The organism is Paenibacillus sp., from assembly GCF_031177825.1.
Lineage (GTDB): Bacteria > Bacillota > Bacilli > Paenibacillales > YIM-B00363 > Paenibacillus_AE.
Map to the genome: position 1 here is coordinate 57,672 of NZ_JAPSKE010000008.1, position 113,952 is coordinate 171,623.

The window sequence follows — 113,952 nt, forward strand, 5'->3', positions numbered from 1 at the left end:
AACGCGATCATCTACGTCGTCATCCTCGTCGGCATGCTGTGGATCGCCAACATCAAGTACCTTCACGTGCTGCTCGGCCTTGCGCTCGCCGCGGGCGCCGTGGCGGGGGCGATGTCCCTGATCGAGACGTACCACGATCCGATCGAGACGTTCCTCGAGGAGCACGGCTCCGGCCATTGGATGGACCGCATCGACGCGTTCCTCGATCCGGAGAACGCATCGGACGACCAGACGTACCAAGTGGACAATTCCGTGCGGGCGATCGGGTCCGGCGCGCTGTTCGGCGAAGGGTACTTGCAGGGCACGTCCGTGCACAACAATTTCATTCCTTACACGTATTCCGATTCGATCTTCGTCGTGGTCGGGGAGGAGTTCGGTTTCATGGGCGCTTCGGTGCTCCTGCTGCTGTACTTCTTGCTCATCTACCGGCTCATCTTGATTTCGATTCAGAGCGGCGACGCGGGCGGAGCCTACATCATCATCGGCATCGTTTCGATGTTCGTCTTCCAAATCTTCCAGAACATCGGCATGTTTCTCGGCATCTTGCCGCTGACGGGCATAACGCTGCCGTTCGTCTCTTACGGCGGTTCCTCCCTCCTGATCAACATGTTGTCGATCGGACTCGCGCTCAGCATCCGCGTGCATGCCGATCAACCGCTCGACGAGATGACTTGACCGAATCGGCAGAACGTCCGGGTCCCCTAGGGGATTCGGGCGTTTTTTTCATATCCGGGTGGGACAACTCATAAATATAGTACAAACCAACTTGTCTTTTCCGCTGGGGAGAGGAAGGAAACGGGGGAGAACGGCATGGACGATCTGCGTAAAAGAAGGCAGCAGCGCATTCAACATATTCTGAACGGGGAAGATCCCGGCGATGGCCGGCGAAATTCCGACTGGCTGGAGAAGCTCGAGCACGAGCGACGGATGCAGGAAGATCCCGAATACGCATGGCACATCCGGGGGAATCCTTGGAGGACTTCGTCTTCCCGCGTGGACGGGACGATCAAGTTCCAAGCGGTCGCCGCCGCCGTGCTGTTCGCTTCGGTATGGGCGATGTTTCAATGGGAGCATCCGGTCGTGGCCGAGGGACAGGCGTTCGTCCGGGCGGCGCTGACCGAAGAGCAGCGGCTGGACGACGTGTACGCGTGGTACGAGGAACGATTCGGCGAGCTGCCGTCGTTCGTTCCGGCGATGGATCGTCAGCAAGCGGAAGCGGAGCAAGTCGGCGCCGGGATCGGCCGCGCGTATATCGCGCCGGTGACCGGCAGCGTCGTCGAGCCGTTCGGCGGCATCCGCTCGGGGGCGGGCGTCGTCGTGAGGGCGTCGGCATCCATGGTCGCCTCGATGGACGAGGGACTCGTCATTTACGCCGGGGAGACGCAGGAGACCGGACAGACGGTCGTCGTGCGCCATCCGGACGGCGTGGAGACGGTATACGGGTACCTCGGAGAAATTAAGGTCGCGAAGGACGATTGGGTCGAGGCGGGCGACAGCATCGGCGCGGTTCGCTCGTCGGGGCCGGGGGAAGCCGGGGGCTTGTTGTACTTCGCCGTGAAAAAAGGAAACAGCTTCGTCGATCCGGCCGATGTCGTCGCGCTTTGATCGATGGCTGGGCGTCCGCTTCCGCCTTCATCCGCTGTTCGTCCTCTTGCTGCTGTTGTCGGCGGCGACCGGTCGCTTTCTCGAAATCGTCACCTTGTTCGGCATCGTGCTCATTCACGAAATCGGACATGCGGCGATGGCGAAGCAGCTCGGCTGGCGAGTGCGCGAGGTGCTGCTCACGCCGTTCGGCGGCGTAGCGGTCACCGACGAGGACGGATCGATACCCGCACGGGAGGAGGCGCTCGTCGCGATCGCCGGTCCCGCGATGAATCTCGCGATGATCGGCTTCGCGTACGCCATGACGGCGGCGGGCGTCTGGACCCACGCCTGGACGACGTATTTCGCGCAGGCGAACCTGACGCTGATGCTGTTCAATCTCGCGCCGATTCTCCCGCTCGACGGCGGCAAGCTGCTTCGCGTAGCCGTCGGGTACGCGCTGCCGTTCTATAAGACGCTGAAGGCGACCACGTTCTGGTCGCTGATCGCCAGCGCGGGGCTCGTCGGCGTCGCCTCGACGCGGCTTGGGGAAGGCGCGATGACGAGCGCCGCGGTCATCGGCGGTTTTCTGCTTTATGCGAATTGGTATGAATACCGAACGGCGCCGTATCGGTTCACGCGATTCCTTCTAGGACGGGCTGCGAGAGTGAGGGAGTGGACGAAGCGCGGCGCGGAGGAGCACCCGATTTTCGTCGAGCCCGAGGACACGCTGCAATCGGTATCCCGGCTGCTGCGGCGCGAGCGGCTGCATCGGTTCGTGGTGGCGACTCGCGCGGGACGCGTGCTCGCGGTCGTGCCCGAGGAGCGCTGGGCGCCGCGTTACGCGACGGAAGAGCAAAACCGTGCAGTGACCGAACTTTTCATGTAGAATAAAATGGATATTCGCAAAACATAAAGGTGGGAACGTGTTCCTTGAAACAAATCGTGGTTCACGGTCACCGGGACGAAACGACCGTAGCGCTGCTAGAAGACGGCAAGCTGACCGAATTTTTCGTGGAACGGCCGAATGTTCGCAAGCTCGTCGGCAACATCTATAAGGGCCGCGTCGTCAACGTGCTCCCGGGCATGGGGGCGGCGTTCGTGGACATCGGCATCGAGAAGAACGCCTTCCTCTACATCGACGATCTGCTGCCGGCTCACCTGGAGCATCAGCCGAAGGTGAAGCCGTCGATCGATACGCTTGTGCGGGCGGGGGACGAGCTGCTGGTGCAGATCGTTCGGGAGCCGGTCGGCACGAAGGGCGCCCGCGTCACGACGCATTACGCGTTGACGGGCCGCTGGCTCGTGTACATGCCGGAAGCCGGATATATCGCCTTATCGAAGAAGATCGACAACGAAGATGAGCGCAAGCGGCTGCGGGCGCTCGGCGAGCGGCTGTGCCGCGACAAAGAAGGCGTCATTCTGCGCACCGTGGCGAACGGCGAAGGCTTCGAAGCGCTTGCCGGCGACATGGACATGCTGCGCGAGCGATGGCGGCGCATCGAGGAGAAGGCGAAGCGGGCCCCGGCGCCGAGCGAGGTATACGCCGACGTGGAGCTGCTGCCGCGCCTCATTCGCGATATCGTCACCGAGCAGATGGACGAGATCGTCGTCGATCAACCCGCCTTGCTGGAGGAAGCGAAGCGAATGCTCCGCTCCATCGCTCCGCAGTTGACGGAGCGAGTCCGTCTGCACGACGGGAAGAAATCCGCGATCGAGGCGTACGGCGTGAAGGAGCAGCTGGAAGCGGCGCTGCAGCCGAAGCAGTGGCTCGCCAGCGGCGGATACGTCGTCATCGACCAGACCGAAGCGCTGACCGTCGTCGACGTCAATACCGGCAAATACACGGGCTCGACGAATTTGGAAGAGACGGTGCTGACGACGAACGTGGAGGCGGCCGAAGAGATTGCGAGACAGCTGCGGCTGCGCGATATCGGCGGCATTATCGTCATCGACTTCATCGACATGGAGCTGGAGGAAAACAGACGGCGCATCATCGACGCGCTCGAGACCGCCGTGCAGAAGGATCGCACGAAAGCGCACATCGTCGGCTGGACGAAGCTCGGGCTGCTGGAGATGACGCGCAAGAAGGTGCGGGAGCAGAAGGACATGATGTTCTTCGTTCCGTGCAAGGCTTGCGGGGGACGTGGAAAAATCAGGACTTCTACGTTGACGTAGATACTAGCCCTGTGATATACTCTTCAAGTGCGTCGTCTGACGACCACCGCGCTTGTCGGGTACTCGAAGCGTTCGCTTTTCGCGGCGAACCACCTGGGATGAGGCGAGTCTTACAATACGAGGGAGGTGCAAGGATGTACGCGATTATTGAAACAGGCGGAAAGCAGTACAAAGTGCAAGAGGGCGATGTGATCTACATCGAGAAGCTCGACACGAACGAAGGCGATTCGGTTACGTTCGATCAGGTTCTGGCAGTCGGCAACGGCGAAGGAATCAAGCTCGGCGAGCCGCTCGTAGCGGGCGCTTCGGTTACCGGCAAGGTAGAGAAGAACGGCCGCGGTCAGAAGATCATCGTCTTCAAGTACAAGGCGAAGAAGAACTATCGCCGCAAGCAAGGTCATCGCCAACCGTACACGAAGGTTACGATCGAGAAAATCCAAGGCTAAGAGGATTTCTCGTTGATCCGCGTGAGGGTGGACAGGGATCGCGATACGAGACGAATTACCGGATTCCGGGTCGAAGGGCATGCCCTCTTCGCGGAGTCGGGCAAGGATATCGTATGCGCGGGCGTATCGGCGGTGACGGTCGGAACGGTGAACGCGGCGGAGGCGGTCGTCGGCGTCGAATTATCGGCGTTGATGGAATCGGGCCTGCTCGACGTAACCGTGCCGAAGGGACTGCCGGAGCCGAAGTCGGCTTCCCTGCAGCTGGTGTTGGAATCGATGGTCGTCATGTTGCAGACGATTGAACAATCGTACGGTAAACATATAAGGCTCAAACAAAATTACGAATGAAGGAGGTTGACACCATGTTGAAATTGAACCTTCAGTTATTCGCTTCGAAGAAGGGTGTAGGCTCCACGAAGAACGGTCGCGACAGCATCGCGAAGCGTCTCGGCGTGAAGCGCGCGGACGGCCAGACGGTGACGGGCGGCAGCATTCTCGTTCGTCAACGCGGCACGAAGATTCACCCGGGCAATAACGTCGGCATCGGCTCCGATGACACGTTGTTCGCCAAGATCGACGGCGTCGTGAAGTTCGAACGCTGGGGTCGCGACCGCAAGAAGGTCAGCGTATACCCGGTCGAAACCGCTCCGGTAGCGGCGACGGTGGAGCGCTAATCGCTCCCTCGACCTGTAGAGAAATACGATGGAACCCCGGCCCAACGGCCGGGGTTTTCTTACTGTTAAGGCATTTTCGCTCGCCGCCGATAAGATTTGCAGGCTGTCGGGAAGCGTTTCGATCTTCGTTTCGAATTTCCTGATTCTTACTGTCCGATGAGGAATAGTTTGGTATACTGGGAGAAACAATCGGGATGACGAGGAGCTTTGGCGATGAAGCACGCGGAGGAACAAGACCGGCAGAGCCGACTGCTGGACGAGCAGCGGCAGCTATGGATCGACGCGTTCAGTCACGCGAGACACGATTGGCTGAACGACCTTCAGATGATCGTCGGATATATGCAATTGCGAAAATATGATAAATTAGCGGCCTGCGTGGAAATGCTAAAACAAAGGATGACCGAAGAGAGCCGCACCTCGAAGCTCGGATCGCCGGGACTCGTCGAAGCGCTCTTGACGGTACGGGCCCGGGCGCGGTCGTTCGCCTTCCGTCTTGCGATCGACGAACGGTTCCAGCTGCGTTCCGGCGCCGACGCGGCCGAGCTTGCGGTGAGGTCGCTGATCGCCGGCTTCGAGGAGGCGTCCGCGAAGGGCGAACGGGGCACGGAGAACGCGCTCGCCTGCGCCTTCGCGAACGAACAGGCGGATGCGGCGATCATGTTTACATATCAAGGAGCTTATTCCGAGGGCGCGCTTCGGCGTACGGTGAACGAGCTAAGGAAGCAGCTGCGGCCGCTCGCGCCCGCAAGCTCGCTGCGAGCGTCGTTCGGCGCCGACGTGGCGTCCGTTACGGTCCGGCTTCCAAGCGCGTTGGGAAAATAGGAGGACAACGATGTTTGTCGATTTTGCGAAAGTGTATGTGAAAGGCGGGGACGGCGGCGACGGCGTCGCGACGTTCCGCAGAGAGTTGTACGTACCGGAAGGAGGTCCTTCCGGGGGCGACGGCGGTCCCGGCGGGGACGTCGTCTTCCGCGTGGACGAAGGACTGCGGACGTTGATGGACTTCCGGTACCAACGTCACTTCAAGGCGCCGAGGGGCGAGAAGGGGCGGAATAAGTCGCAGCACGGAGCCGGCGCGGAAGACATGATCGTACGCGTGCCGCCGGGAACGATCGTCATCGACGACGACACCAAGGAAATCATCGCCGACATGACGCGCCACGGCCAGGAGGTCGTCATCGCGAAGGGCGGACGCGGGGGCCGCGGCAACATGCGGTTCGCCACGGCGAACAATCCGGCGCCGCATATCGCGGAGAAGGGCGAAGAGGGGCAGGAGCGCTGGGTCGTGCTCGAGCTGAAGGTGATGGCCGACGTCGGGCTCGTCGGGTTCCCGAGCGTCGGCAAGTCGACGCTGCTCTCCGTCGTGTCCGCGGCGCAGCCGAAGATCGGCGCGTACCACTTCACGACGATTACCCCGAATCTCGGCGTCGTCGACGTCGAAGAAGGGCGGTCGTTCGTATTGGCGGACTTGCCGGGGCTCATCGAAGGCGCGCACGAAGGCGTCGGGCTGGGGCACGAGTTTCTGCGTCATGTCGAGCGGACGCGCGTCATCGCGCACGTCGTCGACATGTCAGGCTCCGAAGGTCGGGATCCGTACGAGGATTGGGTCGCGATCAACCAAGAGCTGAAGCTGTACAACGCGAAGTTGGAGGAGCGACCGCAGATCGTCGTCGCCAATAAGATGGACGTGCCGGAAGCGGAGCTGTTCCTCGAGGAATTCCGCGCGAAGCTGGCGGAGAACGGACACGGAGACATGCGGATTTTCCCGATCTCGGCGGCGACGCGCCAAGGCATTCGGGAGCTCGTCTTCCAGTTGGCGGAGATGGTGGAGTCGATTCCGGCCGCGCCGCTCGTCGAGGAGACGCCGGAGAAGGAAGAGCGGAAGGTATATACGCTCGAGAACGACCGCGCGGACGAAAGCTTCAAGATTCGCCGGGAGAACGACGTCTTCATCGTGGAAGGCGAAGCGATCGAACGGCTCGCGAAGCGAACGAAGTTCGAGTCTCACGACGCGGTGCAGCGATTCGCGACGATCATGCGGCGCATGGGCGTCGACCGCGAGCTGCGCAAGCGCGGCGCGGAGGACGGGCACTATGTACGGATCGGAGATTTCGAGTTCGAATTCGTCGAGCATGAGTAGAGACGGTCGCCGCGCGAGAAGAGCGGCGGCCTTTTCTTTTTCGCCATGTTAACCTATTGCCCCGCTCGCCGCTCTCGGTTATAATGTCCACTATGGGCAAACAACAGTCTACTCCGAGAGGACGGTATGGAGCGTTGGGAACGGAGTCGAAGGAGTCGAGGCCGGCGAAACCGGAACGGCCCGCGACGTTCTACGTCGTGCGCGACGACATCTTGCCCGAAGCGCTGGTCAAGACGCTGCAGGTCAAGGATCTGCTCGCCAGAGGACTGGCCGCCACCGTGCACGAAGCGACCGAGCAGGTGGGCCTCAGCCGCAGCGCTTACTATAAGTACAGGGACGGCATCTTCCCGCTCAGCCGCTTCGAACGGGAGCGCATCGTGACGATCTCGATCGATCTCGAGCATCGTTCCGGCGTCTTGTCCCGCGTGCTCTCGATGGTAGCCGCTTACGAGGGCAATGTGCTGACGATCCACCAGACGATCCCGCTGCAAGGCGTCGCGAACGTCGTGCTGACGGTCGAGACGGGAGCGGAACCGGAGGCGCTCGACGCGCTCGTCGCGGGGGTCCGCTCGGCGGACGGGGTGCGGAAGGCCGTCGTCATCGGTCAAGGTTGAACGGAAGGAAGCGGGCGGAACGACTCGTCTCGCGATACGAAGGAGGATTACTATGGAAACCATACGCATCGGGCTCATGGGGCTCGGCACGGTCGGATCGGGCGTCGTGCGCATCTTGAACGATCACCAGGACGATCTGTCCCGGCAAACGGGGTCCCGCATCGAAATTCGCAGGGTGCTCGTGCAGGACAAGGAGAAAGCCAGAGACATCGCGCTCCCGTCCGAGCTGCTGACGCAGAACGCGGAAGACATCGTCGGCGCAGCCGACATCGACGTCGTCGTCGAAGTGATGGGCGGCGTCGTTCAGACGAAGGGTTTGATGGAGAAGGCGCTTCGCAGCGGCAAGCATATCGTGACGGCGAACAAGGATTTGATGGCGCTGCACGGCGCGGAGCTGCTCGCGATCGCGCAGGAGCACGGCTGCGACATCTTCTACGAGGCGAGCGTCGCCGGCGGCATCCCGATCATTCGCGCGCTGTCGGAGAGCTTCTCGTCCGACCGCATCACGCGCATGTTCGGCATCGTGAACGGCACGACGAACTTCATTCTGACGAAGATGAGCGGGGAAGGAGCTTCCTACGAAGACGTGCTTAAGGAAGCGCAGGCGCTCGGCTATGCCGAGGCCGATCCGACGTCGGACGTCGAGGGGCTGGACGCCGCGCGCAAGATGGCGATCCTCGCGACGCTCGGCTTCCGCATGAACGTGGCGCTCGGCGACGTGTCCGCCAAGGGCATCAGCTCCGTCACGAAGGAGGACATCTTGTACGGCAAGCGTCTCGGTTACGAGCTGAAGCTGCTCGGCGTCGCGGAGCGGGACGGCGATTCCGTATCCGTCAGCGTCCAGCCGGCGATGGTCCGGAAATCGCATCCGCTCGCATCGGTCAACGGCGTTTATAACGCGGTGTACGTATACGGCGAAGCGGTCGGCGAGACGATGTTCTACGGCCCCGGCGCGGGCAGCATGCCGACGGCGACGTCGGTCGTCGCGGACCTCGTGGCTGTCGTGAAGAACATGCGCCTGAAGGTGAACGGCCAAGGGCTGAGCAAGGCGTACAAGGAGAAGAAGCTGCAGTCGGACGACCGCATCTTCGGCAAGTTTTTCCTGCTCCTGCACGTGGAGGACAAAGCCGGCGTGCTCGCGCAGATCACGCAAGTATTCGCGAAGCACGAGGTGAGCCTCGAGTCGGTGCTGCAACAGCCGAATCAAGAAAACCCGAAAGCCGAAATCATCATCATTACGCACGATACGAATCTTTCCGGCATGAATCGCGTCATCGACGAGCTGGATTCGATGGACGTCGTCAATAAAATCAAAAGCGTATACCGGGTCGTCGGGTAAGACGACTCGGCGCGCGCGCCTTAAGCGGGCGGGGAGGCCTACGAACGTATGAGATATATGGGACTGATCGATCGATATCGCGACTTGCTGCCGGTGAACGAGAACACGCCGGCGTTGACGCTGCATGAGGGCAATACGCCGCTAATCCGGGCGGACCGGCTGTCCGAGGAGCTGCAGCTCGATTTGTATTTTAAATTCGAGGGCATGAACCCGACGGGGTCGTTCAAGGACCGCGGCATGGTTATGGCCGTCGCGAAGGCGATGGAGGAAGGCAGCCGCACGATCATGTGCGCGTCGACGGGCAACACGTCGGCGGCGGCGGCGGCTTACGCGGCGCGCGGCGGACTCGCCTGCGTCGTGCTCATCCCGAACGGCAACATCGCGCTCGGCAAGCTTGCGCAGGCGTACGCTTACGGCGCGACGGTGCTCGCGATCGACGGCAACTTCGACCAAGCGCTCGACATCGTGCGCGACGTTACGTCGAAGCATCCGATCACGCTCGTCAACTCGGTGAATCCGTACCGACTCGAAGGACAGAAGACGGCGGCGTTCGAAATCGTCGACGCGCTCGGCAAAGCTCCGGATTACCTCGCCATTCCGGTCGGGAACGCGGGCAACATCTCCGCGTACTGGAAGGGCTTCAAGGAGTACCGGGAGGCGGGCCGCTCGACGTCCGTGCCGAAGATGATCGGCTTCCAGGCGGCCGGCGCGAGCCCGCTCGTCGCCGGCAAGCCGTTCCCGAATCCGGAGACGGTGGCGACGGCGATCCGCATCGGCAACCCGGCGAGCTGGGATTTGGCCGTAGCGGCGCATACGGAATCCGAAGGCGGCGTATGGGCGGTAACCGACGAAGAGATCCTCGAGGCGTACCGGACGATCGCGGCGAAGGAAGGCGTCTTCGCCGAGCCGGCGTCCGCGGCTTCGATCGCGGGCGTCATGAAGCGCCGCCGAGAAGGCTCGCTTCCGGCCGGCAGCCAAGTCGTCTGCGTACTGACCGGTCATGGCCTCAAGGACCCGAATATCGCGATCAAGACGGTCGCGGCCGCACCTAGCGTCATTCCGGCGACGGAAGACGCCGTGCTCGCCGCCATCGCATCGGCGGAAGCGGCCCGTGGCTAGCGGCATGACCGGCGGCCGGCGGCGCGTACGGGCGAAGGTGCCCGCGACGTCGGCCAACCTCGGCCCGGGCTTCGACGCGCTCGGGATCGCGTTGTCGCTGTATGCTTGGATCGAGATGGCGCCCGCCGACGAAACGAGCATCGCCTTGCTCGGGAATGGCACGGAAGGGCTGCCGGCGGACAAGTCGAACCTCTTGTACGGCATCGCGCAGCGCGTGTTCGACGAAGCCGGCGTCCGCGTGCCGGAGCTGGAGATCGCCTTCGCGGGCGACATCCCGCTGGCGCGCGGCCTCGGCAGCAGCGCCGCGGCGATCGTCGGCGCGCTCGGCGCGGCGAACGCGCTGATCGGCGAGCCGCTGCCGCGGGACGAGCTGTTTCGCATCGCGACGGAGATCGAAGGGCATCCGGACAACGTGGGGCCGGCGATTTACGGCGGCATCGTGTCGGCGATCTGGGACGGCGAGCGCGCCGCCCACATCCGCCTCGAGGCGCCGGCGGCGCTCGCGACGCTCGTCGCGATTCCGACGTACGAGCTGCTGACCTCGAAGGCGCGCGCGGCGCTGCCGGAGACGTACAGCCGCGCGGACGCCGTCTTCAATCTGTCCCGCGCGGCGCTGCTGACGGCGGCGTTCGCGACGGGCAAGCTCGACGTCGTGCGGCACGCCATGCAAGACCGGCTGCATCAGCCGTACCGGGCGCCGCTCGTGCCGGGCCTCTCCCGCGTGCTGAGCGAGGCGTCCGCGCACGGCGCGCTCGGCGCCGCGCTCTCCGGCGCGGGTCCGACGGCGATCGCCTTCGTGGACGAGACGTCGGATCGCAGCCGTAAGACGGAGCTGGAGACGTTCCTGCGCGAGGCGATGTCGGCGTCCGGCGACGGCCGGGACGTGGAGCTGCGCTGGCTGGCGCCGTCCGCGGAAGGGCTCGTCGTCGAAGCGGCGTCGGACCGGCTGCAGGACGCGCTCGCGGAAGGGGGACTGGCGCGATGAATCGATCCGTGGCGGTGCTTGGACCTAGCACCTACTCCGAAGAAGCGGCTTCCTGGCTGCTGCAAGGAACGGACTGGCGGCTCGTGCCGTGCAAAGGAATCGCGGACGTGTTCGAGTCGACGTTGTCCGGCCGGACGGCGTTCAGCGTCGTACCGGTGGAGAATACGTTCGAAGGCTCCGTGAGCCTGCATATCGACTGGCTCGTGAACGAGGCGGATTTGCCGATCCAAACCGAATGGGTGTATCCTATACATGTCAACCTGATGAGCTTGCCGCAGTTCGACGGCGAGTGGAGGCGCATCCGCAAGGTGCTCTCGCATCAGGTGGCGTTCGCGCAATGCCGGCGCTTCTTGAACGAGCATCTGCCGGAGGCGGAGCTCGAGGCGGTCGGGTCGACGGCGGAGGGCGCGAGGCTGGTCGGCGAACGGGGAGACCCGTTCACGGCCGCGATCGGTCCGGCGACGGCAGGGGCGCGTTACGGGCTGAAGCTGCTCGCCCCGGCCATACAAGACCATAAGAACAACTTCACAAGGTTCGTGCTGGCCGGCAAGGAGCCGATGGATCCGCTCCGGCCCGAAGGGCGCGGCGAACAGGCGCGGAAGACGACGCTGCTGCTCATGCCCGGCGAGGATTTCCCCGGCGGCTTGCATCAGCTGCTGTCCGCCTTCGCGTGGCGGCGGCTCAACCTGACGAAGATCGAGTCCCGGCCGACGAAGCGGCAGCTCGGTACATACTACTTCTACGTAGACGTGGACGCTTCGATGGAATCGGTGCTCCTTCGAGGCGCCGTCGAAGAAATTCGCGCCGTCGGCTGCGCCGTGCGCGTGTTGGGGTCTTACCCCACGTACGGATTTCCAGAAGAAAAAGCTTAAATCGCGGAGGTGCGACGACTTCTCATGGCACAAGTCATCTATTTGAACGGCGAATACGTAACGAAAGAGAACGCGACCGTTTCGGTGTACGATCACGGTTTCTTGTACGGCGACGGCATTTTCGAAGGAATCCGCATTTACGACGGCAATATCTTCAAGTGCAAGGAACACTTGATGCGCTTATACGACTCTGCGAAATCGATCATGCTGAACATCCCGCTGTCGATGCAGGAGATGCAGGATACGTTGATCGAGACGATCCGCCGCAACGAGCTGCGCGACGGGTACATCCGTCTCGTCGTCTCTCGCGGGCCGGGCGATCTCGGTCTCGACCCGCGCCGCTCGCCGAAGGCGAACGTCATCATCATCGTCGAGAAGCTCTCGATCTATCCGGAAGAGGCGTACCGCAACGGCCTAAGCACCGTATCGGTGTCGACCCGGCGCAACGTGCCGGACGCGCTGAATCCGAAGATCAAGTCGCTCAACTATTTGAATAACATCTTGGTGAAAATTCAAGCGAACCTCGCCGGCGTCGGCGAAGCGATCATGCTCAACTCGCAAGGCTACGTGGCGGAAGGCTCGGCCGATAACATCTTCCTCGTGAAGAACGGCGTCGTGTTCACGCCTCCGGCGTACATCGGCGCGCTCGAGGGCATTACGCGGGCGGCGGTCATGGAGCTGTGCGCGAAGACGGGCCTGACGCTGAAGGAAGAGCCGTTCACGCTGCACGACGTGTACGTTGCGGACGAAGTGTTTTTCACGGGTACGGCGGCCGAGATCATCGCGGTGCGCGAGGTCGACGGCCGCGTCATCGGGGGGGGGAAAGCCGGCCCGATCACGACGGCGCTGCTGCAGGAGTTCCGAAAGATCGTAACGGTCGACGGCGTGAAAGTATTCGAATAAAAAGATCGTGTACAAGAAAGCCGCTGCGGATGCGTTCCGCAGCGGCTTTATTTACGTTATGGGAAGTCGGACGGAGAGGGTTACGGCGAACGCTCTTGCCGATCGAGGCGTTCCAATTGGCGGATGATCTTCACGTATTCGCGAGAGCGAAACGCCGGGTAAGCGTTCGCCCGAACGATCGCGAGGCCTTGCTCCAACGTTCGGTAGGCCGACGGCGCGGCCGTTCGGCGCTCCAGAACCTCCCGTTCCGCAAGCCTCCCGCAGGCAAGCAGCGCAGCGAACAGCAACGCGCAGACGACAACCTTCTTCGCAAGCATGAAACCACACCTCGATTAATGGTATTATGGGAATGTCTTTTTATACAAGTTGAACTATCGCGCTGCGATTTATACATCCATGCGCGAATAATCGCTATAGAAAAGGGAGGAAACGCGGTTGTCTTTCATGCATCTGGCCGTGGCGGCGCCTTTCGCCTACGCGGCGATCGTTCCGCTGCTTCATCGGTGGTTCCCGCGCGTACATACCGGATGGTTCGTTCTGCCGTTGCCCGCCGCCTTGTTCGCTTATTGGCTATCTCGGTTCCCGGGCGTCCGCTCCGGGGTCGACGAGGAGGCTCGGCTTCCTTGGATTCCGTCGTTAGGGATCGATCTTTCGTTTCATCTGGACGGACTCAGCCTGCTGTTCGTCCTGCTCATTACGGGCATAGGCAGTTTAGTTACGTTGTATTCGATCTTCTACTTGTCCAAGACGAAGGAACGGATCGGCCGCTTTTACGTCTATTTGCTGTTGTTCATGGGAGCGATGCTCGGCGTCGTGCTGTCGGACAACCTGATCGCGTTGTATGCGTTCTGGGAGCTGACGAGCTTGTCCTCGTTCTTATTAATCGCGTTCTGGCATCATCGGGAGCGGTCGCGGTACGGCGCGCTCAAATCGATGATGATTACGGTGCTTGGCGGATTCGCGATGCTTGCGGGATTCGTATTGCTTTACGTCATGACGGGTACATACAGCATTAGGGACACGATTCCCCAAGTCGGCGCCCTCGCCGCGCAGCCGCTCTTCTACTGGGCCATGGCGCTCGTGCTGGTCGGCGCGTTCGCGAAGTCGGCGCAGTTCCCGTTCCATATCTGGCTGCCGGACGCGATGGAGGCGCCGACGCCGGTCAGCGCGTATTTGCACTCGGCGACGATGGTCAAAGCCGGCCTTTACCTGGTCGCTCGGTTGACGCCCTTGTTCGGCGGTACGTCGGAGTGGTTCTGGCTGGTGTCGGCGTTCGGTGTCGCGACGTTGTTCTGGGGCTCCTTCCAAGCGGTTAAGCAAACCGACCTTAAAGCGATTTTAGCGTTTTCCACGGTGAGCCAGCTCGGTTTGATCATGTGCCTGCTCGGGCTCGGTTCGGCGGCGCTTGCGTTCGAAGGGAAGGTTTCGGACGTGTACGTGCTCGCGATGACGGCTGCGGTGTTTCACTTGGTGAACCATGCAACGTTCAAAGGCGCGCTCTTCATGGTCGCCGGCATCGTCGATCACGAGACGGGCACCCGAGATATCCGCAAGCTCGGCGGATTGGCGGCGATCATGCCGATTACGTTCACGTTCGCCGTCGTCGGAGCGGGGTCGATGGCCGGCTTGCCGCCGTTCAACGGCTTCCTCAGTAAAGAGATGTTCTTTACGGGCGTGCTGAACGCTTCCCGGATGAACTTCTTTTCGATGGAAGCGTGGGGCGCCTTGTTCCCGATCGTCGCTTGGACGGCGAGCGTCTTCACGTTCGTCTATAGCGCCGTCTTCGTCATGAAGACGTTCCTCGGGAAAGCGAAGCCGGAGCAGCTGCCGTCGAAGCCGCACGAAGCGCCGCTGGGCTTGCTGCTTCCGCCGGCCGCGCTGGTTTCGCTTGTCGTCGCGTTCGGGTTGTTTCCGGACATCGCGAGCTATGCCTTGATCGAACCGGCGCTGGCGTCGATCTATCCGTCGCTGCTCGCGCCGGGCGACGACTTCCATGTTCATATTTCGTTCTGGCACGGCTGGACGGCGGAGCTGTTCATGACGATCGGCGTCGTCGCCGTCGGCTCGCTGCTGTTTTGGCAATTGCGACGCTGGCTGGGGGTCTACGGCAGGCTCCCTCGGCATTGGTCGCTGAACGCGCTGTACGATCGAGCTCTGGAAGGGCTCGAACGCGGCTCGGCGCGATTGACGAATGCGTATATGACGGGGTCCGTGCGCCATTACCTTCTATACATATTCACGTTTCTGATCGCTGTCGTCGGATACGCGCTTTACCGCACGGGGGCCGTCGGCGCGATAGACCCGGGCTACTCCGGATATGCGCCGATCGGCATCTACGAGGCGATGCTCGTGACGGCGACGCTGCTGGCGACGTTGTCGGTCCCGTTCGCCCGCTCTCGCATGACGATGATCATCCTGGTCGGCGCGGTCGGGTATATGGTGGTGTTGTTTTTCGTCTTGTTCCGCGCGCCGGATCTCGCCCTCACGCAGATGATCATCGAGACGGTGTCGGTCGCCTTGTTTCTTCTATGTTTTTACCACTTGCCGAAGCTTCGGAAGGAAACGACCACGCGCCGTATCAAGCTGACGAACGCGGTCGTCGCCGTCGGCGTCGGCGCGATCGTCGCGATCGCGGCGTTGGCGGCGAGCGGAACGAGCGGGTTCGAATCGATCGCGGACTATTATCTCGAGGAAAGTTATCATCTGGGCGGCGGGAAGAACGTCGTCAACGTCATCCTCGTCGACTTCCGCGGCTTCGATACGCTTCTGGAAATCATGGTGCTCGGCATCGCGTCGCTCGGCATCTACGCGATGATCAAGCTGCGCGCGCCTCGGCAAGTCGACAGGAAGGGGGATTCGCCGAATGAAAGCTAACGACGTCATCCTAAGGACGACGGCCAAGCTGGTCGTCTTCATCATATTGGCCTTCGCGGCGCATCTGTTTTTCGCCGGACACAACGATCCGGGCGGCGGCTTCATCGGGGGACTCATTACCGCATCCGCGCTCGTGCTGCTCGCCCTCGCGTTCGATTTGAAGACGGTGCGCAACGTCGTACCCGTCGACTTCCGCATCGTGACGGCGATCGGCTTGCTCGTCGCCGTGCTGACCGGCGTCGGCTCGTTCGCGTTCGATCAACCGTTCCTGAGCCACACGTTCGCGTATAAAGAGCTGCCCTTCTTAGGGAAGAAAGAGCTCGCCACCGCCGTGCTGTTCGATCTCGGCGTCTACCTGGCCGTCGTCGGCGTGACGATGACGATCATTCTGTCGATCGGGGAGGATCGCTAACATGGAATTCATCATGTCGATCTTGATCGGCGCATTGTTTAGCGTCGGGACGTATCTGATCTTAAGCCGCAGTCTGCTCCGCATCGTGCTGGGTACGGCGATCTTGAGTCACGGGGTGCATCTGCTGCTGATGACGATGGCGGGCTTGAAGCGAGGCGCCGCGCCTTTGCTCGGGGAAGAGGCGGGCGCATACACGGATCCGCTCCCGCAAGCGCTCATTCTGACGTCCATCGTCATCAGCTTCGGCGTTACGGCGTTCTTCTTCGTACTGGCGTACCGCGCCTACCAAGAACTGCGGACGGACGATATGGAACTATTAAGGGGGGATGACGATGAATAACGCGGTCGTCTTGCCGCTGCTCATTCCGCTGCTCGCCGGCGTCGTTCTCGTCTTCTTCTCGAATGTTCGAGCTCAGCGGACGATCAGCGCCGTCGCGGCGGTTCTGAACGTGGCGGCGTGCGTTTATCTCGCGCAGCAGGTACGTACGGACGGGATCCAAACGCTGTACATGGGGGGATGGCTCCCGCCGTTCGGGATCGTCTTCGTGGCCGATATGCTGGGAGCGCTTCTTGCGTTAACGTCGGCCGTCGTTATGGCAGCTTGCTTGTTCTATGCGTTCCGAACGATCGGGGAGGGTCGCGAGAGGCACCATTTCTACGCGTTCGCCCAGTTTCTGACCGTAGGCGTGATCGGATCTTTCTTGACAGGAGATATATTCAACCTATTCGTCTGTTTCGAAGTGATGCTCATTTCTTCGTACGCGCTCATCGTGCTCGGCGGGGAGAAGCGGCAGCTCCGGGAGTCCATCAAATACATCTTAATCAACATCGTCTCTTCCATCCTGTTCGTGGCATCGATGGCGTACTTGTACGCGGCTCTCGGCACGCTGAATATGGCGCAGCTCGCGGTTCGCGTCGCCGAGACCGGACAGGGCGGAGGGCTTAACGTAGTGGCCGCTCTGCTGCTCGTCGTCTTTTCGCTCAAAGCGGGCCTGTTCCTATTTTTCTGGCTCCCTGGATCTTATGGGGCCCCGCCTTCGGTCGTCGCCGCCATGTTCGGCGGCTTGCTCACGAAGGTCGGCGTCTACGCGATCGTTCGGACGTTCACGTTGATCTTCGCGTACGACCCAGGGTTCACGCAGCCGCTCATCGAATGGATGAGCATCGGGGCGATGACGCTCGGGGCGCTTGGCGCAGTCGCCTACCGGGACGTGCCGAGAATTCTGATCTATAACATCGTCGTCGCGGTCGGATTGATCGGCTTCGGCTTGTCGGCGGCGACGGAAGCGGCGCTCGAAGGGGCCGTCTTCTATTTGCTCCACGACATGGTCGCCAAGGCGCTCGTCTTTTTGCTCGGGGGTTGGCTCATGACGCTCGCGGGTACCGAGAAGTCGGGGCGGATGGGAGGACTGATCGAAAAGGCGCCGGCGCTCGGATGGATGTTCTTCGCGACGGGCATGGCGATCGCCGGCGTGCCGCCGCTCAGCGGGTTCGTCGGAAAGCTCCTGATCGTGCAAGGCGGTCTGGAAGGCGGGCGCTACATCGGCGTCGCGGTCGCCCTCGCTACAAGCCTGCTGGTGTTGTTGTCCTTGACGAGGCTGTTCATGTCGGCGTTCTGGGGCGAGCAGAAGACGGACGAGCCCGCATCCGCCGTTCCGTCGGGATTGCTCGCGCCTTGCGCCTCGCTGCTTGCGGTCGTCGTCTTGCTGGGCGTCGGCGCGGAATGGGTCAACGCGTACGTTTCGCTTGCGGGCGAAGTGTTGGCGAGGCCGGAGCTGTACATCGAAGCCGTGTTAAAGGAGTAGAGACATATGGCCTTTCAGATCGTATTGAACGGATTGCTCGCGCTCATCTGGATGCTGCTCGCGAACGATATGACGTTCGTCGGTTTCGTCGTCGGGTACGTCATCGGCATGGCGTTTCTTTTCGCCCTCAGGCGATTTTTCAAAAAACCGTTTTACTTGCGCAAGGTGTGGGCGATCGTCAAATTGCTCGGTCTATTCCTGAAGGAGCTGGTGTTATCCAATATCGCGGTCATCGGGCATATCGTGCGTCCGAGGTTGACCGTTCGGCCCGGCGTGTTCGCGTATCGCACCGAACTCCGCTCGGATTGGGAAGTGACGCTCCTTGCGTGCCTCATCACGCTTACGCCGGGGACGCTCACGCTGGAAGTGTCTCCCGGACAAGATACGCTGTACATTCATGCGATCGACATCGGGGACGCCGATGAATTGAAACGACAAATCAAAGGCTCGTTCGAAAGGGCCATCCGGGAGGTGACGAGATAATGCTGGACGCCGCTTTGACGATCGCGCTGGCGATCATCTCGTTGTCGGTGCTGGGAGCGATCTACCGCGTGCTTCGAGGCCCGTCCATGCCGGACCGCGTCATCGCTCTCGACATGATCGGCATTCAACTGCTTTCGATCGTGGCGATCGTATCCATCATGCTCCGTTCGGAGTCGTACTCCGACATTATTTTGCTCATCGGCATCGTAGCGTTTCTCGGTACGGTGGCTTTCTCCAAATATATCGAAAGAGGGGAGGCGATCGAATATGAGCGGGACGGCGGGATTGATCGGTGAATGGCTTATCGCGGCATTGATTTTACTGGGCGCGGCGTTGTGCGCCGTCAGCTCGTTCGGTCTCATTCGGATGCCCGACGTGTACACGCGCTCGCACGCGGCGACGAAAAGTTCGACGTTGGGCGTCATGAGCATTTTATTGGGGGCTTTTCTATATTTCCTCATCGAGCATCAGGTGACGAGCGCAAAGATGCTGCTCGCGATCGCCTTCCTATTCGCCACGGCCCCCGTCGCGGGCCATATGATCGGTCGCGCGGCGTACCGATCGGGCGTGCCGTTGTCGGAACGCTCCGTGCAGGACGACTTGGCGAAGAAGCTGAAATCGGAAAACAAACGGCCGGGGTCGTAATATCGTTTCGCCGAAATCTCGCCAATATTGTTTTTTCGGATGTCAAACCGCCTTTCCTTGCATAAGATGTAGTGCACTAGGCGAACGCACAGCGCCCGCGGGCGCTGCGCGTCGCTCGGATACTTACATCTCAACTAGGAACAGGAGGGGACCTATGAAACTCCATATCGCGAAAGACGGAGATTCGATTAACGCCCTGTCGGAAAAATACGGCGTCGCGCGGGAGCGTATTCTCGCGGCGAATCCGCAGCTCGGGGGAACCGAGGCGCTTGCGCGAGGCGCGAAAGTGAAAATCCCGACGGGGCCGGTATTCATGTCGGCGTCCGGCGGAGCGCGGCAGCCGGAGCCGATCGCGCCGTACGCCGCCGCGGCGTTCGCGGGGCACCGCCAAGAAACGCAAGCGCAGGCCGCCGCCGAACCGGCGGCGGAGCTGCCGGAACCGACCTTGCCGACGACGACCGCGTCCATGCCGACCGTGTCGACCTTGCCGACCGTGCCGTCCGCCCCGCCGATCGCGTCGATGCCGTCGGTGCCGACGGCGTCGAACGCGCCGACGGCGGCGTCCGCGCCGGCGATGAATTCGGCGTCGCCGACGATCTCCCCCGCGGGCTCGGAGTCGCTGCCGTCTTACTATAAGACGGAGCCCGCCGTCGGCGACCAATCGCCGCTGCACGTGCAGTGGAGCGGCATGAACGACGGCCCCGCGGCGGAGCATCCGTTCGCGCCGCTGCCTACGCCGGTCGTGCCCGCGGGCGCGCCGACATTCTATCCGGGGCCGTTCGGCTACGGCCACGTGCCGGCCGCGCCGCCGTACGGCGCCTTCGGCCCGACGGATCCGTCGGCGTTCGCGACGTACGGCGCCATCCCGGAGCCGTTCCCGTCGCCGTTCCCATCGCCGTTCCCGCCGCCGTTCCAGGGGCACCCGTCGCCGGCGTCGCACGATTGCGGCTGCGGCGGCCCGGCCGTCTCGCGCCTGCCGTACGCGCTGCCGCTCCGCGGCGGCGAAGAACGCGCCTACGCGAGCGCGGCGCAAGGGCAAGCGCCCGAAGCGGCGCCGACGGCCGGGACGGCCGAGACGGCTCCTCCTGCCGCGAAGGCCGAGGCGAAGAAAGCGCGCTCCCGCAAGAAGAACGCGTGCGTCTCCTCCAGCGACGATCTGCTCCGCTCGTTCTTGAAGCGCGCGAGCGGCGTCCGCCGGTCGTCGCGCCGGAAGTCGAGGCCCTGGGTGAACGACTGATCCGGAGCCGAAGAAGCCCATCCGACGAAGGACTCGACGAAGCGTTCGGCGTATAGTCCCTACCGCCGCTGGCTAGAATAGGGAATAGAACCGATCGCAGCATTCGTCAGGGGTGAACGTAAGTTCAATGGGCTTCTTCGGTCATATGAAAAAACGGCTCAAAAAACGATTCCGCGTCGGTCGCCGCTGGCTTGCCTTAGGCATGCTCGCGCTGGCCGCGGGAATCGCATGGATATACGCGGACGCCGGTCCGAAGCTTGGGGCGCCGGGGAACGGGGACAGCCTGTCCGTCTTCTCGTTCCGCGAGAAGGCGCCGGCTTCGCCGAGCGATCTCGTGCGCGAGGCGTCGGTGACGGTGCGGCGGCTGTACGTGTGCGGCGAGGAGGACCAGCCGCTCGGCGTCCTGCCGCCGGAGCGGATCGCCGAGCTGGCGTCGGCGCACCCGGAGTGGGAGTTCGGCGCCGCGAACGACGGCGCGGTCGTCTTCACCGAGCATGTGGACGATCTGTCCGAGGCGTGCAAGCGGAACGCCTACATCGGGGTCGACGCGGCGGGCAGCTTGACGCTGTACGAGGGTCCGCCGCGGGAAGCGAAGGCGGTCAAGACCTTTTTCCAACTGGATGTCGAACATCTCGAGAGCGCGCTGCCGAGCGAGGTCGTCACGCAGCTGCGCGAAGGGATCCGCATTACGGATCTCGCGGATTACAACAGCGTCTTGTCGACGTTCAGCGATTTCGCGATCGACGAGACGGAGAAGGTCATGAAGCCGGAAGCGTAACGCGCCGAGCAGGATCATAACGGAATTACCGGAGAAAGACGAGAGGATGGACGCTCTCGTCTTTTTTTTGGTATGATAACCTTCTAGGAATACATATGTTCGTAAGGTTGCAGGACAAGGAGAGAGGAACTCTTGCGTATCATGGGGATCGACCCCGGCCTGGCCATCGTCGGGTTCGGGTTCGTCGATAAGAACGGCAGCAAGCTGTCGCCGATTCAGTACGGCTGCATTACGACCGAAGCGGATACGGATCAAGGAGTTCGATTGAAACAAATCTATGAATCTGCGGTCCAGCTCATAGACAAGTATAAGCCGGATGCCGTCGCGATCGAGAAGCTGTTTTTCAACAAGAACGTGACGACGGCGCTGTCCGTCGGGCAAGCGCGGGGCGTGCTTATCCTGGCGGCCGTGCAGCGAGGGCTGCCGATCGCGGAATATACGCCGTTGCAAGTGAAGCAAGCCGTCGTCGGATACGGCAAGGCGGAGAAACGTCAGGTGCAGGAGATGGTGCGCATGTTCCTGAACCTCGTCTCGATTCCGAAGCCGGACGACGTCGCGGACGCGCTCGCGGTAGCCATCTGCCACGCGCATACGTCCACATTCCACGATCGATTGAACGGAAACGGAGTACATAAGCCATGATCGATTTTTTACGGGGCAAACCCGTCGTCGTCGATACCGATTTCGTCGTGCTCGACGTGCACGACGTCGGGTATCGCGTCTTTTGTCCGAACCCGTACGCGTTCGCCGGCAAGGCGGACCAGACGGTTACGTTGTTCATCCATCATCACGTTCGCGAGGACGCGGTGCAGCTGTTCGGCTTCGCCACGCGAGAGGAGCAGGCGTTATTCCGCAAGCTTCTCGACGTGACGGGCATCGGTCCGCGCGTCGCGGTCGGCGTCTTGTCGGGGGGCGCGCCCGAGCGGATCGTCGCCGCCATTCAGAGCGACGATCTGACGTTCCTGACCCGTCTGCCGGGCATCGGCAAGAAGACGGCGCAGCGCATCGTGTTGGATTTGAAGGATAAGCTGGACGGCATCGGCGTCCCCGTCGCGCTCGGCGTAGGCGCGGCCGGCTCGGCGGGCGCGGAAGCGGCCGCTTCGACCGGCGCGGGTTCGGCCGGCATATCCGTCGCCTGGCGGGAAGCGAAGGATGCGCTCATGGCGCTCGGCTATACGGACGCCGAGACGGAACGCGCTTGGCGCGACGTGAAGGCGAAGGCCGGCGAAGGCGACGGCGCGGACAAGCTGATCAAGCTTGCGCTGCAGTCGCTCTACCAGGCGTAATACACGGAAGAGAGGGCAACCATGGAGGACGATCGCATCATCTCGGCCCACTTGATGATGGAAGACTCGCAAGTGGAATACAGCCTCCGCCCCCGGTACTTGTCCGAATATATCGGGCAGGGCCAGGTGAAGGAAAACTTGAAAATTTACATCGAAGCGGCCAAGCTTCGCCGGGAGAGCCTCGACCACGTGCTGCTGTACGGGCCTCCGGGACTCGGCAAGACGACGCTGTCGAACATTATCGCCAACGAGCTCGGCGTCAATATCCGGACGACGTCGGGACCCGCCATCGAGCGGCCCGGCGATCTCGCCGCGATCCTGACGAACCTGCAGGAGGGCGACGTGCTGTTCATCGACGAGATTCACCAGCTGCATCGGACGGTGGAGGAAGTGCTGTACCCGGCGATGGAAGATTTCGCGCTCGACATCATTATCGGCAAGGGACCGAGCGCCCGCTCGGTCCGTCTCGATCTGCCGGCGTTCACCTTGATCGGCGCGACGACGCGGGCGGGCATGCTGTCCGCGCCGCTGCGCGACCGGTTCGGGGTCGTCAGCCGGCTGGAGTATTATAACGTGGATGAACTGACGTTCATCGTATCCCGCGCCTCGGAAATTCTCGGCGTGCAGATCGCCCCGGACGCCGCGGCCGAAATCGGCATGCGCTCCCGCGGCACGCCGCGGATCGCGAACCGACTGCTGAAGCGCGTGCGCGACGTCGCGCAGGTGAGGGGCGACGGCGTCATTACGAAGGCGCTCGCCGATACCGCACTACAGATGATTCGCATCGATGCGCTCGGCCTCGACGAGATCGATCATAAGATGCTGAAGGCGATGATCGTCAATTTCGACGGGGGACCGGTCGGACTCGACACGATCGCCGCGTCGATCGGAGAAGAAAGCCGGACGATCGAGGACGTGTACGAGCCGTATTTGCTGCAGATCGGCTTCTTGCAGCGAACGCCGCGCGGGCGCGTCGTGACGCCGGCGGCGTATCGCCATCTCGGCTACCCGCCGAAGAAGGGGGCGGAAGGATGAAACACAAGTTTTGGCTCGCGGCCGTCGTCTCGGCGGCGCTGCTCGCCGGCCCGGCGCTGCCGGCCGCTCCCGCGTTCGCGGACGGGGGAGAGACGGAGGTTCATGTCGCGCTTTACGTGAAGACGAACAATTACAACGCTTCGACCGGCGCGGTCACGTTGTCCGCGGAGGGCGGACTCGTGTTGTCGGACGCGGCCGCCGGCGTCGATTGGCTGCGCACCGCGGACGCTTCCGCGGTGCGGGCGACGACGGACGGCTACCGCGTCGTCGTCGTCGAGACGCCGGAGGCGGCGAAGGCCGCGGCGTTCGCCGCCGACGCGAAGAAGGCGGGCCAGCCGGTCGCCGTGTTCGAGCGGACGAAGGGCGGCAAGCCGCTGTACGCCGTCGAGGCGGGGCCGTACGCGACGAAGGCGGCGGCGGAGGCGGGGCGCACGGCGCTCGCGGGCAACGCCGCGGTCGCGACGCGGCTCGCCGGCGCGTCGATGACGCTGCGCGGCCCGTTTTACGCGCGGGCGAGCGCCCATGCTTCGGAGGCGGAGGCGCTGGCCGCCGCCGCGCCGCTGTGGGACGCGGGCGTCTACGCCGTGCCGGCGTTGACGAGCGAGGGCGGCGTCGTCCGCTACGAGCTGTGGATCGGCGGCGCGGCGGACGACGCCGGGCTGCAAGAGCGAATCGCGGCGGCGGCCTCGGCGAAGCCGGGTCTCGCGGCGGTGCCGGTCGCGGCGACGGTGCGCTACGTCGCGCTGCGGAGCGACCGGGTCGGCGACGCAAGCCTCGCGCCCGCGACGCGGCATGCCGCCGTCGGCGGCGACGGCGCCAAGCTGACGGCGACCCCGGCGAAGGACGGCGGAGCGGTGCGCGTCGCGGAACGGTTCGCCAGGTCGTACCGCGGCGCGATCGACGTCTTCGCGCACAACGGCGCGCTCGCCGTCGTGAACCGCGTCGGCCTAGAGTCGTACGTCGCCGCCGTCGTCGGCGCGGAGCTCGACGCTTCGTGGCCGGTCGAGGCGCTGAAGGCGCAGGCGGTCGCCGCCCGGACGTACGTCTTGAAGCAAGGCTGGAAGTACGGCGTCGCGAACGTGACGGATACGACCTCCGACCAAGCGTATCGCGGCATCGAACGGGAGTTTCCGGTCATCCTCGCCGCGGCGGAGGCGACGGCGGGCGAGCGGCTGACGCTGCCGGGCGGCGCGCTGCTCGACGCGTTCTACTCGAGCAACGCCGGCGGCCGAACCGCGGATCCGCTCGAGGTGTGGGGCGCCCCGATCCCGGGACTCGCCTCGACGCCGAGCCCGGACGACGCGGCCGAACGGAACAAGCTCCTATGGTACCGCGTCGTCCTGCCGGACCAGCGCATCGGGTACATCCGCTCCGACCTCGTCAAGCTGACCGGCGCGACGAACAAGGCAGGCTTCCCGCTCGGCACCGTCGCGGAGGACGCGGTGAACGTGCGGACCGCGCCGTTCGTCAACAACGACACGAATCCGTCGATCGCCTCGCTCTCCAAGGGAGCGGGCGTCACCGTCATCGACCGCGACATCGAATCGACCGCCTATCAGTGGATCCGAGGGCCTATCGACGCCTCGCGGCTGCAGCTGCAAATGAACGCTAGCGGCGTGGCGCCCGGCGTCGTCGCCGGCCTGGGGACGCCTTCCTCGATCGAAGTGACCGAGCGCGGCGCGGCCAGCGCTCGCGTGACGGAGGTCGTCGTTAACGGGAAGGACATTCCCGTGACGCGGCCCGAGCAATATCGGACGCTGTTCGGCCTGCCCAGCAGCCGCTTCGAGGTCGAACAGACGGGCGCGGTGACCGTGCTCGGCGCGGACGGCAAGCGGACGGAGCTGTCGTCGACCGCCGCGCAGCCGCTCTCCGCGATCGGCGCGAACGGCGTGAAGAAGACGCTGTCGGCCGAAGCGTATTTGATTTCGAACGGCGACGGTACGGCGCGCGTAGCGACGCGCGGCGCGGCGTTCCGCTTCCACGGCACCGGCTTCGGGCACGGCCTCGGCATGTCCCAATGGGGGGCGTTCGGGCTCGCCGAGATCGGGTATGACTACAGGAAAATCTTGTTATACTACTATAAAGACGCAAGCGTAACGAAGGAATGAACCCAGTGAACGTAGATCAGTTCGATTTCGAGTTGCCGGAGCGGTTAATCGCGCAGACGCCTTTGGCGGAGCGCACGGCCTCCCGGCTCATGACGCTGGATAAGCGCACGGGGGCGGTCGGCCACAAGCACTTTTCCGATCTTATCGATTTTCTACGCCCCGGCGACCTGCTCGTCATGAACGATACGAAGGTGCTTCCAGCTCGGCTGTACGGCTGGAAGTCCGATACCGGCGCCAAGGCGGAGCTGCTGCTTCTGAAAGATCTGGGCGGCGACCGGTGGGAGACGCTCGCGCGTCCGGGCAAGCGCCTCAAGCCCGGCGCCGTCATCCGATTCGGGGAAAGCGAGGACCGTCCGCTTCTCGAAGCGACGGTCGAAGCGGAGACGGAAGGCGGCGGACGCATCGTCGCCTTCCGGTACGAAGGCATCTTCCTCGAAGTGCTGGAACGGCTCGGCACGATGCCGCTGCCGCCGTACATTAAGGAACGCTTGGACGACAAGGACCGCTACCAGACCGTATACGCGAAGCATCCGGGCTCGGCGGCGGCGCCGACGGCCGGGCTTCATTTCACGGCGTCGTATCTCGACCGGATTCGGGCGAAGGGCGTCCGCACCGCGCCCGTCACGCTCCACGTCGGCCTCGGAACGTTCCGGCCCGTGTCGGTCGAGACGGTCGACGAGCACGTGATGCACGAAGAGTATTACGAAGTGCCCGCGGAAACCGCGAAGCTCGTGCGGGAGACGAAGGCGAACGGCGGCCGCGTCGTGGCCGTCGGGACGACGTCCGCGCGCACGCTCGAGACGACGGGCGCGCGCATTCTCGCCGGCGAAGGCGAAAGCGACGGGATTCGCGGATGGACGAGCATCTTCATCTATCCGGGCTACGAATTCCGCGTCGTCGACGCGCTGATCACCAACTTCCACCTGCCGAAGTCGACGCTGCTCATGATGATCGGCGCGCTCGCGGGCACGGAGCGGGTGCTTGCCGCTTATAAGGAAGCGGTGGAGCGGGAATATCGCTTCTTCAGCTTCGGCGACGCGATGTTCATATCTTAAGCAGGGGATTAGAAGGGAAGTAGGGGTCTGACGATGGCTGCGATAACGTACGAATTGATTAAAACCTGCAAACAAACCGGAGCGAGGCTCGGACGCGTACATACGCCGCACGGCAGCTTCGACACCCCGACGTTCATGCCCGTGGGCACGCAGGCGACCGTGAAGACGATGAGCCCCGAAGAAGTGAAAGAGATGGGCGCGGGCATCATCCTAAGCAATACGTACCACCTGTTTCTCCGTCCCGGCCATGAGCTGATCAAGGAAGCGGGCGGACTGCATAAGTTCATGAATTGGGACCGCGCCATTCTGACGGACAGCGGCGGCTTCCAAGTGTTCAGTCTAAGCGAGCTTCGGAAAATTACCGAGGAAGGCGTTCACTTCCGTTCGCATCTGAACGGCGACAAGCTGTTTATCGGCCCGGAGAAGGCGATGGAAATCCAAAACGCGCTCGGCCCCGATATCATGATGGCGTTCGACGAATGTCCGCCGTGGCCGGCCGACGAAGCGTACGTCAAGCAATCTACCGAACGGACGTCGCGCTGGGCGGAGCGATGCCTGAAGGCACATGCGCGGCCGGACGACCAAGGCTTGTTCGCGATCGTGCAGGGGGGCATGGTTCCCGAGTATCGCAAGCAGAGCGCTGCGGATTTGACTTCCATGGATTTCCCGGGGTATGCTATTGGTGGACTGAGCGTAGGAGAACCGAAGCATCTGATGTACGAGATGCTGGAGGTGACGACCCCGCTGCTGCCGACGAACAAGCCCCGCTATTTGATGGGCGTCGGTTCGCCGGACGCGCTCATCGAAGGCTCGATGCGCGGCGTCGACATGTTCGACTGCGTCTTGCCGACGCGGATCGCCCGGAACGGGACGACCATGACGAGCCGGGGACGTCTCGTCATTCGCAACGCCGCCTTCGAACGAGATTTCGGTCCGCTCGACCCGGCATGCTCGTGTTATACGTGCCGTAACTATTCCAGGGCGTATCTTCGCCATCTGATCAAGGCGGACGAGACGTTCGGCATCCGTCTTACGACGTATCACAATCTTTATTTCTTGATCGACCTTATGCGTCAGGTGCGCCAGGCGATCGCCGAAGACCGGCTCGGGGATTTCAAGGAAGAGTTCTTCGACCGCTACGGTCTCAACGCCGAGAACGCTCGGGGATTTTAACCCGACGACATAGAAGGAGGAATTGTACATATGTTTTTGTTGACAGGGGAACCGGCAGGACAAGGAAATATCTTGATGTCGCTGCTCCCGTTCGTGCTCATGTTCGCCATCTTCTATTTCCTGCTCATCCGTCCGCAGCAGAAGCGCGCCAAGACGCGCAACATGATGCTCGCGAACGTGAAGAAGGGCGACAAGGTCGTTACGGTCGGCGGCATGCACGGCAAGATCGTCGAGCTGACGGACGATACGATGGTGCTGCTCGTGAACGACACAACGAGATTGACGTTCAATCGCAGCGCGATCGACACCGTCGTAACGAGCGCGTAAGCTCCATAACGATGAATATCGAAACCGCCCCGAGTCGAAACTCGGGGCGGTTTTTTGCATCCTTTTTCGTAGCGCGCGCTTATCTTCTTAAGTTGACCCCGATCATGCCGCCCAACGCGCCGGCCGCGAACGAGAGGAGCAGCAGCACGAGCGTGTAGACCGTGAACGCCGCGTCGTAGCTCAGAAAGCCGACGAGGACGACGATCGCGCTGTACAGCACGCCCATCATGCCGCCGTAATACCAACCCTTGCGGCCCGCGCGATTCCCTGTGACCAAGCCTCCGATAAAGAGGGAGAGGCTGTGAATGATGTACACGGACGTCTCCATCGTGCCTTCCTTCGCGCCGGTAAACTTGTAGATCGCGGACGCCACCACCGTGGCCGCCGCCATGCACGCGAGCGAAACCATCAGCCCCCGGAGGACGGGGGAGCCCGCCTTCACGCCGGAAGACACGCTTTTCATCGGATTCATTCGTCATCGACCTCCGCCAACGATTTTATTCGAGTTCCGTCTTGCGTCGAATACACCCTAATACACCATATGGCCAAGCCGCCCGAAATAGACCAAGCTTCCAAAACTTACGTCGCTCGCGATTGCATGCGCCCTCGCGACGGCGGTGACAATACCCAATGCACGCTTCGCCGCAGCAGAGATTTCAAGGAGGGAGACGCATGGAGGCGGTCACGATCTTTTCTCGGACGGTGTTGATCTATTTCGTCATCTACCTTGCGATCCGAATGATGGGGAAGCGAGAAATCGGGAAGCTGTCCGTCTTCGACTTGGTCATCTCGATCATGATCACCGAGCTCGCCGTCATCGTCGTCGAAAGTCCCGAGCGCCCGCTCTGGGAGGGCATCGGCCCGATGCTGCTGCTCGCGCTGCTGCAGATCGCCATCGCCTTCGCCACGCTCAAGAGCCGGCGGCTGCGTCTCCTCTTCGAGGGGAAGGCGAGCCCGCTCATCTCGAACGGCAAGCTCGACCGAGAAGAAATGAAGAAGCAGCGCTACAGTCTTGACGACTTGATGCTGCAGCTGCGCGAGAAGAACGTGATGAACGTCGCCGACGTCGAATTCGCGGTGCTCGAGCCGACCGGGCGGCTCACGTTGATGACGAAGGACGAATACGATATGAGGAAAACGTCCGACGAAAAGGACGGGAAGGCGCCGCCGGACTTCCGGTTCGTCGGGCCGCCGGTTCCGCTCATCATGGACGGGAAAGTCCAGAAGGAAGGGCTCGAAAAAATCGGACAAACCCGGTTTTGGCTCAAACGCGAGCTGGAGTCGCGCGGCGTCAAGGACGCCAAGGACGTGTTCCTCTGCACGATCGATCATCGCGGCCGTTGGTTTATCGATAAGAAATAAAGGTTACTTTCGGCGAGGGAACGGAAGCCGTCCGACGTCGTCCTTGTCGACGAGCTTCAGCAGCACGACGAAGACGAGGTACAGAGCGACGGCGCCGACCCCGGCGGACAGAAATCGAAGCAGCGGAGACGGGTGCCATTCCCCGAGGAAGATCGCATGCGCGGCCCAGCCGGACGCTCCCGCCGCGACGGCCGTCTTCAACACGTCCCCCAGCGGAAAATAATATTTCACCAGCCGCACGACGCTGTTCCAATGCAAGATCGTAACGAGCGCGATGTTCACGTTGATGGCGGCGAGCACGCCGTAGATGCCGAATTCCGGCCGGGTCGCGAGAAGGTAGATCAGCGTCAGCTTGATCGCCGCGCCGTAGAACGTATTGAGCAGCGCGGTGCCCGGCCGGTCCAACGCCTGCAGCGTCGCCTGCAGCGGTCCTTGAAAATATAAGAAGACGGCGACCGGCGCCATGAGTTTGAGCATGCCGCCGACTTCGGCGTCGTTGTACAGGAAGAAGCAGATCGGCTCGGCTAATACATACATAAGCACGGCGAACGGCGCGCCGCTCACGAGCGCGAGACGCAAGCTTTGATGCAGCCGCTTGTGAATCAGCCTCGTGTCGCCGCGCGCGGCCGCTTCGGCGAGCGTCGGGACGAGCGACACCGATAAGGAATACGTCAGCACGCCGGGGAGCAGCAGCACCGGGATGACCATGCCCTGCAGCGAGCCGTATTGCGTCGTCGCGGCCGCGACGGCCACACCGGCGATCGCGAGCGCCTTGACCGTCATGACGGATTCGAGGAAATACGAGGCCGACCCGACCATGCGGCTGCCCGTCACCGGGATGGCGATGCGCAGCATCTCTTTGAAGGACGCGGCCAGCCTTCTCGGCGCGCCGGAGACGCCGATCGCAGCGGTGTGGAATGCTTTGTAAGCGGAGCGAGTGCGGAAATATTGGTATACGATGACGGCGAGTCCGCACACTTCCCCCACGGTGACGCCGAACATCGCCCCCGCCGCGGCCATCGCGACCCCGTAAGGCAGCAATGCGTAAGCGAAGACGAGCATCGCGACGATGCGCGCGACCGTCTCCGCGGTTTGCGAGAGGGCCGTCGGCACCATGTTTTGCCGGCCTTGGAAGTAGCCGCGGAACACGGCCGATACGCCGACGACGAGCAGCATCGGGCTCATGGCGAGAAGGGTGTAGTACACGCGCTCGTCGTTCAGCAGCTCCTGCGACAGCCACTGGGCGCCGAGCAGGAGCGCGCCCGTAAACACGACGGCGAGCGATACGGCGAAGACGAGCGACAGGCGGAGCACGTCTTTGGCTTTGCGCTCGTTGCCTTCCGATTCCGCCGCGGCGACGAGCTTGGCGACGGCGAGCGGAATGCCGCCGGTGATGACCGTCAGCAGAACGACGAGCAACGGATAGCCGAGCTGGTACAGACCGACGCCCTCCGCGCCGACGACGCGCGGCAGCGTAATGCGGGGAACGAAGCCGAGAATTCGGTTGAGGAGTCCGGCGGCGAGCAAGATCATCGTGCCGCGAATGAAGGATTGCTTGGTCATGGAAACACGCGCCCTTTCCCGATAGAAAAGCTGCCGCTTATACAAGCGTTCCTTACAAGGTTATGAGGCGTGTCCCTCCGACATGCGTCCGAATATGGACGACCCGCCCACGACGTTTCGATTTGTGCTATGATAAGGATATTCGATTCTACGGAGGGACGTTGGCGCATGACCGAATGGGAGCGGGACGACGAGACCGGCGTTGAGCCGATGAGCGAGGAAGCCCTGAACGCAATGATCGAGGAGATTTGCAACAGCAAGGCGGACGAGTTCCACATGCTCGGCTACGAGAGCGTCACCGGCAAGGACGTATGGGATTGCGTCAGCTCCAAATACAAGGAATTGCCGCCGCTGCATCGGCTCGTGAACGACATTATGTCGCTTCGGGCGACGGGGCTGATGAACTGGATGACGCTCAGCGTGTGGAAACAAGCGGAGAGAGAGCCCCGGCCGTAGCGCGGCCCGGGCCCGGAGGCGCGGCTTCGGCTGCGCCTTTTGTCGTGTAAGGGTTTTTTGACTCGCTTTTTGACGGTGGGTATAATGAGACTATTGGACACAGGGAAGGGAGCAAGATAGGCTGCCATGGATAAGAAACGACTTACGGCATTTATCCTGATCGTGCTCGTTACGCTCGGCGTCGTCGCGGGGACGAGCCTGCCGATCGCGCAGAGCATCAAGCTGGGGCTCGATTTGAAGGGCGGGTTCGAGATTTTGTATGTCGCTTCGCCGTTGGAAGAAGGGACGGAAGTGACGCAGGACTCGCTTCGCGAGACGGCGCGCAGCCTGGAGGAGCGAGTGAATAAGCTCGGCACGACCGAGCCGGAGATTACGCCCGAGGGCACGGACCGCATTCGCGTCAAGATCGCGGGCGTGACGAACGAGGCGGAAGTTCGGGAAATTCTGAACAAGCCGGCCGAATTGACGTTCCGCGGACCGGACGGCACGAAGGAGATGCTCGGCAGCGACTTCGTTCAAGGCGGCGCTTCGGTGCAATTCGACCAAGCCGGGCAGCCATACATTCAACTTCAAGTCAAGAACGCCGAGAAGTTTCGCCAAGTGACGGAGAAGCTGCTGGGACAACCTCTGGCGATCTATCTGGACGAGAAGGAGCTTTCCGCGCCGATCGTGCAAAGCGTGATCGCCAATGGGCAAGCCTCGATTACAGGCCGTTATACGTTTAACGAAGCCAAGGAGATCGCCGACGTCATTAATTTAGGCGCGCTTCCTTTGAAGTTGACGGAAAAGTACACGCAGAGCGTCGGCGCGACGCTCGGACAGCAATCGCTGGAACAGACGTTGCTTGCCGGCGTCGTCGGCTTGATCGTCATCCTATTGTTCATGGTAGTCGTATATCGCATTCCGGGACTGCTCGCGTCGATTTCGATCCTTGCGTTCACGTGGCTGCTGCTGCTGGCTTTCCGCTTAATGGGCGTAACCTTGACGCTCCCGGGCATCGCGGCGTTCGTGCTCGGCATCGGGATGGCGGTCGACGCGAACATCATTACGTACGAGCGGATCAAGGACGAAATCCGAAGCGGCAAGAAGGTTTCGTCGGCGCTTCGAGCCGGCTCGAAGAACAGCTTCCGAACGATTATGGACGCGAACCTGACGACGATCATCGCCGCAGCGGTCATCCTGTTCCTCGGCTCGAGCTCGGTGAAGGGCTTCGGCGTCATCCTCATCGCGAGCATCGTGGCGAGTATCATAACGAACGTCTTCTTCTCGCGCTTGCTGCTTAGCCTCCTCGTGCGGAGCAGAGCGGTCGAACATCCGAAATATTTCGGCGTGAAGGAGGACGAAATCAGTGCGTTATAAGATCCATCTGGACTTCATCAAGCATCGAAAGAAATTTTTTATTTTTTCGATCGCGTTGACCGTCATCGGCATCGTCATGCTCGCTGCCGCAGGGCTTAATTACGGCGTCGATTTCCGGGCGGGCACGAACATGGACGTCGAGGTCGGCAAGCCGATTACGGCCGAGCAGGCGGAACGCATCGTCGCCGAAGCCGGCTTCGAAGGCGTGCATCCGACGATCGGCGGAGACGGGGACCGCGTGACGATCCGCTTCCCGGAGACGCTGACGCAGCAAGAAGTGGAGAAAGTCGAAGGCCTGTTCAAAGCCCAATTCGGCGATCAAGTGTCGCGAGAAGTGAATTCCGTCGATCCGGAGCTCGCGCGCGAGCAGCTGCGGCACGCGATCATCGCGGTGCTGGTCGCGAGCGTCGGCATCATCTTGTACGTGAGCATCCGGTTCGAATGGCGATTCGCCATCGCCGGCATCGTCGCGCTTCTCCACGACGCGTTCATCGTAATCACGATCTTCGCCATTTTCCGGTTGGAAGTGAATCTCACGTTCATCGTCGCGGTCTTGACGATTATCGGGTATTCGATTAACGATACGATCGTCATTTTCGACCGAATCCGAGAGAACCTCCGCTTCGCGAAGCTGAAGTCGGACGGCGACCTCGCGCTCGTCGTCAATAACAGTATCTGGCAGACGTTCACCCGATCGATCAATACCGTCGTGACGGTGCTCGTCGCCGCCGTCGCGTTGTTCATCTTCGGCAGCGAGTCGATCCGCCTGTTTTCGCTCGCGATCATCATCGGACTCGTGGCCGGCGCATATTCTTCCATAGGGATCGCGTCGCCGATTTGGTACGTATTGAAAAAAGGGAGCCTCGGGAGGTCGAAATGACGCAGCAACGTTTCGCCAAGGCGGAATTCGCCGCTTGGCTCGGCATCTTCGGAAATTTGGCGTTAGCCGTCATGAAAGGCGTCGTCGGGTTCCTATCCGGCAGTCAAGCGTTGATCGCCGACGCCGCCAACTCCGCTTCCGACGTTGCCGGTTCGTTCGCCGTGCTGATCGGACTTCGCGCCGCGAAGCGCCCGCCGGATAAGGACCACCCGTACGGGCACGGCAAGGCGGAATCGATTGCGGCGATCATCGTGTCGGTATTGCTCTTGCTCGTCGGTTTCGAGGTAGCGAGAACGGCCGTTGTGACGATCTTCTTCAGCGAGGGTCCGATTCCGATACCGGAATCATACGCCATCTGGGCGTTGGCCGTCGCGATCGTCGTGAAAGAAATTTTATTCCGGTATAAATTCCGGCTCGGGAAGCAGTTGAATTCCCAAGCGCTCATCGCAACCGCCTGGGATCACCGCAGCGACGTCATGGCGTCGGGCGCGGCGCTGATCGGCGTCGCCGGCGCGGTGCTCGGAGGCATGTACGGCATCGGCTGGCTCGCCTACGCCGATCCGGTCGCCGGATTGTTGGTCGCGGCGCTCGTGCTTCGCATGGGCTACAAGCTGATCATGGAATCGATTCACAACACGCTGGATCACGTCTTGCACGCGGAGGATGCGGAAGAGCTCGTGACCGCCGCACAAAACGTGAAAGGCGTCATCACGGTCGACGAGCTTCGCGCGCGCGAACATGGCCACTACGTTATCGTAGACGCGAAAATCAGCGTAAACCCGAGAATTACGGTGCTCGAGGGTCACGATATCGCGAAAGCGGTCAAACACGAGCTGATGAACAAGTTCAGCCACGTATCCGACGTGTTCGTACACGTAAATCCGTACGACCCGGGGTTCCCTTATAAGATCGACGGGGACGCCGCGCAGGACGATTATCCGTCGCTGCTGCATTAATCGATAGACAATTGCAAGGAGGAGCGACTATGCTCTCACCGAAGACGCGTTGGTCGGTCGGTTCGCCCGACCCCGCGTACGTTCGAGAATTATCGGAGCGATTCGGCATTCGTCCGCTGCTTGCCGCCTTGTTGGCCGCTAGAGGCCACACGGCGGAGGAGGCGGCATTTTTTCTTTCCGACGAATTTACGTTTCACGACCCGTCGCTGCTCGCGGGCATGTCGGAAGCTGCCGAGCGCATTCGACGCGCGATTCGAGACCGAGATAAGATTCTGATTTACGGCGATTACGACGCCGATGGCGTCAGCAGTACGTCGCTGCTCGTTCGTCTCTTTCGGATGCTGGAGGCGGAATTCGATTATCGCGTTCCGCATCGCCTACGCGACGGATACGGATTACATACGCATTATTTGGAGGAAGCCAGTCGCGACGGCGTCAAGCTCGTCGTCACGGTGGACACCGGCATTACCGCCGTGGAGCAAGCCGCCGCGGCCCGGCGTCTCGGCCTCGATCTGATCGTTACCGATCATCACGAGCCGCCGGAGACGCTGCCGGACGCGCTGGCCGTCGTAAACCCGAAGCGCGAAGACTGCGCTTATCCGTTCAAGGGGCTCGCCGGGGTCGGCGTCGCGTTCAAGCTCGCGCACGCGTTGCTCGGCCGCGTGCCGGAAGAGCTCGCCGCTTGGGCGGCGCTCGGTACGATCGCGGACGTGATGCCGCTTGTCGGAGAAAACCGTTCGATCGTGAAGCTGGGGCTCCGGCAGCTGCGGAACGAGCCGCCGATCGGCTTCGCGGCACTGTTCCGCGTGGCGGGCGTCGAACGCCAGGAAGTGTCTTCGAACACGATCGGGTTCGGCTTGGCGCCTCGGATCAACGCCGCGGGCCGGCTCGCCGACGCCGACGAAGCGGTGAAGCTGCTCATCGCCGACGATCCGGTCGAAGCGGATGCGATCGCGCGTCGGATGGACGCTCTGAACCGGGAGCGGCAGCGCATGGTGGAGGAAGCGGCCGCGGAAGCGATCGAGCTCGTAGAGCGCGACGGCGGACCCGGGGACGGCATCGTCGTCGCTTCGGACCGGTGGAATCCGGGCATTATCGGCATCGTCGCTTCCAGGCTTGTGGAGGCGTATTACCGGCCGACGGTCGTCATCGCCATGGACGCCGAATCGGGCGTCGGCAAGGGTTCCGCTCGAGCGATCCCTGGCTTCCATCTGTACGACGCGCTGAAAACTTGCGAGTCGCTGTTTTTGCACTTCGGCGGACATGCTTCCGCCGCCGGACTTTCGATCCGGGGCGACAACCTGGACGCCTTCGTCGAGGCGTTCCGAAACGAGGCTTCCTCTCGATTAACGGAGGAGCTGAAGACGCCGGTAACGCTCGTCGACGCGGAACTCGACTTGTCCGACATTACGATCGACGCGATTCAGGAGCTGGAGAAGCTGGCTCCATACGGCATGGGGCATCCCGCGCCGAAGTTTTCGATTTCCCAGGCAATCGTCGGGGAAGCGACCGTCATCGGCAAAGACAAGCGACATGCGAAGTTTCGACTCGAGGGAAGCGGGAACAAAATCGAAGCGGTCGGCTTCGGCATCGGGGAGACCGTACGCCGCGTGGCGCTCGGATCCCGGCTGTCGCTGGTCGGGGAGCTGTCCGTGAACGAATGGAACGGCCGCAAGACGCCGCAAATCATCGTGAAGGACGTCGCCGTACCGCATATCCAGCTGTTCGATTGGCGCTCCGCTGCGACCGCTTCCGCATTCCGCGAGCGTTGGGAAGCGGCGCGATCGGACGATTGGCGCCCTGCGTTCTTGCTAGGGCCTTATGACGAACCGCCGGCCGCCCTCGCCGCTTGGTGGAAGACCGTCCCGGTCTATCGGTTGACGACGGAAGGGGACAGGGTTGTCGTTCCGGTTAACGTCAACGCGTTCGATGCGCCTTTCGAAGGGGCGACGGATCTATGGTTCGTAAATTGCCCTTTCCCATTCGAGAGGTTTCATCTTATACTAAAACAGGATGTTTCGCTTTGCCGCACGTACGCCTTAGCTTTGGACGGCGCGCCGACCATCGATCGGGAGACGATGAAGCGCGCGTACGTCTGTATGAGGGAGCTCGGCGAATCTCCCGAAGAAGATTGGATCGGAGCGGTCGCGAGACGGGTCGGCCTCGGCCTCGAAGCGGCGCGGCTCGCGATCCGCGTCTTCCGAGAGCTGGGCTTCGTCGAGGAAGGCGGCGCTCCGGGCACGGTTCGGATCGCGCGCTCCCCGGCGAAACGGGATTTATCGGAATCGGCGTCCTTCGCGATGGCGCTGCGAGCCGAAACCGCGAGACAGGAATGGAAGAGAATGACGACGGAAACGCTGCAAGCACGTCTGCTCGCGCAAGCGCCCTTCCGTCGCGACGACATTGAACTCAGAAAGACGGAGGCAGTAGGATGAGCGTAAATTTCAAAGATCATATTCGAGTCATCGAGGATTGGCCGCAACCGGGCATTCGCTTCAAGGACATTACGACGCTGCTAGGGGACGGGAACGTCTATCGCGAGGCGATCGATCAGATCCGTCAGCTCGTGAAGGACAAGCAAATCGACGTCATTTGCGGGCCGGAGGCGCGCGGCTTCGTGGTCGGCGCGCCGCTCGCGTACGCTCTCGGCGTCGGCTTCGTGCCGATTCGCAAATCCGGCAAGCTGCCGTACGAGACGATCGAAGCGAGTTACGATCTGGAATACGGCAAGGACAGCTTGGCGGTTCATAAAGACGCGATTCGTCCCGGCCAGAAAGTACTGATCGCGGACGACCTGCTCGCGACCGGCGGTACGATCGCCACGTGCATCAATCTCGTGCAGAAGCTGGGCGGCGACGTCGTCGGCGCGGCGTTCCTCATCGAGCTGTCGTATTTGACCGGACGGCAGAAGATGAACGGCATCGACGTCGTATCGTTGATTACGTATTAAACCGGACAGAAAAGGGCAGTCTCGAAGGAACGAATCCTTCCGAGACTGCCCTTTTTCCATTCCATCCCGATTTTATTCGCTTCGAAGCTTTAGCACCTCAAGGAGCTTGAAGAACAGGCTGAGCACAATCGCCGCGACGGTCGCCAGCGCCATACCCTTGAGCGAGAAGTTGCCGACGGAGAACGTAGCGCCGCTAATGCCGATAATAAGCACGACGGCGGACAAGATCATGTTCGACGCCTTCGAATAATCGACCTTCGCTTCGACCAGCATTCGGATGCCCGAAGCGGCGATGACGCCGAAGAGCAGCACGGAGACGCCGCCCATGACCGGGTCCGGGATGGTCATGATCAACGCGGCGAGCTTGCCGACGAACGACAGCGCGACCGCGATGACCGCCGCGCCGCCGATGACCCAGACGGAGTAGACGCGAGTCAGCGCCAAGACGCCGATATTTTCGCCGTAGGTCGTGTTCGGCGTGGACCCGACGAAGCCGGAGACGAGCGTCGAGACGCCGTTCCCGAGCAGCGAGCGTCCGAGGCCGGGCTCCTTCGTAAGATCCTTGCCGACGATGTTGCCGGTAACGATCAAGTGGCCGATATGCTCGGCGATGACGACGAGCGCGGCCGGCGCGATGATCGCGATGCTGGCGGCGTCCCACTCCGGCGCGGTGAACGTCGGGAGGCGCAGCCAGTCGGCTTCGGCGACCTTCTCGAAGGTGACGATACCGAGCAGAGCGGACAGCGCATAACCGACGACGATGCTAATAAGAATCGGGATAATCTTCAAGAAGCCGCGGAACGCGACCGAACCGATGAGAGCGACGAGCAGCGTGACGATCGAAACCGTAACGGCCTTCGGATCGAAAGGCGCGGCTTCGGACGGGATCCAGCCGGCCATTCCGGCGGCTACCGGAGCCAACTCCAGGCCGATGATAGCGACGATCGCGCCCATGGCGGCGGGCGGGAAGACGACGTCGATCCACTTCGTCCCGGCCGCGGAGACGAGCAGCGCCACGATCGTGAAGATCGCGCCCACCACGATGAAGCCGCCTAACGCCTTCGCGTAGCTGCCGCCGGATAGGCCCATGACGACGAACACCGGAGACAAGAAGGCGAAGCTCGAGCCTAGGTATGCGGGAATTTTGCCCTTGCACAGAATAAGGTAAAACAGCGTGCCGATCCCGTTCATCAACAAGATCGTGGCCGGATCCACGTTAAACAGCACGGGCACCAGAACGGTCGACCCGAACATGGCGAACAGATGCTGGAGGGAAAGCGGAAGGCCGGCGAGAAGAGATGGTTTTTCGTTGACTCCAAGCGTGCGCGATTCGGCGGACATGAGCGATATCGTCTCCTTTTCGAATGTAGGGCGACACGTTTCGACGAATTTCCGAACGATTCGACCTAACGGTTATCCTAGCAAAACTTCCCTCGCTTGTCAGCGGTCAATTTTCAGAAACGCCTCGTTACCTTGACGGAACCCCGGAACAAGGGGATAATGATAAGCAAAATTCATGATTTTAGGGGTTTAAAGCGTCTATGGAAGAACGGCAGCCCACGGGGATCGAGCAGCTGCTCGAGAAGGCATCTTCATACATCAAAGAAGCCGACCTGACGCGGATCCGGGAAGCGTACGATTACGCGGAAGCCGCGCATCAAGGCCAGACCCGTAAATCCGGGGAACCATATATCCTTCATCCGCTGGCGGTAGCCGACATCTTGGTGAACATGCAGATGGACGCGACCACGGTCATCGTGGGTTTGCTTCACGACGTCGTGGAAGACACCAACGTCACGACGCAGGATCTCGAGGCGAGATTCGGCAAAACCTGCGCGGAGCTTGTCGACGGACTTACCAAACTGGAGAAGATCCGCTTCAAATCGAAGGAAGAGCAGCAGAACGAAAATTACCGCAAGATGTTCGTCGCCATGGCCCAGGACATTCGGGTCATTCTTATTAAGCTTGCCGACCGCCTGCATAATATGCGAACGCTGAAGCATCAATCGGAAGAGGCGCAGCGCCGGATATCCGAAGAGACGCTTGAAATTTTTTGTCCGATCGCCCACCGACTCGGGATGGCCGCCATTCGCTGGGAGATGGAGGACATCTCCCTTCGCTACCTGAACCCGCAGCAATACTACCGCATCGTCAATCTGATGCAGAAGAAGAGAGCCGAGCGCGAACGCCACATCGAAGAGGTCATGGACAAAATCCGGGAGAAACTGACCGAGATGGGCATCGATGCGGATATTAGCGGTCGACCGAAGCACATTTATAGCATTTATAAGAAAATGGTCAGCCGCAACAAGCAGTTTAACGAAATTTACGACTTGCTCGCGATACGCATCATCGTAGAGAACGTGAAGGACTGCTACGCGACGCTGGGCATCATTCATACGCTGTGGAAGCCGATGCCGGGTCGGTTCAAGGATTATATCGCGATGCCGAAACCGAATATGTACCAGTCGCTCCATACGACGGTCATCGGACCGAAGGGCGAGCCGACCGAGGTACAGATTCGAACGCTCGAGATGCATCGCACGTCCGAGTTCGGGATCGCCGCCCACTGGGCGTACAAGGAGAGCAAGGACGGTACCTCGCAGGCGGCGAATATCGGCACTTTCGAGGAAAAAATGACGTTCTTCCGGGAAATTCTCGAGCTGCAACAAGAAGCGAAAGACGCCGCAGAGTTCATGGAATCCCTTCGGATGGACTTCTTCACCGACCTCGTATACGTCTTTACGCCGAAGGGCGAAGTCATCGAGCTGCCTTCCGGCTCCGTGCCGCTCGATTTCGCGTATCGCATTCATACCGAAATCGGCAATCGGACGATCGGTTCGAAGGTGAACGGCCGCATCGTGCCGCTCGACCACAAGCTTCATACCGGCGATATCGTCGAAATTTTGACCTCCAAGCACTCTTACGGGCCAAGCCAGGATTGGCTGAAAATCGCGCAGTCGTCTCACGCCCGAAGCAAGATCAAGCAATGGTTCAAGAAGGAGAAGCGGGAGGAAAACGTCGAAAAGGGCCGCGAAGCGATCGAGCGCGAAGTCAAGCGGCTCGGCTTCGATCCGCAGGACGTCTTGTCCGAAGAAAAGCTTCTGGAAGCGGCGAAGAAGTTTAACTTCAACGACGTCGAAGACATGCTGTCGGCGATCGGGTTCAGCGGCATTACCGCCGCTCAGATCGTCACGCGGCTTACGGAGAAGCAGCGCAAGGAGAACGAGGAAGCGGCGCAGCTGCAGCTGACGAACGAAGTGCGCGAGCTGAAGCCGGCGTCGGCGGCGCATAAGCGTCCGCGATCGACGCAAGGCGTCCGCGTCAAGGGCGTCGACAACCTGCTCGTCCGCTTCGCCCGCTGCTGCAATCCGGTGCCGGGAGACGATATCATCGGTTATATCACGCGCGGACGCGGCGTGTCGGTCCATCGGAGCGACTGTCCGAACGTAGTCGTCTCGGACGAGAACGGGGACGATGCGAATCGGGTCATCGAGGTCGAGTGGATCGCCGCGGCGGAAGCGAATTACAGCGTCGATATCGAGATCACGGGCCACGATCGCCGAGGGCTGTTGAACGAAGTGCTGCAGGCCGTCTCCGAGAGCAAGACGAACATGTCCGCGGTTTCCGGCCGTTCGGACAAAAACAAAGTAGCGATGATCCATATGACGATACTGATCCGGAATACGGAGCATCTTCAGTCGGTCGTCGAGAAAATCAAGCGCGTACGCGATGTCTATTCCGTACAGCGCATCATGCAGTAGGAGAAACGAACTATGCGCGCATTGTTACAAAGAAGCAAAGCCGCCAGCGTCCGCGTCGGCGGAGAGACGGTCGGCGCGATCGACGGCGGTCTCGTCGTTCTGCTCGGCGTCACCCACGATGACACCGAGGCGGATGCCGTCTATTTGGCGGAGAAGACGGCGGGACTCCGCATCTTCGAGGACGAAGATGGCAAGATGAACTTGTCGATCGCGGAGGTCGGCGGTTCCGTGCTTTCCGTTTCGCAGTTCACGCTGTACGGCGATGCCCGCAAGGGGCGGCGACCGAATTTCATGGCCGCAGCCCGGCCCGACGCCGCGCTCGCGCTATATGAGCGCTATAACGCTCTGCTGCGGGAGAGAGGGCTCGCCGTCGAGACCGGCCGCTTCGGCGAAATGATGGAAGTGTCGCTCGTCAATTGGGGCCCTGTGACCTTATGGCTCGACAGCAAAGCTTAGCGGTTTTTAGACGTCTACTCCGATTCGTTGGGGGAGGCGTCTTTTTGATGATTCCCCTTTCATACCTGATTCGCTTAAGTCAGAAGCCCTACAGCCCAAACCATTCGCTTTTACGGATCCGGTCAACGCTACGACTCTGCTCCGTTCTACTACATGCAAGCCCGGTTTTCTCACGGTTTCTACCTCATCTCAGATCAGGTCACCGCCCGGTTCCGCCTTCATCCCTGATTCGATCTTCGCACCGGTCCTGTTTCATCTCTGCTCGGGTCTCCGCTCTCGTCCGGTTCCACGCTTCCCGCCACAGTCGCACGTGGAGCTACCGAAGGAGCAGGCATCTCCACCTGCAACTCTTTCACACTTGATTTCCTTGACTCAGAAGTACTTCCGTACACCTTCTTTCGCTCAAGGATAGCGCTGCCAAGATCGTAGCATCGAAAATCGTCATTCGATTAGACTACTGCTGGCGTACGAAAGAAAAGGCGTGCCCACTCGATCCTTGGACATCCTCCCCTAGCGGCCATATTCCAACGGAAGCAGTATTCGTGTAGATAGCTTTGTAAGTATTTCGTTCCGATTCCGTGGAACTTACGAAGCAGCCAGCGTTCAGCTTCTTTGAATCGAGTCGGAAGGGCGCTTTGGACGAGCCGCTTGCCGATCAGCAGGGCGGTATCCGCAAAAGGAACGGCGATACTGCCGAATGCGGCCGGGATTCCTTCTCTCGCCAACTCTTTGGTGCCGGGCTCGAGGAGTTCGTCGTCGATTAGCGTCAGCTTTAAGGCATGCGGCAGGCCGCCATCGTCGACGGAGCTGCCGATCAGTACGATCCTCTCCTTGCGGTATCGCTTATGGGAGGTGGACAGGAACAAATATCCGGGAGCGAGCCAACACACGGCCGCTTGAACGAAGCCGCGCAGAAGCTTAGAGGCTTCGATCTCCGCGATCGCGGCTCGCAGTTTCCGCAGGATGGCCCAGGCGGTCGAATGGGCGACGCCGATGAAGGCGGCCAGTTCGACCGCGTTGACTCCGGCTTCGGAGGCAAGCAGATCCATCGCGGAGGCCCACTTCTCGAGGGAAGTGCGACTGCGATGCATGACCGTACCCGCGGTCACGGTCGTCTGATGCTTACATAGACCGCACTGGTACAAAGGCAAACGTCTCGTCCATATGGTGTAAAACATACCAAATCCGCAATTCGGACACTCGAAACCGTTCGGCCACCTTCGCTGAAAAAAGTATGCATGCAGGTCTGTATTCACTCAAGCATCCCTCCTTTTTTAAGTTTAGCAAACATACGTTCGCATTACAACGGAAATCAAAATCTTTTTTCTGAGTAAGGGAAATCAGGTGTGAAAGGGACAGGAGAAGAGACTGGACCTTGTCACGGACCAGTAAATGGAAACTGCTGATGGAAAGGGAAGGCGGTTATGAGAATGTCGATGTAGGGGGAAAGGGGCAGCGGAGCCAGGAACGGCAGAACAGGAAGATGGGAGAGTCAGCGGAGACAGGCGAGATCGAAATAAGAGTCGGGAAAACGCGCAGCTGGGGACGGCCGAACAAGAGCCGGGATTTGGGACGCGGGATGCGGGACGGGACTAATCCTCTCCGGGAGTGGGGAAACTGGAAGGAGGACCTAGTGACGGAGGGGAGCGGGAAAAGCAAATGCGTATGACGATTCGGCAGCAAGCGCTGCATGCGGGAGACCCGGAACGGGGGCAGGACGGCGTCGAGCCGAAAGGGGGGGCGCCGACGTCGGCGGACCTGACGGCGGAGTTCGCGGCGGAGCCTGGGTTTCGGCCCGGAGGCGGACGAAGCGGGAACCAACGTGTACATAAATCGTAAGACTATGGTATCCTTATCCACGTGACACGCAACGCGCATTAGGAGGCATGGAACGTGAGAATTCGCATCGAACGCGTCGGCTTCGCCGATTTCGATATGGATTTATTTCATTTGTGCAAATTGTTTTACGACGAAGCGGACGTACGGTTCGAGGACCGAACGTTCGAGGACGGCGAACCGGACTTGACGATACGCATCGGGCTCGAGACGGACGATGCGAACGATCGCATCCGCGTATCCGCGGAAGCGACGGTGTCTCCCTCAACAGGCGGACAAAGCTGGGACGGGAGCTACGAGCGGACGCTGTCGAGCCGGACGGGCGACGACCCGAGAAGGTCTCTTAAGCGCGCGCTTGGCGCGGGGCTCGTGAAGGTATTGGAGCAGGCGACAGGGCTCGCGCAGCCGTGGGGGACGTTGACGGGCGTGCGGCCTACGAAGTTGATGCATAATTTGCTGCTGCAGTACGAGGCGGAGGAAGCGCAGCGCATTTTGCAGGATGAATACTTCGTGACGACGGAGAAGGCGTCCTTGTTGTCGGAAGTCGCCGTCCGGCAGCTGAAGGTGATTCCGGACTTATATACGATCAACGAGAAGGAAGTCAGCGTCTATATCGGCATTCCGTTCTGCCCGACGAAGTGCGCGTACTGCACGTTCCCGGCGTACGACATCCGCGGCAACAACGGCTCGGTGGAGGCGTTCCTCGAAGGGCTGCATTACGAGATCCGCGAGACGGGGCGCTGGCTGAAAGCCGCCGGCCTCGGCATTACGACGATTTACTGGGGCGGCGGCACGCCGACTAGCATCGAGGCGGAGCAGATGGACGCGTTGTTCGAGACGCTGCATGCATCGTTCCCGGGCATGGACCGCGTGCGGGAGCTGACGGTCGAAGCGGGACGTCCGGACACGATTACGCCGGAGAAGCTGCAGGTGATGCGGAAGTGGAACGTAGATCGGATTTCGATCAATCCGCAAAGCTTCACGCAGCAGACGCTGGATACGATCGGCAGGCATCATACGGTCGAAGAGACGGTCGAGAAGTTTCTGCTGTCGCGTTCGATGGGCCTCGACAACATCAATATGGATTTGATCATCGGGCTGCCGAACGAAGGGCTGAAGGAGCTGCGCCATACGCTCGACGAAACGGAAAAATTGCTGCCCGAGTCTTTGACGGTGCACACTTTATCGTTCAAACGCGCGTCTAAGATGACGAAGAACCGGGACAAGTACGAGGTCGCCGAACGCGACGAGATCCGCGCGATGATGGAGGAAGCGATCGAGTGGACGGCGAAGCACGGCTATGCGCCGTACTATTTGTACCGGCAAAAAAATATTCTCGGAAACTTGGAAAACGTCGGTTACAGCTTGCAAGGGAAAGAGAGCCTCTATAACATCCTGATGATGGAGGAGCGGCAGACGGTCGTCGGCCTCGGCTGCGGCGCCGTGAGCAAGGTCGTCTATCCGGACGAGACGGAGGGACGGGATTCGGTCGAGCGCTTTCCGAATCCGAAGGAGCCGTACCACTATAACCAAGCGTTCCGGGAGTATACCGAGAAGAAGCTGGACCTGCTGCAGCGGGCTTACGGCAAGGAGAGTATGAAGCTATGATTCGAACATGGTTACGGAACGCGGCCGCAACCGCGATGGCCGCGTTCGTCGCGGCCGGAGGCGTCTTCGCCGGCGGAGCGGGCGTCGCGTCGGCGGGAACGCTGTCGCAGCACGCGGAATGGTTTTCCGGACAAGCGGTCGGGCCGGTTCCGATGCAAGTGCCCGCGCAGCTCGCGGGCGTCAAGACGGAGTACGACGTGATCGTGGCGGGCACGGACCCGGAAGGGATCGCGGCCGCGTTGTCGGCGGCGCGCAACGGGTTGACGGTGCTTCTGACGGACGGGCGGAATCGCACGACGCTGGGCGGCCTGATGACGCTCGGCTGGCTGAATACGATCGACCTGAACCGGTATTCGCCGGACGGTTCGATTTTAAACAAAGGCATCTTCAGCGAGTGGTACAAGATGGTCGAGGGCGATTCCTTCGACGTGAAGACGGCGGCGAACGCGTTCCAGCGGCTCGTCGACGCGGAACCGAATATCGACGTTCTGATGCCGGTTCGGGAGATGAAGCCGGTCGTGGAGTCGTTCGGTCAGACGAAGACGGTCGTGGGCATGGATTTGACCACGAAGGACGGGACGGAGCTGTTCGTCCGCGCGAACGCGGTCATCGACGCGACGCAGGACGGCGACGTGTTCGCGGCCGCGGGCGTGCCGTTCACGTTCGGCCGGGAAGACATCGGCCAAGCCGACGCCCGGATGGCGGTGACGCTCGTCTACCGACTGAACGGCGTAACGCCGGCCGTATGGAGCGGCATTCGCGAACGGCTCCGCGGGAAGAAAGGCTACGGCACGACGACGATGTCGGCATGGGGGTATTTAGAGTTTTACCAATACGTGCCGAGCCAGCCGCAGGTGAAGATGCGCGGCCTCAATATCGGGAGGCAGAACGACAATACGGCGCTCGTGAACGCGCTTCTTCTGTTCGACGTCGACCCGCTCGATCCGGCTTCGGTGCAGGCGGGCATCGAGGCGGGCAAGAGGGAGCTGCCGCTCGTCGTGAAGTACATGCAGAGCCGATTCCCGGAGCTGTCGAAGCTGACGTTAGGCGGCACCGCTCCCGAGCCGTATATTCGGGAGTCGCGGCATATGCTGGGCGAGTACCGGCTTAATATCATCGACTTGCTCGAAAACAAAGACAAGTGGGACCGCATCGCCTTCGGGTCGTACCCGATCGATCTGCAGCCGACGTCGGCGAGCGACAGCGGCAACATTTTGTTCAAGCCGATCAAATACGCGGTGCCGTTCCGGAGCATCGTGCCGCAGAAAGTGGACGGTCTGCTCGTCGTCGGTCGCGCCGCTTCGTTCGATACGCTGCCGCACGGCAGCGCGCGGACGATCCCCGTCGGGATGGCGACCGGCGAGGCGGCGGGCGCGGCGGTCAAGGTCGCGAAGGAGCGCGGCATCACGTTCCGGGCGATGGCGAAGGATAAGACGGCGATCGCGACGCTGCAAAGCCGTCTGAACGCGCAAGGGATGGATCTGAAGCCGTATACGCTGCCGCTGCAATCTTACGAGAAGCACCGGACGTATTCGGGACTCAAGACGGTGCTGTCGTTCGGGCTCGTGTCCGGGAAGTACGACAACGACTTCCGTCTCGACGAACAGGCGAACCCGGTCGAGTACGGGCTGTTATACGCCGGCTCGCGCGATTATTTCGGCGACAAGATGCCGACGCATCCTTCGCAATGGTATCCGGCGGATCAGACGCTGGAGAAGCAGCTTCGCGCTTCGCCGCTTACGCTCGAGAACGCGGCGTTGATCGCCGCGACGGCGATGGGGATCGAGTTCCAGCCGAACGGCGCGCTCGCCGCGCTGAAAGCGCGCGGAGTATTGAAGGACGTGACGATCTCCGGCATCAAGAACGCGAACGCCCTGACGGTCGGCGAATCGTACATGGTGTTCCGGGACGTGGCGACGGCGCTCGGCTTCCGCGTGGCGGCTTCGAGCGTCAATTGACGAGGAGGGTTTGGAAACGTTTCCCAAAATGTAACCATCCTGTAATGTAGCTTTCATGTCCGCTTAATGTTGATCGCATACAATGATCTCGACCCCCTTTTTTGACATATATTTTCACTATTGCCTGCGGCGATCTCGCCGCAGGTACTTTGTTTTTTCGGAGACGAACTTGACATTCGGGCGTGATGTAAGTAAAATTGTGAAAAAGTTTCAATTGCACGACGTTGATTCGGTGACGGGATAAAGTAGTCCGATTCCCGCTCGCACCCAGAGAGAGACGCCTTAGGCTGCAAGCGTCTTTGCGACGAACGGACGAAAGACCTCCTCGAGAACATACGGCGAACGGCGGCGCGACGACCGCGGCGGACTCAGTAGCCCTATGCGTGGAACGAGCGTTAATCGTTAGAGCGAAGGCGCGGCCTTCGGAATGTGGGTGGTACCGCGGGCGATTCCGTCATGAATCTCTCGTCCCTGACAGCGATATTTGTCGGGGGCGGGAGTTTTTTTATTTGTCCAAGAAGAAATGAGGGTCGAATGAGATGTCGTTTCAGAAACCGAAAGGAACGCAAGATTTTTTGCCGGGCGCGGTCGAGCGCTGGCAGTTCGTCGAGGGGAAGGCGCGTGAGGTGTGCCGCCGATTCGTGTACCGGGAAATCCGGACGCCGATCTTCGAGTCGACCGAACTGTTCCAGCGCGGCGTCGGCGAGACGACGGACGTCGTCGAGAAAGAGATGTACACGTTCATGGACAAGGGCGACCGCAGCATGACGCTGCGGCCGGAAGGGACGGCGGGCGTCGTTCGCGCCTACGTCGAAAACAAGCTGTACGGGGATCCCGATATTACGAAGCTGTATTATATCGGACCGATGTTCCGCTACGAGCAGCCGCAAGCCGGACGGTACCGGCAGTTCCACCAATTCGGCATCGAGGCGTTCGGCTCGAGCGATCCGAGTCTGGACGCGGAGGTCATCGCGCTCGGCAGCCAGTTCTACACCGAGATCGGCCTTACGGGCTTCACGCTCGAGATCAACTCCGTCGGCACGCCGGAGACGCGAGCGGCGTTCCGAGAGAAGCTGCTCGCGTTCCTCGAGCCGAAGCGGGACGTTCTGTGCAAGGATTGCCGTTCCCGCATGGACCGAAATCCGCTGCGGGTGCTCGATTGCAAGGTGGACCAAGCGCACTTCGAAGGCGCGCCTTCGCTGCTCGACAACTTGGACGACGACAGCGCCGCGCACTTCGAGAAGGTGAAGTCGCATCTCGACGCGATGGCTATCCCGTACGCGATCAATCCGCGGCTCGTGCGCGGCTTGGACTACTACACGCATACGGCGTTCGAGTTCAAGGCGGCTGGCATCGGATCGATCGACACGATCGGCGGAGGCGGCCGGTATAACGGGCTCGTGTCCGACATCGGCGGACCCGAGCAGACCGGCGTCGGCTTCGGACTCGGCCTCGAACGCGTGCTTCTGGTGTTGGAGAAGCAGGGCGTGGAGCTGCCGGCGTCGGTGGCGCCGGACGTGTACTTCGTAGCGCTCGGCGAGGCGGCGGAGGCGCGGATCGTGCCGCTGCTGAACGAGGCGCGCGCGCGGGGCATCGTCGCCGAGAAAGATTACGGCGGCCGCAAGATGAAAGCGCAGCTGAAGTCGGCGGATCGGCTGGCCGCGAAATACGCGGCGATCCTCGGAGACGACGAGTTGGAGCGCGAGGAGATCGTATTGAAATCGCTCGCGACGGGCGAGCAGCGGACGGTTGCGCTGACGAGCTTGTTCGACAGCTTGAAGTAATCATTTTCTAAAGGACAAAGGGGTAGGTACACATGATGTTGCGTGACTCTAAATGCGGAACGTTGACGAAAGCGAACGTCGGCGAGACGGTCGTGCTGAACGGTTGGGTGCAGCGCCGCCGGGACCTTGGGGGCGTCTTGTTCATCGACTTGAGGGATCGGAGCGGGCTGATGCAGATCGTCTTCAATCCGGCGTTCTCGGGCCAAGCGCTCGAGACGGCGGACAAGTGCCGGAACGAATACGTCGTTGCGGTGAAGGGCAAGGTCGTCGAACGGGATCCGTCGACGGTGAACCCGAACTTGCCGACGGGCGAGATCGAAGTGCAAGTGACGGAGATCGAAGTGTTCAACGGCGCGAAGACGCCTCCGTTCTTCATCGAAGACGGCGTCGAAGTCGACGAGTCCGTGCGGCTGAAGTACCGCTACCTCGACCTGCGCCGGCCGGAGATGCAGCGCACGCTCATGCTCCGCTCGAAAGCGGCGAAGGTGTTCCGCGACTTCCTGGACGCGAACGAGTTCATCGAGGTCGAGACGCCGATCCTAACGAAGAGCACGCCGGAAGGCGCGCGCGATTACTTGGTGCCGAGCCGCGTCCATCCGGGCGAGTTTTTCGCGCTGCCGCAGTCGCCGCAAATTTTCAAGCAGCTGCTGATGGTCGGCGGCATGGAGCGCTACTATCAAATCGCGCGCTGCTTCCGCGACGAGGACCTTCGGGCGGATCGGCAGCCGGAGTTCACGCAGGTGGACATCGAGACGTCGTTCCTGTCGCAGGACCAGCTGTTGACGATCATGGAAGAGCTCACCGCGAAGCTGTTCAAAGAGACGGTCGGCGTGGACGTGCCGACGCCGTTCCAACGTCTGCCGTACGCCGAGGCGATGGGCAAGTACGGCTCGGATAAGCCGGACCTGCGCTTCGGTCTCGAGCTCGTCGACGTATCCGACGTCGTGTCGTCGTCCGGCGTGAAGGTGTTCGCGTCGGTCGTGGCGGGCGGCGGCATGGTGAAGGCGATCAACGCGAAGGGCTGCGCGACGTGGAGCCGCAAGGAGCTCGACGACTTGACGCCGTTCGCGGCTCGCTACGGCGGCAAGGGGCTCGCGTACATCGTCGTGAAGGACGGCGAATGGAAGGGGCCGATCGTGAAGTTCCTGAGCCCGGAGGAGATCGCGGCATTGACCGAGCGTCTCGGCGCCGAAGAGGGCGACGTGCTGCTGTTCAGCGCCGACAAGGCGAAGGTCGTGCACGACGTGCTCGGCAATTTGCGCCTGAAGCTCGGCCGCGACCTCGGCCTTATTAACGAGAGCGAGTTCCGCTTCGCATGGGTCGTCGACTTCCCGCTGCTCGGCTGGGACGAGGAAGCGGGGCGCTGGGTGGCGGAGCATCATCCGTTCACGCGTCCGCACGACGAAGACCTGCCGCTGTTCGAGACGAACCCGGGCGCGATCCGCGCGCAAGCGTACGATCTTGTCCTGAACGGTTACGAAGTCGGCGGCGGCTCGATGCGGATTTACAAGCGCGACGTGCAAGAGAAGATGTTCTCGGCGCTCGGTCTCACGATGGAAGAAGCGCGCGAGAAGTTCGGCTTCTTCCTCGACGCGTTCGATTACGGCACCCCGCCTCACGGCGGCATGGCATTCGGCTTCGACCGATTGGTTATGCTGTTAACGGGGCGCACGAATTTGCGCGAGACGATCGCGTTCCCGAAGACGGCGAGCGCATCGGACCTGTTGTCGGGCGCGCCGTCCGAGGTCGACGACAAGCAGCTGCAGCAGCTGTCGATTCGCGTAGCGCCGCAGCAGAAGCCGGAGCCGGTGAAGCAATAAGGGGGGACCCCGCGCAATGTTGAACCAATTTTCCCGCACGGAGTTGGCGGTCGGGCCGGAAGGCATTCTGGCGCTGAAGAACAGCACCGTGGCGGTGCTCGGCATCGGCGGCGTCGGCTCGATCGCGGCGGAGGCGCTCGCGCGCACCGGCGTCGGGCGGATTATTATGATCGATAAGGACGTCGTCGACGTGACGAACATCAACCGCCAGATCCACGCGCTCACGACGACCGTCGGGCAGCCGAAAGCCGAGCTGATGCGAGAGCGCATCAAGCTGATCAACCCGGAATGCGACGCGATCGCCCTGCGCATGTTCTATACGGAGGAGACGTACGAGAAGCTGTTCGAGTATCCGCTCGATTATGTATTGGACGCCTCCGATACGATCATGTACAAGGTGCATCTCATTCTTCAATGCAAGGCGCGCGGCATCCCCGTCATCTCGAGCATGGGCGCGGCGAATAAGATGGACCCGACGAAGTTCCAGGTCGTCGACATCTCGAAGACGCACACCGATCCGCTGGCGCGCGTCGTGCGCCGCAAGCTGCGGGAAGCGGGCGTCACGAAGGGCGTGAAGGTCGTCTTCTCGACGGAGACGCCGAAGAAGCCGCGGGAGGACGTGACGCAGCGCATCGTGCCGGAGAACGCGCCGGAAATCCGGAAGGCGCAGCAGCCGCCGGCGAGCAACGCGTTCGTTCCGCCGGTGGCGGGGCTCTTCATGGTGAGCGTCATCGTGAACGACCTGCTGAAGAAGCACGGCATCGAAGTGTAATCGAAGAGGAAGAAGAGGCGCTCCGCGGGCGATTCGCGGGGCGCCTTTTTCCGTGTCCTTGCGTTACAGCATCATCCGCCCGGCCGGAAACAGGCGTATTGCGTCTTCCCCGTGCCGTTCGATGCGCTGAAGTAACCCGCGTAGGCGAATGCCGTGCCCGAACGGGCGAACTTCCCATACCTATAGGTATCTCGCCTAAGGAAGTGATTGTCGTGTATTACGGAGCTGGGAGACCGACGATGCCGATGGCATCCGCGACGGCGGTGCCGCCCGGAAAGTATATGTATACCCCCGAGCTGCCGCATCTGATGCAAGCGCTGCGACCCACGTATTGGGTAGTGACCGAACCCGTGTTCATGGATCATCTGCTGATGCATGCGGATCAGAAGGTTCGGCTGGAGACGGTCGGCGGACCGCTTGTCGGCACGCTGGCCGGGGTCGCCGTCGATCATGTGCAGATCGATGTGAACGGCGTTCCGCATCACGTCCGGTTCGGTCAAATCGTGTATTTCGCCAAAGCGTAAGGAAGGAATTGCCGCTTCCTACTCTCGCAACTTTCGACATGGTTCTCTCGTCTAAGGAGTACGAGAGAATCAAGCGAGAAAGGAAGCGCAGATGAGAACGAACCTAACGAAAACGATCGCCTTCGCGGCGTTGGCCGCGTGTATGGCGATGACCGCCGTATCGGCGGGGGGACAAAAAGCGCAAGCGGCGTTGGCGTCGATCGTAAGCGTGACCTTGAATCAGGGGACGGCCGAGCTGAAGCATGAGCCGCTGCTCGAGGGCGGAGCCGTCTATTTGCCGCTGCGAGAAACCGGTGCGCTGCTGAACAGCCGAACGACATGGATCGCGGAAGGGAAGAAAATTTTGGTCAACCGCCCCGGGGTTCGCATCGAGATGACGCTCGGCAGCCGGCAGGCGACGGTCAACGGCAAGCCGTACGCCCTTACCGCCATGCCGAAAAACGTGAACGGCGTCGTGTTCGTGCCGGTTCGCTTCGTCAGCGAAGCGCTCGGCGCGAACGTGCAGTGGAAGTCGGACGACCGCCGGGTGGAGCTGCAGTTCGAAAATTTGTATTCGTTCGCGGAGAAGGGGACTCGAGGCTACTGGCTTCATCGGACGACCGGCGAGCTGTACGCCAGCGAGAACGGACAGGCCGCCGCGCTTGTCGCGGATACCGAATTCGAGCTTCAGCGCTACGTCGAACTGTCGATCGAGACGTTGTCGCCGTCGACGGACGTCGTCGCGGCGATAGACAACTATGGCGAACCGGGCATCAACAACGACGTATATCGTTTCGTCGTTGCGTCGGGCAAGATGACGTTGGAGACGAAGACGCATTATTGGGGCGTCCATCCGATCCGCAACGTCTCGACGCCGCCCGACGGCCATGCGTTGCTCATGGACGGAGCGACGCTGTACGAGGTGGACGCGGCCGGGGCGACGGTGGCCGCGCATGACTTGAAGGCGTTGACCGGCTATGAAGACGAGGTGTTTCAAGTCGAATGGTACGACGGAGAGTATATGATCGTCCGCCCGCACACGACCGGATGGCTGACGGCAATCGATCGGAAGACGAACGAGACGACGCGGCTGATCGACAAGGTCGCGACGGAAGAACAGCTCGCCATGCTGGAAGAGCTGCAGAGAGTCGGTCCGAACGACTTCGATTTTATGAACTGGGACGGCCTTGAGGTCGTAGGCAGGAACGAAGGCAAGCTGCAGTTGACGTTCACCTGGTTTTTGGACAAGAACGCGAAGCGGAACGTCGAGGTTTTGCTCGCCCCGTAATCGTTTGCCGGGACCCGCGTTTGGGCTGCGCGGGTCTTTTTGCGTTATAATGGGGGGAGGGAGATGAGGTACAGATGGATCTATTTACATATCGAGCGGAATCGGGCGCGGCGCCGGGACGGCAGCCGCTTGCGGAGCGGATGCGGGCGCGTTCGATCGACGAATATATCGGGCAAGAACATATTGTAGGTCCGGGGAAGTTGCTTCGCCGGGCGGTCGAGGCGGATCAGGTGACGTCGATTATTTTGTTCGGACCGCCGGGGACGGGCAAGACGACGCTCGCGACGATCATCGCGAACCGGACGGACGGCGAGTTCGTTCGCTTGAACGCGGTCGACGCGTCGGTGAAGGACGTGCGGGAGACGATCGAGCGGGCGAAGGAGCTCCGATCGTTATACGATCGCAAGACGATCCTGTTCCTGGACGAGGTGCATCGCTTCAAGACGTCGCAGCAGGATGCGCTGCTGCCGGCGGTCGAGGCGGGCACGATCGTGTTCATCGGGGCGACGACGGAAAATCCGTTCCACTCGATCAACGGGGCGCTTCTATCGCGTTCGACGCTGTTCCGGCTCGAGAAGCTGACGCCGGACCATGCGCTCGAGGCGATGCGCCGGGCGCTTCTCGATCGCGAGCGGGGACTCGGCGCGCTGACGATCCGCGCGGACGACGACGCGCTGCTGCACATCGCGACGGTCGCCGGGGGCGACCTGCGGCGCGCGCTCAACGCGCTCGAGCTGGCGGCGCTGACGACGCCCGCGGATCGCGACGGCACGATTCATGTGACGCTCGCCGCCGCCGAAGAATCGATCCGCCAGCCGACGGTGGCGGCGGACGAGTCGACGCAGTACGACGTATTATCCGCGTTCCATAAGAGCGTACGCGGTTCGTCCGACGCGGCGCTGTTTTGGTTTCTCTACGCGGTCGAGAAGCTCGGCATGGACCCGATGGTGTTCCTGCGCAGGCTCATCGTCGCCTGCAGCGAGGACATCGGGCTCGCGAATCCGCAGGCGATGACGCAGGCGGTGTCCGCGATGGACGCGTATCATAAGATCGGCTGGCCCGAGGCGCGGTATAACATCTCGCAGGCGATTTTGTTCGCGGTGGAAAGTCCGAAGTCCGATTCGATCGGTCTCGCGATGGAGCGGGTATACAAGGCGTTCGACCGGCTCGGGGCGGCGGAGGTGCCGATGCATTTGCGGGACGGACACTATAAGGGTTCGCAGCAGCTCGGTCATGTCGGGTATAAGTACCCGCATCATTTCCCGGGACATTATGTCGAACAGCAGTATTTGCCGGGACCGATCCGGAACGAGGTGTTTTTCGAGGCGTCGACGCAAGGGACGGAAGCGAAGATGCGGGAAAATCAGCAGCGCCGGCGCGGACGAGGATGAAAGCGCCTCCGAAATATGGTAGATTAATAGGGTAATATCCAATTTCATCTTCGCGGAGGGATCGTACTTATGGCGCTGGCGCTGCAAGCGGAACGAAGGGTCACCAAGACCAAAGGCCAATTGAGACAGCTAAGAGCAGACGGGAAAGTCCCAGGCATCGTATACGGAAGCGGGGAGGAGAACGTACCGATCGTCGTCGACGAGAGGATGCTTCACCCGATTCTCGCGTATCATGCCGATTCCATCGTACAATTGGACATTCCCGGGATCGGAACGAAGCAGGTGCGAATCGAGAGCGTGCAACGGGATTGCCTCGTAGGCAAGTGCGAGCATATCGACTTCAGGCTTGTCCGCGGCGAGGCCGACGCCGGCTCGAAGGAAACGGCGGAGGCGGAGGTCGAAGCCGCTCGTCTCGAGGCGAGCGCGGCGGCGGAGTCGTAACGCGCGCATCTCGTACTATGGAAATGCCGTCGGCTTCCTTTGGGAAACCGACGGCATTTCTTCGTTTATTCCGCAGGACGGAGGCGGTCGGCCGAGAAGACGAGCACCGGCTTTTCCTTATTGCTCGTTCCCCAGTAACCCCAGGACCAGAGGCTCCCGTCCTTCGTTGCGGCGAGCGCATGATCGCCGCCTAATGCGATGGAGACGACGTTTTCCAACCCCTCGACCTTCTTCGGTTTATCGGTATACAGGGTAGGTAAATATTGACCGATTTTCAATCCGAGCGTCCACACCGTTCCGTCCTTCTTTAGGATCAGCGTCTTGCCGCCCCCCGTGACGATGGACGCCGCGTCCTTCAGTTCCGGGATGACGGCAGGTTTCGAAACCGGCAAGTAATCCGATCGTCCGAGATTGCCGTGATCGTTCCGTCCCCAACCGTAAACGGTACCGTTTTCCTTGATCGCAAAATAAGTTTTGCCGCTGCCCGTCGTGTGCGAAATGGCGGCGATATCGCGCAAGCCCTCCACTTTGGTCACGGAATCGGACGTATTCGGCCGGGCATAGGAGCCGTTGCCGTTGCTGCCGACGTAGGCTTCCCACTTCCATACGGTGCCGTCCGCTTTCAAAATATGAACGTTGTCGTCGACCGATAGATCGACCGCTTGGATGTCCTTCAGCTTCATCGGCTTCGTTGGCATCAACTCCGGACCGGCCGGCACGATATGCCATATCCAGACGGATTCGTCTTCGTCGATCGCGCCGCCCACGCTCGAGATGGAAGAAACGGCGACGATCCGTTCCAGTCCGGCGATCTTTCGGGGGGGAACGAACGAAAAGTCGCCGTTCTTGGCATCTGCCGCTGTGTATTTGTACCCCCATTCCCACACGGTTCCGTCTTTTTTAATGAGGAGATCCGTCGTATATCCGGCATGAGCGGAGGCGACATCCTCCAGCCCGCTTACGAGTTTCGGTTTGAAATCTTCAAGGATCCTGTCTCCGTCGACGTACTTGTCGAGGCCTCCCCAATACCACACCTTGCCCTGATCGTCATACATGACGTTATGTCTATGTGCCGCGGAAACCGCGAATGACGGTTCCCGTACCGCCTCCCGCGATGTATCCAAGCCGAAGCTAATTCCGAACTTGACAGACGTCGCGGCGATCGAAACGGCTTCGTATAAAACGCTCATTGTCAAGACAGACGGCACCGTATGGAGACTGGGCATGGAAATCGGGGTGAATCCGGAACTGCCTGAGGGCAATGCGTACGAGCCGGAACAAATCGGGGGACTGACCGACGTCGTATCCGTGGCGCTCGGACAAAACCATGCGATCGCCGCGACCGCGACGGGCGAGATCTGGACGTGGGGGTTCGTCGGCGATTTCGGACTTAACCATAAGTACGAACCGGTGCTCTTGACGCTGCCGCAAAAGTAAATCCTTCCTAAAAAATCCGGATGCGCCGCGGCCGAAACACAGGCCGCGGCGCCATCCGGATTTTTATTTGAGTCGAAGCGACTCCCACAAGTAATACGTCGCGTAGGTGCGCCACGGCGCCCATGCCGCGCCGATCGCGTCGATGTCCGCCGCGGACGGCTGCGCGTCGAGGCCGTGGACGTTGCGGACGGCATTGCGCAGGCCGATGTCGGCGGCGGGCAGCAGATCGGGCCGCCCGTACGCGAAGATGAGCAGGCATTCGACGCTCCAACGTCCGATGCCGCGCAGCTGCGTCAGGTCGCGCATCGCTTCGTCATCGCTCATGCGCTCCACGCGCGCCCAATCGATCCGTCCGTCGACGACGGCGCGCGCCGTATCGATGACGTACTCGGCCTTGCGCTGCGAGAACGACAGCGCGCGCAGCTCGTCGTACGACAGCCGCGCGACCGCCTCCGCGTCGGGGAACACGAGCAGCGGCTTCCCCTCATGCTCGAGCGTCTCGCCGGCGAGCACGGCCAGCCGTTCGATCAAGGTGCCCGCGAACGACAGGTTCAGCTGCTGCGTAATGATCGTCTTCATCATGCATTCGAACGGGTCGGGATCGAGCAGCAGCTTCGAGCCGCGCAGCCGGTCGAACAACGCCGCGAAGCGGGCGTCGCCGCCGAGCGCCGCGTAGAAGGAGGCGAGATCGACGCTGGCGCCGATCATATGCGCGACCGCGCGCGCCGCCTCCGCGGCGACGGCCGGCGGCGTGCCCGCCGGCATCGCCGCGGAGGCGGTAGGCGACTCCACGTCGCCGCCGAACTCGACGGCGACCGGCAGCGCCCCGCCGCCGGCGCGAACCGCGCGGACGAAGCGCATCCGCTCCGGCTCGAGGCGGACGAGCCGCGCGCGGTTGCCGACCTGCTCGTACCGCTCGAAGAGCAGCTTCGCGTCGTAGGGCGGCACGATCGGAACCGGGATGCGCACCGGCGTCTCTGAGGTAAGGATGTCCGTCATGCGTTCCTCAGCCCCGCGCCCATGAGCAGCGACTCGCCGCTTTCCTTCAGCACTCGGTCGATCGTGCCGCCGCCGAGGCATGTCTCGCCGTCGTAGAACACGACCGCCTGGCCCGGCGTAATCGCCTTCTGCGGCGTCTCGAATTCGACGACGCAGCTGTCCGCGCCGGTCATCGTCACGCGCACCGCTTGATCCGGCTGGCGGTAGCGGAACTTCGCGGCGACGGAGAACGTTCCGTCCGCCGGAGGCCGCCCCGCGATCCAGCGGACGCCCGTCGCTTCGAGGCGGTGCGAATATAGCCGAGGATCCGACTCGCCTTGCACTACGTACAGGATATTGCGCTCAAGATCCTTGTCCGCGACGAACCATGGCTCGCCCGTGCCGCTGCCGCCGATGCCGAGCCCTTGGCGTTGGCCGAGCGTATAGTACATCAGGCCGTCGTGCCGGCCCTTCACTTCGCCGTCGAACGTGCGGATTTCGCCGCCGCGCGCCGGCAAATACCCGCTAAGAAACTCCTTGAAGTTCTTCTCGCCGATGAAGCAGACGCCGGTGCTGTCCTTCTTCTTGGCCGTAGCGAGGCCCGCTTCTTCCGCGATGGCGCGAATTTCAGGCTTCGTATAGCCGCCGATCGGGAACATCGCCTTGGACAGCTGGCGTTGGTTCAGCGCGTTCAAGAAATACGTTTGGTCCTTGTTCCGGTCGACGCCGCGCAGCAGCTTGAACTCGCCGTCCGCTTCGACGACGCGCGCGTAATGTCCGGTCGCGACATAATCGGCGCCGAGCTCGATCGCCTTCGACAGAAATTCGCCGAACTTGATTTCGCGATTGCACATGACGTCGGGATTCGGCGTGCGGCCGGCCCGGTACTCGTCCAGAAAATATTGAAACACTTTATCGTAATATTCCTTCTCGAAGTTGACTGTGTACGACGGGATGCCGATTTGCGCGCAGACGCGCCGCACGTCTTCCGCGTCTTCCTCGGCAGTGCAGACGCCGAACTCGTCGGTGTCGTCCCAGTTTTTCATAAAGATGCCGATGACGTCGTACCCTTGCCGCTTCAGCAGCAGCGCCGTCACGGAGCTGTCCACGCCGCCGGACATGCCGACGACGACGCGGGTTTCGGAAGGGGATTTTTTATTGGAAGTCATGTGATTTCACCTGCTTTTTCTAATGAGTTTCGAATTGAATGTATTGTAACATACGCGCGATGAAAAGAAAGAATAGACGCTTTCGTAAACTTGCTAACTTGTTTGATGAATATAGAAAAGGTTCGACAATTTTATGAAAATATAAAGGTTTTCCTTACCAAACCCTCTCCCATGTGATAACATATAATCGTTATCGGCATAGTTTGGATTGCGGATTTTCCGTCAATTCTAATGAACGAAGCGTTTTTTTCGCGCGAATAAATGGGGGGAACCCTTTGAAAATATCGACGAAAGGCCGCTACGGTCTTACGATCATGATGGAATTGGCGGTTCGATACGGCGAGGGGCCGACATCGCTGAAGTCGATCGCCGAGAAGCACGGCTTGTCCGAACATTATTTGGAGCAGCTCGTCGCGCCGCTGCGCAACGCGGGCCTCGTGAAGAGCGTCCGCGGCGCCTACGGCGGCTACGTCTTGTCCGAGCCGCCGGAAGACGTGACCGCGGGCCGCGTCATTCGGCTGCTCGAAGGACCGATCTCGCCCGTGGATTTCACGGAAGAAGACGATCCCGCGAAGCGCGACCTGTGGATTCGCATTCGCGATTCGATCGCTTCGGTGCTCGATTCGACGACGCTGGCGGGCCTCATCTCCTACAAGGACGATGAGGGACAAGCCGCTCCGAGCTACATGTTCTATATTTAGACGAAGGTGATCCGGACCGACATGACGACGAACCAACAACCGATCTATCTCGATCACGCGGCGACGACGCCGATGCACCCCGAGGTGCTGGAGGCGATGTTGCCTTATTTCATGTCGTCGTTCGGCAACCCGTCGAGCGTACACCGTTTCGGCCGCGAGGCCAAGGCGGGCTTGACCGCGGCGCGAGATGCTCTTGCGGCTCGGCTCGGGTGCTCCCCGACCGAGCTCGTCTTTACGAGCGGCGGCACGGAGAGCGATAATCTGGCGCTCCTCGGCGCCGCCCTCGCGGCCGCTCCGGACCGCCGCCGCGTGGTGACGACGGCAGTGGAGCATCATGCCGTGCTGCATGCGGCGGCGGAGCTGGAACGTCTCGGATTCGAGGTCGTGTACGCGCCCGTCGACGAGACGGGGCGGGTCGACCTCGACGCGCTGTCCGCCGCCATCGACGAGAAGACCGCGCTCGTGTCGGTCATGTACGCCAATAACGAGGTCGGCACGCTGCAGCCGATCGAAACGATCGGCGCCCTCGCGCGAGAGCGAGGGGCCGTGTTTCATGTCGACGCCGTGCAGGCGCTCGGCACGCAGTCTATCGAGCTGTCGCGGCTGCCGGTCGACCTGATGAGCTTCTCCGCGCATAAAATCAACGGTCCCAAAGGCGTCGGCCTGCTGTATGCGAATCGGCGCGTGAAGCTGCATGCTCGCGCGTTCGGCGGCTCGCAGGAGCGGAGCCGCCGCGCCGGCACCGAGAACGTCGCCGGCGCCGTCGGCTTCGCCAAGGCGGCCGAGCTGGCGCTGGGCGATTTGCCGCGGCGCCGGGACGAGCTCGCGGCGCTTCGCGACGCGATGCTGGAGACGTTCGAGCGGCTGCTCCCGGACGGCGGCTTCGTCGTGAACGGACACCCGTCCGAATCCCTTCCGCATGTGCTGAACGTCAGCTTCCCGGGGGCGAGCTCCGAATCGCTCCTGATGAACCTCGACCTCGAAGGGGTCGCGGCGGCGAGCGGGTCCGCCTGTTCGTCGGGGTCGCTCCAGCCGTCCCACGTGCTTCGCGCGATGGGGGTTCCGGACGAGCGGCTCCGCTCCGCGGTTCGGTTCAGTTTCGGCATGGGCAATTGCCTCAATTCTGTAACATTTGCCGCGGAAAAAATCGCAACGCTCGCAAAACGACTTACGTATAAGTGAGCAAGGCCGCGCGCTTCGCTTGCGAATCCTTTTTCCAACGAACGTTTCGGAACGATTAAATCCATGTCCCGTTGGGAATAAATAGAATCAATACTTTGTTGGCAGAAGGTGGTATCCATATGATGCGTTGTCCGAATTGCAATTCGAAAGATATCGGGAAGATCGGCTCCCATCAATTTTATTGTTGGGGTTGCTTCATCGAACTGACCGTGAACGGCGAGAAGATGTCCGTCTACCAAGTGGAAGAGGACGGCACGCTCAGCTCGCTGGACGATTTGTTTTTCCCGGAAGAAGAGATGCCCGAAGTTCACGCGAACTGACGGCGGCGCTCGTCTGCCGTTCCCGCCTCTCGCGGACAAGCCTCCCGGCTTGCCGCGGGAGGTTTTTTTTCGTCTGCCCCTACATATACTTTACCCAAACCAACTTTCGGACAAGTGGGGGGCGTCTGGCGGTGGAGCAATGGGTCAGAAGCAAATGGTTCGCCGCGCTCGTCTTCGCGCTGTTATCGCTTGGCGTCGTCTACATGATTCTTCTGATCGGTCCGGCGATCGCGGCGGTGTTCGGCTTTCTGAAGACGGTGCTGCTGCCGTTCGTCGTCGCGTTGATCGTATCGTACGTGCTGAACCCGATCGTCGGGGCTTTAAACCGCCGCAAGGTGCCGCGGACGATCGCGGTGCTGCTCATCTACGCGGTGTTTATTTTGTCGGTGACCGTCGTGCTCATGAACGTCATTCCGATGTTCGTGAAGCAGCTGAACGAGCTGAACGAGCATCTGCCGGAGTTCACGATGCGCGCGCAGAGCATGATCGTCGAGATGAACCGGAACGACTTCCTGCCGGAGGGCGTGCGGATGGGGATCAACAACGCGTTGTACGAGGCGGAGCAGCAGCTGGCGGCGTCGATCGCGGACGTGATCGGCCGCCTCGGGGCGACGGTCGGCGCGTTGTTCGTCGCGTTCGTGATCCCTTTTTTGGCGTTTTATATGTTGAAGGATTTCCAGCTGATCGAGAAGACGGTGCTTACGTTCGTACCTACGAACCACAAACGCCGCACGATCCGCCTCGTCACCGACATCGACAAGGCGCTCGGCAATTACATCCGCGGCCAGCTGATCGTGTGCGTCATCATCGGCGTATTGGCGTACGTCGGCTATTGGCTGATCGGCGTGCCGTATCCGCTGCTGCTGGCGGCGCTCGTCGCGTTGTTCAACATTATCCCGTACTTGGGCCCGTTCATCGGCGCGGCGCCGGCGCTGGTCGTAGCGTCGACCGTGTCGCTGAAGATGGTGATGCTCGTCATCGTCGTCAATTTCGCCTGCCAGCTCATCGAGAGCAACATCGTGTCGCCGCAGGTCGTCGGACGCTCGCTGCATATGCACCCGCTCTTAATTATTTTCGCGCTGCTGGTCGGCGGGGAGCTCGGCGGCGTCGTCGGACTCATCCTCGCGGTGCCGACGTTCGCGGTCGGGAAGGTCATCTACCACCATGTGCGGTTGTATTACAAAAACCGGAAGCCGGTGACGTAGGGGCCGGGGGCAGCGATGAGGGCGCGTTGCGCCTAGATATGTGGATAGCCGTATTGCTCGGTTCCTGCTGGTTCGCGCTGTATTCTGCAGCATTCCTGCAACGGTTCTTCCTCCGTTTCCCGCTGACCATCCGGTCGCGCAGCCCGCGGTCGCAAAAACCCCCGAGGCCGCGACGGCTTCGGGGGTCTTTGCGAGGTTTGCAACGATCGGTTTCGAAATCAGAGATAATGAAAATCATTATCAAAGGGATGATTATAATTTACTATGCGGATTTTTTTTTGTCAAGCGCGCTGCATGCGCGTTATAATGATGGCAATATGAAATCTCGCGTGAAGCACACGCCGTTCGCCCTTTCGGGCGGGCGGCGTGTTTTGTGTTTCGCGCCGGGCGGATCGTGACAGAGGGGGAAGGGCGGATGGACAAAGGTTTTATCGAGGCGCATCGGCTTTGGTTGGAGCGCCACAAGCAGTCGCGAAACGGGGATCGGCTGAGGCGGCTGGAGGACGGTCATTCCTATTTGGAAAAGGCGTTGTTGGAGAAGGTATGGTGGCCCGCGTTCGGAACGCTTGACGATCTTCATCCCGAATACGAAGTTCGGGACTACAACGATGGCAGACGGTACATCGACCATGCCTACAAACCGCAGGGGATCCGATTGGCGCTGGAGGCCGACGGGTTCAACCCGCATATACGCGACATCGAGCGGTGGGATCATGCCGACAACGTGTTAAGGGACTTACATTTGACGGCCGACGGATGGACGGTGCTGCATTTCTCCTCGGACGTGATCAAATACCGTTCAAGGCAAGCGCAGCAGCTGCTGCGGCAAATCGTATGGGGACAGGAAGGTCGGTGGCAGGCAGAGGACCTTTCGTTGGAGGCGAAGGAGGTGCTGCGCTTCATTAAGCGACAGGGGGGCGTAGCAGCTCCTAAAGACATCATCGCGCATCTGGGCAAGAGTCCGAATACGGTGCGGAGGGCGATTCATGAGCTGACGACACGCAGCTTGATTCGTCCCGTGAATCCCCATGCGAAGGTCACGAGAGCATACGAAGTCACACAGCTTGGCCGAGGAACTGGTTTTTAGTGAGAGAACGAGGCTGGGAACGGCCTGGTCAAGCTGTGAACATGGACTCGAGCGCCGAAATGGTTTCAAAATTTGAGCAGTTTGCGGGAAAGGGATCAAATTTTGAGCAGTTGAGCGGGGCCGAGCCTCAGTGTCGGCGAACGACGGGGCATGAACAAGCTGGAACATGGGCTCGAGCGCCGAAATGGTGTCATAATTTGAGCAGTTCGCGAGAAAGGGATCAAATTTTGAGCAGTTGTGCGGGGCCGAGGCTCAGTGTCGGCGAACGACGGGGCATGGAAAAGCTGGAACATGGGCCCGAGCGCCAAAATGGTGTCAAAATTTGAGCAGTTCGCGAGAAAGGGGTCAAATTTTAAGCAGTTGAGCGAAACTGAGGCGCATTGACGGCAATCGGGACGAGGGACGCGGCTAAGGTGGCGCATATTTTCGACCCAAAGCCCGATTTGCCGGGACGAATTGACTTTTCGCGCGGCGAGGCGCTATAATTTATCCAACATATGTCGAAAACGACGATGAAATCGAGTACGCCGCCTCGCCGCGGATCAGAGAACAGGCTTCGAACGCGGATATCCGCCGCGCTTCGGCTGAGAGAGCCTGCCGGACAGGGCGAACGGCCGAACGCTAATTTCGGAGCGCGAACGAACTTCGCCGGTCGAGAGCCGTTATCTTCTCATGCGAGGGTTTCCCGCGCAAGCGCGCCAGCGGCCACACGGCCGGATGCGAGCGGAACGGGATCAACCAGGGTGGTACCGCGATAACGAACATTATCGTCCCTGAATTCAGGGGCGATTTTTTGTTGCATTCACATTCTATCGGAGGGCGTGTATGTCATGAAAGCAAGCGAAATTCGAAGCAAGTGGCTGCAATTTTTCGAGAGCAAAGGGCATAAGGTCGAGCCGAGCGCGCCGCTCGTGCCGCATAACGATCCGACGCTGCTGTGGATCAACGCGGGCATGGCGCCGCTTAAGGCTTACTTCGACGGCCGCGTCGTGCCGGAAAACCCGCGCATCGCGAACGCGCAGAAGTGCATCCGCACGAACGACATCGAGAACGTCGGCAAGACGCGCCGTCATCACACGTTCTTCGAGATGCTCGGCAACTTCTCGATCGGCGACTACTTTAAAGAAGAGACGATTACGTGGGCGTGGGAATTCCTCACGTCGCCCGAGTGGATCGGCTTCGACAAGGATCGCCTCTCGGTCACCATCCATCCCGAGGACGACGAAGCGTTCCGAATCTGGAACGAGAAGATGGGCATCCCGGCCGAGCGCATCTACAAGCTCGAAGACAACTTCTGGGACATCGGCGAAGGCCCTTGCGGTCCTTGCACCGAGATTTTCTACGACCGCGGCGAGAAATACGGCGACCTGTCCGATCCGGAATGCGTGCCCGGCGGGGAAAACGAGCGCTTCCTCGAAGTATGGAACCTCGTCTTCTCGCAGTTCAACCATAACAAGGACGGCTCCTACACGCCGCTCCCGAACAAAAACATCGATACCGGCGCGGGCCTCGAGCGGTTCGCCTCCATTCTCCAAGACGTCGACTCGAACTTCGACACGGACCTGTTCCGTCCGATCATCGACGCGACGTGCGAGATCGCCGGCGTCCGATACGGCGTCAACACCGACGTCGACGTCGCGCTGAAGGTCGTCGCGGACCATATCCGCACGGTCGTATTCTCCGTCGGCGACGGCGTCCTGCCGGGCAACGAAGGCCGGGGCTACGTCATTCGCCGCTTGCTCCGCCGCGCGGTCCGCTACGGCAAAGCGACGCTTGGCGTCGAGAAGCCGTTCATGTACCGCCTCACGAAAATCGTCGGCGACGTAATGGGCATGTATTACACGGAAGTCGTCGAGAAGCGCGAGTTTATCGAAAAGGTCATCCGCATGGAAGAAGAACGGTTCCATGAGACGCTGACGGAAGGCCTCGCGATCCTGACGACGTTGGTCGAATCGGCGAAGGGCGCCGGCCGCAAGACGCTCGACGGCGCGGAAGCGTTCAAGCTGTACGACACGTACGGCTTCCCGTTCGACCTGACCGAAGACTTCGCCGCGGAGCAAGGGCTCGGCGTCGACCGCGAAGGCTTCGACCGGGCGATGGACGAACAGCGCCAGCGCGCGCGGGCGGCTCGCCAAGAGACCGGCAGCATGAAGGTGCAGGGCGGCGCGCTCGCCGACTTCACGGTTAAAAGCGAGTTTGTTGGATATACTGACTTGGTAACGTCTGCTAAAGTGATCGGAATCGTCCAGGGCGACGAGCTGGTCGAGATGGCCGGCGCCGGCGAGACAGTCGCCGTCTTGCTCGACCGGACGCCGTTCTACGCGGAAAGCGGCGGTCAGGTGGCCGACAAGGGCACGCTGACCGGCAAGGACGTCGCCGTGCAAGTGGAGGAAGTGTCCAAGGCGCCGCACGGGCAACACGTCCACTACGCGACGATCGAACGGGGCGTCCTCCGCGTCGGCGACGAGCTGCAAGCGGCCGTCGCGAGCTCGGACCGGGAAGATACGATCAAAAATCATACCGCGACGCACCTGCTGCATAAGGCGCTTAAGGAAGTGCTCGGCGAACACGTCAATCAGGCCGGCTCGCTCGTGCAGCCGGACCGGCTCCGGTTCGACTTCTCGCACATCGCGGCGGTCACGGCGGAAGAGCTGGCCGTCATCGAGCGCAAGGTGAACGAGCAGATTTGGAAGGGCACGGCGCTCGTCATCGAGCAGAAGCCGATCGCGATCGCTAAGGCGATGGGCGCCATGGCGCTGTTCGGCGAGAAGTACGGCGACGTCGTTCGCGTCGTGCAAGTCGGCGATTACAGCATCGAGCTGTGCGGCGGCTGCCACGTCGAGAGCACGTCGCAGATCGGGCTGTTTAAGATCGTCAGCGAGAGCGGCATCGGCTCCGGCATCCGCCGGATCGAAGCGGTGACCGGCAAGGGCGCGTACTTGTACCTCGACAGCCAGCTTCAGCTGCTGCGGGACGGCGCGGCGCTCGTGAAGGCGAGCCCGGCCGAGCTGCCGAAGCGCATCGAGGCGCTGCAAGGCCAGCTCCGCGACGCGCAGAAGGAAATCGACGCGCTTCGCGGCAAGATCGGGTCCCTCGAGGCGGGCAGCCTCGAGAGCCAAGTGCGCCGCGTCGGCGACGTGCCTCTGCTCGCGGCCGCGGTGAACGGCGCGGACATGGATACGCTGCGCGGCATCGCGGACACGATGAAGGCGAAGCTCGGCTCCGTCGTCATCCTGCTCGGCGCCGCGAACGACGGCAAGGTGAACTTGGTCGCGGCCGTCACTCCCGATCTTGTGAAACGGGGCTTCTCGGCAGGCGCGATTGTGAAAGAAGCGGCCGCGATTTGCGGCGGCGGCGGCGGCGGCCGTCCCGACATGGCGCAAGCCGGCGGGAAGGACGCGTCCAAGCTGCCGGAGGCGCTCAAGTCGGCGGAGGACCTGCTGGCAAAACAATTGCAATCGTAAGGCTTGTCGAAAAAGGATTTCCGCTTCGCGCACAGAATATAATAAACAATTCCAATTGCAAACGGGGGTGCCGGTATGAATTCCATGGACAAAACGATGAAGTACGAACGCCAGCCCGACGCGCAAGAGGCGTCTGCCCAAGAAGTGCTGCTCGCCGTCTACGACGCGCTGCAAGAGAAAGGGTACAACCCGATCAACCAAATCGTTGGATATTTATTATCCGGCGACCCGGCGTATATACCGCGTCACGACAACGCCCGGAGCTTGATCCGCAAGCGGGAACGCGACGAACTCATCGAAGAGCTCGTTCGGTTTTACGTCGGCCATCACCGCTGATGCGCATCATGGGCATCGATTACGGCGACCGCCAGATCGGCGTCGCCGTCAGCGACGAACTGTTCCTCACGGCGCAAGGAGTGACCACGCTCCGCAACTCCGGCGACGAACGGGTGCTGAACGACATCGCGAAGCTGGCGAAGGAGTACGGCGTGACCGAGCTGGTCGTCGGGCTGCCGAAGAACATGAACGGCACGATCGGTCCGCGAGGCGAGCTCGCCGAAGCGTTCGCGCGCGTCCTTGGCGAGACGGCCGGCTTGCCCGTTACGATGTGGGACGAACGGCTGACGACGATGTCCGCGCAGCGGACCTTGATCGAAGCGGACGTCAGCCGGAAGAAGCGCAAGGAAGTCATCGATAAGATGGCGGCGGCGCTCATTTTGCAAAATTACATGGATTCCCGGAGACGCTAACGAGGCGAGCATGGATCCGACAAAAACGCTGAAGAGGTGACTGGAATGGCAGATCTTAAGCACGAGCATGACGACGCGGAAGCGCTAGAGCCGGAAATCATTTATATTCCGGACGAAGAAGGCAACGAGGAAGAATTCGAAGTCATTATGAAGTTCGAGGTCGACGGCTCGGATCACAAGTACATGATGGTCGTTCCGCTCGAAGGCGGCGAAGAGGACACCGACGAAGTGTACGCGTTCCGCTACGAAGAAGAAGGCGACGAGCTGAAGCTGTACACGATCGACGACGAAGAAGAATGGAACTTGGTCGAAGAGACGTTCAATACGCTGCTTGAGGAAATGGAAGGCGCAGAATCCTAGGAGGCAACCATGTCCGAATATAAGCTAGACAACGTCGTTCGCGCGAATCGGCTGCGGGAGACGTACGGCGACGACATCGTCCTGTTCGAGGACGACGACGCGGAAGGCGAGCGAGTGCATAAGATCGTGTTAGAATTCGATCTCGGCGATCGCTCTTACGTCGTGCTTCGTCCCGAGGACGCCGCCGACGACGCGGACGACGAGACGTCGGTCTTCCGGGTGACGCCGGCGGGCGAAGGCGAGTTCGAGATCGAGACGATCGAGGACGACGAGGAATGGGAGAACGTCTCCGAGCTCGTCGACGAGATGACGATTTCGTTTTCCAAAGAATAGATCGGAAGGAAGATGAGCGGCGAATCCGTCGCTCTTTTTCCTGTTTTCAGGGGGGACTATAGAAACGTATGTGGAAGCTACTTAAGGTCTTGCTGCTCCTCGTCGTGATCGCGGTCGGGGCGGCGGCGGGGCTTGGGTATTACGTCATGGAGCAGCTGAAGCCCGCGGCGTCGGCGTCGGAGGTCGAGTTCACGATCCCGGCGGGCACGTCCTCGGCGGAAATCGCGAATATTTTGGAAGAACACGGATTGATTCGGAACGCTCTTATTTTTTCCGCTTACTTGAAGTATAAGAACATCGGCACCGGCTTCCAGGCAGGCACGTACGCGATGACGCCGGGGACCGATATTCGGGACATTATCGCGCGGCTGAACGCCGGGGACACCGTCGCGGAAGAGACGATCCGGGTGACGATCCCGGAAGGCTTCACGGTGAGGCAGGCGATCGCGGCGCTCGTCGAGGCGGGCTTCTCGGAGGAAGCGCTGCTCGAGGTGGCGAACGATCCGGGCGTCTTCGCGGCCGTCTCGTCCGGAGAGGCGCCGATGCGAGCGGGGCAAATTCCGCAGAGCGAGCTGTACCGGTTCCCGCTCGAGGGTTATTTGTTTCCGGAAACGTATGAATTCCCGAAGGACGTGACGGCGTTCGACGCGCTGCGGCGCATCGCTGGGGAGCTAGACCGGAAACTGGCCGCGCTCCCGGAAGGCTGGGAGTCGCAGCTCGAGAAAAACGGAGTGACGTTCCACGAACTGATGACGATCGCGTCGCTCGTCGAGCGTGAGGTCGTGGCGGATCCGGAACGCGCGTTGGTGGCGGGCGTCATCTACAATCGAATCGCGGCGAATATGCCGCTGCAGATCGACGCGACCGTACAATATTTGTTCGACGAACAGAAGGAACGGCTGCTCGAGAAGGACTTGCAAATCGAGAGTCCGTACAATACGTACTTGAACGCGGGCTTGCCGCCGGGTCCGATCGCGAGCCCGGGGCTGGCGTCGATCGAAGCCGCCCTTTACCCGGAGGCGTCCGAATATTTGTTTTACGTCACGAAGAAGGACGGAACCGGCGAACATTATTTCGGAAAGACGTATCAAGAGCATCTCAAGAACATCGAAAAAAGCAAAAAATCGTAGAAGCAAGCGGCGCTTGCTTCTTTTTTTGCGTTAATTTTCACAATTTTTCGGAGGCGGGAGGGTTTCCAGACGATGGTGTCGAATATAGTCGATACAACTCGAAGGGTGACCTTCGGCATACTCCGAAAGGGTGGAACTAATGAAGAACAGGCCTAAAATGCTAACTTTCCTTGCGAAGAGCAAGTCGAACGAACGGAGGGGTGCCGGACCGGCCGAACGGTCGGATATTCGCATCGATCCGACTCGTTCGATCGGGATGCAGCTGTTTCTTTATTTTTTCCTGGTCATCGTTGTATCCGTATCCAGCGTAGGGTTTCTTTCCTATGACCGCTCTCGACAGTTGATCGAGACGCAAGTCGAAGACGCGAAACGGTTGACCGCGATTCAAGCCGCGGACAAGATGGAACTGGTGCTGCAGCAATATGAAGACACCGCCCTCGAGATCATGCTCCTTCCCGAAATCGCGGATCTGTCCTCGTCTTACCGGCTGTATCCGGACGATATTATGAGGCAGCTGGAAGTCCGACGCGATATGGAAACGAGATTGAATACATATACGTTCTCCGATAACTCGATCGCGTCCGTCCATCTGTTATCCATGGACGATGCGCTGCCCACGATGTCGATCGGCGGTTCGGCGCCGGGGGACGTTTCCGAACTCCCATGGTATCAGGAGGCTATTAAGAACGACGGTAAGGGAGTCTGGATCCCTGCGACGGCCAAAGGGCCGTCCGGCACGCTGTCGTCGGTCGCGTTCGGGTACGCTCGGGTAATTAAGGATCAAGGCACGTTCAACGTCAGCTACGTCTACTTGATGGAGCTTCGGGAGAGCCGGCTGCAAGAGGTCGTCCAAGGCGCGCTCGGCGAAGGGGGCCGGATGTACGTGTTGGACGCTTCCGGCAACGTGGTGTCTTCGGACGACAAAGCCGAGGTCGGAACGCCGTTCGGCATTTCGCTCGAAGGCGAAAGCGGGGCTTCGGAGGAGATGATCGACGGCGAGCAGACGCTCGTCGTGCACAGCCAGTTGAACGGCGGATGGCGATTGGTCGGCGTTCAGCCGTTCGCCCCGCTGGTCGCAGGCACTCAGACGATCTGGAACGTGACGATCGGTATGCTCGCCGCCGGTATCGTCGCCGCGATCGTGATCGGGTTCATGGTCGCCCGCCGCATCGGCACGCCGCTTCGGCGCATGAGCGGGCTGATGAAGCAGGCCGAAGGCGGCGACTTGGCGGTGCAGTCCCCGTACGCGAAACGCAGAGACGAAATCGGTACGCTCGCGACCGGCTTTAACGAGATGCTGTCGAACATCCGCGCGCTCGTCGAGGACTCGCACGCTTCGGTGCGGGACGTGATGAGCACGGCGGAGGAGCTCGGCGAAGCGTCCCGCCGGACGGCGACGTCGGCGAAGGAGATCGCCATAGCGACAGAGCAGATCGCCATCGGCGCCTCTAACGTGGCGGTCGAAGCCGAGAAGGTCACGGACGTGACGAACGACATGGGCAGCAAGATGACGATTACCGTCCAAGCGAACGAGCATATGGCTTCCGCCGCGGCGGACATTCGCGAGTCGAGCCGCCAAGGCGCGGAGTACATGCGCGAGCTGAGCGAGAAAACGGCGGAAACCGAGCAGTTGACAGTATCGATGGTAAGCAAGGTGGAAGAGCTGCAGAAGAGCACGGCGTCGATCCGCGATATATTGGTGTTGTTGAACAACATTACGAAGCAGACGAATATTTTGTCGCTGAACGCGACGATCGAGGCGGCGCGCGCCGGAGAAGCCGGACGAGGCTTCATGGTGGTCGCGGACGAAATTCGCAAGCTCGCGGATCAATCGAAGCAATCGATCGAGACGGTCGGCACGATTACGGACCGGATTCGCTCGGAAATCGAGGAGACGGTCGGTCTGATGGGACGGGCGTATCCGCTGTTCCAAGAGCAGATCGCTTCGGTGAAGCAGTCGAACGAAATTTTCTTGTCGGTGAACGACCGGATGTTCGAGTTCACGACGCAGCTCGACGCGGTGTCCGACGCGGTGCTGCAGCTCGAGACGACGCAGCGGACGTTGTCCGAAGCGATGTCGAGCGTCAGCGCGGTCGCCGAGGAGTCGTCGGCCACGTCCGAGGAAGTCGCCAGCTTGAGCTCGGATCAGCTGCAGGTCGGCGAGTCGCTCGTCGGATTGGCGGGCCGCCTCGAAGACGTGTCGAAGCGTCTTCGCGACACGCTCAATAAGTTCCGATTGTAATTTCAACCCGGCGTCCCACGCCGCCCTTGCGTTCGCAGGGGCGGCGTTTGCGCGACTGGGGCGATGCGTATACTGGGGATAAAGTCCTATTTTATTTGGAAAATGTCCTCGGAGGTCGCGCCCCATGCGCTTGCATCGGTTATTTCACGTCTTACTGGCGTTCACGCTCGGCATCGGCTTGCTCGCCGGACGGCTGCTCTGGCTGCAAACCTGGGGCGGCGCATCCCCTAGGGGGAGCGCCGCGACGGACGCGACGGCGATGTCCGTCCGCCAGCGGGCGCAAGGCGTCACCTTGGATCCCGGACGCGGGCATATCGCCGATCGAACCGGCGAGCCGCTGACCGGCGTAACGGTGGAGGGACTGCTGCTGCTGCCGGGGGGAGCGGATCGCCTGACGGAATCCGAGCGGAGACAGCTGGCGCGCGTTTTGGACGTCTCCCCGATGCTGCTGTTGGACGAATGGCGGAAGGCGGAGCGGCCGACGTGGTGGAATCCGGGCGCCCGCGACAGGGGAGCGTCGCCCGCGGCGCTGACGCGGGAGCAGGCCGAGGCGATTCGCCGGCTTCGACTTTCCGGGGCGACGGTCGCTTCCGCGGTGAAGCGGTATCCGGAGCGGCGTATCGCGGCGCATCTCGTCGGCTTCGTCGCCGAGCAGCCGGAGCGGATGACGGCATTGTACGAGAAGCAGCTCGCCGACGGCCAGCTTTCGTTGTCCACGCCGATCGGCGCCGCGGGCTTGGAGCTCGCGTTCGACCGGTTGCTGCACGGCGCGGGGGAGTCGCGGATCGTGTCGTACATCGACGGCCATGGCGAGGGACTCGACGGACTCGGCATGAAGACGGTCGGCTCGTCCAACCCGTATTATCCGCTGCGATTGATCACGACCGTGGACGCGGCGGCGCAGCGGGCGGTCGAAGCCGCGGCGGACGCCGCCGGATTGGATAAAGGCGCCGTGGTCGTATTGGACGCGGCGACGTCGGACATCGTCGCGATGGCGAGCCGCCCGGCATACGAAGACGAGCACCTGTCTCCGCAGGGAGACGACTGGGCCAATCGAGCGATCCGCGCCGTCGCGCCGGGCTCGATCATGAAGTCGTTCGTGGCCGCGGTGGCGCTGGAGGAAGGCGTCGTCCGGCCCGACGAGACGTTCGATTGCGACGGCACGTACGGCCGTTATGGTCTAACCTGCTGGAAAGAAGGCGGGCATGGGCATATCACGTTCGCCGAAGCGCTCGCGGCGTCGTGCAACATCGCCTTCGCGGAGGTGGGCGAGCGACTGGGTGGGGAGACGCTTCAGCGGTACGCAACCGCGCTCGGCGTGAGCGGGACCGTCGGTTGGAAGGACGTCTCCGACGTGGATGGCCGACCGCTGACGCAGCTGCCTGAAGAGCAAGAGAACCGTCTGTTCGCCGCGGCCCCTTCCGACGCCGACGGCGGCATCCTCGCGCAGACCGCGATCGGGCAGCGCGACGCGCGTTGGACGCCGCTCGCCGCCGCGAATTGGATGGCGACGCTGGCCCGGGGCGGCGCGCCGGCTTCGCCGCGGGCGGCGGCGGAGCTGCGCTACGCGGACGGCCACGCCGTGGAGCGATACGCCGCGAAGGCGCTGCCGGGCGGCGAAGCCGCGATTTCGCCCCGAACGACGCGCCTCGTGCACGGCATGCTCGAGGGCGTCGTGCAAGGCGGCACGGGCGCATCGCTCCGGAACGCGTCGTGGCCGCTCGCGGGCAAGTCCGGCACCGCGGAGGCGACGGTAGGCGGCCGGGACGTCGTGCACCAGTGGTTCGCGGGCTACGGGCCGGTCGATCGGCCTCGGTATGCGGTCGCGGTGCTGGCGGAGAGCCGTCCGCTCGGTTCCGCGAACCGGGCGACGGCCGTCTTCAAGGCCGTTATGGACGCGCTGGCGGCGCTCCCGGAGTAGGGGCGCCGTCCGGCAGTCCGAACTTTGACGCAACATCAGGTAAAACACTACAGGTTGTTTTTGTCTGATGTTATAATAATCTTCATGCGGTTGAGTTACGCTAACGAGACCGCGGTCAAGGGAGAGTTCGGCTAGGGGGAACGTGGGTGGGCAATATTATATTGTACTTATTTTACTTTTTTACGTTTTACGCGTTTCTTCCGGGGATTATCAGCCGTTTGTTCGGCTTTCGCGTGTTTAAGCGAGGTTTGTCCGATAAAGAAATCAGTCTGACGTTCGACGACGGGCCGGACCCGGTGCACACGCCTCTCTTGCTCGATCTGCTGAAGAAACACGACGTGAAAGCGACGTTCTTCGTCGTCGGCAAGCATGCGGAGGCGAATCCCGACATCGTCGAGCGAATGCATCGCGATGGCCATTCCATCGGCATTCATAATTATTCGCATCGGAGCAATTGGGTGATGCGGCCGAAATCGGTCGCGCGGCATGTGCGGATGACGTCGGAGGCGATCGAGCGCATGACGGGCGAGAAGCCTAAGTTTTATCGGCCCCCGTGGGGCATTATGAATTTGTTCGACTTCGCGAGCCGCAGCCGCATGCAGGTCGTGCTTTGGTCGGCGATGCCGCGCGATTGGCGGGCTTCGACCGGCGCGAAGAAGATCGAAAACCGGATGTTGAAGATGCTAAGGGGCGGACAGGTGTATTTGCTGCATGATTGCGGCAATACGTTCGGAGCGGATCCGGAGGCGCCGCGCAATACGATCGAAGCGCTGGAGCGGTTTATCCCCGCCGCGCTCGAGCGAGGCTTCTCGTTCGCCCGGGTGGACGAGCTGATCCAATCGACCGCGAAGGCCAGGACGAAGGCGAAGCGGGAAACCGGGCCGATCCGCAAGACGATCGTCGGCGCATGGCTGCTCTGGGAACGGGTATTCCACGCGTTGTTCCGGCTGGAGTCCGCGATACCCGGCGATTCGAAGAGCTTTCTCTTCTATCGGGTGACGTCGTACCACGGTCAGACGGTTCCGCTGCCCGAAGGGGAGACGCTGCAATCCGGCGATAAGATCGTCGAGCTGCATATGAACAACGAACTGCTGTACGACTTCGGCCGCAAGGCGCGCTCCCCGCTGCAGCTGGCGATCCAGCTCATTCGGGCGATGGAGCGCACGATGCCGCAATTGGCCGCCTCGGTGCTCCAACGCAGCGATGCCCCGAGCATCAAGGCGGTCGTCGGCACGTCGATGGTGAATCGGGGTGTGGAACAATTCGGATTTACGGTCGTGGAGCTGCCGAAGGGCTTGTTCGCCTCCGCGACGAGACTGTACTTGAAATGTCTTCTTTCCGTTATTCATCCCCAAGGCAAGGATCGGCTCGGAGAACGCTCGGAGATGCTGATTCCCAAAATGATCGCACTATCTACGTCGGAGCTGATTCGCCGCTACGGCGAAGCGGTTAGCGAGGTCGCTGCGGGAGAGGTCGAAGAGTCGAACGGGCATTTGGCATAAGTGAAAGAGAACGCATAGAGCCGTTGGGCGAAAGCCTGACGGTTCTTTTTTATTTAACATTGCATGTGAGTAAAGGATTCATGCGACATGATGTAGAACATTTTGGAAAATAAGTTGCCGAGGGGGATTCGCGATGAAGCCGAAATACGGGGCGGGCGTGTTGAAGCAAGAGATCGTAAAAATATACAACTCCATTAATCAAGAAATTTTCGGCATCGGCATTAAATCTCAACGTATCGAGATTGTCGGCGACAAAGTGTATATTTTCGCTACGCATAAGCGGATTCCTGCTCTGAAAATACTCGACGCCGAGCATCGCAGTCTCACGGCAAGCGTGGATATGCTCGTCATGGAGGCGAACAAACGGATGCTGAAGGATCAAATCGAACGGCAGTTGGGACTCGAGGTGCTCTCGGTGTTAAAGGATTACGATCCGAGGTCTGAAATATCCGGAACGATCATTATGTTTAAAGAATCCATCGAATGACGATAAAATAATGAGATGTTTATGTAAAATAATATAACATATTTTTGAGAAAACAATACAAATAGCTTGACTACCTGAGAACATTACGTTATATTATCTACCAACAGGGTGATTGTTGCCTTGCGAGTAGGGAACCGACGTTGGCGATTGCGGGGGTTTCATCCTTCTTAAAAGAGAAGAGACGGGATCTCAGCCGTAGCCGCGCAATAAACCATAGCAGGTAATAGAGAACTCCGGCAGGAGAGCTTTAAAACCGCTGATTGTGACATATCTGGGGCATTCATGGCCCATGTATGCTCATGATTGTGCGGTTTTTTTGCATTCTTTGTTGCCTTACCGACGAGAGGTGAGAGCGAATGACCGTCGAACGGTCGGAAACCGATGTAACAAGCGTCTTGCAGGCGCTAAATCACATTTCCGGAGGAAGGATGGTGATGGATTGGAACGAGGTTACCTCGGGATCGAATCCGTATGTCGTGACGAAAACGTCGAACATTCCGGGCAAGAGCGTCATTGAAATTCCCGGCCTCATCTTCGGCGACAAGCAGAAGCGGGTATCGCGGATCGGCGTCGGAATGACGCTTACGGAGTCGATGATCGAGTTGGCCTCCGCGCTTCGGTTGGATGTGCTGGTCGTACATCATCCGGTTGCGGAAGCGGCTAATTCGGGAGGCGTGCCGTTCGCCGATTATTTGCCGTTGTACGGTCTGTCCATTATCGAAATGCACGAGGCGTTTCACGGTTTGCATCCCGGTCTCACTTTCCTTCACGGGCATCGGAAGTTGAAGACCGACACCTCGTTCGGCGGCATCCCCGGCAATGTGCTTCATAAAGGGGTGGCGTTCGAGGAGGTTCGGACGGCCGGAGATATTTTGAACCGGATCGGGGAGTGGATGGGCCGGGAGATCGATCGCGATCTGCTGGAGGCCGAACGGGTGATCAGGGGAGAGACGGCATTGGAAGAAGCGACGATCTCCAATCCGGCAAAGCTGCTGAGCGGGACGCCGGACAGTCCGGTGAAGCATGTGCTTCATTTTTTCCCGCACACCGGCTTTTCCTTGGAGCATCTGGAATCGGCGCTCGCGATGTACCCGGAAACCGACACGATCATCGTCAGCATTAGCCGGGTTCGGGAAGATCACGAGTTTGTAAAGCTGGCTCGGCTAAGAGGTCTGACATTCATCGTAGGTAACCCCCATTCCGTAGAAATCTGGGAGAATGGGCTGCCGCTGGCCTACGCCTTGGAGATGCTGCTGCCGAAGACGGAGGTGATCTTGTTGCGGGAGCGCATGACGGCCGTGCCGCTTCGGAACGTCGGTCATGCCAAGATGGTGGAGTATGGCAAGGCGATAGCGGAGACGCATCTCGTCTCCGGCGTCAGTCGAGCCGTGTACATATAAACAAATATTGGGAGGAAGAGAACCATGGGGAAGAGAATTCGAACCGCAATCGCTATCCTGTCGGCAACGCTGCTTGTATTGACCGCCTGTGCGAGTACGGAGCCGACGACGAGCTCAAGTCAACCGCCCGCGGCCGAACCGGCCGAAGCGCCCGCGGAAACGCCCGCAGAAGAGCCGACGGCGGAGGCGCCGAAGGAGCCGGTGACCGTACGCTTCTCGGAGGTCATCCGCTCCATCTTCTACGCGCCGCACTATGCGGCGATGTCGCAGGGCTTCTTCGAGGAAGAAGGCATCGTCGTCGACATGAATACGGCGCAAGGCTCGGATAAAGGGGCTGCCGCGCTTATTGCGGGCATCGCGGATATTTCGCTCGTCGGTCCGGAGACGGCAATCTATATCTATAACCAAAAGGGCGATAAGACGCTGAAAATTTTCCATCAGCTGACGATGAAGGACGGTTCCTTCTTGCTCTCTCGCGAAAAGCAGGATTCCTTCGAGTGGAGCGATCTGGAAGGGAAATCGGTCTTGGGCTGGCGCCCGGGAAGCGCGCCGCAGATGGTCATGAATTCGAAGCTGATCCAGGAGAGCGTCGCCGCCGAAGTCATTACGAACGTGGCTTCCCCGGCGATGGCGGGAGCCTTCGCCAGCGGCCAAGGCGATTACATCCAGCTGTTCGAGCCGGTCGCCTCCACGTTGGAGAAGGAAGGAAAAGCGTACTACGTCGCCTCTATGGGTGAGTCGTTCGGTGCCTTCCCGGAGACGTCCTACGTGGCGACGTCCGATTATATCAAAGACAATCCCGAGGTCGTTCAAGGCTTCGTCAATGCGGTGGCGAAAGGCGCGGCTTGGCTGAAAACGGCTTCCAAGGAAGACATCTCCGCGGCGCTGATGCCATTCTTCGAAGGGACGCCCGAGGATTTGATCCTCCAATCCGTCGAACGGTACATGGCCCAGGACACTTGGCCGGCGAAGCCGGAGCTGACGCCGGAAGCGTTCGAGACGCTCCAGAGCGTCCTAATCGAGAACGGCGTTCTGAAGCCGGAGGAAAAAATTGCGGACATGGGCGAAGTCGTCGACATGACGTTCGTAAACGCTATGAAGGAGTGATTCGATGGCGCAAATCGAGCTGCGGGACATCAGTTTACAATATTTCACGACGAAGCAGGAGACGGAAGCGCTGCGGGATATTCAATTGTACGTCGAAGCCGGGGAATTCATTAGCATCGTGGGACCGAGCGGCTGCGGGAAAAGCACGCTGCTCTCCCTCGTCTCCGGCATGATCCGGCCGACGAAGGGGAAGGTGCTGATCGACGGGGCGGAGGTATCCGGCGTATCGCCGAAGGTCGGTTACATGCTGCAGCACGACCATCTGTTCGAGTGGCGAGACGTGTTGAGCAACTTGCTCGTCGGAGCGGAGGTACGTCGGATGGACCTTAAGAAGGCCGAACGGAAGGCGCTTGAGCTGCTCAATCGGTATGGGCTCGGCGGCTTCGCCCGCCACAATCCCGCCCAGCTGTCGGGCGGAATGCGCCAGCGGGTCGCGCTCATCCGCACCCTCGTGACGGAGCCGGACATCCTGCTGCTCGACGAACCGTTCTCGGCGTTGGATTATCAAACCCGCCTGACGCTGTCCGATGAAATCTTCAACATTATCAAAGATCAGGGAAAGACGGCCGTGCTCGTCACTCACGATATTTCGGAAGCGATCGGGATGGGGGATCGCGTGATGGTCATGTCGAAGCGCCCAAGTACGATATCTTCGATTTATTCGATCCGGTTCGACGAGGGCGAAGACCTGCCACCTTGGCGGAAACGGAGCGCGGCCCGGTACAACCAATATTTCAACGATATATGGAGGGAGCTGGAGGGTCATGTCGTCTCTGCCGGTTAGCGAGCCGAACGTTACCGCCGAAGCCGTCCGGAAGCCGTCCGCATCGCCGCAATATGAAGCGTATCTCCGAACGCAGAAGCGCAATCAAAGGGCGATCCGTCTCGCTCGATTGGCCGTATTCGCCGTACTGTTGGCGTTATGGGAGCTGGCTGCGGAGCGGCGTTGGGTCGATCCGATGCTGACGAGTCAGCCGACGAGACTAATGAGTTCGTTCCAGGAGTTAGCGTTCGAGGGCTCGCTGTTCCATCATACATGGGTGACGAGCCTGGAGACGTTGATCGGCATCGCCGTTTCGATGGTTCTCGGGTTGGCGATCGCGGTCGTCTTTTGGTGGTCGACATTCGCTTCCAAAGTTTTGGAGCCGTACGTCGTCGTGCTGAACGCGCTCCCGAAGGTCGCCCTCGGCCCGATCTTTTATATCTGGCTTGGCGATCGGTTTTCCGTATACGGCATGGCGATCGCGATTTCCATCATCGTCACGATCATGATGATCGAAAGCGGCTTTAAGGAGATCAGCCGAACGAAGCTGAAGCTGATGGAGTCGCTCGGCGCGAGTCGATACCAGATGCTGCGGATGGTTTTGCTGCCCGCAAGCGTGCCGAACGTGATTGCGACGCTGAAAGTGAATGTCGGTCTTACGCTGGTCGGGGTCGTGATGGGCGAATTTCTGTCGTCGAAGGCGGGGCTCGGGTATTTGATCATCTACGGCGGCCAGGTGTTCCAGATGGACCTCGTAATGGTCAGCATTATGATGCTCGCGCTGCTGTCCGTGCTGCTGTACGGCATCGTAACGGTCGCGGGACATTACGCTCTCAAGAAAAATCATTTCGAAACCTAAGGCGTCATCGTTCTTTGGACGAAAGGAGTTATGCGACATGACGACGGCGTATCGGTTGACGGAAATGACTTGGCTAGAGGTGAAAGAGGCATTGCGAACGGTTCGAATCGCGGTCATCCCGCTCGGCGCTCATGAGCAGCACGGCCCTCACATGAACGAGAGCTGCGATGCGGTGTTGGCGGAGGAGATGGCGGTACGGCTCGCTGCGAAGCTGTTTCCGGTCGCGATCGTCACGCCTACGATCAATATGGGAGTCTCGCCCCATCACCTTCATTTTCCCGGAACGATCTCGCTCCAGCCGTCTACGCTGATCGCCGTGCTCCGGGACATGGTACATTCGCTGAAGCGGCACGGCATTGGAAACGTGCTCGTGCTGAATGCGCACGGCGGCAATCAAAACACGCTCGCGGTCGCAGCCGAGACGATTACGCAAGAACTTGGCGTACGCTTCTACTACGCAAAGACGACAGCCTCCGCCAAAGACGTGATGGATCGCACGCTTTCTTCGAAGCTGTACGGACACAGCTGCGAGCGGGAAGTGTCCGAAGCGCTCTACTTGGCGCCACGCCTCGTGCGGGAAGATCGCTTGGAGAAGGGCGACATCCAAGAAGGACGCTGGCGCAAGCTGCGCCCGGGCAGTCCGCTGCAAGGCTTCTATTATTACGAAGAGATGACCCTCAACGGGTGCATCGGAGACGCCACCCAAGCGAGTCGCGCCATCGGCGAGGAAATCGTCGAAACCGCGTTGGTTCGGTTGGCCGAGGCGGTACGGGAAGTGTTGTAGCTATGAAGTCGGCGCTGTTCCTCGCCGCGATCGCCGCTTATCTGTGCCGAACCTTGTTTCCGCGGCTGCCCCTCGATGGGGTCGTCTCCGCAATATGCGCACTTATCGTCGTCGTCGTCGTCTTCTCCATCAAGCCGTCCGTTCGGATCCTCGGCGGGTCGTTCTTAGCGATCGGTTGCGCGTTGCTCGCGGCGCACGGCGCTTCTTGGGACAGCTATCTGCTATCGTTCGGAAGCATGTTGGACATCTTAAGCCTATTCGCGCTCATGCCGTTCGTCGCGATTCCGATTCAGCTCGGACGATACGCCGACCGGGTGCGGACGATCATTCGAAGCCGCGTTCGTCATTCCGGCGCGCTGTATGCGATCACGTCCGCGATGTCGTACTCGTTCAGCTCGTTCATGAGCGTGGCGGCGTTGCCGATGGTGTATCACACGATTCGTTCCTCCGTCGATCTGTATCCCATCGCGTATAAGGATCGATTTCTCAGTCGGGCCGTGACCCATGGCTTCGCCATGCCGCTCGTCTGGACGCCGGTAACCCCGATGGTGGGTTTGGTCGTCGAGATGACGGGGGCAAGGTGGTCCGCCTTATTGCCGATCGTCATTCCTTTAAGCGTCCTAGGGCTCGTGTTGGACGGGGTGACGGGGCTTTGGCTCTCGAACCGCAGAAGACGGCAAATCGGACGGGAGGTCTTGCAAAAAATGGCGGCCGCCCGCGAAAGCGGAGCGGAAGGCGACACCGAAAAGACGAGAGGGAAGCACCCGGTTCAAGTTCTTATCGTCATCTTCGCGTTCAATCTGGTCATATCCACCTTAGAACGCTATACCGACTTGAGCTTTCTCGTGCTCGTGACGCTTGCCGTTATCCCGTTCGCGTTCGCATGGGCGGCACTCATCGGGAAGGCGCGCGAGTTCGCGGCTCGCGGAAGAGAAGCGTTGCCGGATCAGCTCATGAAGATGAAGGATCAGTTTTTCGTCTTCTTAAGCGCCGGGTTCATGATTGCGGCTCTCCAAGCGACGGGAGCCGATCGCGTCGTCAGCCTTCGGCTGAACGAATTCAAGGACCTCGTCGGACCGGAGCTGTTTCTTTGTTTGATTCCGTTGCTGCCTTTCGTCCTGGCGTTCGTCGGCATACATCCGGCGGTCGCGTTGGCGGTTGCGGCGGGCTCGCTCCGACCGGATACGCTCGGCATTCCCGTCGAGCCGATCGCCGTGGCGATGCTGCTCGGAGCAGCCGGATCGTTCCTCGTAGGGCCATACAACGCTACGATCGCCATTATGTCGAGCCTGGTCGATCGCAGCACGTACCGAGTATCGAACTGGAATCTTCCGTTCGCTTCGGTCTTTCTGCTCTTAAGCATGATCGCTTTATACCTCATTCAATAAATGGTATACAATATACCAAATTTCAATATTCTTAATTAATCGATTCCATTTTCGAGAGGAGCGTATTCCCGATGACACTTATCGCAACGAAGCCGCAATTCATGAACAAAGAGGAATTTCGCCGCGCACTGGAGCAAGCCATCGAAGGAAATGCCGTAGCGAAGGCGCCTTTCACGACGATGTGGGCGAACGGAGAGCTGCAGAAGGAACATTTCGCCCGGTGGGTTGAGCAGCATTACGCGTATGTCGGTCCCTTCGCGGAATATTTGGCTTACATCTACGCGAATTGCCCTCATGAGGACGCCAGAGACTTCTTGCTTCAAAACATGTGGGAGGAGGAGCTCGGCGGCGATCGTCACACGGATCTGCTCATCCGCTTCGGCGAAGCGTGCGGGACGACGCGGGAGCGCATCGTCGGTATGAAGGATCTGCTCCCGGAGACGATCGGTCTCCAATCATGGTGTTACCGAATGGCATTTAAAGAAAATTACTTGTACGCGACAGCCGCGCTCGTCGTCGGATTGGAGTCGCAGGTGCCTGCGATCTACCGCCGTCAGACGCCGACGCTGCGCGAAAAATACGGCTTTACGGACGAGGAAGTGGAATTTTTCGATCTCCATATCGTCTCCGATGAAATTCACGGCGAACGAGGGTATCAGATCGTGCTTGAATATGCGAAGACGGCCGAAGAGCAGCAGCGCTGCATCCAGATCGTCGAAGAAGCGACCAAGATGCGGAGAATGTACATCGCGGCGATTTCCCGGGAATTCGTCGGCAAATAAGCCCGGAACTTTGAATGGCGAAAGGAGGACCAACCGAGATGAAGGTCGATACGTCCGTGCGCACGTACAAAAACCTCATTAATGGAGAGTGGGTCGCCTCGGCCGGCGGTCTCGCCTTCGACAGCGTCAATCCGGCGGACGTCTCCGACGTGGTCGGCCGATTCCAAGCTTCGATCGCGGAGGACGCGGTCGCCGCGATCGAAGCGGCCGAGAACGCGTTCGAGTCGTGGAAGGCGGTCGCCCCGAGCAAGCGCGCCGAGATGATGAACAGGGCGGCGGACTTGCTGGAGGCGAATCTTGAAGCGTATGCGGCGGAGTTGACGAGAGAAGAGGGGAAGCCGCTTGCGAGCAGCCGGATGGAGGTGAAGCGCTCGGCGCAGACGCTGCGGTATTACGCTTACGAAGGGCTGAATGTGTCCGGCGATACGCTGCCTTCGGACGATCCGACGACGTTCGTCTATACGAAGAAAGAGCCGTTGGGCGTCGTGACGGTCATTACGCCATGGAATTTCCCGATCTCGATTCCTGCGCGGAAAATCGCCCCGGCGCTCGTCACCGGCAACACGGTCGTCTTTAAGCCCGCGTCGGATACGCCGCTGATCGCGTTCCGGCTCGTCGAAGCGCTGCAGGAAGCCGGACTTCCGCCAGGCGTGCTGAACTTCGTCACCGGCCCGGCTTCGAAGACGGGCGCGCCGCTCGTCGCGCATCCGGCGGTGAAGGCGGTCACATTCACGGGATCGACGTCCGCCGGCGAAGCCATTCATCGATCGGTGCGGCTATCCACGCGCGTCCAGCTCGAGCTCGGCGGCAAAAATCCGCTCGTCGTGCTGGAGGATGCCGACCTCGAATACGCCGCGGAGCTCGCCGTCAAGGGCGGCTTCGAATTGACGGGCCAGGCGTGCACGGGCACGAGCCGCGTCATCGTCTTGGACGCGGTGCACGACGCGTTCGTCGAGAAGCTGGTCGCGAAGGCGAGAACGTTGAAGATCGGCAACGGGCTGACGACCGGTACCGAGGTAGGACCGCTGGCGAACGCGAATCAGCTCGATACCGTGCTGAGCTACGTAGCGTTCGGCGAGGAAGAGGGAGCCAAGCTTGTCTGCGGCGGCGAACGGCTGACCGAAGGGGAATACGCATTCGGCTATTACGTAACGCCGGCCGTGTTTACCGGCGTGAAGCCGGCGATGCGCATCGCCCGGGAGGAGATTTTCGGACCGGTCATCGCGGTCATCCGGGCGAACGGTTTCGAAGACGCGGTCCGGATCGCCAATGACGTCGAATACGGTCTGTCCGCTTCGATCTGCACGACGGACGAAGCGCGGATGCGGTATTTCGTCGAACACAGTCAATCCGGAATGGTGAAAATCAACCGCCCTACGACGGGCAACGCTTATAACGCCCCGTTCGGCGGCATAAAGATGTCCAGCACCGCTACCTTCCGCGAGTCGGGCCGCGCGGCGCTTGATTTTTTTACGCAGGTAAAGACGGTATACCACGGCGCAATGCCGGTCGCGGCACGCCGCTGACAGCATTCCGTTCGTCGGCGGCAAGCAAGGTAGGAGGGGGAACGAATGAGATCGGTTCTAAAGCTGGAGCTGGAAGAAGCGAAAGCGATGATCGAAGCGGCGAAGCGCGCCGCGGCGGAGGCGAAGGCGCTCGAGACGATCTGCATCGTCGACGACGGAGGATACGTCGTCGCGATGGAGCGGATGAACGGCGCACGGATTACCGGACCGGAGATCGCCGCCGCGAAGGCGTTCACCGCGAGCGGGCACAAGCGCTCCACGCATCTGTTCAATCAGCCGGGCGGTCCGGCGACCACGACCGGGGAAGCGTTCGGCATCCACGCCATGATGCCCGGGAAGTTCGCGATCTTCGTCGGCGGCTTCCCGATCGTCGTCAACGGAGAGGTCGTCGGCGGAGTCGGCGTCAGCGGCGGGAACGGCGAGCAGGACACGGTCGTCGGCATGGCCGCCCTGCGCGCGCTGCAAGAGGCGCTCGGCCCCGAATACGAGGTCGCGACGCAGGCGGATATCAAAAAATAACCGCGGGGAGCCCCCTTTTCCATGAGTGTTGAACCCGGCTAATCGATGATTTACACTGAGATAAACACTCTTTTCGGGGGTATACCAAATGCCGGATTCGCAGCAGCTCGTATGGAGAGACGAAGAACTTAGTCCGATCCGCGACAAAGTGTACCAATATATTAAGCAAGCTATCGTTCAAGGCGTTTATAAATCCGGAGAGCGCATCGTCGAACGGGAGCTCGCGGACCGGCTGAACGTCAGCCGAACGCCGATTCGGGAGGCGCTCTTCCGATTGGAATCTCAAGGCTTCGTGAAGACGATGCCGCGCAAAGGCGTCGTCGTATCCAAGCTTTCCACGGAGGAAATCGTGGAAATCTTTACGATTCTGGCCTCGCTGGAGAGCTTGACGATGAAGCTGGCGGCGCAGAAGGCAGAGCCCGGCGAACGCGAAGAGCTGTCCCGGGTAATCGCGGAGCTGGATACGGCGCTTGCGTCGGACGACGGCCTCGAGGAATGCCGCAAGGTGCACTTCGTCATCCACGAAATCATATGCCGCGCGGCGCGCAGTCCGCGGCTGACGCAAATGCTGGACGGCTTGTCCGATTATATCCGCGCGTTCGCGAACGTCGGGTACGAGCTTCCCGGCCGGCTGCGGAAAGCGACGGAGGAGCATCGGGATCTCGCGAGAGCGGTGCGGGACGGCGAGGCGGAGCTTGCGGAGAATCTCACGAAAATCCATCTGGATCAATCCAAAAAGGCGTATTTGGAAGCATTGAATAAGAAGTAACCCGATAGGGTTCGCCGGAGACGGAGGGTTTGGTCGAATGCCGTATGTGACGTTACACCGGAACGGTCAAGTGTACCGGCAGGAGGTGAACGCCGACAGCAACCTGGTCGTGTTGGCCGGGGTCAAGAAGTTCCCATATCTCAACTACGGATGCGGAATGGGCAAGTGCACGAAGTGCGCCGTCGAGGTCGTCGCCGGAGGCGACCGGCTGACGGAACCGAATTGGAAGGAACGGAAGATGTTGGGCGACAAGCTGATCGCCGGTTACCGGTTGGCATGCCAGCTCTATATTTCCGACGATATCGAAATTAAACAAGATCTATAATATCCGACGCACCGTAAAGGAGGAGAACGAAATGAGCGAATTCATCTTGCTGTCCACGACCGATCGATATCGAACCGTCGTCGACAATCCTTGTCTCGAGAAGATAGCCGATTACGAATACTACTTCTTCGGCAAGAAGAAGACGACGTTCACCATTTGTAAAATCAAGCATCCCGAGAATGCGCGCATCGTGATCCAAGGCGTAGGCGAGGTGTTTCCCGACAATAGCATTCCATTGAAGGTGTTCCCGAAGTTCGACACGCCGGAGGAGATTTTGAAAGAAATCTTGGAGCTCGATATCGACGAGGAGAGCAAAGTCGTAAAGGCGGGGTAATTCCAAAGGAGGCAAGCGCGCGGCTTTGGTCCGCTGGCTTGCCTTTTTTTCGGAGGGGGGGGAGCGTAGGATGCGAGGGGAGCGCCGCGCCAAGGCCCCCTGGTTCCTTACACCCGAGGGCCTTGCTCTTCTTTCGGATTATCCGACCTGTGCGGCGTCGCTCGCCCGTTGCCTCGCCTCTTCGCCCCATGCGATCGTTGCGTCGCCGTCGACGAACGTCTGGCAGGCGAGCCGGAAGCCTTGCTCGATACTCTCCCGGCCGAGGCGGTCGATTTCCTTCTTCATTACTTTGCTTAAGGTCTCGCGGCCTTCCACGACGAATACCTTGCAGGTTCCGCAGAGTCCGCCCCCGCACTTATAGGGAATGGCCCCCTCGTATCGGATGGAGGCGCGCAGCAGGTTGGCGTCCCGATCGACCTCGATAGACTTCCCGGAAGTAATAAAACGCACCGTCGGCATAAGGATCCCTCCTCGTCGGAATAGCTAGAGTATAGCATATGGGCTTGGTATTTGGTATACCAAATACAATATTCTTAAAGATAGGAATAAGGGAGGCGATCGCGGATGAACCGCATAGGCATTATCGGGTACGGCACGATCGGAGAGGATGTCGCGGAGGCCGTTCGCGCGGGGAAGGCCGGAGACGCGTCCGTCGCTTCCGTCCTTGTCAGGGATAAGAGGAAGTACGTAGAAAACGGAAGGAATCACCCGTTCGACTTCATCGACGATCCGGATACGTTCTTCCTCCGAAGTCATGACGTGGTCGTAGAGTGCGCAGGGCACGAGGCGGTGCGGATGTACGGGGAAGCGGCGCTGCGCAGCGGAGCCGACTTTATGATCGTCAGCGTCGGCGCTTTGGCGGAGGACGAGCTGCTTCGCCGGCTCGTCGCGAAGGCGGCCGAGGCGGGGCGAAAAATCATTGTACCGTCCGCCGCGATCGGAGGGCTGGATCGAATCGCGGCCGGCAGCGTCGGACCGATGGAAGAGGTGACGCTCACGACGCGAAAGCCGCCGAAGGCATGGTACGGCACGGTCATAGAGCGGCAAGTGGATCTTGCCGGCTTGTCCGAACCGTACCTTGCGTTCGAAGGAGCGGCCCGGGACGCGGCGAAGCGGTTTCCGGAAAGCGTCAACGTCTCCGCCGCGCTCAGCTTGGCCGGCATCGGCTTCGACGCGACGAAGGTGAAGGTGTTCGCCGATCCGACCATCGAACATAACACCCATGAAATCGCGGCCCAAGGATTGTTCGGACGCATCCGACTAGAGATTCGAAATACGCCGTCCGACCGAAATCCGAAGACCGGCTATATCGTAGCGATGAGCGTCGTCAAAAACATTAGGGATCGGACAAGCCCGTTCGTCATCGGTACGTAAGTTTTCATTCGAACCGAACGAACACTTCCTCGAACCGTTCGTTCGAAGGCCGTTTCATCAGTTTGATCTGCAGCACCCCGTCCTTGAACAGAGCGCGGGCCGTGTCCGCGTACACGAGGGCGGGCAGCGCCACCGTCTGTTTCCCGCCGTTCGGCAGCCCTTCGACCCGCAGCCGCTGAACGGCCGCGTAGACGCGCAGCTGCCGCGCCTTGATCCGCTCGGGCACGACGAACCGAACGATAATATGACGATGCGTCTGGAACAGCTCGTACGAGAGCGGCCGGCCGGCGGCGGAGGAAGAACGGGACTCCTTGGCCGAAACCTTCTCTTGCTGTCGTTCCGGCGCGGCGAGCGCCTCCTTCAAAATGCCGTCCACGTAGTCGGTCACCCAGCGGAAGTCGTCCTGCGGGGCGCCGAACGACAGGCTGTCCTGCATCCACTTCTTGAACGTGTCCCAGCTTTCCTTGTTCCATTGGCCGTCGCTCATGATCCGTTCCTCCTTCGGCCGCCGCTCGATTTCGATGGTTCAGTATATGGAGGCGGCGACGGGTCGGTGACCCGATTTCCGTGAATGCCGCAAGCGAACCGACGGGAGGCACCTCTGGGCGGTTCCCCACATATGATGCGATATATTCCGGCGGGGAGGGGTCGACCCATGCCATCGATTGTAGGCAACGTGAAAATAGTGACCGTCGGTCCGAGCTCGATCGTAAACTTCGGGGACACGTATCAAATGAGCCCCAGCAGCACGTCGAAGACGTTCGCCGGCGCAGGGTCGTTCGTCACGGGCGACTTGTCGGGCACGCGGCAATTGATCAGCAGCACGAATACGAACGATGCGGACATCGCCGATTCGAACAGCAGCGGCGATCAAGGCGGGGTGGTCGGCGCATGAATTGGTCGGTACATCAGAGCATCGTCATCCACCAGCTTCGCGTCGAGAACGTCTCCAACTCTTCGGTGATTCAGATCGGAACGTCGGGGCAAATCAGTTCGTTGTCGAATCTATACAACACGGGCGGGTTCACCGAACCCGCGCCGGAGCCGCTCGGCACCCAAACGGGGCCGATCGTGCCCTTGCCGTCGCCCGCGCCGGCGGCGCGGTAAGCCGATTATCCCGCATTCCTCCTGCATATACATAGGGGGACGGAGGAGGGGGCGTTACCGTGGATGCCAAACAGTGGGCGGAGCAGCTGGCAAGGCTGCACGCCGAAAATGTGGAACTGAACGATCGGGTATGCCGGCTGACGGAACGACTGGAGCGACTGGAGGACGAAATCGATCGGTTGAAACGGAGGCCGGCGCCGACGATCGAGCGCATCGAATATCGATTCGATCAGCTGAAGATCGATACGCTGCAAGGCACGCTTCATATCGGCGTCCGTCCGGAGGACGCCGCGGGGGAGCCGATCTGGTCGCTGGGCGAAGCGGCCGTTCCCGAACCGACGATCGTGACGGGCGCGGAGCCGTCGCCGCCGTCGCCCTTCCTCGGCATTCGCGACGCGGTGCACCGCCACTTGGACGAAGCGGTTCCCCCGCTTTTGATCCGATTATGCGAGGCCGCGGAATACGATATCGATCCGGAGGAGATCGATCGCGTCGTCGCGGATCTTCGCGCGCAGGTCGACGTCCGGATCGCTCATTATATGAAATTATCGGAATACGACGCTACCCGGGAGCCGGCCGCGTACGAAGCGTCCGTAACGCGGCTTACGATCCGCGACGTCGATACGGCGATCCGGAACTTCGTCGCGGGCAAGCGTCCGCCCCCGCTCGATGAGGAGGAGAAAGGCTCATGATTCGCATGACCGTCGCGAACCGAGGGGTGTCCGTCGGTTCGATTCGCGTCGTCGGCTTGGCGAGCGCCTCGGTGCTGCTCGTCGGCGACGTCCAAACGATTCGCAATTCCAGTATTTTCGATACGCCGCCCGAATCGGTCATCGTCGGGCCGCTGCAGCCGCTGCCGCCGGAGACGGCGTACGAGGCGGAAGGAGAGACGGGGGAAGAAGACGCGGGAGAACCGTCGGCGCCGTGAACGGACGGCCGAGGGATTCCGTCGTCGGGGAGCTGTTCGTCGCGAGCGTCTCCTCCGCGAGCATCGTCTTGATCGGCGACGGCCGCATCGGCGACAGCCGCGCCCGCGCGATCGCCGTCAAGCGGGAGTACCCGATCTATCGGGGCGACGAAGGGAGCTTCGAACGATACCCGCTGTTCCGCGCGGCGATCCCCGAGCCGCCCGCGTTGTATCCCGCCGATGTCCGCTTCGTCCCCGAACGGTCGCGAATCGTCGTAGGGCGCGTCGACGTCATGGCGGCTTCAGCCTCCGCGATCGTACAGATCGGCTCGAACGGCGATCTGGCGAACGAATCGCGCCAGAAGCAATTTCGCCAGCTGCTGCCCGAATCGGCTGCCGCGCAGGACTGACGAATAAGGTTCGGTCCGGACTGGGAACGCTACCCGAAAAAGACAAAGTTGGCGGTTGTTATGAAGCGGAAGAAAATGCACTCCTTCTTCAAGCAAGTCAAGCGGGCGATGTTCGATCCGTCCGCCGGGACCGATCGCTTCAGCTTGGGGGAGCGTCGGACGCCGCAGCTCGACTCGGCTCGGCTTCGGGACCCGCCTGAAGGTCTGCCCGAAGATCCGCCCGACTTGACCGGCGATCCGGCGAAGGATGCCGCCGCGCTGCAATCGCTGTTCGGCGCGCCGCGCAACGGCGACGGCGACATCGCAAGCGAGCATAAAGAGAGCCATATTGGACGGGGCGGTCGCCATTCTGACCCCGGGCGTGAGGCGAGCCGTCCTGGTGCAGGACACGAAGGTCGAGCATCGGGCCGTCGGAGACGCCAAGACGGAGCTCGTCATTCGAGGTCCGCACGAAGGATTCGTCGAATCGCTCGAGACGAACGTCTCGCTCGTCCGCAAGATCATCCGCTCCGAGAATTTAGTTACCGAATACGTTCTATTGCACGAGTTTTACCAAACGAAAGCCGCTGTCATTTATTTATCCGATCTTGCGAACGAAAAGCTCGTCGAAGAAGTGAAGCTTAGGCTAGAAGGGATCAGGATCGCGAATACGCTCGTCCTCCAGCAGCTGCTGGAGGACGAGCCCATTCGCTCATTCCGACGCTGTCGGTCACCGAACGACCGGATCGGGCTTCGGGCGCGATCATCGACGGCGGCGTCATCGTGTTGTCGGGGAACGCGCCCTTCGCGATTTTATGCCCGACGACGTTATGGACGCTGTTCCACACGTCGGAAGAAATTTACACGCGCATGGTGTACGCGAATTTCGTGCGGTTCATTCACTTGTTCGCGCCAGGCGTGTATATCGCGCTCGTCAACTTCCAGCCGGAGATGCTGCCGACCGACCTGATGTTCCATATCGCGGGCAATCGCGAACTGCTTCCTTTTCCCACCCTGGTCGAGATCTTGTGAGCTCCACACGATTCTGTTCGGGCTGTCTTGCGTCAAGGAACGCCAGCCGGGCTTGTTGGGCGCGCTCGTCCTATGCGCCGCCAACGCGGCGGCGTTCGCGCACCTCTTATTTTCGAGGTGATTCCGAGAATCGCGGGAGGAAATCGCCGATGCGGAAGCGAATACGTAACCTAACTTAACACTCCTACGATAGATGGGGCGGTGTGCTGTGGTTCGGGAACTGGTCGTTAACGCTTCGTTGTTGATTTCCGGCTTGTATATCGGATCGTTGTTGTTTCGGCTGACGCCGCAGTCGATGGCGTCGTGGCGAACGTACATATCGTTCGGCTTGTATTACGGCGTCGTCGCGGCGGCGCTGCTCGCGTTCAACCAAGAAGGGGCGGGGGACGGCTCTCGAGGGTTTCATCTCGTGCCCGTCGCGATCGCCGCTCTTCACGGTTCTCCGCGGGCGGCCGCGATCGCGGCCGGCTTCCAGCTGCTTCTCGGCTGGGCGCTGCCAGGCGTAGGCTTGGACGCGCGCGTCGCCCTGGAGACGGCGGTCGTCGGTCTCGGCTCCGCCGCCGTCGCGGCCGTCGCCAAGCGGCGTTCCTCCGCCTGGGCGTGGACGGCGGCCCTGGTCGCCGGCTCGCCGCTCGTCGGGGCCGTCTTGAACGGCGCTCCGCGGGAAGGGCGATTATGGGAAGCCGTCGTCTTCGCGAGCGGCATGCTGCTCGTCTTATGGGGCGCGGATTCGTTCATTCGCAAGGAACGCGAACGGAAAGCGCTAATGACGGAATACACGTATTTGACGCAGCACGACCTGTTGACGGGGCTGCTCAACTTCCAAACGTTCCAAGCGAGACTGCAGCCGGTGCTGGCCGAAGGCAATCGGGTGTGCTTCATCTTGATCGATTGCGACGACGTGAAGTCGTTGAACACCGAGCAAGGCTTCCATACGGTGGACGGCACGCTCAGGAACGTAGCGAACCTGCTCCGGGCGTATTTCCCCGATGCTCTGTTGATGGGGCGATACGGTTCGGACGAATTCGCGGTCGTCTTCCCGATGCCCGAAAACTTGCCGGCGAGGCTGGAGAAGACGCTCGAGACGCAAATCCAAGAGCTGTCGGACATTCGGCTCTCGTACGGTTACGCCATCTACCCCGACGAGGCGAAGGACCCGAGCGCCTTCATCGCGCTCGTACAGCAGCGCATGCTCGAGACGAAACGGCGGCTGTGGCTGGAGCGCGAGGCGCATTGGCTGCATAACGAACGCTTGATGGCCGTCGGGGAGCTGGCCGCGGGCATGGCGCACGAAATCCGCAACCCGTTGACGACGGTGAAGGGGTTTCTCCAGGTTTCGAAGCAGAACGGATATAACGTGTCCGAGTATTACGACATCATCATGCACGAAATCAAGCGCATGAGCGATTTAACGGTCGAATTTCTGCAGTTCTCGAAGCCGTCGGCGCATCGTCCGAGCCTCGTCTCCATCCAAGAGTGCGTTCAGGCGGCCGTACAGCTGACGGAATCGGAAATTACGAGGAACGGCCACCAGCTTCAGCTGCAGGCGGAAGAGATGCCGCTCATGGCGCTCCTCGAGAAGGATAAAATTATTCAGGTATTGGTCAACGTCGTCCGCAACGGCATCGAAGCGATGGAGGAGGGAGGCGGCACGCTCGCGATCGCCGTCTACCCGCGGGGCGAATTCGGTCTCGTGGACGTGACCGACACGGGCGGCGGCATCACCGACGAGCACTTGGTGCGATTGTTCCAACCGTTCTTCTCGACGAAGTCGAAGGGGACGGGACTCGGATTGTCGATCAGTCAGAAGCTGATTAACGAGCATGGAGGGTACATCTCCGTCAGGAGCAAGGTGGGGATCGGCACGACGTTCACGATCCGCCTGCCGCTGGCGGATCGCGACGCGACGGCATAGGAAGGCGGAGGACAACATGATTCAGACGATCGCCGTAACGAAACACGGAGAAACCCTTCGCGGCGTCCCGATCGCTTCGCTCGATCGGGACGACATCGAATGGTATTGGGTCGACTTCTCGGAACCGACGGAAGAGGAGATTTTGCTGCTCGAAACGAGGTTCCGGTTCCACCCGCTCGCCATCGAGGACTGCCTGCAGCTGCTGCAGCGACCGAAGCTGGACCATTACGAGGCGTTCCATTTTCTCGTCTTCCATACGCTTCACCCGACGACGCTCGAGGCGGACGAACTGGACGTCTTCCTCTCGGAGCGGTATATCGTGACGTTCCATCTGACGCCGCTGCAGGAGCTGGACGAGGCGTTCGCCAAGTGGGATTCGTTCGACGAGGCGGGGAAGAAAGGGCCGCTCTTCGCGTTGTACTCGGTCGTGGACAAGATCGTCGATCAGTATTTCCCGTCCGTCTATCGCATTGAGGACGCCCTCTTCGATATGGATCAGCGGAAGTCCTCGGACTTGACCGATACGATTATGGATCAAGTGTTCGACATCCGCTCCGATTTGTTGCAGCTGCGGCGGGCGGTGTTTCCGATGCGGGAGCTGTTGTATCGCATTCTGAACAGCGAAAGAATCCAAGGGATGGGCGGCGAGCATCGGGCGTACTTCGCCGACGTCCACGACCATCTGCTCAAGCTGTCGGAGATGATCGAATCGAACCGGGAGATGACGGCCGACATCCGCGACAGTTACGTCTCCTTGAATACGAACCGGATGAACGGTATCATGAAGACGCTGACGGTCATTACGACGATCTTCATGCCGCTGACGTTCTTGGCGGGGATTTACGGGATGAACTTCTCCTATATGCCGGAGCTGAACATGAAGGGCGGATACTTCATCGCGCTCGGAGCGATGGCGCTGATCGGATTCGCGATGTTCTGGTGGTTCAAGCGGAAGGGCTGGTTCGACTAAGGACGGACTCGTCCGAGAATGACAGCCGGATAGTTCATGTGCAGGCGATATCGTATATGGACGATCGAGGCGAATCGGGGTACATTCAATACATATTTCTAACTAGGAGTTGAAGCAGTGATGACGAGATTGTCGATCGGATTGCAAATGTACACGCTTCGGAACGAGACGGCTCAGGACTTCCTGGGCACGCTTCGGAACGTGGCGGAGCTTGGATACGAAGGCGTGGAATTCGCCGGTTACGGCGGTTTGGACGCGAAGGCGCTTCGCGCGGAATTGGATGGAATGGGGCTCAAGTCGCTCGGCAGCCACGTATCGCTCGCGCGGATGCTGGAAGCGGCCGACGAAGAGATCGAATACGCGCTGACGCTCGGCAACAAGTATCTCGTCGTGCCGTGGATGGGCGAAGAGAAATACGCGACCGAAGAAGCGCTCGCGGAGACGTGCAAGCAGCTCGACGCCATCGGCGCCAAGTGCGCCGAGCGCGGCATCGCGTTCGGCTATCACAACCATTCCTTCGAGCTGCAGCGTACGTTCGGCGGCAAACTAATGCTCGATTATATCTTCGACAGCGTGCCGGCGGACCGTCTGCAGGTAGAACTCGATTCTTGCTGGGTCCACAACGCCGGTATCGACGCGGCGGCTTATATCGGCAAATACAAGGGCCGCATCCCGCTCGTCCACTTGAAGGACATGACGCGCGAGGGCGACAAAACGAACACGGTCGAGCTCGGAAAAGGCGAAGTGGATCTGCTCGCGATCGCCGCCGCTTCGAAGGAAGCCGGCGCGGAGTGGCTGATCGTCGAACAGGACGTATGCCAAAACCCGCCGCTCGAAAGCGTGGCGACCAGCATCGCTTGGCTCAAGAGCAACGGCCTTCGGTAATCCGAGGCGTCGGGAGTTTGGGCCCAGAACGAAAGAAGCAACCCTGCGAAGGGTTGCTTCTTTTTTCGTGTTCGGCCGCATTCGCAAATTGCAAATCGAGCTGCTTTCTTGAATTATCGCGGTAAAACTTGGCGTAATTATATTTATTTAACTTTTCTTCTAAAACCTGCTAGACAAATCAATATATCCATGATATATTGAAAACAGTTACAAGCCAAGAACGAGCGGAGAGACGACATGGTTTATGACGGTATCGTAATCGGATTGATCGTCGGGTTCGTCCGAGGAGGCGTCTTCGGCGCATTGCGCGGATTGTCTCGGTTGAAGCTTGTGGCCGGTTGGGTTTTCCCGGCGTTGCTGCTCTTTCAGTTCGTGTACTTTTACTTTCAGGGCAGGAACGAAGCGCTGCAGCAGTATACGGGCATTTCGATCATGGTTATTTATGTTATCGGTCTTTTGTTCGTCGGATTGAACCACAAACAGCCGGGGTTCAAGACAATTTTCGTCGGCGTGTTCCTGAATTTCCTCGTCATGGTTCTGAACGGCGGGGCGATGCCGGTGTCGCTCGAAGCGGCGTCGACGCTGGGACAGTATTACGCGGACATGCTCCAGAACAACGACGTCGTGTATAAACACGCGAAGCTGATGGAGGACACGAGGCTGCCCTTCCTGGGAGACATCATCCCGATCGTCGCGCCTTACCCGCGGCAGATGATTATCAGCATCGGCGATATCGTGATGAACGTAGGAATCTTTATGTTCCTGCAGAAGATCATGACGGCCGAGAAGAAGGGGCTCCCGAACGGAGCGGTTTCCACGCAAGCATAATGATGTAAACATACATACTCTATCGAATTCATTCGAAAATTTTGGGAGGGTTCCGCTATGAAGAAGAAGCTCGAAGGCATCCAGTTCGGCAAGTTGATCGTGAACGCCGCAATCGTCGCATCCGTCATCGTCGCATTGACTTCCGGCTACAAGTGGGGCTAATACGAATCTAATCGATTCATTCAAAACTATTCTCGAGGAGGAATTCGTAATGAAAAAGCGCTTGGAAGGAATCCAATTCGGTAAGTTGATCGTGAACGCAGCCATCGTCGCTTCGGTGATCGTGGCATTGACTTCCGGTTATAAGTGGGGCTAATCGGAACCCGACGAGAGCCGTTCTTAAGGCGTAACGCCTTAAGAACGGCTTTTTTTCATTTTTCCGATGCGGCCTATTCTATCGGCGGAGTTCTTCCTTCTTTCATTATATTAACCTTCGACTATTTCGTGTATAATAACGTCAGACTACTCGGAAATGCAGGTGCTGCAGGATGCTCCAGAGAACGAAGGCATACATCGACTCGCTTCGAGAACGTCAAAATTTATATGTGTTTAGCGTATGCGCCCTAGGCGTCGCGTTGTTCGCGGCGTTCGTGAACGCGCCTTCTTTCTCTCTGAACGAGTGGGTCCTATTGTACGCGCTCGTGGCCTCCGTCGTCGTGTTGAACCATCTGGACTTCCAGCTTCCGCCGAGCGGTACGAAGCAGTCCATGGATTCCGCCGTCATCTTAGCCGCGCTCTTCGTCCACGGACTCGACATCGCGTTGTACGTATTGCTGTTCAGCTACGGCATACTCGCCGCGATCCGAAGAGAGGTCGTGCTCTGGAAGCATCTCGCGAACTTCTCGATGTACGTGATAATGATCGTCGCCACTTCGGGCGTGTTCGCTTGGGCGGGCGGACGATTCGGGACGCTTCAGGTTACAAGCGTTTATATTTATCTTCTGGCTTTGGCCGTGTATTTCTTCGTAAACACGAGCATCTTCGGCGGCTTCCACGTCATTCAGGGCAAGCCGGCGATCAAGGTGTTCAACGGCGTATTTAAGGAATCGATCTCGGCGTACGCGAGCACGCTGCTGCTTTCGCTGGTGCTCACGATGTTGTTCGAGCGATCTCCCTTCTTCGGGCTGTTCCTGTTCATGGCGATCGCGGTCCTCATTTCGAAATCGTTCAAGCTGCTGTTCGAGCTATATCACTCCTTGTCCGAGCGGGCGATCATCGATCAACGCACGGGCTTGTACAACCATAGTTATTTCGAAGAAGCGCTGGAAAGCCGGCTGAACGCGTCCAAGAAGACGGGGGACGTGTTTTCCCTCGTGCTGCTCGACTTGGATAACTTCAAGAAATATAACGACGTCTACGGACATCTGAAGGGCGATCAGCTGTTGGAGTTTTTCGGAGCGCAGCTGAAACGACTTTGCGATCGGGACGGAGTCGTCGTCGCGAGATACGGAGGCGAGGAGTTCACCGTCATACTCCCGAACGTCGGCGCGGAGGAGGCGCTCTCGTACGCGAATCACATACGCAAGCGTATCAACGATACGTACTTCGAGGGCGTCGAGTTGTTTCCGCACGGGTGCTTGTCGTTCTCGGCAGGCGTCGTCCAATATACGCTCGATATTTACGATAAGAATCAGCTCGTCGACCGGGCGGATCAAGCGATGTATTATGCGAAAGCGCAAGGGAAGAACGTCGTACATATTTATAACGAGGACTCCATCCTGCAGCGGACGCTCGATATCGAACAGGACATTCGGGAAATCGAGCAGCAGCTGAATATATTTTTGTCGAAGGACGTTTACACGTTCCAGCACAGCAAGCGAGTGTACCGTTACGCGATGGAGCTGAGCGATCGGCTGTCGCTGACGGACGCGGAGAAGAAGACGTTAGTGCTCGGAGCGCTTATCCACGATATCGGAAAGCTGGAAATTCCGAGGGACGTCTTGAACAAGAAGGGCAAGCTGACGAACGAAGAGTGGGAGATGGTCAAGAAGCACGTGCTGTGGGGCAAGGAGATCGCCTCCACCAACGAGAAGTTCAAGCCGCTCCTGCCGCTCATCGAGCTGCATCACGAACGGTACGACGGCAAGGGGTACCCGCGCGGACTGAAGGGCGAGGAAATTCCCAAGCTCGCCAGAGCGCTGTGCGTCATCGATTCGTTCGACGCGATGACGACCGAGCGTCCGTATCAACGCACGAAGACGTTCCAAGAGGCGATCGTCGAGCTGCGCGCGCATGCGGGCAAGCAGTTCGATCCGGAGTTCGCGGAAGCGTTCATCGCGATGATCGAACGCGGGAGCTTCGATTGGAGCGAGGACGAGGAGCGGGACGGAACCGATACGACCTCGACGAATCCGGCGGCGGGATAAGTCGACGCGTCCGAGAATATGTATGAACTACTAGCGAAAGGGGGGCGACCGATGAGCGCCGTTCTTCTGAAGATCGGACTATCCGCCGTGTTCGGTCTGATCATCGGGATCGATCGGGAGTTAAAAAAGAAGCCTTTAGGCATGAAGACTTGTCTCGTTCTCGCGGTAAGCAGCTGCTTGCTTACGGTCGTTTCCATTCAAGCGGCTTACGACTTTCCGAAGCTCGATCACATGGTGATGGACCCGATGCGACTGGCGGCGCAGATCGTATCCGGGGTCGGCTTTATCGGCGCCGGAGTCATTCTGAAGCGCAACGACGACGTTATCAGCGGCCTCACGACCGCCGCGATGATCTGGGGGGCATCCGGTCTTGGGATCGCCGTAGGCGCGGGATATTATGTCGAGGCGGCGGTCGCGCTGTTGTTCGTCTTGGTCGGGGTCGACCTGATCCCGTTCTTGATGCGGAAGTGGGGTCCGGATGTCCTCACCTCGAAGGAAATTTTAATTTCGTTCATCCTGACGGATATGGAACACTTCGACGCGCTGAAGGCGCATCTCGTTCGGCACGAGGTGAAGGTCAAGGCGACGAAGGTGTCGGAGCTCGACGAACGAACGATACGGATCGAGCTGCGCGCGCAAGTGCACGAGCATAGCACGATCGCGGATATATTCAAGGATATTCGGGCGGAAGAGCATGTTAGTAAACTCGATGTCCGCTCTTTGTAGAAGGACGTCCGGCGCTGAACGCGTCGGGCGTTTTTTGCTATGAAGAAAAAGGTAGAAACATCATATGAATTATGTTATTTTCTTAAATAGATATGATGAATTTAGATCGGTTTGGAGAAGGGAGGCGGACATGAGAAAGCTGGCGTACGAAGCGGTGTACGACGGAATCCGCGCGCGCATCGCTTGCGGCGACTGGAGCGTCGGAAGCCGTATTCCGACGATCGAGGAGCTGTCCCGCGAGTTCGGCACCGGCGTCTCCTCGGTTCGCGAAGCGGTGAAGATTCTAGGCAAGCAAGGCGTGCTTCGCATCGAGCAAGGGCGCGGCACGTTCGTGGCGCAAAGTCTGGAGGGGGCGTCGGGCGAGCGGCTGGACGCGCTGGAGAACGCGACGCTCTTGCAGCTGACCGAGGCGCGTCTCGTCGTCGAGCCCGAGCTGGCCGCGCTCGCCGCGGTTCACGGCGGCGCGGACGCCAAGCGGGCGATTCTGGACAATGCGGCGGCGATGCGGGAGAAGATGGCGCGCGGCGACGATTTTCTTCGCGAGGATTTGGACTTCCATCGGTTGATCGCCGACGCGGCCGGCAACGTCGTACTGCGCGAGATGATGTCCGTCGCGTCGGATCTGCTGCTGGACAGCCGCAGGCGGACGATGAAGTGGGAAGGCATGGACGAGAAGACGATCGCGCATCATCTCTTGATCGCGTACGCGATCGCCGAAGGCCGCGCGGAGACGGCGCGAAGCCAGATGCGCTCGCATCTGGAAGATATTCTGGCGCAATATCGCCGCAATCTTAAGGAGGATCGGTAAATGAAAATTCGCAGCATCGAACTGTTTACGGTACCGCCCCGCTGGTTGTTCTTGAAGGTAACGACGGACGACGGATTGACCGGGTGGGGGGAGCCGATCGTCGAAGGGAGGGCGGAGACGGTGAAGGCGGCCGTCCAGGAGCTGAGCGACTACTTCATCGGCAAGGAAGCGGGCAATATCGAGGACCTATGGCAAGTGATGTATCGAGGCGGCTTTTACCGCGGCGGCCCGATTCTGACGAGCGCCATCTCGGGAATCGAACAAGCGTTGTGGGACATTAAAGGCAAGCGGTTCGGCGTGCCGATCTACGAGCTGCTCGGCGGGTCGGTCCGCGACAAGATGCGCGTCTACGCATGGATCGGCGGCGACAAGCCGGCCGAGACGGCGGAGGCGGCCCGGGAGAAAGTCGCCGCCGGGTACACCGCCGTGAAGATGAACGGCACCGCGGAGATGGAGTGGATCGATTCGAACGCGAAGATCGAGAGCGCGGTCGCCAACATAGCGGCGGTCCGAGAAGCGGTCGGGTACGGGATCGGCATCGGCATCGACTTCCACGGCCGCGTGCACAAGGGGATGGCGAAGGCGCTCATCAAGGAGCTGGAGCCGTATAAGCCGATGTTCATCGAGGAGCCGGTGCTTCCGGAAAACAACGAAGCGCTGCTCGAGCTCGCCCGCGTGACGACGGTGCCGATCGCGACGGGCGAGCGCATGTTCACCCGCTGGGACTTCAAGCATGCGCTCGCGAGCGGCGCGGTCGACATCATCCAGCCGGATCTCAGCCACGCCGGCGGCATCTGGGAGACGCGGAAGATCGCCGCCATGGCCGAGGCGTACGACGTCGCCGTCGCGCCGCATTGCCCGCTCGGTCCGATCGCGCTCGCGGCTTCGCTGCAGCTAGATTTCTGCACGCCCAATGCGTTCATTCAGGAGCAAAGCTTAGGCATTCATTATAATCAAGGCTCGGACTTATTGGATTATCTCGCGGATCCGACCGTATTCGAATACGAGGACGGCTACGTCCGTCGGCTGGAGGCGCCCGGACTCGGCATCGAAGTGAACGAGGAGAAGGTGCGCGAAATGGCCGCGATCGGCCATCGCTGGCGCAATCCGATCTGGCGCAACGCCGACGGCTCGCTGTCGGAGTGGTGAGAGGCACGCCCGTTTCTTTTTTTTGAAACGGGCGTATTTTTATGTCATCTCGCGATCGGCTCGGAAAGCGGCGAACAGGAATTTTCTAGGTGATTCGTACCGCGCAATTCGACCTACCCTTTTCGGTAAAATATGTTATACTATTAAGTAATTCTTGTTCTTAAAGCGAGAAGGGCAAACCTGTTGAAAATCAGGGACGCAAAGCTACAGGGACTACCGGTTCGCGAACCCAAGTCAGCCAGCTGCCGAAAGTAAGAGGCGAGGGAATGCCTCCTTTTGGTACGGAAAACAACCAACGATTACGGAGGCGTGCGGGAATGGAGAAGAAATCGTGCACACGCGTGGTGCAAGAGCTTAAGGAACTGTTGGGCGACGAGCTCGCGAACGACATTATCGTCGGATTCGTTCGCGCTTCGGATAAGGAGTTGCGGGAGATTCGACGATCGTTGGAAGCGGTCTTAGAGCCTGCCGCCGCGGTCGCGCGTTAATCGGCGGATGCAGCGTAACGGTCGAGAGAAATGCTCTCGGCCGTTTTTTTATTCGCGAGGAGAAGGGACGCCTTCTCGGTCGCCTTGATGTAGGCGTTGCGATGCGATAGGATGATGGAAATGGTTGTTCAGGGGGATTAACGAGGATGTCGCATTCGTTGTATCATGTGCTGGGCGCGAAGCAGTTCGATCGTCCGACGTTGGACGAGCTGTTCGCCGCTTCCGGCGAAATGGAGCGGGTCGTCGCCGAGGGAGGGTCGAATCGGTTCGCGAACAAAATTCTTACGACGCTTTTCTTCGAGGCGAGCACGCGCACGCGGCTGTCGTTCGAAGCGGCGATGCATCGGCTCGGCGGTCGGGTGATCGGTACGGAGAACGCCGCGCAATTTTCTTCCGCGATCAAAGGGGAGACGTTAGAAGATACGATCCGCATCGTCTCGGGTTACAGCGATCTGATCGTCATGCGGCATACGGAGATCGGCGCGGCGAGACAAGCGGCGTCGGTGGCGTCGGTGCCGGTCATCAACGCCGGAGACGGCGCGGGGGAACATCCGACGCAGGCGCTGCTCGACCTGTATTCGATCCGGAAGGAGCTCGGGCGCATCGACGGCATCCGCATCGCGATGATCGGCGATTTGGCGAACGGCCGGACCGTTCATTCGCTGAGCTACATGCTCGCGAACTACAAGAACGTGCACATCGACTTCGTCGCGCCGGACAACGTGCGCATCCCGATCGACGTTAAGCGGTACTTGGTCGAGAAGGGCGTCTCGTACGAGGAATCGACGGATTTGACGGCCGTGGCGGCGACGGCGGACGTCGTCTACCAAACGCGGATTCAGAAGGAGCGATTCCTGTCGCTCGAAGAATACGAGAAGGCGTCGGGCAAATACACGATCGACGAGGCGCTGCTGGACGTGCTGCGCCCCGATTCGATCATTCTGCACCCGCTGCCGCGCGCCGGCGAGATCGAGCCTTCGGTCGACCGCGATCCGCGCGCCGCGTACTTCCGTCAAGCGCAGAACGGATTGTATTTGCGAATGGCGCTCATCGAAAAATGTTTACTGTAAGAGAATGGGAACCATAAAACCACGCGGAGCCGGAGACGGCGCTCGCGTGGTTTTCTTTTCCCTCAATGCCATGACCGATTTACGAAAAAAGGTTGACATGGTGTGGGGTATTCGTCAAAATTAGAGGTAAATCGTTCAAGACCCAACAAAACCAACAATCATTTTCGGGAAAACCACAACACATGAATCGGACGGAGGGGTCTCGATGCCGACGGTGGAAGAAGCCAGACGACAGCTGCAGGACGCTGGCAGGTATATGATGACGAACGGCCTCGCTTGGGGCAACGCGGGCAACATCAGCGCCCGGACCGGCGAGGACCGCTATTTGATAACGGCAAGCGGCACGTTCTTGGGAGAATTGGAGGACGACGACCTCGTCGAATGCAGCTTCGCGGCGGGGCGGCTGCACGAATCCGACAAGAAGCCGTCGAAGGAACTGCCGATGCATCGCGCCGTTTACGAGCTTCGACCCGAGGTGAACGCGGTGCTGCATGCGTCGCCTTTCTATAGTACGATGATCGCTTGCTCGGACTTAGCGCTTCCGTCGGATTGGTTCGTAGAGACGATGTACTATCTGGAGCGCGTGGCGAGGGTGCCGTATCGCCATCCGGGCTCGGACGCCCTCGGGGAAGCGGTCGCGGCTCATGCCAAGGACGCGAATGTCCTGCTGCTCGAGCACCACGGCGTCCTCGTCTTCGATACGAGCGTACGGGAAGCGCGAATGGCGCTGCAGACGCTCGAGATGGCGTGCCGCATGCTGGTGACTGCGGGAGCGGCCGGCGTGAAGCTGCGGAATTTAGAGCCGGAGGTCGTTAAAGATTTTCTGATGAACGCAGGATATAAACCTAGAAGGAAGTGGGAGTCGTGATCGGCATCGTCGCGGACGACATTACCGGCGCGAACGACATCGGCACGATGTTCTCGAAGGCCGGATACCTTACGCATGTCTATCCGTTCGAGGCGTTCGATCCGTCGGCGGCGTCCGCGGCGGCGGAGCGTCCGGACGTCGTCATCTTGGATACGGCGTCCCGACTGGACGCGCCGGAGATCGCCTACGGGAAGGTCGAGAACGCCACGAAGCGGTTGAAGGCGGCGGGCGCGGCGCTGTGGATCAACAAGACGTGCTCCGTGTTCCGGGGCAACGTCGGCGCCGAGTTCGACGCGATGCTGGACGCGCTCGGCGTTTCGTTCGCGGTCGTGGTCCTCGGCTTCCCGAAGAACGGCCGCACGACGGTCGACGGCATGCATTACGTACGCGGGCTGCCGCTCGAGCGATCCGAGTTCCGGAACGATCCGGTGCATCCGATGACGACCTCGAGTTTGGTCGACATCTTGCGAGGGCAGACGAAGCGGCGCGTGGAGCGGCTAGGGGAACGAACGGCGGGACTGACGCCGGAAGGGCTCCGCGCCCGCCTCGAGGAAGCGGAATCGCGCGGCGGATACGTCATCCTCGACGTGGAGTCGCAGGACGATCTTCGTACGATCGCGCTCGCGGTCCGGGACGACTACGTGCTCTGCGGCAGCTCGGCGTTATCGGAGGAGCTGGCCCTTACGCTCCCGGGGAAGCGGGGCGGCGCGCAAGCGAAGCCGCTGCCGCTCGTCGAAGGCGTCGGGATCTTGTGCGCCGCCGGGAGCCTCATGCCGCAAACCGCCGGGCAGATCGACTACTTGAAGGAGAAGGGCGTTCCGATCTTCGAGATGGATACGCTGCGGCTGTTCTCGCCGCATGGACGCGGCGCGGAGCTGGAGCGGCTGGCCGACACGCTGGTCGGCGTGCTGCGCGCGGGCTCCCACGCCGCGGTGCACTCGACGAACGATCCGGCTCGCGTCGCCGAGACGAAGCGGATCGGCGCGACGCTCGGCATGACGGGCGAGCAAGTGTCTCGGCTCGTCTCCGACGCGCTCGCGGACGTCGCGAGCGCCGTCATGGCGCGAACGGGACAGAATCGGCTCGTCACGGCGGGCGGCGAGACGTCCGCGTCGATCTGCGACAAGCTCGGCGTCTCCGGCATGAAGGTGTGGAAGGAGATCGAGCCGGGCGTGCCGTCCTGCATCACGTTGTCGGAGGAGCCGCTCATGCTCGTGCTCAAATCCGGCAGCTTCGGAAAACCAAGCTTCTTATATGACGCATTGCAGCACTTGCTGGAACCATAACCGACGGGGGGAAGCGTATGATCGTTGTCCAAAGAAGGCATAAGATAAAAGAGAAGCTTTTCCAACAGCGGAGCGTGAAGGTGTCCGAGCTCGTGAAGGAGTTCAACGTATCCGAGGAGACGATACGCCGGGACTTGAATCAACTGGAGCGGGAAGGACTCATTCAGAAAAATTACGGCGGCGCGATTCTGATCGAAGATATCGAAAACGTCGCGATTCCTCCGGTGCAGCAGCGGAAGTTTCAATTTTTCGAAGAAAAGAACGCGATCGGCAAGAAGGCGGCGGAGCTCGTGACGGGCCAGCAGATCGTCATCCTCGACTCCGGCTCCACGACCTGGTGCATGGCGCGCCATCTGAAGCAGACGACCGGCCTCACGGTCGTGACGAACGGCATCAACGTCGCCGAAGAATGCAGCCAGAACGAAGAGGCGGCCATCTTCCTGCTGGGCGGGAAGCTGATCAAGAAATCGATGAGCGTCGTCGGGCCGCAAGCGGAGATGGAGCTGCAGAAGTATAACGCCCACTTCGTCTTTCTCGGCACGTCGGGCATCTCCCCGCGGAAGGGGTTCACGAGCTCGGACATCTACGAAGCCGAGATCAAGCGGGCGATGATCGCCGCCGGCCAGCGCGTCGTCATCTTGGCGGATCACAGCAAATTTCAACGTCAGGCGCTCGTGTCGTTCAGCAGCCTGCAGGACGTCGATATGGTCATTACGAGCGATCTGGTCGAGCCGGCGTACATCCGAGAGATGGAAGAGGTCGGCGTGAAGGTCGTCGTCTGTCCGGTGAAACACGAGCTGCGGGAGGAAGAAGAATGAATCGAGCGTTGGAAGCGTTATTGGAAAAGTATCCCGACATCGCGTCGTGTCAGGACGATATCGTCGCGGCCTACGATATCATGCGGGAGAGCTACGAGAACGGCGGCAAGGCGCTGTTCTGCGGCAACGGCGGCAGCGCGTCCGACAGCGAGCATATCGTGGGCGAATTGATGAAGGGCTTTATGTCGAGGCGTCCGGTTCCGGACGAGGAACGGGCCCGCTGGATCGAAGCGTATGGCGACGAAGAAGGTCGGTATATCGCCGATCATCTCCAGGGCGGCTTGCCCGCGATTTCGCTCGTCAGCCATACGGCGCTGCTGACGGCGTTCATTAACGACGTCGCCGCGGATATGATGTTCGCGCAGCAAGTTTACGGGTACGGCAAGCCGGGCGACGTACTCGTCGGACTCAGCACCTCGGGCAATTCCGCCAACGTCATGCGGGCGGTGCAGGTGGCGAAGCTGCGGGGGCTCAAGACGATCGGTTTGACGGGACGAACCGGCGGGAAGATGGCGGAAGCGTGCGACGTCACGATCCGCGTGCCGAAGGATTCCACGCCGGACATTCAGGAGCGGCATCTGCCGATTTACCACGCGATTTGCATCATGCTGGAAGAGGAGTTTTTCGGAAAATGACATACCTCGCCGGAATCGATATCGGCGGCACGAAATGCGCCGTCGTACTGGGCGGCGCCCGAGAGGGCGCGGTCGAAATTTTGGGCAAGCGCATGTATCCGACCCCGCCGCCGGCGGAGGCGGTCGCCGCATTCATCGCGAATGTGGACGAGCTCCTGGCCGCGGCGGGCGTCGACCGTCCGGACGCGATCGGCATCAGCTGCGGCAGCCCGCTCGACAGCAAGCGCGGGCTCATCCTGTCGCCGCCGAACTTGCCCGATTGGGATCGGATCGACGTGGTCGGCCCGCTGAAGGAGCGGTACGGCGTGCCGGTCGGCTTGCAAAACGACGCCAACGCCTGCGCTTTGGCCGAGTGGAAGTGGGGCGCCGGCCAAGGGACGGAGCACATGGCGTTCCTGACGTTCGGTACCGGCATGGGGGCAGGTCTGATCCTGAACGGCCGGCTGTACGTCGGCAAAAACGATATGGCCGGCGAGGTCGGCCACGTCCGCCTCGAGGACGACGGGCCGATCGGCTACGGCAAGGCGGGCTCCTTCGAGGGGTTCTGCAGCGGCGGCGGCATCGCCGTCTTGGCCCGGACGATGACGGTCGAACGGCTGCGTTCGGGCGGCGAGCCGCCGAGCTTCTGCGCTTCGGAGGCGGAGCTCGACGCGATTACCGCGAAGACGGTCGGCCTCGCGGCGCAGGCGGGCGATCCGCTGGCGCTCGAGATCTACCGCATCGTCGGGGAGAAGCTCGGCAAGGGGCTGGCGATGCTCGTCGATATTTTAAACCCCGAGCGCATCGTCATCGGCAGCATCTACGGCCGGCAGCAGGCGCTGCTCGAGCCGATCGTGAAGGACGTGCTGGCGAAGGAAGCGCTGCCGATGACGGCGGGCGCGTGCGACATCGTGCCCGCGGCGCTCGGCGAGAGCGTGGGCGACCTCGCGTCGTTGTCGGTGGCGCTGAACGAAATCCACTAACGAGAGGAACATCGAGCACATATGTGGTTAACGGAAGAGAAGCTGGGGCGGCGCGTCGAGGAACTGAAATCCGCGATCTACCGCGAAGTGCAAGAGATCCCGTCCTTTCGATATATCGAAGGCGACTTCGACGAGATGCAGAGCGTTCCGGACGGTTGGCGGAAGCCTGAATTCGACGATTCGGGTTGGAAGCCGTTCGAGGTCGGCTCGTACTGGGGCGGATACGACAAGACGGCGTACTTCCGCGCGAAGGTGTCGATTCCCGAGGCGTGGCGCGGCAAAAAAGTAGCGCTTCGCTTCCTCGTCGGCCCGCGCGACGGCGGCGGCTCGACGGCCGAGACGCTGCTGTACGTCGACGGCAAGCCGTTGCAGGGGATCGACATCTGGCACGAAGACGCATGGCTGCCGCCGGAGTTCGCCGAGAAGGGCGAAGCGTTCATCGCGCTGAAGGCGTGGAGCAGCGTGCTAAGAGTGCCGGAGAGACGCCGCTTCAAGCTCGCGCAGCTCGTCGTCATCGACGAAGCGGCGGAGAAGCTGTATTTTATGGTCGATACGCTGCTGAAAGCGGTGAAGGAGCTGCCGGAGACGGACCTGCATCGGGGCGCGATTCTGCAAGCGATCAATCGCGCGGTGCTGACGGTCGACTTCATGAAGCCGGGTTCGGAGGCGTATTACGCGTCGATCGCGAAGGCGCGGGAACAACTCGCGGCGGATATCGCCTCGTGGAAGCAGCCGGAGGCGCGCAAGCCGAAGGTGATCGGCTTCGGCCATTCCCACATCGACATGGCGTGGCTGTGGCGGCTCGCGCATTCGCGCGAGAAGGCGTCGCGGACGTTCTCGACCGTGCTGCATCTGATGAAGCAGTATCCGGAGTACCGGTTCCTGCATACGTCTCCGCAGTTATATAAGTACTTGAAGCAGGACTATCCGGAAATCTACGCGCAGGTGAAGGAACGGATCGCTTCGGGCGAGTGGGAAATTACCGGCGGCATGTGGATCGAGCCCGACATGAACGTGCCGAACGGGGAGTCGCTCGTGCGGCAAATTTTGTTCGGGAAGCGGTTCATCCGGGACGAATTCAACCAGAAGACGAACGTCGTGTTTCTGCCGGACGTGTTCGGTTATAACTGGGCGCTGCCGCAGATCATTAAGCGCAGCGGCATCGATTATTTCATCACGAGCAAGATCAGCTGGAATCAATACAACCGCTTCCCGCACGACACGTTCATGTGGCGCGGCGTCGACGGCACGGAAATTATGACGCATTACATTACGACGCCGGAGGACGGGAGCGGGAAGTCCTACACGTACAACGGCCTCGTGCGGCCGTACGAGGTCAAGGGGACGTGGGACCAGTACAAGCAGAAGAACGTCAACGAGGAGCTCGTCATGGCGTACGGCTGGGGCGACGGCGGCGGCGGCCCGACGAAGGACTTCCTGGAAGCGGCCGAGGTGCTGAAGGACGTGCCGGGGCTGCCGCGATTCGAGCTCGGCAAGCTGGAGCCGTATCTAGAGCGCCTAGGCGAACGCGTCAAGCCGGAGGATCTGCCGGTATGGGACGGCGAGCTGTACCTCGAGTATCATCGCGGCACGTATACGTCGCAGGCGTGGCTGAAGCGCGCGAACCGTCAGGCGGAACGGCTGTACCATGCGGCCGAGTGGCTGAACGTATACGCGGACGCGCTGACGGGTTCGAACGCGTATCCGCAGGCGTCGCTGAACGAAGGCTGGGAGATGCTGCTGCTCAACCAGTTCCACGACATCCTGCCGGGATCGTCGATTCGTCAGGTGTACGAGGACGCGCGGAAGGACTTCATCGAGATCGAACGGCGCGGGACGGACGCGCTGCGCGCGGCGGAGTCGCGCATCGCTTCGCTGCTTCGCGCGGACGCGGCCGGCCTCGTCGTCTGGAACGCGCTCGGCTGGGAGCGGGGAGGCTTGCTCGAGCTCGACTGGACGCCGGAGCTGGAAGGAGCCGCGCTCGAGGGCGCGGCGGTATCGCAGCCGTCGACGCGCGACGGGCGCAAGACGGTGCTGCTGAAAGCGGCGCCGGTGCCGTCGCTCGGCTACAAGGCGATGGCGCTCGTGCCGGCGGAGACCGGCTCGGGTTCGGGGGACGGCGCGGCGGCGATCCGCGTGACGCGCGATTCGCTCGAGAACGCGTTCTATGCGATTCGCCTGAACGACCGCGGCCAGATCGCGTCGATCTACGACAAGCGCGGCCGACGCGAGGTTATCGCCGAAGGACAGCTCGGCAACGCGCTGCAGGCGTTCGAGGACAAGCCGATCAACTTCGACGCGTGGGACATCGACGTGTACTACCAAGAGAAGATGACCGTCATCGACGACCTCGTCGAAGCCGTCGTCGAAGAGGAAGGACCGCTGCGGGGCACGCTGCGCCTCGTCTGGAAGTTCCTCGATTCGACGATTACGCAGCGGGTATCGCTGTACGCGGACGATCCGCGCATCGACTTCCGCACGGACATCGATTGGAACGAAAAGCAGGTGCTGCTCAAGGCCGCGTTCCCGGTCGCCGTCCGCTCCACGCGGGCGACGTACGATATCCAGTTCGGCAACATCGAACGGCCGACGCATTGGAATACGAGCTGGGACTACGCGAAGTTCGAGGTGTGCGCGCATAAGTGGGCAGACCTGTCGGAAGGCAACTACGGCGTCGCGCTGCTGAACGACGGGAAGTACGGCCATGACACGAGAGGGAACGTCATGCGCCTCACGCTGCTCAAGTCCCCGATCGAGCCGGACGAGACGGCCGACCGCGGCCGCCACGTCTTCACGTACGCGCTGCTGCCGCATGTCGGCGGCTGGCGCGAAGCGAACGTCCCGAAGGCCGCGTACGAGCTGAACGCGCCGCTGACGGCGACGCCGATCGCCGCGCAGCCGGACGGCGAGCTTCCGGCCGTCGGCGGCTTCGCGACGCTCGAATGCGCGCACGCGATGCTCGAGACGGTGAAGAAGGCCGAGGACGACGACGCGGTCGTCGTGCGGGTATACGAATATATGCAGTATCGGACCGAGGACGCGGCGATCCGCTTCGACCGTCCGATCCGGAAAGCCGTAGAGTGCAACCTCGTCGAGGAAGAAGAAGGCGATGCGGACTTCGCGGGCGACCGCTTGACGTTCGGCTTGACGCCGTATGAAGTGAAGACGTTCAAAGTGTGGTTTTAAGAGCGGTTTAAGAGCGGGAAGGAGAGGCCCACCATGTTGCAACTAAGCGTTACCGGCGGAATCGTCAGCCTCGTCGACGGTTCGCGCACGATTCTTGAAAATATCGGCGTCTCGGCGCGTCTGTATGACGGCGCGGAGCCGGCGCTCGCGTTCGCGTCGCTCGAGGAGGCGCCCGAGGTTTCGGTCGCGTCGCCTCGCCTTCGCGCGGAGCGCGTGCAGCGCGCCGTGTTCGCGGACGCGGACGGCCGCGTCGAGGCGCGGCTCGAGCTCGCGGCCTGCGGGGAAGCGGCCGCGCTGTACGTCGTCGCGACGGCGGCGAACCGCGAGCTGTTCCGCGACCGCGTGACGTTCGCCGCGGAGGGCGGCGTCTCGGTCCGCTTCGGAAGCGCTCCGGGTCTGGCGTCGCTGCTCGCGAACTACCAGCATAAAGATTGGTGGACGCGTCCGCACGTCGACCCGAACCTCTCGGCGCTGCCGCCGCGGACGCTGTCGCTCCTCTGGCGCACGAGCGACGGCGCGTACGCGCATCTGCTGCCGACGACCGGCGACGCGTTCCGCACCGACCTGCGCGGCCTCGCGGCCGGCGGCTTCGAAGCGCGCGTCTCCGCCTTCCAGGGCGGCTTCGCGACCGTGTCGACCGCCGCGTTCGTCGTCTCGCGCGGCGCGGATCCGTACGCGCTCGTCGAAGGCAACGTCGCGCTCGGCCTCGCCGCCGCGGACGCGCTCGCGAAGCCGCGCGCCGAGAAGTCGTACCCGGAGCCGCTCGATTATCTCGGCTGGTGCAGCTGGGACGCGTTCTACCAGAAGGTCGACGCGGAGGGGCTGCTCGCCAAGACCGGCGAGCTCGCGGAAGCGGGACTGCCCGTCCGCTGGGTCATGATCGACGACGGCTGGTCCGAGATCAGCCCGGACAAGCGGCTGCGGTCGTACGACGCCGTGCGGGAGAAGTTCCCGGACGGCCTCGCTCCGGTCGTGCGCGAGATGAAGGAGCGCTTCGGCGTGCGCTGGGTCGGCGTCTGGCATACGATCGCAGGCTATTGGGGCGGCATCGATCCGGAAGGCGAGCTGTTCGAGCGGAACCGCGCGCATCTATTCGAGACGAACGGCGGCGTGTGGGTGCCCGCGCCGGATGCGGCCGCCGCGTTCGGCTTCTGGAACGACTGGCACGGCTATCTGAAGAAGCAAGGCATCGACTTCGTCAAGGTCGACAGCCAGAGCGCGGTATTGAATTTCTTCCGCGATATGAAGCCGATCGGCGAAGCCGCGAAGGCGGCGCATACGGCGCTTGAAGCGTCGGTCGGGCTGCACTTCGGCGGCACGATCATCAACTGCATGGGCATGGCCTCGGAAAATGTCTGGCACAGACCGATGTCCGCGGTATCCCGCAACAGCGACGACTTCGTGCCGGAGGAAGCGACGGGCTTCCGCGAGCACGCGCTGCAGAACGCGTATAACTCGTACTTCCACGGCCCGTTCTACTGGGGCGACTGGGATATGTTCTGGAGCACGAACCACGACGACGTGCAGAACATGGCGCTGCGCGCCGTCAGCGGCGGCCCGGTATACATCAGCGATAAGCTCGGCATTACGAATCCGGATCACATCTGGCCGCTCGTCTACGGCGACGGCCGCATCATCCGGTGCGACCGGCCGGGCGTGCCGACGGAGGATTGCCTGACGCTCGATCCGGTGTCCGCCGCCGTGCCGCTGAAGCTGTGGAACCGCGTCGGGGACAGCGGCGTCGTCGCGGCGTTCGGCTTGAGCGAGTCTACGGCCGAAGGCACCGTCGGCCCGTCCGACGTGCCGGGCCTCGATGGGGAGCGCTTCGTGCTGTACGAATACTTCTCCCGCACGGCGGTTCGCGTCGGCGGCGCCGAGCGGCTGCCGCTGCGCCTGGATAACGCGGCGACGGCGATGTACGCCGTCATACCCGAGCGCGCCGGCGTCACGCCGATCGGCCTCGTGAACAAGCTCGTGCCGACGGCGGCGGTCGAGCGAATCGTCGACGCAGGCGCGAAGACGTCGGTGACGCTGCGCGAGGGCGGCCGCTTCGGCTTCGCCGCGTCGCAAGGCGTCGTTCGAACGAACGTGAACGGTCGCGCCGTCGAGGTGCTGGCGCATGACGGCTGGTACGAGATCGATTGCGCAGGCGAAGCCGGCGCGGTCGTCGTCGACATCGAACTCGAAGGAGCGACGAACGCATGACGAGTGTGCCGCGCGCGGAATATCCGATGACGATCGCCGTGCCGTTCGCGCCGCAGAGCAAGCTGAGCGTTACTGAAACTGCCGGTCGAGAAAGTGAAAGCGATCAACGAAGGAAATCATAACGACAACGCGCCCGCCGGGGGTTCCCGGCGGGCGCGTTCGTTTGCGAACGGGAAAAGCTCCCGTACATTCGGTATAATCGCCCCAATTGCGGCATGTGGACAGGAAAACCTCCTGTTCATCCACCGGAAACGTTCGGAATCGGGCGGATTTCCACCGATAAGCGGGAGCATTTCCCGTTCAGCTGCTTAAAGTACCAGCGTCAACGGGAATAGACGGGAGGTTTTCCCTTCCGTCTGGCGACTTACTCCGACGCCTCGATTCGCGCGAGCTCCTTGCGTACGATCGGGGCGACCTTCGTGCCGAGCAGCTCGATCGTGCGCAGCAGCTCGCGATGCGGCACGCCGCTGACGTCGACGTGGAGAAGGAAGCGCGTGAGGCCGAGGTTTTTGCGAAGCAGCACGATCTTCTCCGCGACGTACTCCGGATCGCCGACGTAGAGCGCGCCGCGCAGGCTGCGAGCGGCGTCGAACGCGGCGCGGCCGTAGTGGCCCCAGCCCCGCTCGCGGCCGATCGCGTTCATCATCGCCTGCGTCGGCGGGAAGAACAGCTCGGCGGCTTGCTCCGCCGTGTCGGCGATGAAGCCGTGCGAATGCGTGGCGATCGGCAGCTTCGAAGGATCGTGACCGGCTTGCGCGGCGGCTTCCTTATACAGCCGCACGAGCGGCGCGAACTGCTCCGGCTGCCCGCCGATGATCGCGAGGACGAGCGGCAGTCCGAGCATGCCGGCGCGTACGACCGACTCCGGGTTGCCGCCGCTCCCGATCCAGACCGGCAGCGGCTGCTGCACGGAGCGCGGGTAGACGCCGCGGTTTTCGATCGCCGGGCGGTGACCGCCGGGCCAGGAAACCTTCTCCGAAGCACAGATGTTCAACAGCAGCTCCAGCTTCTCCTCGAACAGCTCGTCGTAATCGTTGAGGCTGTAGCCGAACAGCGGGAACGACTCGATGAACGAGCCGCGGCCGGCCATAATTTCCGCGCGGCCGTTCGAGATGGCGTCCAGCGTGGAAAATTGCTGATAGACGCGTACCGGGTCGTCCGAGGAAAGCACCGTGACCGCGCTCGACAGCCGGATCCGGCTCGTCCGAGCCGCGCCGGCGGCCAAGATGACGGCGGGGGCGCTCGCCGAGTAATCAGGTCGGTGATGCTCGCCGATCGCATATACGTCCAGGCCGGCTTGCTCCGCGACGACGATCTCCTCGACGCCTTGGCGGATGCGCTCGGCGTGGCTGACGGGCTTGCCGTTCGCCGGGTTCGGCGTCGCCTCGAGGAAGGTGCTGATGCCGATTTCCATATGGGGGGACAATGCGTGCGTTTGTTCGGACATGTTCGAAAAATCCTCCTTCATTTCCTACGGTGTACCCCATTGTACCACGGAATGCCTCAAATTTGAAATGTTTAGTCGCCATCGGGCCGTCGAGTCGGCTTATCCACAGGAAATCGAATTTCCGACAGCCGCGCTCGCAGCGAAGCAAGCATCGAACCGTTGGCGCAGGAGCGGCGGTCCGGCGCCATAATGTCGAACGTACATCTTACGTCGACGCGGGGAGTGCAATATGCACGTGCGGGACGGCGGCGCCTGCTTCGATGGGGAGGAGCGGCTGCTGCGGCTGAAGGGGATCGGGTACGAAGGGATCGAACGGTTGACCGCCGCGCGGCGGCATTTGCGCAGGAAAAGTTAGACGTGGTATTTGCCGGTCGGCTCGTTCAGCACCCACTCGAGCAGCAGGATCGAATCCTCCAGGCGTTCGAGCTGCGCAGTCAGGGAGGCGTCCTTCGCCGCGTCGCCTTCGAGACGCGATTCGAGCGTTCGCTTCTG

114 protein-coding genes, 3 pseudogenes and 1 riboswitch (2 of these 118 running past the window's edge) are annotated in these 113,952 nt (G+C 60.9%); of the genes and pseudogenes, 104 read left to right on the forward strand and 13 right to left on the reverse strand.

From position 1 onward, the window contains the following. From RIN49_RS11795 to ilvE, 15 genes are all read left to right on the forward strand, one after another. On the forward strand, positions 1-675 hold the 3' portion of the coding sequence (locus RIN49_RS11795; protein ID WP_309120373.1) for an FtsW/RodA/SpoVE family cell cycle protein. It extends 486 nt beyond the left edge of the window; only the last 675 of its 1,161 coding nucleotides appear in the window; its start codon lies off the left edge, out of view; the stop codon is at positions 673-675. A gap of 135 nt (positions 676-810) precedes the next feature. Further along, positions 811-1,605, forward strand: a complete 795-nt coding sequence (locus RIN49_RS11800; protein WP_309120374.1) for a peptidoglycan DD-metalloendopeptidase family protein — start codon at positions 811-813, stop codon at positions 1,603-1,605. Beyond that, the gene (locus RIN49_RS11805) at positions 1,589-2,470 is read left to right on the forward strand and encodes a M50 family metallopeptidase (RefSeq protein WP_309120375.1); all 882 of its coding nucleotides are present in this window, start codon (positions 1,589-1,591) and stop codon (positions 2,468-2,470) included. The genes RIN49_RS11800 and RIN49_RS11805 overlap by 17 nt, the downstream gene beginning before the upstream one ends. A gap of 44 nt (positions 2,471-2,514) precedes the next feature. Continuing rightward, complete coding sequence (locus tag RIN49_RS11810) at positions 2,515-3,759, forward strand: Rne/Rng family ribonuclease (RefSeq protein WP_309120376.1); 1,245 nt, start codon at positions 2,515-2,517, stop codon at positions 3,757-3,759. A gap of 134 nt (positions 3,760-3,893) precedes the next feature. Continuing rightward, positions 3,894-4,205, forward strand: coding sequence for a 50S ribosomal protein L21 (gene rplU, locus RIN49_RS11815; protein WP_138192855.1), 312 nt, complete (start codon positions 3,894-3,896; stop codon positions 4,203-4,205). A gap of 12 nt (positions 4,206-4,217) precedes the next feature. Beyond that, positions 4,218-4,553 (forward strand): ribosomal-processing cysteine protease Prp, encoded by a 336-nt coding sequence (locus RIN49_RS11820; RefSeq protein ID WP_309120377.1) that lies wholly within the window; start codon positions 4,218-4,220, stop codon positions 4,551-4,553. Positions 4,554-4,567: 14 nt separating this feature from the next. Beyond that, positions 4,568-4,879 (forward strand): 50S ribosomal protein L27, encoded by a 312-nt coding sequence (gene rpmA / locus RIN49_RS11825; RefSeq protein WP_138192857.1) that lies wholly within the window; start codon positions 4,568-4,570, stop codon positions 4,877-4,879. Between the two features lie 213 nt (positions 4,880-5,092). Further along, the gene (locus RIN49_RS11830; RefSeq protein ID WP_309120378.1) at positions 5,093-5,701 is read left to right on the forward strand and encodes a Spo0B domain-containing protein; all 609 of its coding nucleotides are present in this window, start codon (positions 5,093-5,095) and stop codon (positions 5,699-5,701) included. 10 nt (positions 5,702-5,711) lie between these two features. Beyond that, positions 5,712-7,019 (forward strand): GTPase ObgE, encoded by a 1,308-nt coding sequence (obgE, locus tag RIN49_RS11835; RefSeq protein WP_309120379.1) that lies wholly within the window; start codon positions 5,712-5,714, stop codon positions 7,017-7,019. A gap of 134 nt (positions 7,020-7,153) precedes the next feature. Continuing rightward, the gene (locus tag RIN49_RS11840) at positions 7,154-7,633 is read left to right on the forward strand and encodes an ACT domain-containing protein (RefSeq protein WP_309120380.1); all 480 of its coding nucleotides are present in this window, start codon (positions 7,154-7,156) and stop codon (positions 7,631-7,633) included. A gap of 52 nt (positions 7,634-7,685) precedes the next feature. Continuing rightward, positions 7,686-8,972, forward strand: a complete 1,287-nt coding sequence (locus RIN49_RS11845) for a homoserine dehydrogenase (protein WP_309120381.1) — start codon at positions 7,686-7,688, stop codon at positions 8,970-8,972. 48 nt (positions 8,973-9,020) lie between these two features. Then, positions 9,021-10,091 carry a threonine synthase gene (gene thrC / locus RIN49_RS11850; RefSeq protein WP_309120382.1) on the forward strand — a complete coding sequence of 357 codons (1,071 nt, stop codon included), beginning with the start codon at positions 9,021-9,023 and terminating at the stop codon, positions 10,089-10,091. Next, positions 10,084-11,076, forward strand: a complete 993-nt coding sequence (gene thrB, locus RIN49_RS11855; protein ID WP_375295239.1) for a homoserine kinase — start codon at positions 10,084-10,086, stop codon at positions 11,074-11,076. Before thrC ends, thrB begins: the two co-directional genes overlap by 8 nt. Further along, positions 11,073-11,948, forward strand: a complete 876-nt coding sequence (pheA, locus tag RIN49_RS11860) for a prephenate dehydratase (RefSeq protein WP_309120383.1) — start codon at positions 11,073-11,075, stop codon at positions 11,946-11,948. Before thrB ends, pheA begins: the two co-directional genes overlap by 4 nt. Positions 11,949-11,972: 24 nt before the next feature. Then, complete coding sequence (ilvE, locus tag RIN49_RS11865) at positions 11,973-12,851, forward strand: branched-chain-amino-acid transaminase (protein ID WP_309120384.1); 879 nt, start codon at positions 11,973-11,975, stop codon at positions 12,849-12,851. 80 nt (positions 12,852-12,931) lie between these two features. Here the strand turns inward: ilvE and RIN49_RS11870 are convergent, their stop codons facing one another. Further along, positions 12,932-13,168 (reverse strand): hypothetical protein, encoded by a 237-nt coding sequence (locus RIN49_RS11870; protein WP_309120385.1) that lies wholly within the window; start codon positions 13,166-13,168, stop codon positions 12,932-12,934. Positions 13,169-13,295: 127 nt separating this feature from the next. Between RIN49_RS11870 and RIN49_RS11875 the strand changes: the two genes are divergently transcribed. From RIN49_RS11875 to yajC, 16 genes are all read left to right on the forward strand, one after another. Continuing rightward, positions 13,296-15,725, forward strand: coding sequence for a Na+/H+ antiporter subunit A (locus RIN49_RS11875; RefSeq protein WP_309120538.1), 2,430 nt, complete (start codon positions 13,296-13,298; stop codon positions 15,723-15,725). Continuing rightward, positions 15,715-16,137: a Na(+)/H(+) antiporter subunit B gene (locus tag RIN49_RS11880; RefSeq protein ID WP_375295240.1), complete on the forward strand. Its 423-nt coding sequence runs from the start codon at positions 15,715-15,717 to the stop codon at positions 16,135-16,137. The genes RIN49_RS11875 and RIN49_RS11880 overlap by 11 nt, the downstream gene beginning before the upstream one ends. Before the next feature lies 1 nt (position 16,138). Beyond that, positions 16,139-16,477 (forward strand): Na(+)/H(+) antiporter subunit C, encoded by a 339-nt coding sequence (locus tag RIN49_RS11885; protein ID WP_138192868.1) that lies wholly within the window; start codon positions 16,139-16,141, stop codon positions 16,475-16,477. After that, positions 16,470-17,942 carry a Na+/H+ antiporter subunit D gene (locus RIN49_RS11890; protein WP_309120386.1) on the forward strand — a complete coding sequence of 491 codons (1,473 nt, stop codon included), beginning with the start codon at positions 16,470-16,472 and terminating at the stop codon, positions 17,940-17,942. The genes RIN49_RS11885 and RIN49_RS11890 overlap by 8 nt, the downstream gene beginning before the upstream one ends. 6 nt (positions 17,943-17,948) lie before the next feature. Then, positions 17,949-18,425 carry a Na+/H+ antiporter subunit E gene (locus tag RIN49_RS11895; protein WP_309120387.1) on the forward strand — a complete coding sequence of 159 codons (477 nt, stop codon included), beginning with the start codon at positions 17,949-17,951 and terminating at the stop codon, positions 18,423-18,425. Continuing rightward, positions 18,425-18,721 carry a Na(+)/H(+) antiporter subunit F1 gene (locus RIN49_RS11900; protein WP_309120388.1) on the forward strand — a complete coding sequence of 99 codons (297 nt, stop codon included), beginning with the start codon at positions 18,425-18,427 and terminating at the stop codon, positions 18,719-18,721. The genes RIN49_RS11895 and RIN49_RS11900 overlap by 1 nt, the downstream gene beginning before the upstream one ends. Beyond that, entirely contained in the window at positions 18,693-19,070 is a 378-nt protein-coding gene (gene mnhG, locus RIN49_RS11905) for a monovalent cation/H(+) antiporter subunit G (protein ID WP_309120389.1), read from the forward strand. The genes RIN49_RS11900 and mnhG overlap by 29 nt, the downstream gene beginning before the upstream one ends. Positions 19,071-19,224: 154 nt before the next feature. Beyond that, positions 19,225-20,307, forward strand: a complete 1,083-nt coding sequence (locus RIN49_RS11910) for a LysM peptidoglycan-binding domain-containing protein (RefSeq protein ID WP_309120390.1) — start codon at positions 19,225-19,227, stop codon at positions 20,305-20,307. 145 nt (positions 20,308-20,452) lie between these two features. Beyond that, positions 20,453-21,085, forward strand: a complete 633-nt coding sequence (locus RIN49_RS11915) for a BofC C-terminal domain-containing protein (protein ID WP_309120391.1) — start codon at positions 20,453-20,455, stop codon at positions 21,083-21,085. Between the two features lie 132 nt (positions 21,086-21,217). After that, a complete protein-coding gene (gene ruvC / locus RIN49_RS11920) occupies positions 21,218-21,727 on the forward strand; it encodes a crossover junction endodeoxyribonuclease RuvC (RefSeq protein ID WP_309120392.1) in 510 nt (169 codons plus the stop codon). Beyond that, the gene (gene ruvA, locus RIN49_RS11925) at positions 21,724-22,371 is read left to right on the forward strand and encodes a Holliday junction branch migration protein RuvA (protein ID WP_309120393.1); all 648 of its coding nucleotides are present in this window, start codon (positions 21,724-21,726) and stop codon (positions 22,369-22,371) included. Before ruvC ends, ruvA begins: the two co-directional genes overlap by 4 nt. 21 nt (positions 22,372-22,392) lie before the next feature. Continuing rightward, on the forward strand, positions 22,393-23,406 hold the full coding sequence (gene ruvB / locus RIN49_RS11930; protein WP_309120394.1) for a Holliday junction branch migration DNA helicase RuvB: 1,014 nt from the start codon (positions 22,393-22,395) through the stop codon (positions 23,404-23,406). Continuing rightward, positions 23,403-25,514 (forward strand): SpoIID/LytB domain-containing protein, encoded by a 2,112-nt coding sequence (locus tag RIN49_RS11935; protein ID WP_309120395.1) that lies wholly within the window; start codon positions 23,403-23,405, stop codon positions 25,512-25,514. The genes ruvB and RIN49_RS11935 overlap by 4 nt, the downstream gene beginning before the upstream one ends. Before the next feature lie 5 nt (positions 25,515-25,519). Continuing rightward, positions 25,520-26,569, forward strand: coding sequence for a tRNA preQ1(34) S-adenosylmethionine ribosyltransferase-isomerase QueA (gene queA / locus RIN49_RS11940; RefSeq protein ID WP_309120396.1), 1,050 nt, complete (start codon positions 25,520-25,522; stop codon positions 26,567-26,569). A 33-nt stretch (positions 26,570-26,602) separates the two neighbouring features. Further along, on the forward strand, positions 26,603-27,742 hold the full coding sequence (gene tgt / locus RIN49_RS11945) for a tRNA guanosine(34) transglycosylase Tgt (protein ID WP_309120397.1): 1,140 nt from the start codon (positions 26,603-26,605) through the stop codon (positions 27,740-27,742). 30 nt (positions 27,743-27,772) lie between these two features. Continuing rightward, positions 27,773-28,069 carry a preprotein translocase subunit YajC gene (gene yajC / locus RIN49_RS11950; RefSeq protein WP_309120398.1) on the forward strand — a complete coding sequence of 99 codons (297 nt, stop codon included), beginning with the start codon at positions 27,773-27,775 and terminating at the stop codon, positions 28,067-28,069. Between the two features lie 79 nt (positions 28,070-28,148). On the opposite strand, the gene RIN49_RS11955 is transcribed toward yajC, so the two are convergent. Next, on the reverse strand, positions 28,149-28,541 hold the full coding sequence (locus RIN49_RS11955) for a TIGR04086 family membrane protein (RefSeq protein WP_309120399.1): 393 nt from the start codon (positions 28,539-28,541) through the stop codon (positions 28,149-28,151). A gap of 200 nt (positions 28,542-28,741) precedes the next feature. Between RIN49_RS11955 and RIN49_RS11960 the strand changes: the two genes are divergently transcribed. Beyond that, on the forward strand, positions 28,742-29,431 hold the full coding sequence (locus RIN49_RS11960; RefSeq protein WP_309120400.1) for a DUF421 domain-containing protein: 690 nt from the start codon (positions 28,742-28,744) through the stop codon (positions 29,429-29,431). 3 nt (positions 29,432-29,434) lie between these two features. Here the strand turns inward: RIN49_RS11960 and spoVB are convergent, their stop codons facing one another. Then, complete coding sequence (spoVB, locus tag RIN49_RS11965; RefSeq protein WP_309120401.1) at positions 29,435-30,994, reverse strand: stage V sporulation protein B; 1,560 nt, start codon at positions 30,992-30,994, stop codon at positions 29,435-29,437. A 168-nt stretch (positions 30,995-31,162) separates the two neighbouring features. Here spoVB and RIN49_RS11970 point away from each other — a divergent pair, with 168 nt between their 5' ends. From RIN49_RS11970 to RIN49_RS11995, 6 genes are all read left to right on the forward strand, one after another. Then, a complete protein-coding gene (locus RIN49_RS11970; RefSeq protein ID WP_238392346.1) occupies positions 31,163-31,450 on the forward strand; it encodes a post-transcriptional regulator in 288 nt (95 codons plus the stop codon). A gap of 126 nt (positions 31,451-31,576) precedes the next feature. Further along, entirely contained in the window at positions 31,577-32,809 is a 1,233-nt protein-coding gene (secD, locus tag RIN49_RS11975; protein WP_309120402.1) for a protein translocase subunit SecD, read from the forward strand. Beyond that, the gene (secF, locus tag RIN49_RS11980; protein WP_309120403.1) at positions 32,799-33,689 is read left to right on the forward strand and encodes a protein translocase subunit SecF; all 891 of its coding nucleotides are present in this window, start codon (positions 32,799-32,801) and stop codon (positions 33,687-33,689) included. Before secD ends, secF begins: the two co-directional genes overlap by 11 nt. Beyond that, complete coding sequence (locus RIN49_RS11985) at positions 33,686-34,645, forward strand: cation diffusion facilitator family transporter (protein WP_309120404.1); 960 nt, start codon at positions 33,686-33,688, stop codon at positions 34,643-34,645. The genes secF and RIN49_RS11985 overlap by 4 nt, the downstream gene beginning before the upstream one ends. Positions 34,646-34,674: 29 nt before the next feature. Continuing rightward, entirely contained in the window at positions 34,675-37,080 is a 2,406-nt protein-coding gene (gene recJ, locus RIN49_RS11990) for a single-stranded-DNA-specific exonuclease RecJ (protein WP_309120405.1), read from the forward strand. Next, positions 37,077-37,595, forward strand: a complete 519-nt coding sequence (locus tag RIN49_RS11995) for an adenine phosphoribosyltransferase (RefSeq protein WP_309120406.1) — start codon at positions 37,077-37,079, stop codon at positions 37,593-37,595. The genes recJ and RIN49_RS11995 overlap by 4 nt, the downstream gene beginning before the upstream one ends. A 72-nt stretch (positions 37,596-37,667) precedes the next feature. Here the strand turns inward: RIN49_RS11995 and uraA are convergent, their stop codons facing one another. Further along, positions 37,668-38,936, reverse strand: coding sequence for a uracil permease (uraA, locus tag RIN49_RS12000; RefSeq protein WP_309120407.1), 1,269 nt, complete (start codon positions 38,934-38,936; stop codon positions 37,668-37,670). A 200-nt stretch (positions 38,937-39,136) separates the two neighbouring features. Here uraA and RIN49_RS12005 point away from each other — a divergent pair, with 200 nt between their 5' ends. Beyond that, positions 39,137-41,359 (forward strand): RelA/SpoT family protein, encoded by a 2,223-nt coding sequence (locus RIN49_RS12005; protein ID WP_309120408.1) that lies wholly within the window; start codon positions 39,137-39,139, stop codon positions 41,357-41,359. A gap of 12 nt (positions 41,360-41,371) precedes the next feature. Beyond that, positions 41,372-41,815: a D-aminoacyl-tRNA deacylase gene (gene dtd / locus RIN49_RS12010; protein WP_309120409.1), complete on the forward strand. Its 444-nt coding sequence runs from the start codon at positions 41,372-41,374 to the stop codon at positions 41,813-41,815. A 449-nt stretch (positions 41,816-42,264) separates the two neighbouring features. Here dtd and RIN49_RS12015 read toward each other — a convergent pair whose 3' ends face one another. Both RIN49_RS12015 and RIN49_RS28790 read right to left on the reverse strand, forming a co-directional pair. Further along, positions 42,265-42,906 (reverse strand): hypothetical protein, encoded by a 642-nt coding sequence (locus tag RIN49_RS12015; RefSeq protein WP_309120410.1) that lies wholly within the window; start codon positions 42,904-42,906, stop codon positions 42,265-42,267. A 36-nt stretch (positions 42,907-42,942) separates the two neighbouring features. Then, positions 42,943-43,071: pseudogene (locus tag RIN49_RS28790) on the reverse strand (transposase); the annotation flags it as partial. A gap of 403 nt (positions 43,072-43,474) precedes the next feature. Here RIN49_RS28790 and RIN49_RS12020 point away from each other — a divergent pair. From RIN49_RS12020 to RIN49_RS12065, 10 genes are all read left to right on the forward strand, one after another. Then, positions 43,475-43,654 (forward strand): hypothetical protein, encoded by a 180-nt coding sequence (locus RIN49_RS12020; RefSeq protein WP_309120411.1) that lies wholly within the window; start codon positions 43,475-43,477, stop codon positions 43,652-43,654. Positions 43,655-43,708: 54 nt separating this feature from the next. Next, positions 43,709-45,259 (forward strand): coproporphyrinogen III oxidase, encoded by a 1,551-nt coding sequence (locus RIN49_RS12025; protein WP_309120412.1) that lies wholly within the window; start codon positions 43,709-43,711, stop codon positions 45,257-45,259. Further along, the gene (locus tag RIN49_RS12030) at positions 45,256-47,217 is read left to right on the forward strand and encodes an FAD-dependent oxidoreductase (RefSeq protein WP_309120413.1); all 1,962 of its coding nucleotides are present in this window, start codon (positions 45,256-45,258) and stop codon (positions 47,215-47,217) included. Before RIN49_RS12025 ends, RIN49_RS12030 begins: the two co-directional genes overlap by 4 nt. Positions 47,218-47,756: 539 nt before the next feature. Further along, positions 47,757-49,001: a histidine--tRNA ligase gene (gene hisS, locus RIN49_RS12035; protein ID WP_309120414.1), complete on the forward strand. Its 1,245-nt coding sequence runs from the start codon at positions 47,757-47,759 to the stop codon at positions 48,999-49,001. A 32-nt stretch (positions 49,002-49,033) separates the two neighbouring features. Further along, entirely contained in the window at positions 49,034-50,821 is a 1,788-nt protein-coding gene (gene aspS, locus RIN49_RS12040) for an aspartate--tRNA ligase (protein ID WP_309120415.1), read from the forward strand. A 16-nt stretch (positions 50,822-50,837) separates the two neighbouring features. Further along, positions 50,838-51,593 carry a tRNA threonylcarbamoyladenosine dehydratase gene (locus RIN49_RS12045; protein WP_309120416.1) on the forward strand — a complete coding sequence of 252 codons (756 nt, stop codon included), beginning with the start codon at positions 50,838-50,840 and terminating at the stop codon, positions 51,591-51,593. 212 nt (positions 51,594-51,805) lie between these two features. After that, positions 51,806-52,117, forward strand: coding sequence for a DUF2642 domain-containing protein (locus RIN49_RS12050; protein ID WP_309120417.1), 312 nt, complete (start codon positions 51,806-51,808; stop codon positions 52,115-52,117). 91 nt (positions 52,118-52,208) lie between these two features. Beyond that, positions 52,209-53,384 carry a copper amine oxidase N-terminal domain-containing protein gene (locus tag RIN49_RS12055; protein ID WP_309120418.1) on the forward strand — a complete coding sequence of 392 codons (1,176 nt, stop codon included), beginning with the start codon at positions 52,209-52,211 and terminating at the stop codon, positions 53,382-53,384. A 74-nt stretch (positions 53,385-53,458) separates the two neighbouring features. Continuing rightward, entirely contained in the window at positions 53,459-54,775 is a 1,317-nt protein-coding gene (locus tag RIN49_RS12060) for a replication-associated recombination protein A (RefSeq protein WP_309120419.1), read from the forward strand. Positions 54,776-54,844: 69 nt separating this feature from the next. Next, positions 54,845-55,216, forward strand: coding sequence for a hypothetical protein (locus RIN49_RS12065; RefSeq protein ID WP_309120420.1), 372 nt, complete (start codon positions 54,845-54,847; stop codon positions 55,214-55,216). A gap of 65 nt (positions 55,217-55,281) precedes the next feature. Here RIN49_RS12065 and RIN49_RS12070 read toward each other — a convergent pair whose 3' ends face one another. Beyond that, on the reverse strand, positions 55,282-56,271 hold the full coding sequence (locus RIN49_RS12070; protein ID WP_309120421.1) for an RCC1 domain-containing protein: 990 nt from the start codon (positions 56,269-56,271) through the stop codon (positions 55,282-55,284). Positions 56,272-56,359: 88 nt separating this feature from the next. Here RIN49_RS12070 and RIN49_RS12075 point away from each other — a divergent pair, with 88 nt between their 5' ends. Then, on the forward strand, positions 56,360-56,653 hold the full coding sequence (locus RIN49_RS12075) for an RCC1 domain-containing protein (protein ID WP_309120422.1): 294 nt from the start codon (positions 56,360-56,362) through the stop codon (positions 56,651-56,653). A gap of 63 nt (positions 56,654-56,716) precedes the next feature. Here RIN49_RS12075 and RIN49_RS12080 read toward each other — a convergent pair whose 3' ends face one another. Continuing rightward, positions 56,717-57,652, reverse strand: a complete 936-nt coding sequence (locus RIN49_RS12080; protein WP_309120423.1) for a DNA-3-methyladenine glycosylase family protein — start codon at positions 57,650-57,652, stop codon at positions 56,717-56,719. After that, positions 57,649-58,800: a tRNA 2-thiouridine(34) synthase MnmA gene (gene mnmA, locus RIN49_RS12085; protein ID WP_309120424.1), complete on the reverse strand. Its 1,152-nt coding sequence runs from the start codon at positions 58,798-58,800 to the stop codon at positions 57,649-57,651. Before mnmA ends, RIN49_RS12080 begins: the two co-directional genes overlap by 4 nt. A 275-nt stretch (positions 58,801-59,075) precedes the next feature. Between mnmA and cymR the strand changes: the two genes are divergently transcribed. The 27 genes from cymR to RIN49_RS12220 all read left to right on the forward strand — a co-directional run bounded on the left by cymR (position 59,076) and on the right by RIN49_RS12220 (position 86,039). Next, positions 59,076-59,501 carry a cysteine metabolism transcriptional regulator CymR gene (cymR, locus tag RIN49_RS12090; RefSeq protein ID WP_138192909.1) on the forward strand — a complete coding sequence of 142 codons (426 nt, stop codon included), beginning with the start codon at positions 59,076-59,078 and terminating at the stop codon, positions 59,499-59,501. 21 nt (positions 59,502-59,522) lie between these two features. Next, the gene (locus RIN49_RS12095) at positions 59,523-60,683 is read left to right on the forward strand and encodes a cysteine desulfurase family protein (protein WP_309120425.1); all 1,161 of its coding nucleotides are present in this window, start codon (positions 59,523-59,525) and stop codon (positions 60,681-60,683) included. Between the two features lie 119 nt (positions 60,684-60,802). Continuing rightward, complete coding sequence (locus RIN49_RS12100) at positions 60,803-61,003, forward strand: hypothetical protein (protein WP_138192911.1); 201 nt, start codon at positions 60,803-60,805, stop codon at positions 61,001-61,003. A gap of 131 nt (positions 61,004-61,134) precedes the next feature. Then, a complete protein-coding gene (locus RIN49_RS12105; protein WP_309120426.1) occupies positions 61,135-62,208 on the forward strand; it encodes an AI-2E family transporter in 1,074 nt (357 codons plus the stop codon). A gap of 415 nt (positions 62,209-62,623) precedes the next feature. Further along, positions 62,624-63,295, forward strand: a complete 672-nt coding sequence (locus RIN49_RS12110) for a DNA-binding response regulator (RefSeq protein ID WP_309120427.1) — start codon at positions 62,624-62,626, stop codon at positions 63,293-63,295. Between the two features lie 830 nt (positions 63,296-64,125). Further along, entirely contained in the window at positions 64,126-66,759 is a 2,634-nt protein-coding gene (alaS, locus tag RIN49_RS12115) for an alanine--tRNA ligase (protein WP_309120428.1), read from the forward strand. A gap of 75 nt (positions 66,760-66,834) precedes the next feature. Continuing rightward, on the forward strand, positions 66,835-67,095 hold the full coding sequence (locus RIN49_RS12120) for an IreB family regulatory phosphoprotein (protein WP_138192914.1): 261 nt from the start codon (positions 66,835-66,837) through the stop codon (positions 67,093-67,095). Continuing rightward, positions 67,095-67,508: a Holliday junction resolvase RuvX gene (gene ruvX / locus RIN49_RS12125; protein ID WP_309120429.1), complete on the forward strand. Its 414-nt coding sequence runs from the start codon at positions 67,095-67,097 to the stop codon at positions 67,506-67,508. The genes RIN49_RS12120 and ruvX overlap by 1 nt, the downstream gene beginning before the upstream one ends. Positions 67,509-67,553: 45 nt before the next feature. After that, the gene (locus tag RIN49_RS12130; protein ID WP_309120430.1) at positions 67,554-67,868 is read left to right on the forward strand and encodes a DUF1292 domain-containing protein; all 315 of its coding nucleotides are present in this window, start codon (positions 67,554-67,556) and stop codon (positions 67,866-67,868) included. A 9-nt stretch (positions 67,869-67,877) separates the two neighbouring features. Then, entirely contained in the window at positions 67,878-68,201 is a 324-nt protein-coding gene (locus RIN49_RS12135; protein ID WP_309120431.1) for a DUF1292 domain-containing protein, read from the forward strand. 68 nt (positions 68,202-68,269) lie between these two features. Continuing rightward, complete coding sequence (gene mltG, locus RIN49_RS12140) at positions 68,270-69,331, forward strand: endolytic transglycosylase MltG (protein ID WP_309120432.1); 1,062 nt, start codon at positions 68,270-68,272, stop codon at positions 69,329-69,331. Positions 69,332-69,488: 157 nt separating this feature from the next. After that, positions 69,489-71,573 carry a methyl-accepting chemotaxis protein gene (locus RIN49_RS12145; protein ID WP_309120433.1) on the forward strand — a complete coding sequence of 695 codons (2,085 nt, stop codon included), beginning with the start codon at positions 69,489-69,491 and terminating at the stop codon, positions 71,571-71,573. 124 nt (positions 71,574-71,697) lie between these two features. After that, the gene (locus RIN49_RS12150) at positions 71,698-73,494 is read left to right on the forward strand and encodes a peptidoglycan D,D-transpeptidase FtsI family protein (protein ID WP_309120434.1); all 1,797 of its coding nucleotides are present in this window, start codon (positions 71,698-71,700) and stop codon (positions 73,492-73,494) included. Positions 73,495-73,640: 146 nt separating this feature from the next. Then, positions 73,641-74,996, forward strand: a complete 1,356-nt coding sequence (locus tag RIN49_RS12155) for a polysaccharide deacetylase family protein (protein ID WP_309120435.1) — start codon at positions 73,641-73,643, stop codon at positions 74,994-74,996. A 133-nt stretch (positions 74,997-75,129) separates the two neighbouring features. After that, entirely contained in the window at positions 75,130-75,483 is a 354-nt protein-coding gene (locus RIN49_RS12160; RefSeq protein WP_309120436.1) for a Na-translocating system protein MpsC family protein, read from the forward strand. Between the two features lie 434 nt (positions 75,484-75,917). Then, positions 75,918-76,883, forward strand: a complete 966-nt coding sequence (locus RIN49_RS12165; protein ID WP_309120437.1) for a Nif3-like dinuclear metal center hexameric protein — start codon at positions 75,918-75,920, stop codon at positions 76,881-76,883. Between the two features lie 24 nt (positions 76,884-76,907). After that, positions 76,908-77,990 carry an ABC transporter substrate-binding protein gene (locus RIN49_RS12170; RefSeq protein WP_309120438.1) on the forward strand — a complete coding sequence of 361 codons (1,083 nt, stop codon included), beginning with the start codon at positions 76,908-76,910 and terminating at the stop codon, positions 77,988-77,990. Between the two features lie 4 nt (positions 77,991-77,994). Beyond that, positions 77,995-78,774, forward strand: coding sequence for an ABC transporter ATP-binding protein (locus tag RIN49_RS12175; protein ID WP_309120439.1), 780 nt, complete (start codon positions 77,995-77,997; stop codon positions 78,772-78,774). After that, the gene (locus RIN49_RS12180) at positions 78,755-79,612 is read left to right on the forward strand and encodes an ABC transporter permease (RefSeq protein WP_309120440.1); all 858 of its coding nucleotides are present in this window, start codon (positions 78,755-78,757) and stop codon (positions 79,610-79,612) included. The genes RIN49_RS12175 and RIN49_RS12180 overlap by 20 nt, the downstream gene beginning before the upstream one ends. 37 nt (positions 79,613-79,649) lie before the next feature. After that, positions 79,650-80,396, forward strand: coding sequence for a creatininase family protein (locus RIN49_RS12185; RefSeq protein ID WP_309120441.1), 747 nt, complete (start codon positions 79,650-79,652; stop codon positions 80,394-80,396). A 2-nt stretch (positions 80,397-80,398) separates the two neighbouring features. Further along, positions 80,399-81,784 carry a hypothetical protein gene (locus RIN49_RS12190; RefSeq protein ID WP_309120442.1) on the forward strand — a complete coding sequence of 462 codons (1,386 nt, stop codon included), beginning with the start codon at positions 80,399-80,401 and terminating at the stop codon, positions 81,782-81,784. Between the two features lie 71 nt (positions 81,785-81,855). Further along, entirely contained in the window at positions 81,856-82,566 is a 711-nt protein-coding gene (locus tag RIN49_RS12195) for an iron-containing redox enzyme family protein (RefSeq protein WP_309120443.1), read from the forward strand. A gap of 38 nt (positions 82,567-82,604) precedes the next feature. Further along, on the forward strand, positions 82,605-84,092 hold the full coding sequence (locus RIN49_RS12200; RefSeq protein WP_309120444.1) for an aldehyde dehydrogenase family protein: 1,488 nt from the start codon (positions 82,605-82,607) through the stop codon (positions 84,090-84,092). Between the two features lie 45 nt (positions 84,093-84,137). After that, positions 84,138-84,611, forward strand: a complete 474-nt coding sequence (locus RIN49_RS12205) for a GlcG/HbpS family heme-binding protein (RefSeq protein ID WP_309120445.1) — start codon at positions 84,138-84,140, stop codon at positions 84,609-84,611. Between the two features lie 88 nt (positions 84,612-84,699). Further along, complete coding sequence (locus RIN49_RS12210; RefSeq protein ID WP_309120446.1) at positions 84,700-85,380, forward strand: GntR family transcriptional regulator; 681 nt, start codon at positions 84,700-84,702, stop codon at positions 85,378-85,380. A gap of 37 nt (positions 85,381-85,417) precedes the next feature. Next, positions 85,418-85,705 (forward strand): 2Fe-2S iron-sulfur cluster-binding protein, encoded by a 288-nt coding sequence (locus RIN49_RS12215; protein ID WP_309120447.1) that lies wholly within the window; start codon positions 85,418-85,420, stop codon positions 85,703-85,705. Positions 85,706-85,736: 31 nt separating this feature from the next. Next, complete coding sequence (locus tag RIN49_RS12220; protein ID WP_309120448.1) at positions 85,737-86,039, forward strand: hypothetical protein; 303 nt, start codon at positions 85,737-85,739, stop codon at positions 86,037-86,039. 138 nt (positions 86,040-86,177) lie between these two features. Here RIN49_RS12220 and RIN49_RS12225 read toward each other — a convergent pair whose 3' ends face one another. Beyond that, a complete protein-coding gene (locus RIN49_RS12225) occupies positions 86,178-86,498 on the reverse strand; it encodes a 2Fe-2S iron-sulfur cluster-binding protein (RefSeq protein ID WP_309120449.1) in 321 nt (106 codons plus the stop codon). Between the two features lie 105 nt (positions 86,499-86,603). On the opposite strand from RIN49_RS12225, the gene RIN49_RS12230 reads away from it, so the two are divergent. Further along, positions 86,604-87,413, forward strand: coding sequence for an aspartate dehydrogenase (locus tag RIN49_RS12230; RefSeq protein ID WP_309120450.1), 810 nt, complete (start codon positions 86,604-86,606; stop codon positions 87,411-87,413). Positions 87,414-87,417: 4 nt separating this feature from the next. Here the strand turns inward: RIN49_RS12230 and RIN49_RS12235 are convergent, their stop codons facing one another. Then, entirely contained in the window at positions 87,418-87,900 is a 483-nt protein-coding gene (locus RIN49_RS12235; protein WP_309120451.1) for an Hsp20/alpha crystallin family protein, read from the reverse strand. Positions 87,901-88,068: 168 nt separating this feature from the next. Here RIN49_RS12235 and RIN49_RS12240 point away from each other — a divergent pair, with 168 nt between their 5' ends. The 24 genes and pseudogenes from RIN49_RS12240 to RIN49_RS12355 all read left to right on the forward strand — a co-directional run bounded on the left by RIN49_RS12240 (position 88,069) and on the right by RIN49_RS12355 (position 112,135). Further along, positions 88,069-88,308, forward strand: coding sequence for a spore germination protein (locus RIN49_RS12240; RefSeq protein ID WP_309120452.1), 240 nt, complete (start codon positions 88,069-88,071; stop codon positions 88,306-88,308). Next, positions 88,305-88,520: a spore germination protein GerPB gene (locus RIN49_RS12245; RefSeq protein WP_309120453.1), complete on the forward strand. Its 216-nt coding sequence runs from the start codon at positions 88,305-88,307 to the stop codon at positions 88,518-88,520. The genes RIN49_RS12240 and RIN49_RS12245 overlap by 4 nt, the downstream gene beginning before the upstream one ends. Positions 88,521-88,579: 59 nt before the next feature. Next, positions 88,580-89,212 (forward strand): spore germination protein GerPC, encoded by a 633-nt coding sequence (gene gerPC, locus RIN49_RS12250; RefSeq protein WP_309120454.1) that lies wholly within the window; start codon positions 88,580-88,582, stop codon positions 89,210-89,212. Positions 89,213-89,217: 5 nt separating this feature from the next. Next, positions 89,218-89,385, forward strand: a pseudogene (locus RIN49_RS12255) (spore gernimation protein GerPD); the annotation flags it as partial. Positions 89,386-89,444: 59 nt separating this feature from the next. Continuing rightward, positions 89,445-89,837 carry a spore germination protein GerPE gene (locus RIN49_RS12260; protein ID WP_309120455.1) on the forward strand — a complete coding sequence of 131 codons (393 nt, stop codon included), beginning with the start codon at positions 89,445-89,447 and terminating at the stop codon, positions 89,835-89,837. A gap of 247 nt (positions 89,838-90,084) precedes the next feature. Continuing rightward, positions 90,085-90,848, forward strand: a pseudogene (locus RIN49_RS12265) (spore germination protein). 208 nt (positions 90,849-91,056) lie between these two features. Beyond that, complete coding sequence (locus tag RIN49_RS12270; RefSeq protein WP_309120456.1) at positions 91,057-92,763, forward strand: ATP-binding protein; 1,707 nt, start codon at positions 91,057-91,059, stop codon at positions 92,761-92,763. Between the two features lie 16 nt (positions 92,764-92,779). Further along, positions 92,780-93,733: a magnesium/cobalt transporter CorA gene (gene corA / locus RIN49_RS12275; RefSeq protein WP_309120457.1), complete on the forward strand. Its 954-nt coding sequence runs from the start codon at positions 92,780-92,782 to the stop codon at positions 93,731-93,733. A 120-nt stretch (positions 93,734-93,853) separates the two neighbouring features. Next, positions 93,854-94,618 (forward strand): sugar phosphate isomerase/epimerase family protein, encoded by a 765-nt coding sequence (locus RIN49_RS12280; protein ID WP_309120540.1) that lies wholly within the window; start codon positions 93,854-93,856, stop codon positions 94,616-94,618. A gap of 237 nt (positions 94,619-94,855) precedes the next feature. Then, positions 94,856-95,446: a DUF5317 domain-containing protein gene (locus tag RIN49_RS12285; RefSeq protein ID WP_309120458.1), complete on the forward strand. Its 591-nt coding sequence runs from the start codon at positions 94,856-94,858 to the stop codon at positions 95,444-95,446. 488 nt (positions 95,447-95,934) lie between these two features. Further along, complete coding sequence (locus RIN49_RS12290) at positions 95,935-97,812, forward strand: bifunctional diguanylate cyclase/phosphohydrolase (protein WP_309120459.1); 1,878 nt, start codon at positions 95,935-95,937, stop codon at positions 97,810-97,812. Positions 97,813-97,863: 51 nt separating this feature from the next. Continuing rightward, on the forward strand, positions 97,864-98,538 hold the full coding sequence (locus RIN49_RS12295) for an MgtC/SapB family protein (RefSeq protein WP_309120460.1): 675 nt from the start codon (positions 97,864-97,866) through the stop codon (positions 98,536-98,538). A gap of 130 nt (positions 98,539-98,668) precedes the next feature. Continuing rightward, positions 98,669-99,346, forward strand: coding sequence for a FadR/GntR family transcriptional regulator (locus tag RIN49_RS12300; RefSeq protein WP_309120461.1), 678 nt, complete (start codon positions 98,669-98,671; stop codon positions 99,344-99,346). Next, positions 99,347-100,495 carry a galactonate dehydratase gene (dgoD, locus tag RIN49_RS12305; RefSeq protein ID WP_309120462.1) on the forward strand — a complete coding sequence of 383 codons (1,149 nt, stop codon included), beginning with the start codon at positions 99,347-99,349 and terminating at the stop codon, positions 100,493-100,495. Positions 100,496-100,658: 163 nt separating this feature from the next. Then, positions 100,659-100,745: riboswitch (cyclic di-GMP riboswitch) on the forward strand. 67 nt (positions 100,746-100,812) lie between these two features. Continuing rightward, positions 100,813-100,983: a hypothetical protein gene (locus tag RIN49_RS12310; protein WP_309120463.1), complete on the forward strand. Its 171-nt coding sequence runs from the start codon at positions 100,813-100,815 to the stop codon at positions 100,981-100,983. 146 nt (positions 100,984-101,129) lie between these two features. Next, positions 101,130-102,053, forward strand: coding sequence for an aspartate carbamoyltransferase (pyrB, locus tag RIN49_RS12315; RefSeq protein ID WP_309120464.1), 924 nt, complete (start codon positions 101,130-101,132; stop codon positions 102,051-102,053). 205 nt (positions 102,054-102,258) lie between these two features. Further along, on the forward strand, positions 102,259-102,921 hold the full coding sequence (locus tag RIN49_RS12320; protein ID WP_309120465.1) for a class II aldolase/adducin family protein: 663 nt from the start codon (positions 102,259-102,261) through the stop codon (positions 102,919-102,921). Further along, complete coding sequence (locus RIN49_RS12325; RefSeq protein WP_309120466.1) at positions 102,918-104,207, forward strand: four-carbon acid sugar kinase family protein; 1,290 nt, start codon at positions 102,918-102,920, stop codon at positions 104,205-104,207. Before RIN49_RS12320 ends, RIN49_RS12325 begins: the two co-directional genes overlap by 4 nt. A 17-nt stretch (positions 104,208-104,224) precedes the next feature. Then, positions 104,225-105,025, forward strand: a complete 801-nt coding sequence (locus tag RIN49_RS12330; protein ID WP_138192956.1) for a DeoR/GlpR family DNA-binding transcription regulator — start codon at positions 104,225-104,227, stop codon at positions 105,023-105,025. Further along, the gene (locus RIN49_RS12335) at positions 105,022-105,660 is read left to right on the forward strand and encodes a D-sedoheptulose-7-phosphate isomerase (RefSeq protein ID WP_309120467.1); all 639 of its coding nucleotides are present in this window, start codon (positions 105,022-105,024) and stop codon (positions 105,658-105,660) included. Before RIN49_RS12330 ends, RIN49_RS12335 begins: the two co-directional genes overlap by 4 nt. Continuing rightward, positions 105,657-106,622, forward strand: coding sequence for an ROK family protein (locus tag RIN49_RS12340; RefSeq protein WP_309120468.1), 966 nt, complete (start codon positions 105,657-105,659; stop codon positions 106,620-106,622). Before RIN49_RS12335 ends, RIN49_RS12340 begins: the two co-directional genes overlap by 4 nt. Positions 106,623-106,643: 21 nt before the next feature. Next, a complete protein-coding gene (locus RIN49_RS12345) occupies positions 106,644-109,808 on the forward strand; it encodes an alpha-mannosidase (RefSeq protein WP_309120469.1) in 3,165 nt (1,054 codons plus the stop codon). 33 nt (positions 109,809-109,841) lie between these two features. Then, a complete protein-coding gene (locus tag RIN49_RS12350; protein ID WP_309120470.1) occupies positions 109,842-112,013 on the forward strand; it encodes a Sip1-related alpha-galactosidase in 2,172 nt (723 codons plus the stop codon). Continuing rightward, entirely contained in the window at positions 112,010-112,135 is a 126-nt protein-coding gene (locus tag RIN49_RS12355) for a hypothetical protein (protein ID WP_309120471.1), read from the forward strand. Before RIN49_RS12350 ends, RIN49_RS12355 begins: the two co-directional genes overlap by 4 nt. Positions 112,136-112,377: 242 nt before the next feature. Here RIN49_RS12355 and RIN49_RS12360 read toward each other — a convergent pair whose 3' ends face one another. Next, entirely contained in the window at positions 112,378-113,427 is a 1,050-nt protein-coding gene (locus tag RIN49_RS12360; RefSeq protein ID WP_375295243.1) for an LLM class flavin-dependent oxidoreductase, read from the reverse strand. A gap of 262 nt (positions 113,428-113,689) precedes the next feature. On the opposite strand from RIN49_RS12360, the gene RIN49_RS12365 reads away from it, so the two are divergent. After that, positions 113,690-113,815: a hypothetical protein gene (locus RIN49_RS12365; RefSeq protein WP_309120473.1), complete on the forward strand. Its 126-nt coding sequence runs from the start codon at positions 113,690-113,692 to the stop codon at positions 113,813-113,815. On the opposite strand, the gene RIN49_RS12370 is transcribed toward RIN49_RS12365, so the two are convergent. Next, positions 113,812-113,952: the 3' portion of a hypothetical protein gene (locus tag RIN49_RS12370; RefSeq protein WP_309120474.1), read on the reverse strand. 48 nt of this gene lie beyond the right edge of the window; 141 of the gene's 189 nt are visible here — the last part of the coding sequence; its start codon lies beyond the right edge, outside the window; its stop codon occupies positions 113,812-113,814. The two genes, RIN49_RS12365 and RIN49_RS12370, sit on opposite strands and share 4 nt — an antisense overlap.

Coding starts and splice junctions, on each gene's coding strand:
- RIN49_RS11800 (WP_309120374.1), top strand. CDS start 811: ATGGACGATCTGCGTAAAAGAAGGCAGCAGCGCATTCAACATATTCTG.
- RIN49_RS11805 (WP_309120375.1), top strand. CDS start 1,589: ATGTCGTCGCGCTTTGATCGATGGCTGGGCGTCCGCTTCCGCCTTCAT.
- rplU (WP_138192855.1), top strand. CDS start 3,894: ATGTACGCGATTATTGAAACAGGCGGAAAGCAGTACAAAGTGCAAGAG.
- rpmA (WP_138192857.1), top strand. CDS start 4,568: ATGTTGAAATTGAACCTTCAGTTATTCGCTTCGAAGAAGGGTGTAGGC.
- RIN49_RS11830 (WP_309120378.1), top strand. CDS start 5,093: ATGAAGCACGCGGAGGAACAAGACCGGCAGAGCCGACTGCTGGACGAG.
- obgE (WP_309120379.1), top strand. CDS start 5,712: ATGTTTGTCGATTTTGCGAAAGTGTATGTGAAAGGCGGGGACGGCGGC.
- RIN49_RS11845 (WP_309120381.1), top strand. CDS start 7,686: ATGGAAACCATACGCATCGGGCTCATGGGGCTCGGCACGGTCGGATCG.
- thrC (WP_309120382.1), top strand. CDS start 9,021: ATGAGATATATGGGACTGATCGATCGATATCGCGACTTGCTGCCGGTG.
- pheA (WP_309120383.1), top strand. CDS start 11,073: ATGAATCGATCCGTGGCGGTGCTTGGACCTAGCACCTACTCCGAAGAA.
- ilvE (WP_309120384.1), top strand. CDS start 11,973: ATGGCACAAGTCATCTATTTGAACGGCGAATACGTAACGAAAGAGAAC.
- RIN49_RS11870 (WP_309120385.1), bottom strand. CDS start 13,168: ATGCTTGCGAAGAAGGTTGTCGTCTGCGCGTTGCTGTTCGCTGCGCTG.
- RIN49_RS11875 (WP_309120538.1), top strand. CDS start 13,296: ATGCATCTGGCCGTGGCGGCGCCTTTCGCCTACGCGGCGATCGTTCCG.
- RIN49_RS11880 (WP_375295240.1), top strand. CDS start 15,715: ATGAAAGCTAACGACGTCATCCTAAGGACGACGGCCAAGCTGGTCGTC.
- RIN49_RS11885 (WP_138192868.1), top strand. CDS start 16,139: ATGGAATTCATCATGTCGATCTTGATCGGCGCATTGTTTAGCGTCGGG.
- RIN49_RS11890 (WP_309120386.1), top strand. CDS start 16,470: ATGAATAACGCGGTCGTCTTGCCGCTGCTCATTCCGCTGCTCGCCGGC.
- RIN49_RS11895 (WP_309120387.1), top strand. CDS start 17,949: ATGGCCTTTCAGATCGTATTGAACGGATTGCTCGCGCTCATCTGGATG.
- RIN49_RS11900 (WP_309120388.1), top strand. CDS start 18,425: ATGCTGGACGCCGCTTTGACGATCGCGCTGGCGATCATCTCGTTGTCG.
- mnhG (WP_309120389.1), top strand. CDS start 18,693: ATGAGCGGGACGGCGGGATTGATCGGTGAATGGCTTATCGCGGCATTG.
- RIN49_RS11910 (WP_309120390.1), top strand. CDS start 19,225: ATGAAACTCCATATCGCGAAAGACGGAGATTCGATTAACGCCCTGTCG.
- RIN49_RS11915 (WP_309120391.1), top strand. CDS start 20,453: ATGAAAAAACGGCTCAAAAAACGATTCCGCGTCGGTCGCCGCTGGCTT.
- ruvA (WP_309120393.1), top strand. CDS start 21,724: ATGATCGATTTTTTACGGGGCAAACCCGTCGTCGTCGATACCGATTTC.
- ruvB (WP_309120394.1), top strand. CDS start 22,393: ATGGAGGACGATCGCATCATCTCGGCCCACTTGATGATGGAAGACTCG.
- RIN49_RS11935 (WP_309120395.1), top strand. CDS start 23,403: ATGAAACACAAGTTTTGGCTCGCGGCCGTCGTCTCGGCGGCGCTGCTC.
- tgt (WP_309120397.1), top strand. CDS start 26,603: ATGGCTGCGATAACGTACGAATTGATTAAAACCTGCAAACAAACCGGA.
- yajC (WP_309120398.1), top strand. CDS start 27,773: ATGTTTTTGTTGACAGGGGAACCGGCAGGACAAGGAAATATCTTGATG.
- RIN49_RS11955 (WP_309120399.1), bottom strand. CDS start 28,541: ATGAATCCGATGAAAAGCGTGTCTTCCGGCGTGAAGGCGGGCTCCCCC.
- RIN49_RS11960 (WP_309120400.1), top strand. CDS start 28,742: ATGGAGGCGGTCACGATCTTTTCTCGGACGGTGTTGATCTATTTCGTC.
- spoVB (WP_309120401.1), bottom strand. CDS start 30,994: ATGACCAAGCAATCCTTCATTCGCGGCACGATGATCTTGCTCGCCGCC.
- RIN49_RS11970 (WP_238392346.1), top strand. CDS start 31,163: ATGACCGAATGGGAGCGGGACGACGAGACCGGCGTTGAGCCGATGAGC.
- secD (WP_309120402.1), top strand. CDS start 31,577: ATGGATAAGAAACGACTTACGGCATTTATCCTGATCGTGCTCGTTACG.
- RIN49_RS11985 (WP_309120404.1), top strand. CDS start 33,686: ATGACGCAGCAACGTTTCGCCAAGGCGGAATTCGCCGCTTGGCTCGGC.
- recJ (WP_309120405.1), top strand. CDS start 34,675: ATGCTCTCACCGAAGACGCGTTGGTCGGTCGGTTCGCCCGACCCCGCG.
- RIN49_RS11995 (WP_309120406.1), top strand. CDS start 37,077: ATGAGCGTAAATTTCAAAGATCATATTCGAGTCATCGAGGATTGGCCG.
- uraA (WP_309120407.1), bottom strand. CDS start 38,936: ATGTCCGCCGAATCGCGCACGCTTGGAGTCAACGAAAAACCATCTCTT.
- RIN49_RS12005 (WP_309120408.1), top strand. CDS start 39,137: ATGGAAGAACGGCAGCCCACGGGGATCGAGCAGCTGCTCGAGAAGGCA.
- dtd (WP_309120409.1), top strand. CDS start 41,372: ATGCGCGCATTGTTACAAAGAAGCAAAGCCGCCAGCGTCCGCGTCGGC.
- RIN49_RS12015 (WP_309120410.1), bottom strand. CDS start 42,906: ATGCATCGCAGTCGCACTTCCCTCGAGAAGTGGGCCTCCGCGATGGAT.
- RIN49_RS12020 (WP_309120411.1), top strand. CDS start 43,475: ATGCGTATGACGATTCGGCAGCAAGCGCTGCATGCGGGAGACCCGGAA.
- RIN49_RS12030 (WP_309120413.1), top strand. CDS start 45,256: ATGATTCGAACATGGTTACGGAACGCGGCCGCAACCGCGATGGCCGCG.
- hisS (WP_309120414.1), top strand. CDS start 47,757: ATGTCGTTTCAGAAACCGAAAGGAACGCAAGATTTTTTGCCGGGCGCG.
- aspS (WP_309120415.1), top strand. CDS start 49,034: ATGATGTTGCGTGACTCTAAATGCGGAACGTTGACGAAAGCGAACGTC.
- RIN49_RS12045 (WP_309120416.1), top strand. CDS start 50,838: ATGTTGAACCAATTTTCCCGCACGGAGTTGGCGGTCGGGCCGGAAGGC.
- RIN49_RS12055 (WP_309120418.1), top strand. CDS start 52,209: ATGAGAACGAACCTAACGAAAACGATCGCCTTCGCGGCGTTGGCCGCG.
- RIN49_RS12060 (WP_309120419.1), top strand. CDS start 53,459: ATGGATCTATTTACATATCGAGCGGAATCGGGCGCGGCGCCGGGACGG.
- RIN49_RS12065 (WP_309120420.1), top strand. CDS start 54,845: ATGGCGCTGGCGCTGCAAGCGGAACGAAGGGTCACCAAGACCAAAGGC.
- RIN49_RS12070 (WP_309120421.1), bottom strand. CDS start 56,271: ATGTATGACGATCAGGGCAAGGTGTGGTATTGGGGAGGCCTCGACAAG.
- RIN49_RS12080 (WP_309120423.1), bottom strand. CDS start 57,652: ATGACGGACATCCTTACCTCAGAGACGCCGGTGCGCATCCCGGTTCCG.
- mnmA (WP_309120424.1), bottom strand. CDS start 58,800: ATGACTTCCAATAAAAAATCCCCTTCCGAAACCCGCGTCGTCGTCGGC.
- RIN49_RS12095 (WP_309120425.1), top strand. CDS start 59,523: ATGACGACGAACCAACAACCGATCTATCTCGATCACGCGGCGACGACG.
- RIN49_RS12100 (WP_138192911.1), top strand. CDS start 60,803: ATGATGCGTTGTCCGAATTGCAATTCGAAAGATATCGGGAAGATCGGC.
- RIN49_RS12110 (WP_309120427.1), top strand. CDS start 62,624: ATGGACAAAGGTTTTATCGAGGCGCATCGGCTTTGGTTGGAGCGCCAC.
- alaS (WP_309120428.1), top strand. CDS start 64,126: ATGAAAGCAAGCGAAATTCGAAGCAAGTGGCTGCAATTTTTCGAGAGC.
- RIN49_RS12120 (WP_138192914.1), top strand. CDS start 66,835: ATGAATTCCATGGACAAAACGATGAAGTACGAACGCCAGCCCGACGCG.
- ruvX (WP_309120429.1), top strand. CDS start 67,095: ATGCGCATCATGGGCATCGATTACGGCGACCGCCAGATCGGCGTCGCC.
- RIN49_RS12130 (WP_309120430.1), top strand. CDS start 67,554: ATGGCAGATCTTAAGCACGAGCATGACGACGCGGAAGCGCTAGAGCCG.
- RIN49_RS12135 (WP_309120431.1), top strand. CDS start 67,878: ATGTCCGAATATAAGCTAGACAACGTCGTTCGCGCGAATCGGCTGCGG.
- mltG (WP_309120432.1), top strand. CDS start 68,270: ATGTGGAAGCTACTTAAGGTCTTGCTGCTCCTCGTCGTGATCGCGGTC.
- RIN49_RS12145 (WP_309120433.1), top strand. CDS start 69,489: ATGCTAACTTTCCTTGCGAAGAGCAAGTCGAACGAACGGAGGGGTGCC.
- RIN49_RS12150 (WP_309120434.1), top strand. CDS start 71,698: ATGCGCTTGCATCGGTTATTTCACGTCTTACTGGCGTTCACGCTCGGC.
- RIN49_RS12160 (WP_309120436.1), top strand. CDS start 75,130: ATGAAGCCGAAATACGGGGCGGGCGTGTTGAAGCAAGAGATCGTAAAA.
- RIN49_RS12165 (WP_309120437.1), top strand. CDS start 75,918: ATGGATTGGAACGAGGTTACCTCGGGATCGAATCCGTATGTCGTGACG.
- RIN49_RS12170 (WP_309120438.1), top strand. CDS start 76,908: ATGGGGAAGAGAATTCGAACCGCAATCGCTATCCTGTCGGCAACGCTG.
- RIN49_RS12175 (WP_309120439.1), top strand. CDS start 77,995: ATGGCGCAAATCGAGCTGCGGGACATCAGTTTACAATATTTCACGACG.
- RIN49_RS12180 (WP_309120440.1), top strand. CDS start 78,755: ATGTCGTCTCTGCCGGTTAGCGAGCCGAACGTTACCGCCGAAGCCGTC.
- RIN49_RS12185 (WP_309120441.1), top strand. CDS start 79,650: ATGACGACGGCGTATCGGTTGACGGAAATGACTTGGCTAGAGGTGAAA.
- RIN49_RS12190 (WP_309120442.1), top strand. CDS start 80,399: ATGAAGTCGGCGCTGTTCCTCGCCGCGATCGCCGCTTATCTGTGCCGA.
- RIN49_RS12195 (WP_309120443.1), top strand. CDS start 81,856: ATGACACTTATCGCAACGAAGCCGCAATTCATGAACAAAGAGGAATTT.
- RIN49_RS12200 (WP_309120444.1), top strand. CDS start 82,605: ATGAAGGTCGATACGTCCGTGCGCACGTACAAAAACCTCATTAATGGA.
- RIN49_RS12205 (WP_309120445.1), top strand. CDS start 84,138: ATGAGATCGGTTCTAAAGCTGGAGCTGGAAGAAGCGAAAGCGATGATC.
- RIN49_RS12210 (WP_309120446.1), top strand. CDS start 84,700: ATGCCGGATTCGCAGCAGCTCGTATGGAGAGACGAAGAACTTAGTCCG.
- RIN49_RS12215 (WP_309120447.1), top strand. CDS start 85,418: ATGCCGTATGTGACGTTACACCGGAACGGTCAAGTGTACCGGCAGGAG.
- RIN49_RS12220 (WP_309120448.1), top strand. CDS start 85,737: ATGAGCGAATTCATCTTGCTGTCCACGACCGATCGATATCGAACCGTC.
- RIN49_RS12225 (WP_309120449.1), bottom strand. CDS start 86,498: ATGCCGACGGTGCGTTTTATTACTTCCGGGAAGTCTATCGAGGTCGAT.
- RIN49_RS12230 (WP_309120450.1), top strand. CDS start 86,604: ATGAACCGCATAGGCATTATCGGGTACGGCACGATCGGAGAGGATGTC.
- RIN49_RS12235 (WP_309120451.1), bottom strand. CDS start 87,900: ATGAGCGACGGCCAATGGAACAAGGAAAGCTGGGACACGTTCAAGAAG.
- RIN49_RS12240 (WP_309120452.1), top strand. CDS start 88,069: ATGCCATCGATTGTAGGCAACGTGAAAATAGTGACCGTCGGTCCGAGC.
- RIN49_RS12245 (WP_309120453.1), top strand. CDS start 88,305: ATGAATTGGTCGGTACATCAGAGCATCGTCATCCACCAGCTTCGCGTC.
- corA (WP_309120457.1), top strand. CDS start 92,780: ATGATTCAGACGATCGCCGTAACGAAACACGGAGAAACCCTTCGCGGC.
- RIN49_RS12280 (WP_309120540.1), top strand. CDS start 93,854: ATGACGAGATTGTCGATCGGATTGCAAATGTACACGCTTCGGAACGAG.
- RIN49_RS12285 (WP_309120458.1), top strand. CDS start 94,856: ATGGTTTATGACGGTATCGTAATCGGATTGATCGTCGGGTTCGTCCGA.
- RIN49_RS12290 (WP_309120459.1), top strand. CDS start 95,935: ATGCTCCAGAGAACGAAGGCATACATCGACTCGCTTCGAGAACGTCAA.
- RIN49_RS12295 (WP_309120460.1), top strand. CDS start 97,864: ATGAGCGCCGTTCTTCTGAAGATCGGACTATCCGCCGTGTTCGGTCTG.
- RIN49_RS12300 (WP_309120461.1), top strand. CDS start 98,669: ATGAGAAAGCTGGCGTACGAAGCGGTGTACGACGGAATCCGCGCGCGC.
- dgoD (WP_309120462.1), top strand. CDS start 99,347: ATGAAAATTCGCAGCATCGAACTGTTTACGGTACCGCCCCGCTGGTTG.
- RIN49_RS12310 (WP_309120463.1), top strand. CDS start 100,813: ATGGAGAAGAAATCGTGCACACGCGTGGTGCAAGAGCTTAAGGAACTG.
- pyrB (WP_309120464.1), top strand. CDS start 101,130: ATGTCGCATTCGTTGTATCATGTGCTGGGCGCGAAGCAGTTCGATCGT.
- RIN49_RS12320 (WP_309120465.1), top strand. CDS start 102,259: ATGCCGACGGTGGAAGAAGCCAGACGACAGCTGCAGGACGCTGGCAGG.
- RIN49_RS12330 (WP_138192956.1), top strand. CDS start 104,225: ATGATCGTTGTCCAAAGAAGGCATAAGATAAAAGAGAAGCTTTTCCAA.
- RIN49_RS12335 (WP_309120467.1), top strand. CDS start 105,022: ATGAATCGAGCGTTGGAAGCGTTATTGGAAAAGTATCCCGACATCGCG.
- RIN49_RS12340 (WP_309120468.1), top strand. CDS start 105,657: ATGACATACCTCGCCGGAATCGATATCGGCGGCACGAAATGCGCCGTC.
- RIN49_RS12345 (WP_309120469.1), top strand. CDS start 106,644: ATGTGGTTAACGGAAGAGAAGCTGGGGCGGCGCGTCGAGGAACTGAAA.
- RIN49_RS12350 (WP_309120470.1), top strand. CDS start 109,842: ATGTTGCAACTAAGCGTTACCGGCGGAATCGTCAGCCTCGTCGACGGT.
- RIN49_RS12355 (WP_309120471.1), top strand. CDS start 112,010: ATGACGAGTGTGCCGCGCGCGGAATATCCGATGACGATCGCCGTGCCG.
- RIN49_RS12360 (WP_375295243.1), bottom strand. CDS start 113,427: ATGGAAATCGGCATCAGCACCTTCCTCGAGGCGACGCCGAACCCGGCG.
- RIN49_RS12365 (WP_309120473.1), top strand. CDS start 113,690: ATGCACGTGCGGGACGGCGGCGCCTGCTTCGATGGGGAGGAGCGGCTG.